Genomic DNA, 111,524 nt, shown 5'->3' with positions numbered 1-111,524 from the left:
ACCGCCTCCAGGCCGAGGAGGCGCCGGCCGCCCGCGAGATCGTCCGCTCCTGGACCTTCCTGCGGCGTGGCTCCTCCTAAGAAGGGAAACGCGAGATGTCCCCCAATCTCAGCCGCCGTGACCTGATCCGCCTCGCCGGGGCCGCCGCCGCGGCTCCGGTGCTGTCCGCCTGCGCGGGCGCGCCCCCTGCGCCGTCCGCCGCCGCGCCCGGCACGTTCACCGTCTACTGGAACGCCGGCCACGACTACGCGGCCTACCGCAAGGTCATCGCCGAGTTCGAGCAGGCCAACAAGGTCAAGGTCAACCTGCAGAAGTACCAGTGGCCCGACCTGCGCACCCGCCTGCTGGCCGACTTCGCCTCGGGGACCGTGCCCGACCTGGTGGAGGAGCCCGGCGGATGGGTGCAGGAGTTCGCGATCTCCGGCAACGCCCGCTCCCTGCAGGACTTCGTCGACCGCGACGGCGGGGCGATGGGCTTCCCCGCCGACTGGCAGCCGGTGACCGTCGAGCGCAACTCCTACCAGGGCAAGGTGTACGGCGTCCAGCTCCACCTCACCTGCAACACGCTCCTCTACAACAAGGCCATGCTGCGCGAGGCCGGGCTGGAGCCGCCGTCGACCTGGGAGGAGTTCCTGGCCGCCGCGCGCAAGCTCACCAAGGACGGCGTGTACGGCGTCGCGCTCAACCAGGACCACACCTACGTGTGGCCGTGGCTCATCCAGGCCGGCGTCACCCCGTACGACCCGGCGACCGGCGAGATCATGGGCCCGAGGGAGGCGGCCGTCGAGGCCCTGCAGTTCCAGGCCGACCTCGTCCACAAGCACAAGGTCGCGCCGGTGCCGGTGTCGAGCACCGACTACTCGGGCCCGCAGAAGCTGTTCTCCGCAGGGCGCGCCGCCATGATCCTCACCGGGCCCTGGGACCTCGACCCGATCAGGAAGACCAGCCCCGACCTGGAGCTGGGCGTCGCGCCGCCGCTGAAGCACCGGACGCGGGCCACGCAGGCGGCCGGGGTCAGCCTGTTCGTGCCCGCCAAGGCCGCCCGGCCCGAGCTGTCGTGGGACTTCGTCAAGCGCGTCACCGCGGCCGAGGTGGAGCGGGCCGCCACCGCGGAGACCGGCATGCTCATGCCGCGCAAGTCCTGGGCGGAGCTGTCCGAGGTGCGGTCGGACCCGGTCACCAAGGTCTTCGCCGACGCGCTCGCCATCGCCCAGGACCCCTCGCAGCAGGTGCGCCTGACCGGGCAGCTCGGCAAGTGGGACGAGCAGCTCAAGGTGATGTACCAGCAGGTGCTCATCCAGAACCAGCCGGCCGCCGAGGCCCTCGCGGCCTTCACCAGGACCGCCGAGGGCTTCCTCAAGTGAGCGTCAGGACCCCGCGCACCCTGGCGGGCCGCTACGCCCGTACCGCCTACCTCTTCCTGCTGCCGGCGATCCTGTTCTTCGCGGCCTTCTTCTACCTGCCGATCGGCAACGTGGTCGCGACCAGCCTCCGCACGGGACCGCAGGCCGACCAGTGGGCCGGGCTCGGCAACTACGCCGACGCGCTCGGCGATCCGGCGGTGCGGCACTCGTTCCTGGTCACGGTGGCGTTCGCGGTCATGGTGGTGATCGGCTCGATCGTGCTCGGGCTGGCTCTCGCGCTGGCGCTGGACCAGCCGCTCAGGGGGCGGGTGGTGTTCCGGGTGCTGCTGCTGGTGCCGTACCTGACGTCGGTGGCGATCGTCGGGCTGCTCTGGCGCAACATCCTCGACCCCGAGCTGGGCGTGCTCAACCGGGTGCTGGCCGGGCTCGGGCTGCCCGGCCAGCAGTGGCTCAACACCGCGCCGCTGCTCACCATCGCCTGCGTCACGCTGTGGCAGAGCGTCGGCTACACGATGGTGCTGTTCCTGGCCGGGCTCCAGGGCATCCCCGAGACCTACCACGAGGCCGCGCGGATCGACGGCGCGGACGCCTGGCGGCGGTTCTGGCGGATCACGCTGCCGCTGCTGGCGCCGACGACGCTGTTCGTCTCGGTGATGGCGGTGATCTCGGGGCTGCAGGCGTTCGGGCAGGCGTACATCATCACCAACGGCGGGCCGGGCGACGCCACCGACCTGTCGGTCTTCCACATCTTCAACGTCGCCTTCCGCACCCGCGACTTCGGCTACTCCTCGGCGCAGTCGGTGCTGCTGCTCGTCGTGATCGTCGCGTTCACGCTGGTGCAGCTCCGGGCCGGGCGGCGCGGGGAGGTCACGTACTGATGCGCAGGACCCTGCTCTACGCCCTGCTCGCGCTGGCCGGCCTGGTCACCGTGCTGCCGCTGCTCTACATGGTGTCGCTGTCGCTGCAGACCGAGGCCGAGACGCTGGCGGCCGACGCCGTGCTGGTGCCGGACTCGCCCCAGTGGGGCAACTACGCCGAGCTGTTCACGCGGGCGCCGTTCGGCGACTTCATCGTCAACAGCCTGGTCGTGGCGGGCGCGATCACGCTGGCGCACCTGCTGTTCGACCCGCTCGTCGGGTACGTCTTCGCCAAGTTCCGCTTCCCGCTGCGCAACACGCTGTTCGTGGCGCTGCTGGCCACGCTCATGGTGCCGTTCTTCGTGCGGATGATCCCGTTGTACGTGCTCATGGCCAACCTCGGCTGGCTGAACACCTACCAAGGGCTGATCACGCCGTTCCTGATGGACGCGTTCGGGATCTTCCTCATGCGGCAGTTCATCCAGCCCATCCCCGACGACCTCATCCACGCCGCCCGCATCGACGGCGCCTCGGAGCTGCGCGTCTACCGCAGCGTCATCCTGCCGCAGACCCGGCCGGCGCTCGCCGTGCTCGGGCTGTTCACCTTCGTCTTCCAGTGGAACGAGTTCCTGTGGCCGCTGGTCGCCACCACCACGCCCGAGATGCGGACCATCCCGGTCGGGCTGACCCTGTTCAACCAGGAGTACTTCACGCTGTGGCACCTGACGGCCGCGGGCTCGGTGATCCTCTTCGTGCCCACCGCCGTGCTGTTCGTCCTCACCCAGCGTCACTTCGTCAGGGGCATCGCCCTGACCGGTCTCAAATAGGGAGCTTCCGTCTTGCGTCCGAACGTGATCGTCGTCCTCACCGACCAGCAGCGGTGGGACACCGTTGGCCCGCTCACCCCCAACCTCGACCGGATGGCCAGGCACGGCACCCAGGCCACGGTCGCGATCACCCCGCAGCCGGTGTGCGCGCCCGCCCGCGCCGCGCTGCAGACGGGCCGCTACCCGACCACGACCGGCGTCCACCGCAACGGCCGCGTGCTGCCGCCGGAGGAGCGTACGCTCGCGCATCACTTCGGCGCGGCCGGCTACGCCACCGGTTACCTCGGCAAGTGGCACCTGGCGGGCGCGGAGCCGGTGCCGGAGGAGCAGCGCGGCGGCTACCGGTCCTGGCTCGGCGCGAACGCGCTCGAGCACACCTCCGACGCCTACCGCACGATCGTCTTCGACGAGGCGGGCGATCCCGTCCTGCTGCCCGGCTACCGCTCCGACGCGCTCGTGGACGCCGCGATCAGGTTCGTCGCCGACCACCACGACGAGCCGTTCTTCCTGTTCCTGTCGCTGCTGGAGCCGCACCACCAGAACGAGGTGGACAACTACCCGGCGCCCGACGGCTACGAGGAGCGCTACCAGGGCGCCTGGCTGCCGCCGGACCTCGCCGCGCTCGGCGGCACCGCCCACCGGCACCTCGGCGGCTACCTGGGCCAGGTCAAGCGCCTGGACGAGGGGCTGGGGCGGCTGCTGGACGCCCTGCGCAGCCTCGGCCTGCTGGAGGAGACGATCGTGGCCTACACCTCCGACCACGGCAACCACTTCAAGACCCGCAACGCCGAGTACAAACGCTCCTGCCACGACGCCTCGCTGCGGGTGCCGCTGGCGCTGCGCGGCCCCGGCTTCGACGGCGGCGGCGCGATCGCCCGCCCGGTCAGCACCCTCGACCTGCCGCCGACGCTGCTGGCGGCGGCCGGGCTGCCGGTGCCGGAGGAGATGCAGGGCCGCTCGTTCCTGCCGCTGCTCCGCGACGCCCGCGCCGACTGGCCGGAGGAGGTGTTCTTCCAGGTCAGCGAGTCTGAGGTGGGGCGCGGCATCCGTACGTCGCGGTGGAAGTACTACGCGGTCGCCGAGGACGCCGACCCCTGGGACGACCCGGCCGCCGGCCGCTACCGGGAGCAGGCGCTCTACGACCTGGAGAGCGATCCGTACGAGCTGGTGAACCTGGCGGGCCACCCCTCGCACGACGGGGTCGCGGCGGGGCTGCGGGAGCGGCTGGCGCGGCGGATCGCCGAGGCCGAGGGCGCCGCGCCCGAGATCGAGCCGGCCGCCGCCCGCCCGGCCCCGCACCAGGCGATGACCGACCCTGAGGTACGGCTGCGCGGCCCGAAGCCGGTCAGGATCGGCCACCAGCGGCCATGATCAAGGGATGGCGGGAACGGGTGTTCCCGCCATCCGCAGGGGTTAGCTCGCCGCGTCGGCGGGCTTGTGGGTGTGCGGGGCGGCGCTCCGCTTCGCCGTCGCGGCCTGGGCGGTCGCGGCGCCGATCGAGCCGGTGTCGAAGGCGTAGCGGGCGGTCAGCGTGGCGATGGCGTCGGAGTTGACGTCCAGGGCCTTGTCGTTGATGTTGGCGATGGTGTCGCAGACGCTGTGGTAGCACGGGTCGAGCGGGACGCCCGCCGTGCCGCCGAAGATCGCGGCTTCCTCGGCCGTCTTCAGCTGCTCCGCGCCGGTGAACAGGCCGCCGGAGGGGATCCCGGCCGCGATGAACGCGCCGTAGTCGGAGCGGCCGGTGAACGCGGTCGCGGTGTACGGCAGCCCGCGCCCGGCGAAGAACTTCTCGAAGTCCTCCTCGATCACGTCAGACCCGGCCGGCCCGGAGGTGCCGAACGCGTCGCCGTCGCCGTCGTAGATGCCGAACGTGTAGTTCGGCGAGGCGATCATGTCGAAGTTGAGGTAGAGCGCGATCTTGGCCCGCTCGGCCTCGGGCAGGGTGGCCACGTAGTGCTCCGAGCCGAGCAGGCCGAACTCCTCGGCGCCCCAGAAGGCGAAGCGCACCTGGTTCTTCGGCTTGGTCTTGGCGAACTGCAGCGCGACCTCCAGGATGCCGGCGCTGCCCGAGCCGTTGTCGTTGATGCCGGGGCCCTCCTGGACGCCGTCCAGGTGCGCGCCGAGCATGACGACGTTGTTCCTGTCGCCCTTCTTGGTCTGCGCGATCACGTTGTACGTGGTCCGCTGCTCCACCACCGGGTCCCAGTTGAGCTGGACCGCGGCGCCCGCGGTCGAGGCCAGCTCCTGGCCGACGGAGAAGCTGGTGAAGAACGACGGGATGGTGACGCCGGGCCCGCTGAGCACCGGGTTGAGGTCCACCTCGGTGCGCCCTTCCTGGCCCTCGTTGAACACGATGGCCGCGGACGCCCCGGCCGCCATGGCGTTGTCCACCTTGACGCGGAAGTTGCAGGTGCCGCGCTGCATGAGCGCCACGTTGCCCGGGACGAAGCCGGCGAAGTCGCTCGCCTCGCACCCGGACGACGAGGAGTTGGCCGGGCCGGGCGGCAGCACCAGGTCGACGGCCTGGACGGTGCCGCCGGCCGCGCCGGCCGGCGAGTCGCCCATCGCCACGTAGTCCTGGAAGAAGCCGTACGTGTACGTCTTCGCCGGCGCGGGGCTGGTGCGCTTGAGCACGGGCGGCGTGCGGTAGCCGTCGAAGGTGAACTCGAAGGGCTGGATCGTCACCTCGTAGCCGGCGGCGCGCAGCTTGCCCGCCACGTAGTCGCGGGAGGCGTCGAAGCCGGAGCTGCCGGAGACGCGGGTCCCGGAGTTGGCGTCGGCGATGGCCTGTAACGCCTTGAGATGCTTCTTGACGTTCTTGCCGGAGACGTCCTTGACGAGCTTGCGTACGGCGGCGTCGTCGCGGCCGTGGGCCTGGGCGGGGCCGGCCATGGCCATGGGGAGGAAGACGACCGCGGCCGCCGTGATGGCGCCGACTAGGGAACGCATGTTTCCGTTGCTCCTCGGTACGTAAGGGGAGACCCGGGTTGAAGATGCGCGCGTGCCCTGAAACTAGTAAGAATCACCGCAAATAAGAAGATTGGGGATGTCTCTGTTGCATCACGGAACGTTGACCATCGGTGGCCGGACCGTGCACCGCCTGGGATTCGGCGCGATGAGCCTCACCGGCCCCGGCGTCTGGGGGCCGCCCGAGGACCGCGAGGCGTGCCTGCGCGTGCTGCGCCGGGCCGTCGAGCTGGGTGCCGACTTCATCGACACCGCCGACTCCTACGGCCCCTACGTCAATGAGGAGATCATCCGCGAGGCGCTGCACCCGTACCCGGAGCACGTCACGATCGCCACCAAGGCCGGGTTCGTGCGCACCGGGCCGGGGGAGTGGCATCCCGTGGGACGGCCCGCTTACCTGCGGCAGGAGGTCGAGATGAGCCTGCGCCGGCTCGGCGTGGACCGGCTCGACCTGCTCCAGCTCCACCGCGTCGACCCCGAGGTGCCCCTGGAGGACCAGGTCGGCGAGCTCAAGGCGCTCCGCGACGAGGGCAAGATCGCCGCGATCGGGCTGTCGGAGGTCACCGTGGAGCAGCTGGAGCGGGCCCGGCGGGTCGTGGAGATCGCGAGCGTCCAGAACCGCTACAACCTCACCCTGCGGGCCTCCGAGGACGTGCTCGACCACTGCGAGGCGCAGGGCCTCGCCTTCATCGCCTACACCCCCATCGCCAAGGGCCGGCTGGCCGCGCCGGGCGGCCCCGTGGACCACGTGGCCCGCGACCTCGGGGCCACGCCCGCCCAGGTCAGCCTGGCCTGGCTGCTGGCCCGCTCGCCGGCCCTCGTGGCGATCCCCGGCACCTCGTCCCTCGCCCACCTGGAGGAGAACATGGGCGCCGCGACCGTGTCGCTCACCCCCGAGCAGGTGGCCGAGCTGTCTGCGGCCTGACGCGCGGAGACCGGCCCGCCGGGCGGCGGGCCGGTCCCTCTCGCTCGGCCGGGTCAGCCCAGGCCGTTCCTCATGGCCGTGAGGAGTTCGGCGTTGGTGGTGTCACCGCTGAGCTCCCAGAAGAACGCGCCGCCGAGGCCCTGGTTCTTCGAGTAGCTCATCTTGCCGCCGATCGTGGCCGGCGTGTCGTAGCTCCACCATTGGTTGCCGCAGTAGGCGTAGGCGGTGCCGGCGACCGTGCCGGTGGACGGGCAGCGGGTCTTGAGCACCTTGTAGTCCTCGATGCCCTGCTCGTACGTGCCCGGCGCCGGACCCGTGGCGGTGCCGCCCGGCGCGGCCTGCGTGACGCCGGCCCAGCCGCGGCCGTAGAAGCCGATGCCGAGCAGCAGCTTGCTCGCCGGCACGCCCTTGCCCTTGAGCTTCTGGATCGCGGCGTCGGAGTAGAAGCCGGCGGTCGGGATGCCGGAGTAGGACGTGAGCGGGGAGTGCGGGGCCGTCGGGCCCTGCGCGGCGAAGGCGCCGAAGTAGTCGTAGGTCATGACGTTGTACCAGTCGACGTACTGGGCGGCGCCGCCGTAGTCGGCCGCGTCGATCTTGCCGCCGTTCGTGCCGTCGGCGGTGATGGCCGCGGTGACCAGGTTGCCGGAGCCGAAGCGCGAGCGCAGCGCCGACATGAGGTTCCTGAACGCCGCCGGGCCGCTGCTGTCACAGGTCAGGCCGCAGGCGTTCGGGTACTCCCAGTCGATGTCGATGCCGTCGAAGACGTCCGCCCAGCGCGGGTCCTCGACCAGCCGGTAGCAGGACTCGGCGAACGCGGCCGGGTTCTGCGCGGCCTGGGCGAAGCCGCCGGACCAGGTCCAGCCGCCGAAGGAGAACAGCACCTTCAGGTTCGGGTACTTCTTCTTCAGCTTGCGGAGCTGGTTGAAGCTCCCGCGCAGCGCGCCGGCGTCCCAGGTGTCGGCGACGCCGTCCACGCTCTCGCCCGCCTGGTAGAAGCGGTCGTAGTCGGCGTAGCTGTCGCCGATCGCGCACTGGCCGTTCGTCACGTTGCCGAAGGCGTAGTTGATGTGCGTCAGCTTGGCCGCCGAGCCGCTGGTGTCGATGTTCTTGACGTGGTAGCCGCGCTGGTAGACGCCCCACTGGACGAAGTAGCCGAGCACCTTGTTCCCGCCGCCTCCGCCGCCGTTCGAGGTGGTGGCGGTGACGGCGGCGCTGGCGGCGCTGCGGTTGCCGGCGGCGTCGCGGGCGCGGACGGTGTAGGTGTAGGCCGTGTTGGCGGCGAGGCCGGTGTCGGTGTGGGTGGTGCCGGTCACGGTGGTGACGAGGGTGCTGCCCCGGTAGACCTCGTAGCCGGTGACGGCGACGTTGTCGGTGGAGGCGTTCCAGGCGAGCGAGACGCTGCTGGAGGTGACGCCGGTGGAGCGCAGGTTGCCGGGCACGGACGGCGGGGTGGTGTCGGTGCCGCCGCCGTTCGAGGTGGTGGCGGTGACGGCGGCGCTGGCGGCGCTGCGGTTGCCGGCGGCGTCACGGGCCCGGACGGTGTAGGTGTAGGCCGTGCTCGCGGTCAGGCCGGTGTCGGTGTAGGTGGTGCCGGTGACGGTGGTGACGAGGGTGCTGCCTCGGTAGACCTCGTAGCCGGTGACGGCGACGTTGTCGGTGGAGGCGTTCCAGGCGAGCGAGACGCTGTTGCTGGTGACGCCCGTGGATCGGAGGTTGCCGGGCACCGACGGCGCGGTGGTGTCGGTGCCGCCGCCGGAGGAGACCTTCCAGAGGGCGGGGACGTTCGGCGGCTCCCAGCCGGGCTGGGAGGTGTGGCCCTGGAGGCAGACGTAGTCGACGCCGTTGTAGGTGACGATCGCGCCGGTGGCGTAGGCGGTCCACGGGGCCCAGGCGGCGGCCATGACCATGCCGTAGGCGGCGGGCGGCGCCACGGCGACGGTGGTGAGGGGCAGCGCGAGCGCCGCCAGGCAGGCGAGGATCTTGTTTCTCATGTCGCTCCGACATCCGTTGGGGGCGTGTGGGGGGTGGGATGCCAGGAAACTATTAGGAAAGTTTCCTTTTAGTTGTGAGACGACCGTAACCTCAAGCTGCGGAGGCGTCAATAATTCGCGCGCGAAAATCCCGGCCGGGCCAGTAGGGTCTGACCCCATGACGCAAGGTGTCCGATTGATCCGAGATGTCGGTCTCGCTCCCACCGAGTACGCGTACGCGGCCGTCACCGACGTCCCGGTGCGCGCCGTCTGGGCGGCCGGGGCCTGCCCGCTCGACGCCGACGGCGTGACCGTCTGCCCAGGTGACGTCGCAGGGCAGACCCACCAGGTGATGCGCAACCTCGCCGACGCGCTCGCCGCCGCCGGCGCCGCACTCACCGACCTCACCAAGACCACCGTGTACGTCGCCTCGTCCGACCGCGCCGACCTGGCGACCGCCTGGAAGGTCTACCGCGAGCACATGGACGGGCACGACGTGCCCAGCACGCTGCTCGGCGTGACCGTGCTCGGCTACACCGGCCAGCTCGTCGAGGTCGAGGCCGTCGCCGTCCTCCCCCTCCCGTAGCGGCGCCCCTGACCCGCCCGGCAGGCGTCGGGCAGGTCAGGGGCGGGCGCTCAGGTGAGGAGAGCGGCCAGGGCCTGGGCCGGCTCCGGGTGAGCGGTCAGGAGGAGGGCCGCGGGGGACGCGGGCGAGGCATCCGCGACGTGCCAGGTGGGCTCGCAGCCGAGCAGCACGGCCACCGCGTCGCAGGTCGTGCGGTGGGCGGACAGCAGCTCGGCGGCCGGTCCCGCGGGCGCGACGGCCGGACGGGACGCGGCCACTGCGGCAGGGGCCGGACGCGGCGACCAGGGCGGGGTCCAGGAGTCCACCTCGGCCAGCGAGCCGGGGAACGTCCGGCCCGCCTCGCGCACCAGGGCGGGCATCAGCTCGGCGGCCTCGTTCCGCAGCGTCGTGATCAGCTTCGGCAGCCACGGCAGCAGCACCGAGTCGGGCAGCCGGCCGAACGCCTTCGAGATCACCTCCACCACGAACCCCGACAGCGCCGGCACCGGCTCCATGGCCTGCACGAACCCCATGATGTACTGCGGGAACGACGGCACCACCAGCGGATTGCCCAGCAGCTCCTCGCACCGCTCCCGCAGCTCGGCCACGCTCAGCAGCCCGAGCTGGGTGCGCGCCGCCCACAGCAGCGCCACCTTCGCCGGCGCCTCGGGATGCGACTGCCGCACCGCCAGTTCGAGCTGCGCCCGGTCGCAGCCCAGCGCCAGCGCCAGGCTCTCCATCGAGAACAGGAACCCGAGCATCGCCCCCACCTGCCGCACGCCGGTGTCGTCGTCGACGAACGCCGTCGGCAGCAGCGTGCAGTAGTGGGCGTAGCCGGCGGTGGCGAACTCCTCGCACCACGCGGGCAGCTCGGGCTCGTTCGCCCGGTAGTAGGCCAGCAGCCGCCGGATGCGGCGCAGCACCTCGGGCGCGTCGTCCGCGCTCCGCTCGGCGGACAGCAGCTCCACCGCCCGCGCCCCCAGCTCGTCGGCGAAGCGCCGGCTGCCGAGGTAGAGCACCGCGTCCTCGACCGCCGCGAGCGCGACCGCCGCCGTCGCCTCCGGAGCCCAGACCCGCCGCCGCAGCCGCTGCTCCAGCACCTGCTCGACGGTCACGCCGTCGTAGCCGAGCTCGATGAGCGAGCGCTGGTGCTTGCCGAGCGCGAGGTCCCAGCTCTCCTGGATCGAGCGCTCACCGAGCCGCCGCTCGCCCATGATGGGGCGTACGGCCTCGGGCGGCAGCAGGTAACGCAGCATCCACAGCAGGTCGGAGCAGGGCCTCAGCTCGGGGTCCGCGTGCAGGTCGAGCAGGGCCCGCTGGATCGTACGCTTCTCCAGGTCCAGCCCGAGCGGGGCGAGGCGGTCGAGGACGTTCCTGGCCAGCGGGGGCAGGGCGTCGTAGCCGACCACGCCGACCCGGTCGCTGCCGAGCAGGATCTCGCACAGCCGGGCGACGTCCCTGCGGCCCGGCACGACGTCCTTCTCGATGCAGGTGACGGCCGCGTCCTGGAAGTCGTACGGGGTGGGCCGGGCCCGGCCGCGCATCCCGGCCAGCAGGATCGAGGTCTCGAACACCGCGATCGCGTCCGCCGTGCTGGCGAGGTAGCCGTTGCGGCGGGCCAGCCGGACGATGTCCACGCACCAGCCGAGCAGCTCGGCCTCGTCCAGCGCGTCCAGCGTGGGCGGCCGGGACAGGAACCCGCTGAGCCGGTCGGCGGCGGGGGCCGGATCGCCGGTGGCAGGGGCCGGCGCGGGTTTGCGGGCCGCCGCCTTGCCGGTGCTCTTCTGCCCCGCGAGCCGATAGGGCGTCAGCCTGTCGCGCTTGACCGCCTTCGCCCACGTCGCCGCCGCGATCGACACCGACCCCGAGGCCAGCCCGAACTGCGCCTCGATGGCCGAGTGGCTGGAGGGGATGAGCCCGTACAGCCAGGTCGTGCCGGTGCGCGGGCTGATCGCGAAGGGGGCGGTGGAGCGCACGCCGAACTGCTCGACATCGCTGGCGGCGTGGAAGGCGCCGCACACGTACAGGCAGTCGGCGGGGTCGGCCCCGGTGGCGGCGAGGTGCTCGCGCATCCTCGTCCACATGTAGCGCTCGCGGTCCTCGTCGGCCGCCAGCCGGGCCGGGTCGCGGCTCAGCCGGCGGAACAGGCTGCCGATCAGCGTCATCACCTGGCGGTAGGTGTCGTGGTCCGCCCCGGACAGGGGCTGCTCGACGTACTGGTCCCACCACTCCGACCAGTGGCGCACCTTGCCGTGGTGCAGCAGGTGCTCCTCCAGCTCGGCGAAGCGGGGACGCAGGTCGCCGATCTCGACGCCGAGCGCGTCGCCGTGCAGCCCGGCCTCCTCGCCCTGGGGGCGGGCGTGCTCGCCCTCGGGCGTGTCCTCCTTCTCGGCCCACTGGAAGACGTGGTCGGTGGAGCGGTCGACCAGCACCAGCTCCACGCCGGGCGTCTCCAGCGCGTACGCGATCGCCTGGTATTCGGCCGACGCCTCGGTGATCGGCGCCACCACGCTGAGCGGCGCCCACTCCTTGGGGAACCCGTCGAGGTGCGTGGCGAACGCCTGCACCGCCACCGGCAGCCGGCAGTTGCGCAGCTCGGTGAGCAGCGGCTGGAGGTCCTCGCACAGCTCCAGGTAGATGACCTTCGGCTGCTTGTCGCGCAGCCTGCGCACCATCGCGAGGGCCGAGGCCGGCGAGTGGTGGCAGACCGGGAAGATCTCCAGCTCCTCGCGCAGCGCCCGGTCCACGTCGTCCACCATGCCGGTGAGGACCGCCGAGACGGCGTCGCCGCCGAACTCGCGCGCGGCCTGCGCGAGCTGCTCCCTGAGCGGGCCGAACGCGCCCACGGCCCCGTCGCCCGTCGCGGCCCCGTCGCCCGTCGCGGGCCCGCTCCTGTCGGGCCCGCTCACGACAGGCCCGCTCACGACAGGCCCGCTCAAGACAGGGTCGCGATGGCGTCGCGACCGCCCTCGAGGAACTCCTGCCACGGCCCGCCGTCCTTCTTGCCGCGGGGCTCCACCACGCCGTGCCAGTACTTGTTGAGTATCGCGAGGTCCTCGGGGCTGCGCCGGGCCAGCGAGCCGACCAGCGACCCGGCGAGCGTCTGGGCGCGCAGCACCCGGTCGCCGAAGAAGTGGCTGTGCAGGATGGCGTCCTCCAGCACGCCGATCTGCTCGGCCGTGGACAGCGCCGACTCCAGCCGCTCGTCGTCACTGGTGGCCGAGGCGGACGCCGAGCGCAGGTCGGCGAAGCTCTGCAGCAGGATGTCGAGCAGCGTCGGCGGCAGGTCGAGCTCGATCCGGTGCCGCCGCAGCAGCTCTTCGGTACGGAAGCGGACGATCTCCGCCTCGCTGTTCTTGTTGGTCACGACCGGGATGCGCACGAAGTTGAAGCGGCGCTTCAGCGCGGACGACAGGTCGTTGACGCCCCGGTCGCGGCTGTTGGCCGTGGCGATGATGGAGAAGCCCGGCTGGGCGAAGACGATGTTGTCGTCCTCCAGCTCGGGGATGGAGACGTACTTCTCCGACAGGATCGAGATCAGCGCGTCCTGGACGTCGCTGGTCGAACGGGTCAGCTCCTCGAAGCGGCCGATGACGCCGCGCTCCATCGCCGTCATGATCGGCGAGGGGATCATCGACTGGCGCGACTGGCCCTTGGCGATGACCATGGACACGTTCCACGAGTACTTGATGTGGTCCTCGGTCGTGCCGGCGGTGCCCTGGACCACGAGCGTGGAGTTACGGCAGATCGCCGCGGCCAGCAGCTCGGCCAGCCAGCTCTTGCCGGTGCCCGGGTCGCCGATCAGCAGCAGGCCCCGGTCGGAGGCGAGCGTCACGATGCTGCGCTCCACGAAGCTGCGGTCGCCGAACCACTTCTGCGGGATCTCGCGGTCGAGCCCGTCGGCGCGCTCGGAGCCGAGCACGAACAGCCGGATCATCTTCGGGCTGAGCCGCCACGAGAACGGCTTGGGGTTGTCGTCGACGGACTCCAGGTAGTCGAGCTCGTCGGCGTACTTGACCTCTGCGGGGGCGCGCAGCATGTCGTCACTCATCAGGGGGTCTCCTAGGTGAGGAAGTTCTTGAGCTCGAAGACGAGCTTGCGGATGTGGCCGGAGAGCACGGGGGTGCCCATGTCCTTGAGCTTCTGGCGGAACCACGGGTCGACGCTCTGGTGGCCGGAGCTGTTGACCGAGCCCACGGGGATGAACTTCACCCCGGAGCGGTGGATGGCCTCGAAGTCGGTGATCAGCGAGCGGTTGTCGTAGAAGTCGCTGATCCACACCATGACCGTGTTGCGCGGATCGGCGATCTTGGGGCGGGCCAGCGCCATCGCGACCGTGCCGTCGGTGCCGCCGCCGAGCGTCGTGCGCAGCAGCACCTCGAACGGGTCCGCCACCCACGGGGTCAGGTCGAGCGCCCGCGTGTCGTACGCGACGAGGTGCACGTCCACCTTGGGCAGCCCGGCGAAGATGGAGGCGAGGATCGTGCAGTTGACCATCGCGTCCACCATCGAGCCCGACTGGTCGACGACCACGATCAGCCGGGCCGGGGTGGTGCGGCGCGCGGTGTGCTTGTAGTAGAGCCGGTCGACGTAGAGCCGCTGGTCCTCGGGGCTCCAGTTGGTGAGGTTCTTCCAGATGGTCCGGTCGAGGTCGAGGTTGCGGAAGACCCGCTTCGGCGGCACCGACCGGTCGATGACGCCCACGCTGGTCTTCTCGACCTGGGTGCGCAGCACCTGGGCGACCTCGTCCACGAACCTGCGGATCAGCGCCTTGGCGTTGGCCAGCGCCACGCCCGACAGGTTGTGCTTGTCGCGCAGGAGCTGCTCGATGAGCGACATGCTCGGCGTGAGCTGCCGCGCCAGGTTGGGGTCGGCCAGCACCTCGCGCAGGCGCATGCGCTTGACCAGGTCGCCCTCGATCATGGCGAGCACGGCGGCCACCTCGTCGTCGCCTGGGCTGTGGCCCCGCCCGCCCGACTCGGTGCCCCGGCCCTTGCCGAGCCAGCCGGCGTCCCGCTTCCAGCGTTCGAGCTGCGCGGCCGTGACGTTGCCCGAGCCGGTGCAGAAGACGTTGAGCAGCAGCTTGGAGACCAGGGCGGCGCGGCGGACCTCGCCGCCCGCCTCGTGCTCCTTCTCGGCCAGCAGGTCGTCGAGCTCGTCGGCGAGCGCGGGATGGCGCTGGACGAGGGTGTCGACCGAGACGCCCGGGTCGAGCAGCGCGGGCGGCAGGCCGAGGTCCTCGACGACGGCCAGGCTGGACCTCTCCAGCGCGGGCTGCTCGTCGGCGCCGAACAGCCGCGACATGAGCCGCCAGTAGAGCACCTGGCGGCGGGTCTCGTCGGGACGGACCCCCGCGTCGCCGGTCGGGTCGCCGGCCGTGATGCCGACCTCGTCGCCGGTCTCGTTGCCGGTCGGGTCGCCGGTCTCGTTGTGCGTGGTCATTTCCGCAGCAACCGTCCCGCCCGCTCACGCAGCACCGCGACCGCGTCGCCGGCCTTGGCCTCGGCCTTGACCACCTTGGGATCGGTGGGGCCGAGCGCCCAGTCGCCGGTGTGCGCGGTGACCGGCTTCTTCTTCACCGTGGCCTGGACGGCGAGCGGCTGCAGCAGCCACCGCCCGTCCCAGCGCACCAGGCCGAGGCAGACGGAGGAGGCCGCCACCAGCTCGGGCGTCAGCGGAGTGCCGGTCGGCAGCCGGTCGAGGTCGAGCGCGATCCTGCTGCCGCCGAGCTCCAGCGTCCCGCCGTCGATCTTGTAGCCTTCGACCAGCACCGGCTCGGCGATGCGCACCGAGTGGCGGTCGAGCGGCGGGACCGGCGCCGCCTGCGCCGCGCCGAGCAGCACGCGGGCGGTGGTGAACGGGTCGGCCTCCTCGCCCGCGGCGGCGCGGTCCTCGTGCCACAGCAGGTCGCCGCCGGGCAGCAGCGGCATGTCCGTGAGGTCGAGCGCGCGATGCCCGGCGAGCGCGCCGAGCAGCACCGGATGGCCGGACACGAGCCGCCACACCGCCGGGCCGACGATCGTGTCGACCTTGGCGGCGGCGACGCCGGTGCGCACCAGCCGCGCCGGGCCGCCGCCGGCGGGCTCCAGGATGCCGTGCACCTGGACGCGCACCACGGTGGCGTGCTCGTGCACGTCGGCGCCGAGGATCAGCAGCCGGCCCGACACGGGCTCCGCGCCGCCGTGCCAGGGGCCGGACCGGGAGAGCAGCACGCCGCGCGTCCACAGGTCGCCCCAGCGGCGGGCGGGCAGGCGGTCCATGGTGCTCACCGGGCAGGAGGCACGCAGCTCCGCCGCCAGGCCGTCGAGCAGCACCGCGAGGCCGCGCAGCGCGGGCACGGCCAGCAGCGCCTCGATCGCCTGGTCGGACGGGGCGACCACGTCATGGTCGACGCCGCGCCAGCCGGCGATGGCCAGCTCGCGCAGCCACGCCCGGCACCCGGCCAGCAGATTGCCGGGCAGCTCCGCGCCGGTCGCCGGGGCGGAGCCGGAAGGCACTGCACCGGTCGCCGGGGCGGGCTCCCAAGGGGCGCGTTCGCGGTGGAGTGCGGTGTCGAGCCGGGTCAGCAGGGCGTCGTGCACCGCGCCGGTCAGTGCGGCGCGCGCGCCGGCCAGCACCGCCAGGTGCTCGTCGCCGATGGAGCCCGCGATCACCTTGTCCACGGCCTCGGCGGCCCGCTCGCCGAGCGGCCCGCCGGCCATCGCGCCCGCGAGCGCGGCCAGGGCCGCCGCCGGCTCCTCGCCGATCCGGGCGAAGCCGTGGGCGAGGGCGCCGTCGAACCCGTCAACCAGGCCGAGCGCGTCGTCCACGCCCTCGGGCCCGGCCGCGGTCAGCTCCCCGAGCTGCAGGTCGAGCATCAGTCGCTCACCTCGTTCTTCACCAGGTCGTTCATCAGCGGACCGCCCCCATCGCCGGGAACCAGTGCAGCTCGGCCAGCGGCTCCGTGCTGTCGGGGACCTCCAGGTAGGCCAGGTGGCGCAGGAACCGGCTGAACACGACGGCCGCCGGCGTGCGCTCGACCGGCCCGTTGAGGTTCAGCCCGGTGCCGGGGTCCGCCTCCACCCGCAGGTAGCGGGCCACGCGGTCGAGGCCGTACTGCAGGATCGCCTCGTCGGCGAGCAGGCGTACGTGCTTGCAGGCGTAGCCGTGCAGGGCCCCGCAGGGCCGGTTGTTGTTGGTGCTGCAGCTCATCGCCAGGCTGCCGGCGGTGATGGAGGAGACGTAGACCCGCTCGATGTCGGATCCGCTCGACACGACTCCCTGGAGCCGGCCGTCGGCCAGCTCGACGAAGGGCACCTTGGCCAGCTTGCGCGGCTCGACGGGCGCGATCACCCGCACCACGCTGCGCTGCTCCCACGCGGTTCTGTCCGCGTCCACGGCGTCGTAACCTCCTGCCTCGCCGGTCGCGGGGCAGGCGGGAGTGCCCGCTCCTGCGCGAACGGCTTGATCAACTGATCCGGGAACCTATCGGAGGCGACCGACAGTCCGGAGATGAAATGATCGAAAGCGACGACGCCTGCGGGCGGACGGATTGTCGATAATATTGTCTGTCTAGGTGCACGCAGACGGCGGGAGGATTTCCGTTGGGCGAGACGCTGACCGACCGCGTACGGGCGGTCATACTTGGCGGGGACTTCGTGCCCAACCAGCGCCTCATCGAGGCCGACGTGTGCGAGCAGTTCGGGGCGAGCCGGGCGGCCGTGCGGGAGACGTTCAAGGAGCTGGCGTCCGAGGGCCTGGTCGAGATCATGCGCAACAAGGGCGCCAGGGTCCGGGTGATCTCCAAGGCCGAGGCCGTCGAGATCACCGAGGTCCGCATGGTGCTGGAGGGGCTGGCCGCCTACAAGGCGGCCGAGCGGGTGACGCCGGAGCAGGCCGCCGAGCTGCGGGCGATCGTCACCGACATGCGGGCCGCGGTGGAGGTCAACGATCTCGACCGTTACTCCGAGCTCAACGTCGCCCTGCATGCCAAGATCCGCGAGATCGCCGGGCACCGCACGGCGGCGGCGATCATCGAACGGCTGGGGGCGCAGGTGGTGCGGCACAAGTTCCGCCTGGCCCGGCAGCCGGGGCGGGCGGCGGTGTCGCTGCCGCAGCACGAGCTGGTCGTGGCGGCCATCGTCGCCCGCGACCCCGAGGCCGCGCAGACGAGCATGCAGCAGCACCTGCGCAGCGTGGTCAAGGCCCTGGAATCGAGCGCGGACTGATCGTCCCCGGCTACCGGTCGCCGCCGGGGAAGGGCGGGAGGCCGGTCTCGGTGACCCGCCGCAGGGTGGCGGCCGTGGCGGCGGTCATCGTGGGCGGGACGTCCAGCTCCTCCAGCATGCGCGTGGCCGCGTCCATCTCGTGCACCCGCCGCACGCCGTGCTGCCCGGCGCCCTCCAGCAGACGCCGTACGAAGCGCTCGTCGGCGCCGGTCACCGTCTCCACCAGGTGCTCCCAGAACCACTCGGCCAGCCCGGCGGCCTCGGCGGCGCCCTGCGCCTCGATGGCGAGCGCGCTGAGGCCCTTCACCAGCACGCTCCGCAGCAGCTTGCGGGCCGCGGCGTCGCCGGCCTCGCCGCCGATCGGGGTCACGTCCATGCCGTGGGCGCCGGCGAAGGCGGCGAAGCGCTCCGCGCCCGCCCCGCTGGCCAGGATCGGCGTGGCCAGGCCGCGCAGCGGTACGGGCGCCATGATGGCCCCGTCCACGGCGACCGCTCCGGCGGCCTCCACCAGGGCGGCGATCTCGCGTTTGTCGCCCGGCGCGGCGGTCGACAGGTCGGCGTAGAGCGCGCCCGGCCTCAGGTGCGGGACGGACTCCGCGCAGGCGGCCAGGCTGTCGGCGCCGGTGGTCACCGCGATCACGACATCGGCGCCGCGCACGGCCTCCGCATTGCTGCCCACGAGCCCGTCGAGGAGTCCCGGGCCTTTCGCTGGGTCGCCCGGCGGGTAGGCCGGGTCGTACGCGCGCAGCCGTACCTTCGGGCCGAGGCCGTCGGCGAGTACGTGACCGGCCTCGCCGAGGCCGAGCAGCGCCACCTGAGGTCCCTCCATGGGCTCCCAATCTTTCATCGTTGACAATATTGTCGATTCTCTCCGCTTCCGAAGCCTATCGAACCGATTCTTCCGCGCAATTGGCGACGAAAGTGTTGACAATCCGCCGGACCCGCTCATAGCGTCATGGCGTGACCTCGGGAAAGACTCCTCACACCCTTCTGGTGATCAGCGCCCACGCGGGCGACTTCGTCTGGCGCGCCGGCGGCGCCATCGCGCTGGCCGCCCACCGCGGCGGCCGGGCCAAGGTGGTCTGCCTCAGCTACGGCGAACGCGGCGAGTCCGCCAAGGCGTGGCGCGCCGGCCACACCCTCGACGAGATCAAGGCCATCCGCAGGGAGGAGGCCGAGCACGCCGCCGCCGCGCTGGGCGCCGAGATCGAGTTCCTCGACGCGGGAGACTACCCACTGGTGGAGACGCCGGAACTGGTGGACCGGCTGGTGCGCGTCTACCGCGAGAGCGAGCCCGACGTGGTGCTCACCCACCCGCTCGCCGACCCGTACAACGGCGACCACCCGGCGGCGGCCCGCATGGCGCTCCAGGCCCGCGTGCTGGCCCAGGCGATCGGCTACGACGCCCCCGGCGAGCCCCTCGGCGCGCCCCCGGTGTTCTTCTTCGAGCCGCACCAGCCCGAGCAGTGCGACTTCAAGCCCGACGTGCTGCTCGACATCACCCCGGTGTTCGAGGCCAAGCGCAAGGCCATGGAGTGCCTGCCGGCCCAGCAGCACATGTGGGACTACTACACCGACCTCGCGGTGCGCCGCGGCGTGCAGCTCAAGCGCAACGCCGGGCCCAACCTGGGGCTGGCCCACGACACCAGGGCCGAGGCGTTCATGCGGCTGTACCCGCAGGTGACGGACACTCTTCGATGAGGAACGTCGTCGTCACCGACGTCCCGCGCGCCGACGTCGCCCGCGTCGACGTCCTCGCCGCGTACGGCGTCGCCACCGTCCACGAGGCGCTCGGCCGCACCGGCTACCTCGGCCCCCGCCTGCGCCCCGCCTGGCCCGGCGCCCGCGTCGGCGGCAACGCCGTCACCGCGATCTGCTGGCCCGGCGACAACCTGATGATCCACGTCGCCGTCGAGCAGTGCCGCGAGGGCGACCTGCTGGTGGTCGCCACGACCTCGCCGTGCACCGACGGGATGTTCGGCGAGCTGTTCGCCACGGCGCTGCGGCACCGCGGCGTGCGCGGCGTGGTGATCGACGCCGGCGTACGGGACGTCGCCGAGCTGCGGGCCATGGGCTTCCCCGCCTGGAGCGCGGCCGTCAGCGCGCAGGGCACCGTCAAGGCCACGCCCGGCGCCGTCAACGTGCCGGTCGCCATCGGCGGCCGGCTCGTCCGGCCCGGCGACGTGATCCTCGCCGACGACGACGGCGTGCTCGTCGTGCCGAGGGGCGACCTGGAGCACGGCATCGCCGCCGCCGAGGCGCGGGCCGCGAAGGAGGCCGCCACGCGGGAGGCGTTCCTCAAGGGCGAGCTGGGCCTCGACCGGTACGGGCTGCGCGAGCGGCTGCCGGACCTCGGCATCGTCTACCTGACCGCCGACGAGTACGCCAAGGACCAAGATGCCTGACCGCGACGACGACGACGCCGCCGCCGGCGTGCGCTGCATGCTGATGCGCGGCGGCACCTCCAAGGGCGCGTACTTTCTCGCCGAGGACTTGCCCGCCGACCCGGACGAGCGGGACGAGCTGCTGCTGCGCGTCCTCGGCAGCCCCGATGCGCGCCAGATCGACGGCGTCGGCGGCGCACACCCGCTGACCAGCAAGGTCGCCGTCGTGTCGCGCTCCGCCGACCCCGCCGCCGACCTCGACTACCTGTTCCTGCAGGTGGCCGTGGACGAGCCGGTCGTCACCAGGACGCAGAACTGCGGCAACCTGCTCGCCGGCGTCGGCCCGTTCGCCGTCGAGCGCGGCCTGGTACGGGCGGGCGGCGACCACACCGAGACGCGCATCCGGCTGGTCAACACCGGCGGCCTCGCCACTGCCCGCTTCCCGACGCCCGGCGGCCGGGTCGACTACCGAGGCGGCACCGCCATCTCCGGCGTGCCAGGCACGGCGGCGGCCGTCGTGCTCGGCTTCGCCGGCACCGCCGGCTCCAGCACCGGCAGCCTGCTGCCCACCGGCAACCAGGTGGACGTCATCGACGGCGTCGAGGTCACCTGCGTCGACAACGGCATGCCGGTCGTCGTGGCGGCGGCGGCCGATCTCGGCCTCACCGGCTACGAGCCGTACGAGGAGCTGGCCGCCGACGCCGCGCTCGCCGAGCGGGTGCAGGCGCTGCGCCTGCGCGCAGGGGAGCTGATGGGGCTCGGGGACGTCACCGGCGCGTCCGTGCCGAAGACCACGCTCGTCGCGCCGCCCCGCGACGGGGGCGCGCTGTGCACGCGCACGTTCATCCCCGTCCGCCCGCACACCTCGATCGGCGTGCTCGGCGCGGTCAGCGTCGTGACCGCCGCGCTGCTGCCGGACGGCGTGGCCCGCCGCTTCGCCCGGCTGCCCGGCGGCCCGCGCGTGGCCGTCGAGCACCCCACCGGACAGCTGGAGGTCGAGGTGGAGCTCGACCTCACCACCGACCCGCCGACCGCCGTGCGCGCCGCGAACGTGCGCACCGCCCGCAAGCTCTTCGACGGGACGGTCTTCCCCCGCCCGCGACCGGACGAAGGACCGACGACCCGATGAACGCCCTCCTGCACGACGTCGCCCACCTCGCCTACGCCGAGCTGCTCACGCCCGAGCCCGAGCGGAGCCTGTGGTTCTTCACCGAGATCCTCGGCATGACCCGCGCCGGCGAGGACGGCGACTCCGTCTACCTGCGCACCTACGACGACTACGAGCACCACAGCCTCAAGCTCACCGCCCACCGCACCTCCGGCCTGCGCGCCACGGGCCTGCGCGCGAGCAGCCCGGAGGCGCTGGAGCGCCGGATCGCCGCGATCAAGGACTCCGGGCTCGGCATCGGCTGGCGTGACGGCGACGCCGGGCGCGGCCCGACGTACGCCTTCCGCGACCCCGACGGGCACGAGCTGCACCTGTACTGGGAGTCGGAGTGGTACGAGGCCCCCGAGGAGCTGCGCCCGGCGCTGAAGAACCAGCCGCAGGCGTTCCCCGGCCACGGGGTGGGCGTGCGCCGCCTCGACCACGTCAACTTCCTGGCCGCCGAGGCCGCCGCGAACGGCGCTTTCGTCCGCGACGTGCTCGGCGCCCGGGTCACCGAGCAGATCATGCTGAACAGCGGCCGCATCGCGGCGCAGTGGCTGCACTTCGGGAACAAGTCGTACGACCTGGTCTTCACCGACGACTGGTCGGGCTCCTCGGGGCGGCTGCACCACATCGCGTTCGCCACCAACGGCCGCGAGGACATCCTGCGCGCCGCCGACATCTGCCTTGAGCGGGGCGTCCACATCGAGACCGGCCCGCACAAGCACGCCATCCAGCAGACGTTCTTCCTCTACGTCTACGAACCCGGCGGCAACCGCATCGAGCTGTGCAACCCGCTCACCCGGCTCATCCTGGCCCCCGACTGGCGCGTGGTGACCTGGACGGAGGCCGAGCGGGCCAAGGGCCAGGCATGGGGGCTGAAGACCATCGAGTCCTTCCACACGCACGGCACCCCGCCCGTCGAGCCGAGTGCTTGAGCTCAGCCCACGAACCTGGCCACGGCCGGGATGCGCCGCAGCACCAGCCAGTCGAGCAGCAGCACCGCCGCCATCGTGACCCCGGCCAGCGGGAACACCAGCCCGAGCACCGCCATGACGGCGATCACCCCGTACGCGCTGCGCCGGTCCGTCGGCCGGGCGGGCGCACCGGCGCGGCCCCGGGGGCGGCGCTTCCACCACATCATCGCGCCGGTCACCACGAGCGTGACCAGCGCCAGGCAGGCGGCCAGCATGACGGCCAGGTTGGCGGGGCCGTACCTGCGGCCCTCGTGCAGCGCGATGCCCTGCTCGACGAGCTTGGCGACGGTGCCGTACTCGGCCCAGCCGTACGACGTCAGCACCTTGCCCGTGTACTGGTCCACGTGGAGCGTACGGCCGTCCGACGGGTCGCGGCGCGGCTCGGCCACGACCGTGTAGACGCCGGTCGGGCCGTCCGGCAGCAGCACCTTGACGTCGCACTCGGCGCACGAGGCGACCGAGGGCCCGGCGGCGGCCAGCGCGGCCTCCACCGGCAGCGCGCCGGGCTGCAGCACCCCGCCGCCGCCCCCGTGCCCGGCGTGCTCGCCGCCGGAGCTCGGCACGGGCAGCCGCTCGGCCGCCCACGGCACCTTCGCGTCCGGGTTGCCGGACAGCTCACCGGACAGCGGCGGCGTCGAGGTGCTCGGGAAGTCCGCGGCGCTCGGCGCGGTCGAGCCGGTACGCTCCTGGACGCGCTGCAGCCCGTCGCCCCACACCCCCGACCACGGCAGCCCGGACATGACCAGGAACACCACCACCGCGCCCGCGCCGACGCCGACCAGCACGTGCAGGCGGCGCAGCCGGCCACGCGCCGACCGCGACGCCCTGCTCCGGGTCCGGCGGCCGGTCCACCACAGGTACGTGCCCGAGGCCACGAGGATCAGCGCCCAGCACGCGGCCACCTCAACCACCCGGTCGCCCACGGTGCCGGCCATCAGCTCGCCGTGGATCGTCCGTACCACCCGCATGAACGTGGCCGCGTCGTCGATCTGGCCGACGACCTCGCCCGTCCCCGGATGGACGTAGACCGAGACACCCTGCGCGAACGGACCGCTGTCCGCGCCCTGAAGGATGACTCGGGTGGTGCGGTCAGGGGACGCGGGCGGAATGACGGACATCACCGGCGCGCCGGGACGCGCCCGCTGGGCGGCGGCGATCTGCTCCGACAGCGGGCGCGGCGCGGCCACCGGCTGCGCGAGCTCCCGCACGTCCTGGTAGCGCCACGCCTCGAACGGCTCCTTGAACAGGTAGATCGAGCCCGTGACGGCGAGCACGAGCAGCACGGGGGCGACGAACAGGCCCGCGTAGAAGTGCCACCGCCAGACGGCGCGATAACGCTGGGAGGAGGCGGCGGTGGCGGGAGGGGCGGGGGTGCTGACGGGACGGGCCTCGACTGAGGTCATGGGGGGACTCCGTTCCTTACGGAGGGGTTCCTCGCCCGGAGGCTCCGCACGGGAGCCTCCTGACGCGAAGGGGCGGCGGCGCGCGGCCGGCCTGCGGGCACGGCGGGTCCCTGACCGGCGTGCGGGCAGGGCGGCGCTGCGGGTCCGTGCCCGGTCCTCCGGGCACGGCGGAGCGGCCGCGCGGCGTCATCGATCGGCCGCGCGAGCTGCGGAAACGGAAGAAGTCTGCGGAGCCGGGAACCGGCTTACGTCATCGTACGGGCGGTCCCCGCCGGCACATCGCCCCTGTCAGGACCTGCGGCTGCCGTACGGCGACCGCTGCGGGCACGACCGGGCGGGTCACGCCGGTCTCCGGGAGCGGGGCGCGGGCGGTCAGGCCGCGCCAGAAGCCGCGCACCGCGCGGGCCAGCAGCGTCAGGAACGTCCCCAGCGCCGTCTCGCCCCGGTGCAGCCACCAGGCGGACAGCGCCGCGACGACCACGTGCGCGACCAGCATGCCGAGCCCCGTGGAAAGCTCGCCACCGCCGTGCCCGTGCTCGTGGTGGGAGGAAGCGGGCGCGGTGCCGCCCATGCCGAAGAGGCGGTGCATGCCGTACTGGGCGGCGAAGGCGGCCACGACCAGCGTCCCGAGCGAGCGCCGGCGGCGGGCGAGGAGGAAGGCTCCCGCTCCGGTCGCGGCGGTGGCGGCGGCGAGCAGCCCCGGGCCGACGCCGGAGCCGCCGGCCAGCGTGTGCAGGCCGAGCGCGGCGTACACGCAGACGACGGCGAACACCATCGAGCGGGGGCCGCGCAGGCCGGCCCGGCCGGCCTGCGCGCCGTCCCTGCTGTCGGTGCCGCCGAAGCGTCCTTCCTGCTCGGGTTTCACACGCGACCACCGCTCACACCGTCAGATACGGGGGCGTGTCACGAAAAGTTCAGACACATCCCGGGTTCAACCCTGGTGCGGCGCGTCCCCCTCGTAGACCAGGCGCGGCGGCCGGCCGTCGAACAACTGGCTCACGGTGACGAACGTGTACCCCTTCCTGGACAACGCCTTCAGCACCCGGGGGATGGCCTTCACGGTCGTCGGGTGGATGTCGTGGAACAGGATGATGCCGCCCGGCCGGGCCGACCTGATCGCCACCCTGGCGACCCGGGCGCTGTCGCGGTGCAGCCAGTCGAGGGTGTCCACGCTCCACAGCACGAGCGGACGCTTGATCCTGACGCGCAGGGTGTTGTCGAAGGCCCCGTACGGGGGCCGGACGAGCGCCGGCACGAAGCCCACGGCGGCCCTGACGGCCTCGTCGGTGCGGGCCAGCTCGGTCCGTACGGCGGCGGCGGACAGCTTCGTCAGGTCCTGGTGCGACCAGGTGTGGTTGCCGATCTCGTGCCCGGCCGCGGCGGTGCGGCGCAGCACGGAGGGGTAGGCGGCGACGTTCTGGCCGACGACGAAGAACGTGGCGGGCGCCTGGTGGGCGGCGAGGTGGCGCAGCAGCGTGTCGGTGTACGGGCCGGGGCCGTCGTCGAAGGTCAGCGCCACGCACTTGACCCGCCGGCAGTCGACCGGCTGGCCGGCGGGCCTGTTCACCGGCTTCTCCCGCCCGGCCTCCACCCGCGCCACGACCGCCGCACCCGCCCCGGAACTGGGGGTGGGGCTGGGGGTGGCGCCCGCGCTGGAGCTGGGGGTGGCGCTTGGGGTGGCGCTGGGGACGGAGCTCGGGGTGGCGCTGGGAGTGGCGCTCGGAGTGGGGCGCGGGGCGGTGCTCCCGGCCAAGCCCGTGCCGGTGCTCCCGGTCGGTCCCGCGCCGGCGCCCCCGGCCAAGCGCGGGGCGGTGCTCCTGGTCGGGGTCGCGTCGGTGGGTTGGAGCGTTCCGGCGTCCAGTCGCTGGTGGACCGTCGCGCACATCGCCGCGGCCATGGTCACCACTGCGGCCACCCGCGCCGCCCCCCGCCTCGCAGCACCCGCGCTCATCCGATCCCCCACTCGCCGGTCCCGCCCGCCGGGACCATCCCCGAACGGTTGGACATCCGCCACTCGCACCTGGTTCGCGGTGAACCGTTCTCTCCGATGACACAGTTCCCTTCTCCGGCGGTCAGACCTACGACGGCGACCGGGACCGGCACGGCGCGGAAACTTGATCCGGCGATCCGGGGCCGAGGATCATGCGGGGAATGGACTACTACCTGATCTCCACCTCGGCACATGACCGGTCCCTGGCGGGAGTCCTCGTGGAGGAGTTCGTCCTCTGCGAGGACTTCACCGCGGCCGGCATCGACAGCGCCGAGTGGGGATCGGAGACCGGGGAGTGGCTGGCCGCGCCGGAGGTCAGCAGGCTCATCCGCTCCGACGGCGCCCTCCGCGCCCGGGTACGGCCGGCGGGCCGGCGCGTGGCGCGGGAGGCGTACGCGCGGCTCGGCGGGGGAGAGCTGCCCGAGGAGGAGGAGCTGCGCGAGCATTTCAGGCGCCGCCAGCCCCTGCCCACCACGGCCCCGCTCCGGCTGGGGTCGGGGCCGGACAAGGACCGCCGCTACCGCATCCTGTTCGCCGGCGAGCTGGGCGCGGACGGGCTGGCGGGCGCGCAGGCGGCGCTCCGGCTGAAGCCCACGGGCGATCCGCGGGTGGTCGGCACGGCGTCCGTGAGCGCGGGCGGGCACGGCTTCACGTGGGAGCTGCGCCGCATCGGGTCGGGGATCGCCTGGTGCGTGGACGTGACGGCCCGGCTCGGCGGCGGCTCGCTGGCCACGCTGGAGGCGCTGCTGACCTACCAACGGCAGGCCGTACGCCGGCAGGGCCTGATCCCGGTCACGGTCGAGCGTTTCGCCTGAGATGAACCGTGCCGTCCCGGCGTTCGTACTGTCGATCGTGAGCCCGTGATCCGCATGCCCGCCGTCATCGGGGGAAGGGGCGGTGGCTCACATGCGCGACTGTCCGCTCTCCTCAGGCGGGAGGCATCATGCGGAACGGCACGACGATCGCCGGCGCCCTCGCCGCGGCGCTGCTCCTGACCGCCGGCTGCACCTCAGCAACCGGCGGGATCGGTGACCCGCGACCGGGCGGCGCGGGCACGCCGGCGGAGCAGGGCCCGGCGGCCAGGCTGTCGATCACGCCCGCCGACGGGACCACGAAGGTCCCGCCGGACACGGGCGTCGGCGTCAAGGTGGCGCAGGGCAAGCTCACCGGCGTGAGCGTGACCGACGCCAAGGGCCGCGAGGTACGCGGCACGCTCGCCGCCGACGGCACCTGGCGCCCCCGGTGGCCGTTACGGCCCTCGGCCCGCTACACCGTCAGCGCCGAGGCCACGGGCACCGACGGCCGGCCGGTCACGGCGACGGCCAAGTTCGCCACGCTCAAGCCGGCCCGGGTGCTGGAGAGCGGCATGTCGCCGCTGGACGGCGAGCGGGTCGGCGTCGGCATGCCCGTGCAGCTCCTGCTGTCGCGGCCGGTGACCGCGAAGGCGGACCGGGCGCGGATCGAACGGTCGCTGGTGGTGCGCATGTCGAAGCCGGTCGAGGGAGCCTGGAGCTGGGTGAGCGAGCGCGAGGTGCAGTTCAGGCCGCGCGAGTACTGGCCGGTCGGGGAGAAGGTCACGGTCGTGGCGCACCTGGCGGGGCTGCGCGCCGGCGAGGGCGTGTGGGGCACGAAGGACCGCGAGCTGAGCTTCACCGTGGGCCCCTCGCACATCACGAAGGTCAGCGCGAGCACCCACCGCGCCGTGGTGCGGGACGGCGGCAAGGTCGTCAGGACGATCCCGGTCAGTCTCGGCAAGCCCGGCGACGACAGCTACTCCGGCGTCATGATCGCGCAGGAGAAGTCCGCCACGACCATCATGGACTCCGCGACCGTCGGCAAGCCGGGTGAATACCGCATCCGTACCAAGTGGAACGTCCGCATGACCTACAGCGGCACCTTCTTCCACGCCGCCCCGTGGTCCACGGGGGCGCAGGGCAGCCGCAACGTCAGCCACGGCTGCGTCAACGCCAGTCCGGAGGACGCCCGCTGGTTCTACGAGTTCACCCAGCGCGGCGACGTCATCGAGGTCACCGGGACCTCCAGGAAGCTGCGTTTCGGCAACGGCCCGACGCCGTGGGCCAAGTCGTGGGAGGACTGGCTGGCCGGCAGCGCGCTCGGCAAGCCGGTCAGCGGGTAGGACCACGATGAACGGAAGGGGAGCGAGGCGGTGCTGATGAGCGGGGACCGCGCGGTGGACGGCCGGCTCGGCGCCGTCCTGCTGTGGACGCTGATCTGGGTGCTGAACGCCTACGTCCTGCTGACGGGCTGAGCGCGCTAGGCGTGTCCGCCCGGCACGACCAGCCCTGACTCGTAGGCGAGGACGACGAGCTGCGCCCGGTCGCGTACGCCCAGCTTGGTCATCGACCGGCTCACGTGCGTCTTGGCGGTGGCCGCGCTGATCACCAGGTGGGCGGCGATCTCCTCGTTCGACATGCCGCGGCCGACGAGGGAGACGATCTCGCGCTCGCGCTCGGTCAGCCGCTCCAGCCCGGCGGGGCGGGCGGACGGGCGCGGCGGGGTGCTGACGTACTCCTCGATGAGGCGGCGGGTCACCGACGGCGACAGCAGCGCCTCGCCCTGGGCGGCCACCCGCACCGAGCGCAGCAGGTCGCCGGGCTCGATGTCCTTCAGCAGGAAGCCGGACGCCCCCGCCCGCAGCGCGGCGAAGACGTACTCGTCGAGCGCGTAGTTGGTGAGGATCACCACGCGGACGCCGTCGAGCTCCGGGTCGGCGCCGATCCTGCGGGTGGCCTGGATGCCGTCGAGCAGCGGCATCCGCACGTCGAGCAGCGCCACGTCGGGGCGCAGCCGGCGGGCCAGCTCGACCGCCCGCGCGCCGTCGCCCGCCTCGCCGACCACCCGGATGTCGTCGGTCAGCTCCAGCAGCGCCTTGAACCCGGCGCGGATGAGCGGCTGGTCGTCGGCCAGCAGGACCTCGATCACCGGCCCGCGCCCGCCCCCACGGGCACCGGCAGGTCGGCGCGCACGCTGAATCCTCCGGCCGGCCCCGGCCCGGCCGTCAGCGAACCGCCTGCCGCGACCGCGCGCTCGCGCATCCCGATCAGCCCCATCCCCGGCGTGACCGTCCCGGCCTCGCCGTCGTCGTCCACCCGCAGCGTGATCCCCGCCGGATCGTAGCCGACGGTCACCACGACCGACGCCGCGCCCGAGTGGCGCAGCACGTTGGTCAGCGCCTCCTGCACGATCCGGTACGCGGCCCGCCCCACCTCCGGCGGCACCGGGTAAGGCTCGCCCGTCACCGCGTACGACACCCGCGGCCCCGCCCGCCCGGCCCGGGACACCAGCCCCGGCAGCCCGTCGAGCCCGGCGTCCGCCTCGCGCTCCGGCCCCGCCCGCCGCAGCACGCCCAGCGTGGCCCGCAGCTCGCGCATCGCCTCGTGCCCGGAGTCCTTGACCGCCGCCAGCGCCTCCCTGGCCCGCGCCGGATCCCGGTCCATCAGCTCCATCGCCACCGCGGCCTGCACGTTGACCACGGAGATGGTGTGCGTGAGCGAGTCGTGCAGCTCCTGCGCGATCCACAGCCGCTCCTCACCGGCCCGGCGCAGCGCCGCCTCCTCGCGGGTGCGCTCGGCCTCCTCGGCGCGCTGCTCCACCGCCCGCAGGTACGCCCGCCCGCTCCGGGTCACCTCGCCGACCACGACCATCGCGACCAGCCAGCCGCTCAGCAACGTCATCCCGTCGCCCATCGACGGGTCCTGCTCGGCCAGCGCCATGAACCCGTACACCGGCAGGGCCAGCCCCGCCGCCAGCCAGATCGCCTGCGCCCGGCGGCCGAGGGAGGCGAGGGTGTAGATCGAGGCCAGCGCGGGCCCGGCGGTGAACATGCCCGGGTAGTGGACGGCGTAGTAGGCGGCGCCGGCCGCGACGGCGACGGTCCCGGCCGCCAGCGGGGCCGCGCGCCGCCAGGCCAGCGACAGCGCCGCGACGGCGATCAGGATCAGGCCCGCCGGGTCGAGCGGCCGTTCGCCCGGCCCCGTCCACGACAGGCCGGCGTAGGTGCCGCCCATGATCCCGGCGAGGGCGCCCGCGGCGATCAGGGCGTCGGTTCTCCGGCTGCTCATGCCCCACACGGTAGGGGGTCGCGCCGGGGGCGGGCGTCGTCCGGAGGGCGTACGCCGGGGGCCGGAACGGGGCGGCGTACCCCACGGGGAGTACGCCGCGGTGCCGCCCGCCGGGCGACGCCCGCGAGGAGCCCGGGAGCCCACGATGGCCTCCCATGACCACTCCTTCCCGTACCCCCTCGTGGATCCTGTGGCCGCTGCGGGGCCTCGCGACCGCGCACCTGGCCGGCGTGCTGGCCCAGGCGGCGCTGGCCGGGCTCTTCGTCACCGGCGACGTGGACCTGCTGGCCTGGCACCGCGACAACGCGGGGGTCACCCACAGCCTGCTGTACCTGCAACTCCTGGTGGCGGTCCTGCTGTGGCGGCCCGGCCGCGGCCCCCTCTGGCCGGCCCTCGCCAGTCTGGGGCTCGTGGCGGCCGAGACGGTCCAGGTGGCGCTCGGCCAGTGGCGGGTCATCGCGCTGCACTTCCCGCTCGGCATGGCCGTCTTCGGGCTGTCGGCCGTCTTCACCGCGTGGACGTGGCGCCTCGGCCGGGGGAGCGCGGCATGAGCGGGTCCCCGCTGTCGAGGAGGGCGTTCCTGGGGGTGCTCGGCGCGGCAGGGCTCGCCGCCGCCGGGTGCGGGCAGCACTCCGGCGAGCTGCTGCCCAGCCTGGCGCCGCTGCCCGAGCCGTTCACGGTGCCGCTCCCGGTGCCGGCGCCCGCCCGGCCGGTCGGCCCCGGCCGCTACGAGGTGACCCAGCGGGCGGCCGAAATAGAGATCCTGCCGGGCCTGCGCACCCCGATCTGGGGGTACGAGGGGACCTTCCCCGGCCCGCTGTTCGAGCTGCGGCGCGGCCGGCCGGTCACCGTCGCGGTACGCAACGAGCTGCCCGTCCCCACCTCCACCCACCTGCACGGCGGCGTGAACCCGCCGGACGCCGACGGCTACCCCACCGACCTCGTCGTCCCCGCCGGCTACCGCGCCCACCACGCCCACGGGCACCCCGAGACCCACCACCGGGGCGTGAAGGAGTACCGCTACCCGGTGGACCAGCCCGCCGCCACCCTCTGGTACCACGACCACCGCATGGACCACACGGCCCCGCAGGTGTGGCGCGGCCTGGCCGGCCTCGCCCTGGTACGCGACGACGAGGAGGACGCCCTGCCCCTCCCCAGGGGCGAGCGGGAGCTGCCGCTGCTCATCTGCGACCGCTCCTTCGCCGCGGACGGCTCCTTCCGCTACCCCGACCACGGGGCGGGCGGGCACTTCGGCGGCGACCACATGGAGGGCGTCGAGGGCGACGTCGTGCTCGTCAACGGGGCTCCCTGGCCGGTCGCCGAGGTCACCGCGACCCGGCACCGCCTGCGTCTGGTCAACGCCTCCAACGCCCGCCGCTACCTGCTGCGGCTCGCGCCGGGCGGCGCGCCGTTCGTCCAGATCGGCAGCGACGCCGGGCTGCTGGCCGCGCCGGTGGCCCACGAGGAGATCCCGCTCGCGCCCGGCGAGCGCCAGGACGTGCTGGTCGACTTCTCGGCCTACCCCGTCGGCGCCGCGGTCACCCTGGTCAACGCCCTAGGAGAGGGCTCGGCCAGGAACGTGATGCGCTTCGTCGTCGCCCGCAGGGCCGCCGACGACAGCGCGGTCCCGCGGGTCCTCTCCCGCGCCGCCGCGCGCCCGGCCGACGTGGGGCCGGCGGTCGCCACCCGCCGGTTCGACTTCCGGCGCGGCCAGACCGCCTGGACGATCAACGGCCGGCCCTACCAGCCCGGCGTGCCGCTGGCCCGGCCCCGGCTCGGCACCGCCGAGATCTGGCGATTCAGCAGCGACTTCCACCATCCCGTGCACCTGCACCTGGCCCACTTCCTGGTGCTGGCCCGCAACGGCCGGCCGCCGGCGGCGACCGACGGCGGCTGGAAGGACACCGTGGACGTGCGGCCGTACGAGGTCGTGGACGTGCTGGCCCGCTTCGCCGGCCACCGCGGCAGGTACATGCTGCACTGCCACAACCTGGAGCACGAGGACATGGCGATGATGGCCGACTTCGACGTGGTCTGACGCCCCGGCGCCAGGCCGGATAAGGGAGACTTGCTGTCGAACGGGACTTTTCGCGGTAGGAGCAGGCATGCACATCGTACGCTTCGTCAGCCCCCTGACCGGCGCCGGCGCGGTCGGCGTCGACGACGGCGAGCACGTGACCGAGCTGTCCGGCGTCACCACCGTCGGCGAGCTGCTGCGGCTGCCGGCCGCCGAGCTGCGCGAGCGCGTCACCGCCCCTTCCGGCGTTGAGCACGCCTCTGCGGCGGTGCGCAGGCTGGCCCCGGTGGACGGGCTCATGGAGGTGTGGGCGGCGGGCGTCACCTACCGGCGCTCGCGCGAGGCGCGGGTGCTGGAGAGCGAGCGGGCCGCCGACGTGTACGAGCTGGTCTACGACGCCGAGCGGCCCGAGCTGTTCTTCAAGTCCGTCGCCTGGAAGGTGACCGGCGACGGCGGCCGCATCGCGGTGCGCGCGGACTCGGAGATCGACGTGCCGGAGCCGGAGCTCGGCCTGGTGCTCAACGCGGCCGGCGAGATCGTCGGCTACACGGTCGTGGACGACGTCAGCTCCCGCACCATCGAGGGCGTCAACCCGCTCTACCTGCCGCAGGCCAAGATCTACCTGGGCGCGTGCGCGGTCGGCCCGGCCATCCGGCCCGCGTGGGAGGTCGCGGACCCGTACGCGCTGGACATCACGCTCACCATCGCCCGCGGCGGCGCGACCGTGTGGGACGGCAAGTCGTCCACCTCCGACCTGCACCGCCGCCTCGACGAGCTGGCCGGCTACCTGTTCCGCGCGGACGTCTTCCCGGACGGCGCGGTGCTGGCCACGGGCACGAGCCTGGTGCCCGACCTGCCGTTCACCCTCCAGGACGGCGACACGGTGACGATCGGCATCGGCGAGGTCGGCACCCTGACCACCACCGTGGTCAGGGGCCTGGAAGGCATGCGCGCGTAGCGGGCCGGGTCACCAGCGGGACGGCGGCGGGGGCGGCACCACCGGCGGACGGTCGTCGCAGGTGACGGTGTTCGGCAGCATCCACGGCGCGAGCCAGCCGCCGTCGTTGCCGCCGAGGTCGGTCAGCGTGAACTCCGAGCCGGTGGGCGGGAAGCCGAAGGCGCCGCAGTTGTTCACGCCGACCGCGCCGACGTTGCGCGCGTCCACGTTCTCGAACGTCGCCGACCCCTTGACGCGGGCGCTCACCACCGACGTCCCCGTGCCGTCCACGCGGGTGTCCTTGAAGTGCACGTTCGTGATGGCGTACAGGTCCTTCACCGACCACTCGCTGACCAGCATGATCGCGTTGTAGGTGTTGTCGAGGAAGTGGTTGCCGGTGGCCCGCACGTCGGCGGCGATGTCCCGCTCCAGCGCGTAGAGCCAGATGGCGCCGAGCCCGATGTTCCAGTTCAGCTCGTACGTCCCCGCCCGCACCGTGGTGTTGCCGGAGATCGTCAGCCGCCCCTCGAACGGCTCGGCCCCGAAGCGGGAGCCGACGTGGAGGGCGCTGCCCTCGCGGACCGGGTCGGCCACCAGGTTGCCGGAGACCGTGTTGTCCCGGCCGCCGTAGACGGCGATGCCGTTGGCCAGCACGGGCGACTGGACGGTGTTGCGTTCGACGCGGTTGCCCGCGTCGGCGCTTTTGTCCGACCACAGGGCGATGGCGTCGTCGCCGGTGTTCCGGATGACGTTGCCGGCGATGACCGAGTTCGTGACGCCGGTGTGGAAGTTGATCGCGTCGGCGATCTGGTCGACGATCGTGTTCCCGGTGATCCGCAGGTTCGTCATCGGCCCGTCGAACCACATGCCGACCTTGGTGTGGCGGATGTGCAGGCCCTCGATCGTGGAGTCGCTGAGTGCGCCGCCGACGCCGTTGACCTGGTCGGTGTCGACGCGTTCGCGCACGTCGCCCTCGATGGCGAAGCCGGACAGGTGCACGTTCCTGCTGCCGCCGTCGGCCGCGTCCCTGCCGTAGAAGCCGACGCCCGTGTGGACGGAGCCGTCGGGCGCGGGGGCGGGCAGCGCGACCTGGCGGCCCTTGATGACCGTGTGCCAGCTGCCGGCGCCGGCGATGGTGACGTCGTCCACGATGATGTGCCGGTTCACCTGGTACGTTCCCGGCGGCACGTACACCTTGAGCCGGGCCCGCTTGGCGAAGGCGATGGCCCGGTCGAACGCCTCCGCCGACTCGCGCCGGCCGGTGGGGTCGGCGCCGAAGGCCACCACGTTCGCCCCCGGCACCAGCCGAGGCGGTCCGACGAGCTGGGAGTCCATCAGGTCGATGACGGTCCAGGCCGCGCCGCCGCGCGCGGGCGCGGTCAGCCGAACCCGGTCGCCCGCGCGGTAGGCGCGGCCGAGCAGCAGCCGCTGCTCGTCGTAGAAGTGGTGGGGGCGGAACGGCTTGGCGACGACCGGCGGCGGCGTGGTGGCGTCCGGCACGCACGCGCACTCGGTGATCCACCAGTCGGGGTGCAGCAGGTCCGCGTCCGGGTCGTTCGAGAACGGGTACTGGTTGTACAGCCAGGAGTACTGCGAGGTCAGCGTCATGGTGCGGCGGTCGCCGCCGTTGACCGTGACCTCCAGCGGCGCGGTGAGCCCGCCGCCGCCGGGCGCGTCCGGGATGCTGTAGCGCACGGTGAGGGCGTCGGCCGCGGCCGGCAGCGTGAACTCGACGTGCTGGCCGGGCGCGAGCCGCACGGCCCGGCGGCCCGACGCCTCGGAAGGCAGCGTGTACGCGTTCCGGTCGGGGCCGATGACGGTGCCGTTCGTGGCGGCGTTCTCCGCCTCCTGCTCGGCGAAGTCCACCGCCGCGCCACGGCCGGCGACCAGGGCCGGATCCAGACCCGCGCGGGTCACGACGGGGGCCCGGCCGGTGGCCCGGCTGATGGCTTCGCCGGCGGCGGCCGCGGCCGTGGCCGGCGCGAGCCCGGCCACGGCGAGTAAGGCCGACACGGCCAGAAGGGGGATACGGCGCATCCGGTGCTCACTTCTCTCGGGCGTCCGAGGACGGGGGTGACGTGACAGTAGGTCCCCCGCACCCCGGCCCACAAGGAGTTGTGCGCAACTTACGTCTTTTCGCCAGCTTCTTGCGTAACAGCGCAAGACCTTGCGTGCTGTTACGTCATGTCCGTGTGCCTGTCGCCGGCCGCGGCGGCGTCCTCACGCAGCCGGCGGGCCCGGCGGCGCAGGCTCTCGGCGGTGGCCAGGCAGGAGTCCTCCAGCTCGGCCAGCTCACGGCGCAGCACCGCGGCCCGCTCGGCGAACCGTTCGGCGGCAGGGCCGGTCCAGAACGCCTCGCACTCCTGCGGGCGGGCCGGCACGCCGTCGAGCGCGCCGGTCAGGCGGCGGGCGTAGCGGGTGAAGGTGGAGGCCAGAGACTCCTTCTCGGCGGCCTGCCGGAGGAGCTGGTGCTTGCTGGTCATACGCGTTCTCCGGCGTCGAGAAAGGTCTCCAGGTCCTGCCACAGGCGGTGGCCGGCGTCCAGGGCGCCGGTCAGGGCGGACCAGGCCCGCTCGCGCAGGCCGTCCGCGCCCGCGCCCGGCTCCAGCGCGCGGCGCAGCGCCGCGGCGAGCGCCCGCTCGTAGGCGGGATGGGTGCCGAGGGCGTAGGCGTCCAGCAGGACGCCGGTCTCCTTCTGGTGCTCGGCCAGCAGCTCCTGCAGCGCCTCGGGAAAGGCGCGGTAGGCGTGCGCGAGGTGGTGCAGGTTCCAGTCGGGACCGGCGTCAGGGCGGCGGTTCAGCAGCTCGACCGCGACCACGTTGAGCAACGCGCCCGACGGGCGGGCCAGCGCGATCAGCGTGGTCAGCACGTCGGCCGGAGCGGTCGCCGGCAGCTCGCGCCACTCCTCGCCGAGCCTGCCGGTGCGCTCGGCGGCGGCGAAGGCCCGCGCCAGCAGGCCGGGGGAGGCGTCGGCCGCCCGGGCGAGCGCGGCGGGCGGCAGGCCGTCGCGTTCGCCGGGGGCCTCTGCCTCCGACCAGCCCCGCAGGACGAGCACCAGGCCGTCAGGCCCGAGCGCCCCCAGCAACCCCGCCGCATGGGCCGGATCCCCGGCCGCCTCGCCGGTTGGTCCGGCGGAGGCGGCGAACGCCCGCTCGACCTCGGCGGGCCGGCCCGTGGCGAGGGCCGCGAGGACGGCCGTGGCCGTCTCGGCGGCCGCCCACGTGGCCTCCGCCTCGCCGGCGAACGGGAACGCGACCGTGAGCAGGCCGCGCTCGCGCACCGGCACCAGCTGCTCGGCGGTGTCGATGCGCCACCTGAGCTCCCGCCGCGCGTCGTGCAGGAACTCCTGCGCCCGCCGCAGTGCGGTGGTGCCGTGGCGGCCGGCCCAGTCGTCGCCGGCCTCCGCCACGGCCGCGTCCACCAGCGGACGCACGCCGCTCAGCAGCAGGCTTCCGGCTTCGAGGCGGCGGATGAGGTCGTGTGCTCGGCTGGGGTCGATCCCCACGAACTCCCCCATGGTGAAACCCTCCCAGAGGGTGTGATTACCGCGTGAGTCAAACACACTCGGCGGTGGGTCGCAGGGCTTTCGCCGTCCCATGCGGAACGGGAATCACCCGGTGGCGTCCTCCTTCTCGAAGGCGCTGAGCGTGGGGTCGTAGTCGGAGGCGCCGATGTCGTACATCGGGGTCATCCAGTGGTAGAAGTTGTCGCCGCGGTCCCGCAGCAGGTCGTACAGCCTGCGCATGAGCCGGCGGCGGACCCCGGCCAGCTCGGGATGGGTGTAGCGGTTGCTCAGCTCGTGCGGGTCGGCGTGCAGGTCGTACAGCTCGTTGACGGACTCGGGGTTGACGACGAGCTTGTAGCGGTCGTCGCGGATCATCCGCTGCGGGTAGGGGAAGTGGTGGCCGTGGTACTCGGCCAGCAGCTCGCCCGGCCACTCCGGACGCTCGCCGCGCACCAGGGGCAGGAGGCTGCGGCTGTCCACGGCCGGCTCCGGGTCGCAGCCGGTCAGCTCCAGGATGGTCGCCGTGCAGTCGGTGAGGGTGACGAACTCGTTCCTGACCTGCGGCGGCGCGCCCGGCACGCGGACGATGCCGGGGATGCGGTAGATGTCCTCGTACATGGCCGGGCCCTTGTCGTGCAGCCGGTGGGCGCCGGTGAACTCGCCGTGGTCGGCGGTGAAGAAGACCGAGGTGTCGTCGCTCAGCCCCAGCTCGTCGAGGCGGTCGAGGATGCGGCCGAGCTGCTGGTCGATCAGCGTCACGTAGCCCCAGTAGACCGCGATCAGCTTGCGGGTGATCTCGATGGGCAGGGTGTCGAACGCCCAGTGGGCGCTGTAGTTGCGCTGCACCGGCGGCTTGCCCTCGAACGTCTCGGCGATCGACGGCGGCAGCTCCACCAGCTCCGGGTCGTACATGTCGAAGTACTCGTCCGGCAGCAGGTACGGCAGGTGCGGCCCGAAGAAGTGCGCGGCCAGGTAGAACGGGCGGCCGTCGGCGGCGTACCGGTCGAGGTGCTCGATCGTCCGCGTCGCCAGGTAGTGCTCGAAGGTGGCCTCGACCGGCTGGTGCAGCCGCCCGGCCAGCAGATTGCCCGGGTTGCCGTTCGGGGTCGTGCCCCGGATCAGGTCCGAGATCCGGTACGGCGGCAGCCCCCGCTCCTCCAGGTAGGCGAGGTAGTCGGGATGGTCCACCGGGTTGTGCCAGCCGGGCAGGTCGGGGCCGTCGAAGCCGTAGGAGGCGGCGTTGCGGTGGGTGCCGCCGTGCCACTTGCCGATCAGCCCGAGCTGGTAGCCGCGCTCCTTCAGCGCGGACGGGAAGGTGAACGCGTCCTCCCGCAGGTCCTCCAGGTAGCCGACGTTGCGCTCGTAGTTGGCCAGCAGCCGGTGCCGGAACGGCGCCTGCCCGGTGAGCAGGCTGGCCCGCGCCGGCGTGCAGATGGCCGTCGGCGTGTAGAACCGGTCGAAGCGGGTGCCGCTCGCGGCCAGCCGGTCGAGGTTGGGCGTGGCCACGTGCGGGTTGCCGTAGCAGCCGAGCGTGTCGACCCGGTGCTGGTCGGTCATCAGGAACAGCAGGTTCACTTGCCGTACGCCTTCTCGTAGAGGTCGCCGGTGTAGTACGACGACGGCTCGGGCAGCGACTTGAGCTGGCCGGTGCCGACGAAGAAGTCGCCGAGGCTGTTCAGCCACTTGGCGACCGTGCCGTCCTTGGTCTTGGCGACGAGGTCGGCCGTGGACATGACCTCGACGTTGGCCGCGTCCGCCTTGACCTTGGCCGGGTCGAGCTTGAGCAGGGCCGCCGTCTCGGTGACGGTCTCCTCGGGGTGCGCGGCCCGCCAGTCGTTGGCCTCCTGCAGCACCTTGATCACCTTGGTGGTCAGCTCCTGGTCGGTGTCGGTGCCGCTGACGAAGGCGTTCGGGAAGGAGTTGTCGGGGTACTCGCGGGTGCTGGCGATCTCCGTCATGTCCGGCACCTTCACCTTGATCGTGTCGATCAGCGGGTACCAGAGGCCGGCGCCGTCGATCTGCCCGGCCGAGAACGCCGACACCACGGTCGCCGCGTCCATCGGCACCTTCTCGATGTCGGCGGCCGTCATCCCGGCCTTCTGCAGGGCCAGGTTGAGCACCATGTCGCCGGAGGTGCCCTCGGGCACGCCGACCTTCTTGCCCTTGAGGTCCTGCATGGTCTTGACGCCCGGCCGGCCGATCACCCGGTCGGCGAAGCCGAGCGTGTTGATGGAGACGACCTTGGCCTTGCCGGAGGCGGGCAGCCACATGGCGCCGGGGCCGATGTAGCCGAAGTCCAGGTCGCCGGCGCCGAGCGCCTGGATCTGGAGCGGTCCATTCGTGAAGACCTTGATCTCGGGGGTGAGCCCCTGCTTCTCCCAGAGCCCCTGCTTCTGGGCGACGGCGAGCAGGCTGGCGCCGTTGTAGTCCCCGATGTAGCCGAAGCGGACGGTGGTGCCGTCGTCGGAGCAGGAGGTGACGGAGAGCGTGATGACGCTCACCGCGGCGGCGGCGGTGAGGGCGCGGCGAAGAGAACGCATGTCGTGTTAATCCTTTCCAGGGGGTTTTTAAGCTGCTTTGGGCTGGTGGTAGACGCCGTGCCAGACCTCGTTGCGGATGCGCGCGAACTCCGGCGACAGCCGCATCTCCTCGGTCCTCGGGTACGGCAGGTCCACGTCGACGATCTGCTGCACGCGGCCGGGCCGGGCGGCCATGACGATCACCCGCCGGGCCAGGTAGACGGCCTCGTCCACGTCGTGCGTGATGAACATGACCGTGCGCCGCTCCCTGCTCCAGGTGTCGAGGAGCTGGTCCTGGAGCTGGACGCGGGTGAGCGCGTCGAGGGCGCCGAACGGCTCGTCCATGAGCAGCACCTGCGGGTTCACCGCGTACGCGCGGGCGATGGCGCAGCGCTGCTTCATGCCGCCGGACAGGGTCTTCGGCAGCGCGTCGGCGAAGTCCGACAGCCCGACCAGCTCGATCGCGTGCTCGGCCCGCCTCCTGCGCTCGTCGGGAGGCAGGTTCATGAGCTTGAGCCCGAACTCGACGTTCTTGCGCACGCTCAGCCAGGGGAACAGCGCGTACTGCTGGAAGATCACCCCGCGGTCCGGTCCCGGACCGGGGACGGGCGCGCCGTCCACCAGCACCTCGCCGGAGGTGGGCTCGGTCAGCCCGGCGGCCATGCTCATGAGCGTGCTCTTGCCGCACCCCGACGGGCCGACGACCGTGACGAACTCCCGGTCGGCGATGTCCAGGGAGACGTGGTCGAGCGCGGTGAAGACGCCGTCCTTCATCGGATAGGTCTTGACGATGTCCCTGAAGGAGATCTTGGCGTTCATCGGCGCTCCTGCCAGTCGGTGAGGCGGCGCTCGGCGAGCAGCAGCAGGCGGTCCATCAGCAGGCCGAGCACGCCGATGGCGATGAGACCCACGAAGATCGTGGACAGGTCGTAGTAGAGCTGGGCCTGCTGCATCCGGTAGCCCAGCCCCTCCTGCGCGGCGATCAGCTCGGCGGCGACCAGCGTCCCCCAGGCCGAGCCGAGCCCGACCCGCATCCCGACCAGGATGAACGGCGTGGACGCCGGGACCACGACCTTCAGGAAGATCGTCCGGTCGGACGCGCCCAGCACGCGGGCGGCGTTGATGAGCGTCTTGTCCACGTCCACCACGCCCTGGAAGGTCGAGACGACGCTGGACAGGAACGCGGCCAGGAAGATCACGAAGACCTTCGGCACCTCGCCGATGCCGAGGAGCACGATGGCCAGCGGGATGATCGCCAGGGGCGGGATGGTGCGGAAGAACTGCACGTACGGCTCCAGCAGGCCGCGCGCGGTGGCGTACCAGCCCATGAGGAAGCCGACCGGGATCGCGAGCAGCGTGCCCATCAGGAAGCCGAGCAGCACCCTGCGCAGGCTGGCGAGCGCGTCCTGGAGCAGGGTGCCGTCCGCGACCAGCTCGCCGGCCTTGGCCGCCACCTCCATCGGGGTCGGCAGCCCCTGGACGCCGATCGTGGCCAGCAGCGTCCAGACGAGCAGGCCGAGGACGACCGCGACCAGGTTGAGCACGAGCGTGCGCCGGGGACGTCCGGCGGCGCGCCGCGCCGCCGGCGCCGCCGGCTTGCCCAGCGTGGTGAGCTGGGTCATGAACCCTCCTTCACGAGGTTGTGGTGCCGCGGGGACAGCGGGGGAACTCCGGCGGCGAGGTCAGGGCCGGCCGGGTAGCGGGAGAGCAGGGGCGACTCGTGCAGCACCAGCGCGATGCCGCCGAGCGCGCCCGCGGCCTCGCCGAGCGTGGCCCGGCGCAGGCTGACCCGGTGCCGGGAGATCGGCATGACCCGGGCGTCGAGCGTGCGCCCGATCGGCGCCAGCAGCGCGGCGCCGGTCTCGGCCAGCTCGCCGCCGATCACGATGACGCCGGGGCCGACGGCGTTGCAGAGGGCCGCGAGCACCGCGCCGATGTCCGCGCCGACCTCCGCCAGCAGGGCGAGGGCGCCCGGCTCCGCCCTCCCCGCGGCCTCGACCAGGTCACGTACGTCGTCGGCGTGGCCGCCGCGGTCGCGGTAGGCGTCCAGGACGGCCCTGACCGAGGCGACGGTCTCCAGGCAGCCGGTGCCGCCGCAGGAGCACGGCCGGCCGCCCGGATCGACCACGATGTGGCCGAACTCGCCGGACAGGCCGTACGCGCCGCGGTGCAGCGAGCCGTCGATCACCAGGCCGCCGCCGACGCCGTGGGACAGGCGCAGGTAGAGCACGTCCCGGCCGCCGGCGGCGGCGCCCCAGATGGCCTCGCCGAGCGCGGCCAGGCGGGTGTTGTTGTCGAGCAGCACGGGCACGCCGAACCGCTCCCGCAGCAGCACCTGGGCGCGGTGGGGGAGCGGCTCCCCGGCCTCGATGTCGTTCTCGAAGTCACTCTCGATGTCGCCGTCGGGACCGCCGTCGGGGTCGCTGATGGGGCCGACGACGCCCGCGCCGATCGCGCTCAGCGCGCCGAGCCGCAGGTCGCCGCCGCCGAGCCGGCCGATCAGCCGCTCGGCCAGGTCCACCCGCCGCTCCCAGGGCAGGTCGGCGTCGTGCGGCTCGCTGGCCGCGCCGACGATCTCGTGCGCCAGGTTGACCGCCGCGACGTGCAGCGCCCGCCGGGCGAAGTCGATGCCGATCGCCTGCCCGGCGCCGGGGTTGAGCGCCAGCGTCTCGGCCGGCCGGCCCCGGCCGCGCGGGCCGTCGTCCTGCTGCCCGGCGGGCACGACGGCGCCGGTGGCGACGAGCTCGGCGAGGATGTCGTACAGCGTGGTGCGCGACAGCCGGCACAGCTTGCCGAGCTCGCCCCGGCTCAGCGGGCCGTGCTTGCGCAGCAGGCCGAGCACGAGCTCTTCGTGCCCGCGCCGGAGCTGTGACAGGGGGCCACGGGGTGGTGACATGACGGAGAGTGTGCCGAGGTCACCTCTTTTTCGTCAATAACCCGGAAAAAAACTTGTCCTGACTTATACCTGGACGCTCCTGCCCCATCCGTTGACATTTGTTTGGATGGTCGCCAAATTAAAGGAGCGCGTGCCGTCCCCGAGCCGACCCCCGGAAGGCCCCATGAGGCGCTTGCTCACGGTGCTCCTGGCCCCGCTCCTCGCCCTGCTGCCGGCCCCGCTCGCCACGGACGCGGCGCAGGCCAGGCCCCAGCGCCAGGTCACCTACGACCACTGGTCCCTCATGCTCGACGGCCGCAGGGTCGTGCTCCAGGCGGCCGAGTTCCACTACTTCCGGCTGCCGAGCCCGCCGCTCTGGCGGGACGTGCTGGAGAAGTTCAAGGCGGCCGGGTTCAACGCCGTGTCGCTCTACTTCTCCTGGGCCTACCACTCGCCGCGCCAGGGCGTGTACGACTTCACCGGCGTCCGCGACCTGGACCTCCTGCTGCGCACCGCCGCCGAGACCGGCCTGCGGCGGCGGCCTGCCCGCCTGGGTCAAGACGGTGCCCGGCCGCGCCCGCAGCAGCGAGCCCGGCTTCCGTGAGGCGTACCGCGAGTGGCTGGACCGGGTCAATCCGATCATCGCCCGGCACCAGTACGGCAGGGGCGGCCCGGTGATCCTCTACAACGCCGAGAACGAGTACCAGGTCAACACCGACGCGGCGTACATGCAGGACATCCAGGACCGGGCCCGCGCGGCCGGCATCGACGTGCCGATCACCACCAACGACTGCTGCGACGCCGGGAGCTGGAGCTCGACGTGGGCCACCGGTCCCGGTGCGGTGCAGATCCCGGGCGTGGACGACTATCCGCAGTCGTTCGCCTGCGACACCCCCGGGGAGTGGGGCCCCTGAGGTGAGGGGCTGACCGAGCGGCTGCGCGAGGACATCCCCGTCTTCGCCGCGGAGTACCAGGCGGGGGCGATCGACCTCGGCGGCGCCGGCTACGACAAGTGCAGGGAGCTGACCGGCCCGGCGTACATGAAGTTCTTCTACAAGAACAACCTGATCCAGACCGGCGCGACCATGCTCTCGTACTACATGGGCTTCGGCGGCACCAACTGGGGCTGGCCGTGACCGCCGAACGGCCCCTGCCCGCCGGGCCGGGGCCGTTCGAGCTGTTCGCCTACGGCAACGTACGGAGGTAGGGCCGGGTCAGCCCTTCACGGCCATCTCGCCGAGCTCCGACCAGTCGTCCTGCGGGACGGTGGTGTTGACGATGCGCGGCGTCTCCACGAGGTACTGCGGCAGATCCCGCCGGGCCTGCTCGAAGTGCGCCGACTGCACGTGCGCCGCCCCGGCGGCGTCGTCGCGGAACGCCTCGACCAGGACGTACTCGGCGGGGTCGTCGACGCTGCGCGACCAGTCGAACCACAGGCAGCCGGGCTCGGCGCGGGTCGCCTCGGTGAACTCCCCGGTGATCTCCGGCCAGCGGTCGGCGTGCTCCGGCTTGACGCGGAACTTCGCGGTAATGAAGATCATCGAGCCTCCCTGATCGGATGTGTCGTACGAGATCGAGCCTAATTTCATGTATGTCCAGTAGGAAAAGTTGACTTTCGGTAAGGAGGGCCGTAGCTTCGTACGCATGAGCCAGGGCCTCTACCTGACCCGGCGCCCGCACGTGGACCACGGCCACGTAGCCAGCGCGCAGTGTCGCTGATCACGCACCCAGGACCCCTCTCCCTCCCCCTGACGAGGAACCCCATCGTGATCAAGACCAGACATGCCCTCATGGCCGCGTTGCTGACCGCCGTACTGGCGGGCTGCGGCGGCGCCGAGGCGACCACCGGAACGTCGGAGGTGAAGGTGCTGCGCTACCAGGGCAGCGCCGGCGCCGTCACCTACGCCGAGCTGGCCGAGGAGCTCGGCTACCTCGGCGACCTCAAGCTCAAGTGGGTGGGCAACACCACCTCCGGCCCCCAGGACATCCAGTCGGCCGCCACCGGCCAGACCGACTTCGGCGGCGCGTTCAACGGCGCGATCGTCAAGCTCAAGGCCGCCAGGGCCCCCATCAAGGCCGTGGTCGGCTACTACGGCTCCGACCGCGACACCTTCAACGGCTACTACGTCAAGGACGACAGCCCGATCAGGACCGCCCGCGACCTCATCGGCAGGAAGATCGGCGTCAACACGCTCGGCGCGCACCACGAGGCCGTCATCAAGGAATACCTCAAGCGCCAGGGCCTGACCCCCGACGAGATCAAGCAGGTCCAGCTCGTGGTGATCCCGCCGGTCAACACCGAGCAGGCCGTCCGGCAGGGACAGCTCGACGCGGGCACCCTCGGCGGCGTGCTCAGGGACAAGGCGCTCGAACGCGGCGGCCTGCGGCCGCTGTTCACCGACGTGGACCTGTTCGGCCCGTTCACCGCGGGATCGATCGTGCTGCGCGAGGACTTCATCGCCGACAACCCGACCACCACCAGGACGTTCGTGACCGGCTTCGCCAAGGCCGTCGCCTGGGCGCAGACGCACTCGCGGGCCGAGGTCGTCGCCACGTTCGAGCGGATCATCGCGGGGCGTGGCCGGAACGAGAGCGCCGAGACCGTGCGCTTCTGGAAGAGCACCGGCATCGCCGGCAAGGGCGGCCTCATCGCCCCGAAGGAGTTCGGCACCTGGATCGACTGGCTGACCCGCGAGGGCGAGCTGCGCCCCGGCCAGGTCGAGCCGGACGACCTCTACACCAACGCTTTCAACCCCTACGCCGCCGGGAGCACCTCATGACCGAGATCGGCATCCGCAACGTCACCAAGACCTTCCACGTCAGAGACGCCGCCGAGCCGTTCACCGCGCTGTCCGGGGTGGACCTCGACGTGCGCGCGGGCGAGTTCCTCGCCCTCGTCGGGCCGAGCGGCTGCGGCAAGTCCACCCTGCTCGACCTGGTCGCGGGGCTCACCCCGCCCACGTCCGGGCAGATCCTGACCGACGGCGACCCCGTGACAGGACCCGGCCTCGACCGGGGCGTGGTGTTCCAGCAGTACGCGCTCTTCCCGTGGCGCACCGCGCAGGCGAACGTCGAGTTCGGCCTGGAGGCCAAGGCCGTGCCGAGACGGGAGCGGGCGGCGCGGGCGCGCGAGCACCTGGCGCTGGTGGGCCTCAACGGGTTCGAGGACCGCTACCCGCACGAGCTGTCCGGCGGCATGCGTCAGCGCGTCGCCATCGCCCGCAGCCTCGCCTTCGACCCCGACGTGCTGCTCATGGACGAGCCGTTCGCCGCTCTGGACGCGCAGACCCGCGAGTCGCTGCAGGAGGAGCTGGTCCGCGTCTGGCAGCACACCGGCAAGACCGTCATCTTCATCACCCACGGCATCGACGAGGCCGTCTACCTGGGGCAGCGGGTCGCCGTCATGACGTCGAGGCCCGGCCGGATCAAGGAGGTCGTGGAGGTGGCGTTCGACTCGCGCGAGGGCGACCTGCGCGCCGATCCGGCCTTCGGCGAGTACCGTCACCACATCTGGACGCTGCTGCGCGACGAGGTCGCCGCCGCCCAGGTGCAGGAGCGAGAGGTGGCGATCTCCCATGGCTGACACCCGCGCCGCACTGCCCGGCGACCTTCATTGGTACGACCTCCCCGACGACGAGGCCGACGACAGCGCCGACGAGGGTGCCCAGGACGACGCCCGGCCGCCCGCAGCGCGACGCCGGTGGCTGCCCGCCTGGCTGCGCAGGGCCGGGGTCAACACGGTCGCCGTGCTGCTCCTCCTCGCCGCCTGGGAGATCCTGCCGAGGACCGGCGTCGTGGACCCGGTGTTCGTCCCCCCGCTCTCGGACGACCTCGCCGCCTGGTGGGACCTCCTCGTCACCGGCAGCCTCCCCGAGCACCTGGGGGCGTCACTGGGCCGCTCCCTGGCCGGCTTCGGCCTGGCCGTCGTGCTCGCCATCCCGCTCGGGCTGCTCATCGGCTGGTACCGCCCGGTCGCCGACCTGCTCACGCCGCTGCTGGAGCTGTTCCGCAACACCTCGGCGGTGGCGCTGCTGCCGGTGTTCACGCTGATCCTCGGCATCGGCGAGCCCGCCAAGGTCTCCTTCGTGCTGTACGCCTGCTCGTGGCCCATCCTGCTCAACACCATCAGCGGCGTGAAGACCGTCGAGCCCCTGCTCGTCAAGTCCGCCCGGTCCATGGGCCTCGGCCCGTTCCGGCTGTTCCAGAAGGTCATCCTGCCCGCCGCCGTGCCCGCGATCTTCACCGGCGTGCGGCTGGCCGGCGCGACCTCCATCCTCGTGCTGCTGTTCGCCGAGATGGTCGGCGCGAAGGCCGGCCTCGGCTACCTCATCCTCGACACCCAGTCCAGCTTCCGCATCCCCGACATGTACGCCGGCATCATCACCATCTCCGTCCTCGGCCTGCTGCTGAACCTGCTCCTGGTCGCCGCCGAGCGCCGCTTCTCCACCTGGAGGACCACGTGACGAGAAAGCTCCACCTCAACGCCTTCCTCATGGGCGTCGGCCACCACGAGGCCGCCTGGCGGCACCCGAGCACCGAGCCGGCCCGCCTCACCGACGTCCGGCACTACCAGGAGCTGGCCAGGATCGCCGAGCGCGGCACGCTCGACTCGGTGTTCCTCGCCGACGGGCTCGCCCTGCAGGGGCACGTCGCGCACAACGCGCTCGGCGGCCTCGAACCCCTCACCCTGCTGTCCGCCCTCGCCGCCGTCACCGACCACGTCGGGCTCATCGCGACCGTGTCCACGACGTACAACGAGCCCTTCCACGTGGCGCGCAAGTTCGCCTCGCTCGACCACATCAGCGGGGGCCGGGCCGGCTGGAACATCGTCACCTCCGCCGGCGAGGCCGAGGCGAGCAACTTCGGCATCGAGCGCCCCGCGCACGCCGCCCGTTACGCCCGCGCGGAGGAGTTCCTGGACGTCGTGCTCAAGCTCTGGGACAGCTGGGAGGACGACGCCGTCGTACGTGACCGCGTCGCCGGCCGCTACGCCGATACCGGCAAGATCCACGCGATCGAGCACCAGGGCGAGCACTTCGCCGTCCGCGGCCCGCTCAACGCCTCCCGCCCGCCCCAGGGCCATCCGCTGCTGGTGCAGGCCGGCTCGTCGGAGGACGGCAAGGACTTCGCGGCCCGTTACGCCGAGGCCGTCTTCACCGCCCAGCAGACCCTTGAAGAGGGGCGGGAGTTCTACGCCGACCTGAAGCGCCGGGTCGCCGCCCGCGGCCGGCGGCCTGAGGAGGTGCTGGTGCTGCCCGGCATCTCGCCGATCATCGGCTCGACCGAGCGGGAGGCGCTGCTGCTGGAGAAGGAGCTGGAGGAGCTGATCGTCCCCGCGTACGGGCTGGCGCAGCTCGGCCAGCTGACCGGCATCGAGCTCACCGAGGACGACCTGGACCGGGAGCTGCCCGACGTGCCGGTCGAGACGGAGGGCGCGCAGAGCCGGCGCAAGCTCGTCGTCGATCTGGCCAGGCGCGAGCGCCTCACGGTCCGGCGGCTCCTCGCCCGCCTGGCCGGGGGCCGCGGCCATCGGGTCGTCGCCGGGACGCCCGAGCAGATCGCCGACCAGATCCAGGAGTGGTTCGAGGGCGGTGCGGCCGACGGCTTCAACGTGATGCCGCCGATCCTGCCGCGCGGCCTGTCCGACTTCGTGGACTACGTGGTGCCCGAGCTGCGGGCGCGGGGGCTGTTCCGGCACGCGTACGAGGGCCGCACCCTGCGCGAGAACTACGGCCTGCCCCGCCCCGGCTCCCGCTACGCCCACGACCTGGTGGCCGCCGGATGAGCGTCCTCACCGTCGTCGGCAACCCGAGGGCCGGCTCACGCACCCAGACCGTGGCCGTCGCGGCGGCCGAGGCGGTCGCCGCCCGGCTCGGCGCGTCCCTGCCGCACGAGCTGGCCGACCTGTCGGCGCTCGGGCCCCACCTGCTGGCCCCCGCCGCCTCCCCGGGGGTGGAGGCGGCGCTGGGGCTGGTGGCGGAGGCGGACGTGCTCGTCGTCGCCAGCCCCACGTACAAGGGCACCTACACGGGGCTGCTGAAGGCGTTCCTCGACCGGCTGCCCCCGGCCGCGCTGGCCGGGAAGACCGCCCTGCCGCTGCTGGTCATGGGCGATCCCAAGCACGCGCTGGCGGTCGAGGTGCACCTGCGCCCGCTGCTGGTCGAGCTGGGCGCCACCGTGCCGACGCCCGGCCTGGCCTTCCTGGAGTCACAGCTCCCCGACCTGGAGGCCGTGGTGTCCGCCTGGGCCGACCGCGTCGCGCCGCAGGTCCGCCTGCCCGCGGCGACGTAGGGCCGCGCCGGTCCCTCCCGACCGGGATCTTGTCAGGCAGTCAACACGGTGTTACCTCTTGCGGAGGGCGCGCGTGATCCGCGCGCCCTTCCGGCAGCCAGAGAGGACCACCGTGTCGTCGAAGTCCTGGTTACGCAGCAGCACCCTCCTCGCCGCCGCGCTCGTCGCGGCGGCACTGTCTCCCGTGGGACCGGCCCGGGGCGAACCCGGCGGGCAGGCCCCCGTCCACGACTTCCAGGCCGAGCAGCACGCCAAGCCCGACGTGGACAACCGTCAGGGCAGGGTCGAGCCGCCGCCCGGCGCGACCGCCCGCAGGGCCGGCCCCGCCGCCCAGATCCGCTGGAACAACCTCGGCACCCCGGCGGCCGTCGTCAGCGCCGAACCGTTGGCCGAGGGCCTCGGCGCCGATCCCGAGCAGGCCGCGCGTGCCTACCTGAAGGCGAACGAGAGCGCCTTCGGCCTGTCCGCCGCCGCCGTGGACGCGCTGGAGAAGGTCGCGGTCAACCCCATCGGCGACGGCGCCGCCGTCCTGCTGCGGCAGCGCTTCGGCGGCCTGCCCGCGGGGGTGGACGGCCTGGTCGCCGTCGGCGTGGTGAACGGCGCCGTCCGGTCCGTCACCTCCTCGCTGTCGCGCGCCACGCAGGAGCCCCCGGCCGCCGCGATCGGCGAGCGGCAGGCGCTGGAGATCGCGGCCAGGGACGGCGGCATCGACCTCGCCACGGCCGCCACCCAGAAGGTCATGGAGGTGGCGGTGCCCGCGCCGGACGGCGTGCACCGGGCCTACCAGGTCGTGCTGATCGGCGGCGCGGACGGCGAGCCGGCGGCGTACACGACGCACGTGGACGCGGTCAGCGGCGCGATTCTCACCCGCGAGAACCTGGTCGACCACTTCGACCCCGAGAACCCGAAGTGGGCGGTGTTCCCGGCCACCCCGCGCGGCGACTACTCCTCCGCCGACACCCGCCAGACCTGGTGCCACACCGCCGGCCCCGGCTGCGACCTCGCCACCGGCGGCGACCCGGCGACCGGCAAGGCGTGGGACGTGGACCACGCCACCGGCGAGCCGACGAACACCAGCCTCGGCAACGCCGCCCGCACCTACGAGAACCGCGCCAGCGGCGACCCGTTCACCGTCGGCACCCGCTCCAACGTGCTCACCCCGAGCCGGAACTACGTCTACCCGTGGCGCAACGCCTGGTACACCGCCAAGTGCGACCCGGCCGCGCTCGACCAGCCCGGCGAGGCCGACCTCGAGGCCGCCGTCGCCAACCTCAACATGGCGCACAACCGCATGCACGACTGGTCCTACCGGCTCGGCTTCACCGAGTCGGCCTGGAACATGCAGGCCGACAACGGCGGGCGCGGCGGTCTCGGCGGCGACCCCGAGCAGGGCAACGCCCAGGCGGGGGCGCGGGTGGCGTCCGTACGCGACAACGCCAACCAGATCACCGGGCCGGACGGCACCGCGCCGATCACGAACATGTACCTGTGGCAGCCGATCGCCGGCTCCTTCTACTCGCCCTGCGTCGACGGCGACTACGACATGTCGGTCATCGCCCACGAGTACTCGCACGCCATCTCCGGCCGCGTGATCGGCGGCCCGAACGCCGGCTGGAGCGGGGCCCAGGCGGGCGCCATGAACGAGAGCACCTCCGACCTGTTCGCCATGGAGTACCTCTACGAGTACGGCTTCCGCCCGGCGGGCGCGACCGCGTACGTGATCGGCGGCTACGTCACCGGCGACAAGCAGCGCGGCATCCGCAACTACGACATGTCGAAGTCGCCGCTCAACTACAGCGACCTCAACTACGACCTGGTGGGCCAGCAGGTCCACGCCGACGGCGAGATCTGGACGGCCACCCAGTTCGACGTGCGCGCGGCCTTCGTCAAGCGCTACGGCTCCGGCACGGACAAGCTGCAGCGCTCTTGCGCCGACGGCCGCACGCCGGTCGAGCGCTGCCCCGGCAACCGCCGCTGGGCGCAGCTCTCCTTCGACGCGCTGCTGCTGATGGCCTCGGGCGCGGTCACGTACGTCGATCACCGCGACGCCCTGCTCGCCGCCGACGCGATCCGCTTCGGCGGCGCGAACCAGGACATCATGTGGCGCGCGTTCGCCGAGCACGGACTGGGCCGCGACGCCGCCAGCACCGGCCCGAACGACGGCGAGGCGACGCCGAGCTTCGTCAACCCGGCGGGCAAGAACGGCGCGCTGCGGCTGAAGCCGCTCGGCGAGGCGAAGGACGCGGCGCTGCGCCTCTACGTCGGCGACTACGAGGCCCGCGCGGTCCCGGTCGCCGACACCGACCCGGCCACCCCGCTCGGCGACACCGTGGAGATGACGCCGGGCGTCTACGACTTCGTGGTGGCCGGCAGCGGGTTCGGGCACCGGCGGCTGACGTTCGCGGTGCTGCCGGGCGTGACGCTGCCGCTGGCCCTGCCGCTGACCCGCAACCTCGCGGCGGCGGCGAGCGGCGCGACGGCGAGCGGCGACGGCGTCAACCAGGCCAAGCTCATCGACGAGACCGAGGCCACGAACTGGGCCTCGCTCTCCGGCGCGCCGGCCGGCAAGTCGGTGGTCGTGGACCTCGCGGGCGACGCGCCCGTCACGGTCCGCCGGGTCCAGGTGAGCGCCATGCTCAGGCCCGCGGTGACCGACCCGGCCGACCCAGGCGGGCAGAACCGCTTCTCGGCCCTGCGCGCCTTCGAGGTGCTGGCCTGCAGCGCGAACTGCGCCGACCCGGCGAGCTTCACCAGGATCCACACCAGCCAGAAGGACGCGTTCGCCACCGCGCTGCCGCGCCCGCGCGGCTCGGACCTGCTGATCAGGTCGTTCGACGTGCGGCCGGCCAAGGCCACGCACCTGATGCTGCGCGTGGTCAGCACCCAGTGCACCGGCAACCCGCTGTACGCGGGGGAGCAGGACGCCGACCCGACCTCCGCGACGGACTGCGCCACGGCCAGCCCGCAGCGGGAGCAGGTGCGGGCGGCCGAGTTCCAGGCGTTCACGCACTGACGAACGGACAGAGGCCCGGCGTTCGCCGGGCCTCTGGTCGGTTCATCAGTAGATGCGGTACTTCTTGCCGCAGTTGTCGAACTTGCCGGCCCAGCAGGTGAAGGTGAAGACCTTCGTGATCCCGCGGCCGTTCCAGGCGCCGACCACCTTGCCGTCGAAGGAGTGGTTGAAGCGGTGCCAGGAGCCGTTCTTGTAGTACTCGAACCAGACCCAGCCCTTCTTGCCGCCGCGCTTGTCCACCCCGTACCACTTCGTGTAGACCTTGCCGTGCTGCTTCCAGGTCCTGCCGAAGGTGTACGCCTTGCGGTCGCTGGAGAAGAACTTGCCCCAGGTGGTGACGTGGGCGCTCGCGGTGGTCGCGGTGGTGGTCGTCGCGGTCGCCGCCTGGGCGGCGGGGGCGGCGGCGAGGCCGGTCAGGGCCATCGAGCCGGCGACGGTCGCGATGGCGAGGGTCTTGCGCATGGTGGGTTTCCTCCCCGTGTCGGTGCTGCCGGGTGCTGTCCGGCAGCACGGACATTACGGAGATAGCGGGAGATCTTCTGTGCAGGAATCCACACGACGACAGTGACCCACGACACACTCCCGGCCCTGCGTCACGGCCGGGCCGGCACCCCCCGATCGGCCGGGAACGGCAGGAACGGCGCCCCGGAGGCCGTCCTCGCGGTGGGGGCGTCCGCGGCGCCGTCCGTGCCGCAGAGCGCCACCAGCAGGTGCCTGGCCTGGGCGATGTCGATCTCGTGCAGCACGATGCCGCCTTCGTCGATCTGCTGGTACTTCGTACGGTTGACGCCGAACGAGATCTGCAGCTCGCCGTCCTCGCTGACCAGCGACTGCGTGGCCATGCCGAACACGCCGCCGTCGTGCCCCCAGAACCGGCCGCAGGGCAGGTCGGCCGCGTAGATGCCGAGGCCGTAGTCCATGACGTAGCCGCCCGCCAGCACCGGCACCGTCCTGCGCATCTCGGCGAGCTGCGCGGGAGCGAGCAACTCGCCGCGCAGCAGCGCCCGGTAGAAGCGGTTGAGGTCGTCCATGGTGGAGGTGATCGCCCCGGCCGTGCTCGCCCACGACATGTCGTAGACGCCGAAGTCGCGCGGCGGGTCGAAGAAGCCGTACCACGACTCGTACGCGCCGGAGTGCGGCCCCGGGATGTGCGGCGTGCGCGGGAACGACGTGTGCCGCAGGCCCGCCTTCCTGATGACGTTCCTGGTGATGTGGTCGGCCGCGTCGGCGCCGGTCACCTTCTCCAGCAGCAGGCCGGCGAGCACGTAGTTGGTGTTCGAGTACGACCCGGGAGTCGCCCCCGGCTCCCCGGTCGGCGTGCCGGCCAGGCCCATCCGCACCAGCTCCTCGGGGGCGACGCGGCGGTAGCGGTTGTCGTCCAGGCTCTTGACGGAGCCCTCGGCCAGCGAGGGGAACGCCGGGACGATGTAGTCGGCGATGTGGCTGGTGTGGTTGAGCAGCATCCGCACCGTGATCCGGCGGCCCCGCTCGCCGGGGACGAGGTCGGGCAGGTATCGGCCCACCGGCGCGTCCAGCTCGATCGTGCCCCGCGCGACCTGCTGCAGGATCGCCACCGACACGAACGTCTTGGTGATGCTGCCGATCCGGTGCACCATGTCGGGCCGCACCGGGCGGCCGGTGCGTACGTCGGCCACGCCGGACGCGCCCTGCCATGTCCGGCCGCCGTCGCGGACCTCGGAGTAGATGCCGTACATGCCGGCGTCGCGGACCGCGTCCAGCGTCCGCTTGAGCGCCTGCCGGTCCGGCCCGCCGGCCGCGTGCGCCGGTCCGGCCAGGGTGCCTGCCGCGAGCAGCGCGCCCATCGCGGCGGCAAGGGCCGCGCGCGGGACGCTCGTGGGGAGTCGGCGAGAAGTCATGGACTCAGCATGCGTGGGAGAGGAGTGCGCGGATAAGTCGGCGATGTCACCGGTTCGGCATGACAGGGATCATGCCCCGGCGATGACATCGGCCGTCACCGCGCACGTTTTCTTGCTCCGGAGACGAAGACAACGAACTCCGAGTGGTGAATTTGTCACCCTGAGTGCGCGAGGAGCCGGTGGCCGAGTCCTGGACGGGGATGGGACGCTGCTGCCACCGCCCCGGCCGGCCTGCGAACGGGTGGCCGGGGCGGATCCCTCCGCAGTGCTCACGAAGGAAGGAATGCGGCATGACTCAGGACGCCGGCCGCGTCGCGGCCAAGCGGATCAACGACCACGTGGAGCTGGTCCACGCCGACCACCCCGAGCTGGTGTTCGAGGTGCCCAGGCGGGACTGGGAGGCGTTCACCACGGCGGTCAAGTCGGGCGCGTTCGATCTCGGGACGCTGGAGCGGGCAGCCGAGGAGCACGTGGCCTGACGGCCGCTCTCCCCGGCCGTACGACGGCGCCCGCACACCGCGTGGTGCGGGCGCCGTCCATGTGACGGGCGCGGCGGGTCAGCCGACCCCCGTCCAGCGGCAGGTCAGCCGACCCCCGTCCAGCGGCGGGTCAGCCGACTCCCGTCCAGTAGGCGGCGGCGCGCTTCCACGCCGCGTCGCCGACCGCGCGGCCGAGCGCCCGGCCCTCCTGGTCGCCCGCCCTGAAGTGGATGCCGCCGTAGCGGCGCGAGAGCCCCGCCTGCTCGGCGGCCTCACTGTAGGTGCGCCACCGCAGCGTCACGTCCCGCGCCGGCGTCACCCCGGGCTCCACCTTCGACGACCCGGCCGCGACGACGGCCTGCCCGCCGAAGACGTCGCTGCCGGTGAAGCGCCGCAGCACCTCGGCCGCCGCCGCGCTGAACGTGCTGTGGCCCGAGACGTACTCGGCGAACGGCGGCGTCGGGAACGTCGCCGGCTGGTAGGGCACCCACAGCTCCCCGTCCACGGTCCGCCCGCCCCACGTCGGGATCCGCTGCCCGCGGTACTGGTCGCGGATCGCGGTGATCGGCCGCCCGCTGTCGTGGTCGCGCTTGACCTCCCACGCGGCGATCCCGGCGTCCATGCCGGCGTTGGCCAGCGCGAAGAACAGCTTCACGTCCTGGTCGAGCCTGTGCCGGTCACGCGCGGAGACCTGCTGCGCGAACAGGCACCAGTGGCCGGGCGGCGTCTCGCTGGCCGGCCCGTCGGACCAGTAGTCGGCGATCGACTTGCTCCGGTCGTCGAGGGCGGCCGTCGTCGCCACGATCTCGGCGGCCTGCGCCCGCCAGCCGGCCGACCCGTACGGCGCCGGCGCCGGGACGGCGTCGGCCAGCGCCCGCGCCGACCCGCTGAAGGAGGCCACCCGCCCCCAGTGCGGGACCAGGAACGGCGGCGTGACCAGCGCGCCCGCCGCGTTGCGGTAGGTGAGCGGCGCCCATCGGCCCGGCTGCGCGAGCGTGGCCAGCGGGTCGGCGACGACCACGGGGGCGTTGACCGGCGCGTAGCCGGTGGTGTCGGCGTACCCGCCGAGCTGGTTGGAGCCGTCGGCGTGGCGGTGGTCCAGCACGGCCTGGCAGGCGGCGAGGCCCGTCCTGGCCGCCTGGCTGTCCGGGGCGGCCGGGTCGTGGCCGAGCTCGGCCATCAGGGCGTCGAACGTCGCGCGCTGACCCGGATAGAGGTCGGTGGCCGCCAGGTGGACGGCGTAGCTGATGGCCTCGGCCTTGTTGGCCTCGGTGCGCTCGGCGGCCGGCCGGCGCAGCGTGCCGCCGAGCCGGGTGCCGACGGCCACCGGGTCGTAGGCCGCCCACGCGTCGTAGGCGCAGGTGTGGGCGATGGCGAGGGCCCTCGCCACCATGGGCGGCCCGAGCGTGCCGCCGCGCACGGCCGACAGCAGCGCCTGGTTCCACCGCACCACCAGGGTCGGCCCGCCCGCCCGCGCCGGGACGGCGGTGAGGGCGAGCGTGAGCAGCGCGACCAGCAGCGTGGCGGCCGGGCGGATGGTTCGTAAGTGCATGGGTGTGTCCCCTCGGTCGGTTGAGCCCCCGAGGGACGATGTCAGACTCGAACGTACTTTCGAACTAGCCGGAAGGTGACATCACGGCAGCCGGAGCTCGGCGAGCACGCCGCGGTGGTCGGTGCCGGGCACGTCCACGACCTCGACCCGGCGCACCGCCATCCGCTCGTCGGCGAGCACGTGGTCGATGGCGATGATCGGCGGCACCGGCCGGTAGTTCGGCCAGGTCGCGGTCAGGCCCTTGCCCACCTGCGCGGCGGCGTCGACGTAGCCGCGCTCCAGCAGCTCGCGGAAGGCCCGGTGGTCGATGCTCGCGTTGAAGTCGCCCGCCAGCACCCGCATCGCGCCCGTCGTGCCGGCCGGCGGCAGGGCGCTCAGCGCGGTGTTCCACCCCGCCTCCTTGCGCCCGAGCGGCGGGTCGGGATGCACGGCGACGATCTCGACCGCGGCCCCGCCCGGCAGGGTCAGCGCGGCGGCGGGCATGTTGTGGCCGATCGGCGTGAACAGGTCCGGCAGCTCGGTCAGCGGACGCCGGGCGTAGATGCCGCTGCCGATCGCGCCCGGCGCCTCCTGCAGCACCCGGTAGGGCAGCAGCTCCGCCAGCCCGGCCGCGTCCAGCCGCTCGGCCTCCTCCGGGCTCAGCTCCAGCGCCGTGAAGACGTCCACGGCCTCGCGGCGCACCAGATCGACCACGGTCGCGGCGTCGGCCCGGCTGAACAGGTTGACCGTCAGCACCCGCAGCAGCGCGCCGGACGCGGCCGGCTGCTCCTCGGCGGTCAGCCGCGGCGCGACGCAGGCGGCCAGCACCACGCAGGCGGTGGCCGCGACCAGCGCCGCCGGGCGGTTGCGGCGGGCCAGCAGCAGCGCGGTCAGCGCCGCGAGCACCGCGCCGTGCGGTGTCACGGTCATCAACTGGGTCAGGAACGACCCCGTCTCCAGCCCGCCGGCCCTGATCAGGGCCCAGAAGGCGAGCAGCGTGACGACCGTCCAGGACAGCCATCGCCTGCGCCGCCGTCGTTTCGGCCGCTCCGCCCGCTCCGTCCGCGTCTTCCGCCCGGCTCCGACCGTCGCGCTCACTCCGCCGTCCCGTCCCCGCATGCGATCACAGCTTGAACCTTAGACGGATCACCGGGCGGACGGGCTCCCGTGTCTCCCGGTCCGCCAGGCGAGTGCGGGGCGGACGTCCACGACCCCGCCGAGCCCCTTCGCGAGGTGCACGGCGGCCGTCGCCTCGGTGCGGGTCGCGGTGCGGCCGGACAGCGTCACGATGCCGTCGCGCACCTCGACCATGATGCCGCGCCGGTCGGTCCACCGCTCGGGGATGGCGTCCTCGACCCAGCGCTTGAGCTCGGCGTCGTCCCGCGTGTACGCCTTCAGCAGGTCCCGCCGGCTCACCATGCCCAGCAGCCGCCCCTCCTCGTCCACCACCACCAGCCGCCTGACCCCGCGCGCGTCCATGAGCTGCGCGGCCGTCACCGTGGACGTCTCCGGGGCGACCGTGACCGGCGGCGACGACATCAGCTCGGCCGCCGTCGCCCCCGCCGCCTTGCGCCGCCCGTCCTCGCCGCGCCCGGCCAGCAGCCGGCGCAGCCGGGCCCGCAGCCGCGGCCGGTAGCCCTCGCCCCGGTACAGCTCACGGAACTCCTCCTTGCGCAGCAGGTCCGCCTCGGAGACGACGCCGATCACCCGCCGCTCCCCGTCCAGCACCGGTACGGCGCTGACCCCGCGGCTCACCAGCAGCGCGGCGAGGTCCTTGAACGGCGTCCCCGCCTCGGCCGCCGCCACCCGGGCGGTCATGACGTCCCGCACGCTGATCCGCATCATGATCTGTCTCCTTCCTCCCCCGCCATGGGACCGCGCCAGGCCCTCCCGTCCCCAGGGCCGGAAGTCCTCCGGCGCGGAGCTTTGGTCCAGGGCGTTCGCCCTGCTGAGCGGACTTGTGGCCGGTCGGACTTAGGACGGACGGCCTTGGGCAGGGGACCTTCGGCCCTGCCCGGCCGGCCGCCGGTCCGGCAGGCTCGAAGCACGGAGAGGTGACGTCGTCGTCGCAGGAAGGACAGGACATGTGCAACTACTGCGGCTGCCGGGAGTTCCCGCTCATCGGCCGTCTGTCCCAGGAGCACTGGGACATCCAGGAATGCGCCGGCGAGCTGCGGAGGGCCGTCCGGGCCGAACGGCAGGCCGAGGCCGTCGCCTTCCTGGACGAGCTGCTCGCCCGGCTGCTCCCGCACACCGCCGTCGAGGAGGACGGCCTGTTCGCCGAGCTGCGCGCCGAGGGCACGCTGGCCGCCGAGGTGGAGCGCCTGTGCGCCGAGCACGGGGCCATCCACGGCGTGCTCGCCGCCGTGGACCGGGCCGCGCCCGACTGGGCCGCCGTGCTGGCCGCGCTGGACCTGCTGGTCCAGCACATCGACCATGAGGAGCACGGGCTGTTCCCCGCCTCGGTGATCACGCTGCCGCTGCCCGCGTGGGACCGCATCACGCCGGTCGCCACGGAGCAGGCGGCGGGCTCCGGCACGTGAGCGGCCCGCGTACGCGCCGCTACACGTGGGCCTGGAGCAGGATGTGGGCCACCACGTCGGCGGCCGAGTGCTCCTCGGGCAGGCCGTCGAGGAACCCCGCGTCCTGGCCGAGGGTGAGCAGCGCCGGCTCGGCGTAGCCGTCCGCGCGGTGCTGGCCGAGCCCGATGGCGGCCAGCAGCCCGTTGCACAGGCAGCGCCGCCCCTCCGCCTCCTCCGCGGGCCGGCCCTTGCGGACGTAGACGTCCACCGGCTCGGCGGGGCAGCGGTAGCCGAGCGAGCCGTCCGCCCGCTCGTACGGCGTGCGCAGGTAGCCGAGGTCGCACAGCCGGGGGCGGGAGTCGTACACGTCGGGGTCCGACAGCGTGCCCGGCACCTCGGCCACCTTGAACGGGAACCCGGTCGGCGAGGCCAGCGGGTCGTTGCGCACCTGGAGCGTGCCGGCCGCGGCCCGCTCGCGCAGCCTGTGCCGCAGCCGCGGATCGAGCCCCGACTCCCGGCACAGCGCGAACGCTGAGCCCACCTGGACGCCGGCCGCGCCCGCCGCCCAGGCCCGTTCCAGGCCGCCGGGCGTGCCGTAGCCGCCGGCCAGCCAGAACGGCAGCCCCAGCGCGGCCACCTTGGCCAGGTCGGGCGCGTCGCGCGGGCCGTACACGGGCTCGCCGGCCGCGTCGAGCGTCATCCGGCCGCGCGGCGGCGCGCTGTGGCCGCCGGCCACCGGCGTCTCGATCACGAAACCGTCCGGCCGGGTCGCGGGGGAGCGGGCCAGGTAAGCGGCCAGCACGTGCGACGACACGATCGCCAGCAGCCGGGGCCGGACGAGCGGCGTCAGGCGGCGGCCCAGCAGCGCGACCGGGTCGAGCCCGACGGTGTGCCCGCCGCCCTCGCCGGCCACGGCGACGGAGATCCGCGCCGGGCGGTGCTCGGCCAGGTCGTCGAGCAGGCGCGGGATCTCGGCCGGGATGCCGGCGCCCACCAGCACGTAGTCCACCCCGGCCAGCAGCGCGCCGTAGACGGCGGCGGGGGTGGCGAGCTGGATCTTCTCCAGGTAGTTCACGCCCACGGGCCCGTCGTGGCCCTCCTTGGCCAGGAACACCTCGGCGAAGTTGGCCACCACGGCGAGCTCGTCGCGCGCCCGGTTGCCGCGCAGGCCGAGCCGCGGCACGGGCCGGTACGGCACCCCGTCGCCCGTGCCGCCCGGCACGAAGTAGCGGGAGAGCACCCGCTCGGCGACCTCGGGCACAGGGAAGCAGGCGAGGGCGCGGCGCAGATGGCCGCCGGGGTCGCCGCGCTGCAGCCGGCGGGCGAGGGTGACGTCCAGAGCGGTGCCGGAAACCACGCCGAGCTGCCCGGTCGCGGCCACGGCGCGGGCCAGCCGCCATCCGGACACGCCGACCCCCATGCCGCCCTGGATCAGCGCCGGCAGCCCGGGGAAGAGCCGCGGGTCAGGCACCGCGTGCCTCCCGGCCGTCCAGGACCTCCGCCACGGGACGCCGGGGCACGCGCGGCACCGGCGGGCCGTAGCCCAGCCTGATGAGCATCTGCACGTGCCCGAACGGGCCGCCCGTCCGGTCGCCGCGGTGCTGCGGCGGGCGCAGGTCGAGCGGCTGGCTGAACAGCGACACGGCCACCCCGCGCGCGGTCGCCGTGAGCAGCACCCGCTGGAGCGCCTGCCCGGCGCGCAGCCAGTCGCGCGGCCCGTCGCCGCGGGTGAACAGGGCCGCGAGCTGCGGCTCCGGCTCGAACTCCGCGGTGCCGACGCGCTGGCCGAAGTCGCGCATCGGCAGCCGGCCGTCGCGCGGCCGGGGACCGGCGGCGTGCTCGGGCACCCCGTCGGCCCGCGCGTCGGGACCGGTCCAGCGGGCCAGCTCGTCCCGGTACGCCGGATCGTCCGCCAGCGTGTCGTCCGCCATGGCGATCAGCTCCAGGACCCGCCGCGCGGTGCGCCCCGTGACCGGCACCAGCGTCGCGGACTCGGCGTGCGCGGCGTGCACGAGGCCGACGACGATCTCACGCGGCACCGGCCGGTCGTCGAAGGGGAAGCGGTTGGTGCGCCGGTGCGGGATCATGCCGTGCAGCAGCAGCTCGTCCGCCGTGGGCGGGTCTCCGGGCACGGCGTGCACGGTGGCCAGCAGGTCGGGGCGGGCGGCCGGATCGGGCAGGATCCGGACATGGGCGTCGTGCCCGGTCACCCGCACCGCGAGCCGCAGGTTGTAGAGCGCGGCCCCGCAGCTCAGGCCGAGCCCGCGCCCCATCGGGTCGGTGACGGTCAGCAGCCGGTCGAGGTCGGCGTACAGCTCCATGGTGGCGTCGTCGGCGCGGTGGAAGCGCCACGGCTGGGTGTTGTGCACGGACGGCGCGGCGGCGGCGGCGCCCACGACCGCGCACACGTCGGCGGCGGACGCGAACGGCGGCTCCAGGGTGGCGGCCCGCGCGCGGCGGCCGCCCGTGCCGGGATCGGTCACCGGGGCACCCCCGGCACAGAGGTAACAGCGGACATGGGATCAACATCCCGCGCCTGGCCGGGGTGGCGGCAGGGACCAAAGTCCCTCTTATCGGGTCCGATGGACCAATCGGCGGCGGATCAGCGCTTACGGCCGACGCCGCCGTACATCCAGGCGGGCTCGTCGGGGAAGAGCGGGGTGTCGTGCCAGTGGGAGACCGCGACGAGGCCCGGCTCCACCAGGTCGAACCCGTCGAAGTAGCGGGCGATCTGCTCGCCGGTGCGCGGGGTGCGGTGCATGGCCTGGTGCGAGGTGGCGGCCAGGTAGTCCTCGGCCATCCGCGGCGGCACGAGGTCGAGCGTGAGGTGGCTGAGCACGAGGTAGCCGCCTGTGGGGAGGGCGTCGGCGTACGCCTTGACCAGCCCGGCCGGGTCGTCGGCGTCGGAGATGTGCATGAGGATGGCGACCATCATGAGCGCGACCGGCTGCGAGAAGTCGATGATCTCGCGCACCTCGGGGTGCTCCAGTACGGCGGCGGGATCGCGCACGTCCGCCTCCAGGTAGGCGGTCCGCCCCTCCTCGGTGCTGGTCAGCAGCGCCCTGGCGTGGGTCATCACGATCGGGTCGTTGTCGACGTAGACCACCCGCGACTCCGGCGCCTCCGCCTGGGCGACCTCGTGGGTGTTGCCCTGGCTCGGGATGCCCGTCCCCAGGTCGAGGAACTGCCGCACGCCCAGCCGCGTCAGGTGGCGCACCGCGCGGCCGAGGAAGGCCCGGTTGTTCCTGGCGCTCTCGCGGATGCCCGGCACCGCCGCCATCGTGGCCTCCGCGACCCGGCGGTCGGCCTCGAAGTTGTCCTTGCCGCCCAGCCAGTAGTCGTACACGCGGGCCGAGTGCGGGATGTTGGGGTTGATGCCCGGTGGTGCGCTCATGCCGGAAAATCCTAGATCATGAGGCCTGCTCGGCGTGGCTACTCCCGGCGGATGCCCTCATACCGTCACGAAGTCGGCGATGACCACCGTCGCGTCCTCCTTCGGCTCGACCGCGGCGAGCTCGTCGTAGAGCCGGTCCAGGCAGGCGACCGGCGAGGCGGTGCCGGTCAGCAGCTCCGTGACGCGCTTGACGCCGAGCGCCTGCACGACGCCGTCCGTCATCATCACCACCCGGTCGCCCGGCCGTACCGCGACGGAGCCGACCTCGGCGTTGAGCGCCGAGGGCCGGCCGAGCGCGCGCAGCGGCGGCCCGTCGTCGAAGGAGTGCGACGTGGTGAGCGGCGCGGGCGTCCCGCCGCGCGGGCAGTGCCAGATCGAGCCGTTGCCGACGTGGGCGAAGCGCAGGCGCGGGCTCTCCCCGCCGTCCAGCACGATCAGGTCCAGGGTGCTGGCCAGACCGGGTACGGCCGGGTTGCGTAACGCGGCGTTGCGCACCGCGCGATGCGCGGCCTGGACGTAGTCGTCCAGGTCCTGCTCGCGCGTGCCCCCGTGCTGCGGACGCCCCGCGATCACGGCGGCCAGCGCCAGGGCGGCGGCCACGTGGGCGGCCTCCGCCCCGGTCCCGCCGTCGGCCGTCGCGACCAGCCGCTCCTGGATGACGTACGCGTCCGACGGCCGCCCGCGCGAACCCTCGAACGTGCCCCCCACCGCCATCAGCCGCGGCCTGGTCACCGGCATGCCCTGCGGCCACTTCCCGCGCCTGCCCTGCACGTTCATCACCGACAGGCACCCGATCAGTATCGAGATCACGAACAAGGTCATGAGGTCCCCTCCCGCCGCGCCCTTGGCGGCACCCGCAAGTAGACGCGCCTGCCACACGGGACGACTGACGGCCGATCAGCCGTCGTAGCGCTATGACGGCCTATAACGGCACATGTCGGCATGACGGCTATTCGACCGTCATGCCGGGAAAACCGCCCAGGAGCAGGGTGTGGAGGGGCGGTGCACACCGCATCGAGCCGGCCCTAGGAAAAGCAGCCATGCGACCCATGACCCCGAACACCGCGACGGCCGGGGATGTGCCTTACCGGTTATCCGGAAGAACACGATACGTATCCTTTTTGCCCACCTTGAACTGCGTTATCGTGAGACCCGTCTTGTGCTCCCATCGTGTGCGGACGGCCCATGTCTCACCCCCGCTCCACGAGGTACGACTCCGCGACCCGGCAGTTGGAGAAGGCCACCGCCAGAACGGCCGCGGGCGCGCGCGGCGCGGTGGGCACGGTGGCGGTGGTCGCGGCCTCCTTCGGCGCCGTCCCGCCCGTATCGCTCTCCTGGCTGGTGCCGCTGCTGGCGATCCACCTCGCCCTGACGGCGGGCTACGCGCGGGTGTGGTGGCGTACGGAGCTGGTGCCGCGCCGGCTGGTGGCCGCTGATGTGGCCGTCACGCTCGCGCTCTGCCTCGCCCAGCGTTTCGTGGTCGCCGAGGAGGCCCTGGACAGCGGGGCGAGCTGGGTGTCGGGGCTGGTCACGATGACGATCATCCTCGCCGCCATCTCCTGGCGGCCCGCACTGGCCGTGACGGTCGGCCTCGCCGTCGCCGGGGCGTTCGCGGCCGGCGTGCGCCTCGCCTCCGCCACCCAGGACGTCGTCGCGCCCACCGGCGTCCACCTCGTCCAACTGCTCGCCATCGTGATGCTGATGACGCTGCTGCGCCGCTCGTTCACCCACATCGACGCCTTCCTGGAGCGCAGCGTACGTGCCGAGATCGCGCTCATGGTCGAACGGCTGCGCCGCGAGGACCAGCTCAAGCAGGTCGGCAGCATCCACGAGACCGCGCTGCACACGCTGGGCATGGTCGGCCTCGGCACCTACGACCGGCCCACGCCCACGCTGGCCGCGCAGGTCCGTACCGACCTCACGGCGCTGGAGAAACTGCGCGACACCCCACGCGGCGGCACCCCCGGCGGCGACTCCGCCCCGATCGCCCTCGACGCCCTCCTGGACGAGGTCGCCGGGCGCGTCAGCGGGCTGGACGTGCGGACCAGCCTCGTCGCCGAGACCGTGCCCGGCGACGTCGCCGAACGTTTCGCCCGCGCCGTCACCGAGGCCCTGGCCAACGTCGCCCTGCACGCCGGCGTACGCGAGGCCGAGGTCGTCTCCACCCGGCGCGGCGGAGAGATCGTCGTGGAGGTCGCCGACAGCGGGCGCGGCTTCGACCAGGACCGGCTGCCGCCCGACCGGTTCGGCGTGCGCGGCTCCATCCTCGGCATGATGCGCTCGCTGCCCAACGGCGGCGCCCGCATCTCCTCCAGCGCCCAGGGCACCCGCGTCAGCCTGTGGTGGCGGCCATGACCGAGGAGATCGAGCAGGTCGCCCAGCGCTACGCCCGCTACACCGCGCTCGGCGCGGCCGTCATCACGGCCGTCTGGCACCTCGGCTACAACCTGACCGTCACGCTCACCGGCTGGCAGTCCTTCCGCCTGCCCTGGCTGAACCTCGCCGCCTGGCTCGCCTACGCCGTCGTCTTCGCCGTCGCCCTGCGCCCGCTGGCCCGCGACTCGCGCGGCCCGTCCAGGATCCGCGAGCTGGCCGTCGCCGCCCTCGCCCTGGACGTCGCGGTGATCGCCGCGTTGCCACCCCACGAGCTGCTCGGCATCAACGACTGGGCGTGGGGCGCGGTCGGCTGGCTCGGCGTCATGCTGGTGTGGGGCCGGCCGGGCTGGCGCGGCGAGCTGATCGCCTTCCTCGCCGGCAACGCCGCCATCATGCTGGCCGCCATGGCCGCCACCGGCATCCTCGACCGTGTCGCCGTCTCCAAGTACCTGGTCGTCATCGTCGGCGGCATCACCATGCAGTTCGGCTACACGTGGGGCTGCCACCTGCTGCGCGCCCGCGCGGAGGACGCGGTCGTGCTGGCCCGCCGGCTCGCCGCCGACGACGCCCTGCGCGAGTCGGCCCAGCGCATCCACACCGACCGGCTGCGCAGGTACGCCGCCATCCGCGACGTCGCCGAGGAGCTGCTGCAGCAGCTCGCCGACGGCGCCGACCCCGGCGACCCCCGGGTGCGCGACGACTGCACGGCCGGCGCGATGCGGCTGCGCCGGCTCATCACCGAGCGCGAGGACGTGCCGGACGAGTTGGTCTCGGCGCTGCGCGAGCGCATCGAGGCGGCCGAGCGGCGCAAGGTGATGGTGACGGTGCCGCCGTTCGGCGAATTCCTGCCCAGCCTGCCGGACGGTGTCCGCGAGGACCTGCTGCGGGCCCCGGTCCGGGCGCTCGACGGCGCCCGGACGCGGGCGCGCGTAACGGTGTCGGCCATGTCCACGATGGTGAGCGTGGCGGTGGTGGCCGACAACGACGACCTGCCCATCAGCCACACCCCGGTACGCGAGCCGAGCGGCGTGGTCGTCACCTATCAGCGGCAGGGAGGGGAGGTATGGGTCAACAGCATCTGGCAACGGAGCCCGGTGGCGAGCCGGTGACGGTGGCCCTGGTGGAGGACCACCAGGTCGTGGTGGACGGGGTGCGCTCCTGGTTCGGGCCGACGCCCGGCCCGGTGGCGCTGGTCGCCCAGGGCCCCACCATCGAGGCCGTCCAGGGAGTGACGGCCGACGTGCTGCTGCTCGACCTCAACCTCAACGGCACGATGGTCATCGACCGGGTCTCCGAGCTGTGCCAGGGCGGGCAGCGGGTCATCGTCTTCTCCGAGCACGAGGAGCCCGAGACGGTCCGCGCCGTGCTCGACGCGGGAGCCTCGGCCTTCATCGGCAAGGGCCGCGCCACCCGCGAGTCGTGCCTGGAGACCATCATGGAGGTCGCCGCCGACCGGCCCACCGTCACACCCCCGATGGCCCAGGCCATCGCCACCGACGAGCGCCCCCACCGGCCGCAGCTCTCCGACAAGGAGCGGGAGGCGCTGCTGTTCTGGTTCCAGTCGATGTCGAAGGCGTCGGTGGCGGCCCGGATGGGCATCAAGGAACGCACCGTGCGGCAGTACATCGACCGGGCCCGCGTGAAGTACGCCGCCGCCGGCCGGCCCGCCCCCACCAAGGAGAAACTGCTCGTCTGCGCCATCCAGGACGGCCTCATCCAGCCCGACGAGGTGACCATCTACACGTCGCTGGCCGCCCGTACGCCTCAGGAACCCCGCTGAGACACCTGGCCTCGGTCCTTCCGGCAGGAGGGGGCCGGCAGGGCCGAGGTCCAGGTCACGCGGCGAACGCGGCGGGGTCGAAAGCCAAGGGGAAGGGCCGGCTCAGCTCGGCGACGGACCCCGCCTTGTGCACGGCGGGCGGACCGTAGGCATCGCCGTCGAGCTCGTACACGTATAGCGCGGGTCCTTCGTCCGGCTCGACCCGCCAGTAGATCGGGACCCGCGCCTGTGCGTAGGCGAGGGTCTTGAGCCCTTCGTCGCGCATCCTCGTGCTCGGGCTGCCCACTTCGACGGCGAGCAGGACGTCGCTCGGGCCGAACATGAGGCCGACCTTGTCCGTCACTTCGAGCGGCACGACGACGATGTCGGGGATGTAGTAGTCCTTGTCGGTGATGCGCACATTGACCGTCGTCAACGTCTCCAGGTGCGGCGGCTCCGCCTGCATCAAGGAAAGCATGATCCTGCTGATGATGCGCTGGTGCAAGGGGGTGGGGGCTGGACTCACCAGAAGGCTCCCATTGAAGAGCTCGTAGCGATTGCCGTCGTCGGGGAACTTCAGGAGGTCGTCGACCGTGTACGGGGGCACCCCAGGAAGGATTGTGCGCTCCGTGCTCGGCTCGATCGTCGCCATCGCCGTCACCCACCCAGTATCGGGAATCTCGCCTCTCCCACATGCTACTTCCCCGAAATTTCTCACTCTCAGTCGTTGATTCGTCACGCTGAAAGTTTCACCTTGTTGGAAAGCCCTTTCCGCTGCTCATCCCCAGTAGTCCCGCCCTTGACGGCAGTGCTCACTTGGTGGCGGGCAACCCAGTCAGATAACGTCCGGCCGGGAGCGCTCCTCGCCACCGGAACCCCCCCGACCGGAACACGGAGACCGCACTATGCCCCGAGTCGCACCGAACCGCTGGGCGCTGCGCGCCCTGGCCCTGCTGATGTCCCTGGCGATGATCGTCGTCGTCCCCATGGCCGAGACCGCCTCCGCGCACGGCTCGGTCGTGGACCCGGCCTCGCGCAACTACGGCTGCTGGCTGCGCTGGGGCAGCGACTTCCAGAACCCGGCCATGGCCCAGCTCGACCCGATGTGCTGGCAGGCGTGGCAGGACAACACCAACGCCATGTGGAACTGGAACGGCCTCTACCGCGACAACGTCGCCGGCAACCACCAGGCCGCCATCCCCAACGGGCAGCTCTGCAGCGCCGGCCGGACCCAGGACGGCCGCTACCGCTCCATGGACACCCCCGGCGCCTGGACGGCGGCGAGCATGAGCAGCACGTTCAACATCCGGCTCACCGACCAGGCCAGGCACGGCGCGGACTACATCCGGGTCTACATCACCCGCCAGGGCTACAACGCCCTGAACACGCCGCTCGGCTGGAACCACCTGGAGCTGATCAAGGAGACCGGCAAGTACGCCCCCAGCGACACATACATGATCAACGGGATCAGCAAGGGCTCGCGCACCGGCCGCCACGTCGTCTACACGATCTGGAAGGCCTCGCACATGGACCAGACGTACTACTTCTGCAGCGACGTCACGTTCAGCTGAGCCTCCCCGGTCCAGGCACGGCCCCCGCCGGGCGCGGTCCGCCGCGTCCGGCGTCCGGGCGGTTCACTCTCCGGCGCACCCGCACGGCGCCGTGACCAGCGTCCCCGACTCTTCGTCCACGTGCGCCACCGTCCGCGCGCCCAGGCAGGCGCGACAGCCCAGCGCAGCCGAGATGTACGGGTCCGTCCACACCTTGTGCTTCCAGGCCGGCGGCGGCGCCGGGGGCGGTGCGGTGCCGCGTTCGGCCGGCTCATTCGATCCGCCCACCTGGCCGCGGCCACCGCAGAACCGGCACGCGAGGAACAGCGGGCCGAGCAGCTGGCCGCGCTGGCCGCCGCACTCGGGGCAGACGATGGGGTCCGTCAATTACGGCCGGTCCCGCTGCACGTCATGCACTGTACCCATCTGCGTTCCTGGTCCTTCTTGCCGTTGAGCTCCATCCACTCGCCGCCCGCGCCGAGGCAGGTGCCGCAGATCGGAGGCTCGTCATCCTCGCTCTTGCCCATACCCGGACGGTAGCCGAGCCAACGCGCCCCGTCTGTCACTCGAGTGGGAGGGAACCTGTATCGAGCCGGGTTCGGCGGCGGGCGAGCCGGGCGGGGCCGCGAGAGGTTGCCGGGCCGCCGCACGGGGTACTGGCTTTGGCGTTCACCGCTGATCGCCCCCCCGGCTCGCCCGACCTGATGGACCGTTCATGACCTTTCCCACGTTCGTCTCCACCGAGCTCGACCCCCGCGCCCGCGGCAAGGAGCTCGGCGCGGCCCGGCGCGCGGCCGTCGCCGCCAACTTCGCCGGCTACGCCGACCTGTTCGCCGCCGCCGGGGCGCGGGCGTCGCGGGTCCGCGCGTGGGGCGAGCGGGCGCTGGACAGCAGCGCGGCCTGGGCGCCGCGGCTGGCCGAGGAGATCGCCGGGATCGCGTCCGGCGCCGGGCTGGAGCCGTGGCAGGTGGCCGTGGTCAACGCGCGTACGGAGATCCTGGCGGCCGTGGACGCGACCGGCGAGGGGGAGTGCTCGACCTCCGTCGTGTTGCCCGAAGATGGCGAGGCGCCGCGGACCGTCCAGACCTGGGACTGGCACGACCACCTGCGCGACGCGCCCATGCTGTGGGAGCTGGAGCCGTTCCCCGGGCACGTGGTGCGTACGTTCACCGAGACCGGGGCGCTGGCCAAGATCGGGGTGAACACGGCCGGGCTCGGCATCCACTTCAACCTCCTGCGTCACCGCTCCGACCATGACGCGATCGGCGTGCCGGTGCACCTGATCGCCCGCCGCATCCTGGACGAGGCCGCCACCGTCGAGGAGGCCGCCGCGCTCGCCCGTTCGGCCACGGTCTCGGCCTCGACCGTCATCACCGTCGTCACCGCGCGGGCCGCGGCCTCGATCGAGATCTCCCCGGCCGGGGTCGCCGTGGTGCCGAGCGGCCCGGACGGCGTCCTGCAGCACTGCAACCACTTCCTCGACCCGGCACTCGCGGAGGAGGAGCGGCACTCCAGCGACCGGCCCACCACGTACGAGCGGCTGCGGCACCTCAACGCCCACGTCACGGAGCTGAGCGCGGCGGACCCGACCACCCGCGCCCGCGCCATGCTCAGCCACGCGCCCGGCAGCGCCCCCGTCTGCGCCCACCCCGACCTGACCCAGCCGATCCACCAGCGGTGGGAGACGCTCGCCACGATCGCGCTCGACCTCCCCGCCGCGCGACTGCGGGTGCACCGGGGCGGCCCCTGCCGGGTGGCGGAGGAGACCTGGCAGGTCTTCCAGTAGTTCGCGAGGTTGAGCGATCTGCGGCGCGGCCGAAGTGGCCGGGGACGCAGCGCCGGATCGCATGCCGGGCCTGCTCCACAGCGCGGCACACTGGTGTGATGAAGCAACTCGAGCAGACGGTCGGACTCGTTCGTGACGTCACAGGGGCAGAGCTTCTCGGGACGTATCTCCACGGCTCCGCCGTGTTCGGGAGGCTCGCCCCGGCCAGCGACCTGGACGTCCTGGCCGTCACTCGGCGCAGTCTTGACCACCGCCGGCGGTCGGCGCTCGTCGAGGGCCTGCTGGAAATCTCCGGTTGCACGCCCACTGTCCGGCCGATTGAACTCACCGTCGTCGTTCAGTCCGAGGTCCGCCCCTGGCGGTTCCCGCCGACGGGAGACTTCCTCTTCGGCGAGTGGCTACGCGACGAACTACAGTCGGGCGGGCCTCCGAAGCCCGGCCCGATGCCGGACCTGGCGCTGCTTCTCACGGTCGCGCTGGCGGGCGCCCGGCCCTTGACCGGGCCGCCTCTCGCCGGACTCCTGGACCCGGTACCGCGCGCCGACCTCACCCGGGCGAGCGTCGCGGCCATCCCCGAGCTCCTGGCCGAACTGAACGACGACACCCGCAACGTCCTGCTGACCTTTGCCCGCATCTGGGTCACCCTCGCCACAGGTGAGATCACATCCAAGGACGCCGCCGCCGACTGGGCTCTCGCCCGACTGCCCCCGCAACACCGCCCCGTCCTGGAACACGCCAGAAACCTGTACCTCACCTGCCACTACCAGGACGAGGTCTGGGACGACGGGTTGAAGACCCAGGTACGCCCGCACGTGGACGAGGTGCTCAGCCGTATCGACCACCTGCGCCACCCATCGTGAGACGGATGCCCCGGTATGCACCGGGCGGCGCGGTCCGGGTTAGGGTGCGTTGACCATGAACGTTCCGGAGGGCGCCCTCGACGGGCTGCTGGTGGCCGACTTCAGCCGGGTGCTGGCCGGCCCGTACGCCACGATGCTGCTGGCCGACCTCGGGGCCGAGGTCGTCAAGGTGGAGCGGCCGGGCGCCGGGGACGACACCCGCGAGTGGGGGCCGCCCTACGGGCCGGACGGCGAGGCCACGTACTTCCTGGGGGTCAACCGCAACAAGCGCTCCATCGCGCTCGACCTGCGGGCGGACGCCGAGGTGGCGCGGGCGCTCGCGGCCCGCGCGGACGTCCTGGTGGAGAACTTCCGTCCCGGCACGATGGACCGGCTCGGCCTCGGCTACGACGCGCTGCGCGAGCTCAACCCCGGGCTCGTCTACTGCTCGATCACCGGCTTCGGCTCGGGCGCCGGAGCGGGGCTGCCCGGGTACGACCTCATCGCGCAGGCCGTCGGCGGCCTGATGAGCGTCACCGGCGACCCGGACGGCCCCGGCACGAAGGCGGGCGTGGCGCTGGTGGACGTGATCACCGGCCTGCACGCCGCGCTCGGCGTCATGGCCGCCCTGCGGCACCGCGAGCGTACGGGGGAGGGGCAGCGGGTCGAGGTGTCGCTCCTGTCGTCGCTGCTGTCGGCGCTCACCAACCACGCCTCCGCGTACGCCGCCGCCGGCGTGGTGCCGCGCGCGATGGGTAACCGGCATCCGAGCGTGGTCCCGTACGAGGTGTTCGAGACCGCCGACCGGCCGCTCGTGATCGCCGCGGGGAACGACCGGCAGTTCCAGGCCCTCTGCCGCGTGCTCGACCGCCCCGACCTGGCCGCCGACCCCCGCTACGCCACCAACGCGGGCCGCGTCGCCGCCCACGCCGGCCTGGTGGACGAGCTCAACGCCGCGCTGCGCGGCCGTACGGCGGACGCCTGGTTCGAGCTGCTCACGGCCGCCGGGGTGCCGTGCGGGCCGATCAACGACCTGTCCGCCGCGTTCGCGCTCGCCGCCGACCTCGGCCTGGAGCCCGCCGTGGACCTCGACGGCGTCGGCCAGGTCGCGAACCCCATCCGCCTCGCCGCCACCCCGCCCACCTACCGACGCCGCCCGCCCGCCCTCGGCGCGGACGAGGCGTGGGTCCGCGCGCTCCTGGAGGGCGATCCGCGAGACGAGTAACGCCGGGCGCGTGCCGGCGGATGTTCTCCATAATCGGTGCGGTCTCCGGGACGGACGGTTTGGAACGTGACAGTGCCCCCATCGCCCCCGGCGCCCAAGAAGAAGGATCACCGCGTCCAGATCGTCGTCGCGGTCATCGGCGCCTGCGCGGCGATCCTCGCGGCCCTCATCCCGGTGGTGGTCAGCCGGTTCGACGATCCCGAGCCGCCGACGCCGTCGCCCACGGCTGTCGCGGCGGTGAGCACCGCGACGCCGTCCGGGGAGGACCCGCCGCCCAGCGAGGATCCGCCGCCCGTGGACGAAACGCCGTCCGGGGACGACACGCCTTCAGGAGACAACACGCCGCCCGGCCCCGACCCTGCGCTCGCCGTGCCGCAGGACTACCGGGGCTCCTGGAGCGGCCAGGTCGACTGGCGTCCGCCGCTCCAGGGCTCCTACAGCACGACCCTCACCATCAGCGCCGGCTCCGTGGGCGCGATGGTCGGCCAGTTCAGCGTCGAGGGCGACACCTGCCGCGGCGCGCTCTGGCTGGAGTCCGGCGGCGGGCCGATCGTGCTGCGGCTGAAGACGACGTACGACGGGGGCGGCTGCTCCAGCCTCGCGGACGTGAAGCTGACCCTCGACGACGACGGCGACCTGCGCTATGAGCTGATCGCCGCCCAGTTCCCGCAGGGGTTCGTCAACCAGCCCGCGCCGCCCGCCGTGGGCACCCTCACCCAGGACTAGCGGGCCAGGTCCAGCACCGCGCGCACGACCTCGTCACCGTCCAGTAGCACCGGGTCGTTGTGGCCCGCCCCCGGCAGCTCGACCGTCGCCACCGGGCCGCCGGCCGCCGCGGCGACCTGCCTGCTCAGGTGGGCGGGCACGATCGTGTCGGCGGTGCCGTACACGACCACCGTGGGGACGCGGACGGAGGCGATCGGCCCGGCCACCGGGAAGCGGTCGCGCAGCAGCAGCCGCACCGGCAGGAACGGGTAGTTGGCCTGGCCGGCCGCCGCCAGGTCGGTGAACGGCGAGCGCAGCACCAGCCCCTCGGGCGGGTGCTCGGTCGCCAGCCGGGTGGCCACCGCCGCGCCCAGGCTCTCGCCGAAGTAGATCACCCTGGTGTCGCCGAGGAACGCGCGGGCGGCCAGGGCGTCCAGATGCAGGCCATCCTCCGAGGGGCTGCCGGGGTTGCCGCCGTAGCCGCGGTAGTCCACGAGCAGCACCGGCAGGCCGTGCGCGGCCAGGGCGCGGGCCAGCGGGGCGCGGTCCAGCCGGTTGCCCGCGTTGCCGCTCGTGACCAGCACGGCGGGCGTGCCCTCGCGGGAGCCCGGCACGTACCAGGCGGACAGCCGCAGGCCGTCGCGCGTGGTGAAGGAGACGTCGCGGGCGCCGGGGAGCACCGTGGCCGCCGGCGGCACCGGCCCGGGGTCGGGCAGGTAGATCAGCCGCCGCTGGGCCAGCCACAGCAGGCCCAGCAGCAGGAGCACGACCGCGAGGACGACGAGCGCGGCGCGCGTCAGCGACGTCATCCTCACACCGTACGCGCCGCCGTACGGTCCGCCGGCTACGCGACCACGCCGCCCGCCTGGACCACGTGGCGCAGGTGGCGGGCGGGCTCGGCCAGCACGCCGACGTCCTCCAGCGGGTCGGCGTCGAGCACCAGCAGGTCGGCGTGCGCGCCCACGGCCAGGGTGCCGATCTCGCCCGCCATCCCCACCAGTTCGGCCGCGCCCGTGGTCGCCGCCCGCAGCACGTCGAGCGGGCTCTGCACCTCCCGCCGCAGCCGGAACTCGTGGTTCTGGTGCCGCTGCATGCCGCCGAGCAGGTCCGTGCCGTAGGCCAGCTTGACGCCGGCGCGCGCGGCCCGCTCCAGCGCGGTCAGCCCGGCCTCCAGCACCGCGTCCACCTTGTGCCAGCTCGCCGCCGACAGCCCGAACGCGCGGCCCTCCTCCTTCAACGCCCAGTACGTCACCAGCGTCGGCACCAGGAACGCCTCCCGTTCCAGGAACAGCTCCACGCTGCGGTCGTCGATGAGGTTGCCGTGCTCGATCGAGCGCACCCCCGCCTCCAGTGCCCGGTTCACGGCGCGGGCGGTGTAGGCGTGGGCGGCCACGTACCGGTTGGCGGCCTCGGCCTCCTCGACGATCGCGCGCAGCTCCTCCATCGAGTACTGCGTCGAGTCGATGCGGTCGGTCGGCGAGGCCACGCCGCCGGAGGCCATGACCTTGACGTGGCAGGCGCCCTTGCGCAGCTCGTCGCGGGCGGCGGCGCGGACCGCGGACACGCCGTCGGCGATCCGGCCGACGCCCGCGCAGCACGGGTGGTCGTCCGTCAGGCGCTCGCCCCGGCCGCGGAAGTCGGCGTGGCCGCCGGTCTGGCTCAGCGCCTTGCCGCAGAACAGCAGCCGCGGGCCCCGGATGAGCCCTTCCGCCCGCGCGTCGGCCAGCCCGAAGTCGGCGCCGGAGTTGTCGCGTACGGTGGTGAAGCCCCGGGCCAGCGTCTCGCCCATGATGCGGACGGCGTGCGCGGTGACGTACGACGGGGACATCGCGGGCATCGCGCCGAGGTCCGCGGTCAGCGCCGTGACGTGCACGTGGGCGTCGATGAGGCCCGGCACCACGTACGCGCCCGCGCCGTCGATCACCCGCGTCCCGTCCGGGGCGCGCAGGCCGGTGCCCGTCTCGGCGACGCGGCCGTCGGCGCAGCGCAGGTCGCCCTCGGCGTACTCGCCGGTCTCGACGTCGAGGACGCGTACGTTCCTCAGCAGCAGGCTCAACGGACGGCGTCCAGCAGGGCGGGGACGGCCAGCGGGGCCAGCTTCTCGGCCGCGGCGACGGACTCGTCGTCGTAGGCGCCCTCGGCGTCGAGCAGGTTGAGCACGCCGACGACCTCGCCGTCCTCCACCACCGGCACGTTGATGACCGCGCCGCAGCCCAGGCTCTCGATGAGCGCGTGGTCGGCGAAGATCCCGCGCACCGCGGCCCGGTCCGGCCCGAGGTACGGCCTGCGCCCCTCGATGCACGTGGCCAGCCAGCCCTGCGCGATCTCCACGCTCTTCTCCCCGCCCACCGGGTACTGCTCGGGGTGGCTGGTGTGCACCCGGCGCAGCGCCTGCCGCTCGGGTATCCAGGCCAGCACCGTGAACAGCCGCACGCCGACCTCGTCGCGTACGCGCTCCTGCAGCTCCTCGAACGTCATCCTGTCGCCTCCTCGTCGATCGCGCAGCAATTTATAGTGCAGAACAGTGCAATTGCAATGGTCTTTGCAGATTGCTCGCCTGCGGAGGGCGTAGCATGATCGGCGGATTCGGAGCCGGGGAGAGGGAACTCGTGAGCGAGCGCGCCACCGACGATCTCGAAGGCTGGCTGCGGAGCCGTACACCGGAGCGCGGGCTGCGCGGCAAGTCGGCCGCGGTGCTGGAGCTGCTGCTGTCGCAGCCGCGGCGGGCCTCGTACGGGTCGGCGGGGGAGCTCGCCCAGCTCGCCGGCGTCAACGTCGCCACCGTGACCCGCACCGCCCAGGCGCTCGGCTTCGCCGGCTGGCCCGCCCTGCAGCAGGAGCTGCGCGCCCGCTACCTGTCCTCACTCAGCGCCGGCCAGGTCGCCGCCGAACACGATGCCGAGCATCGGAGCACCGGAGCGCCCGGCTCACCCGGCTCGCCTGGCGCTCGCTCGCTCCGCCGCGACCTCGACGGCCTCGCCCTGCTCAACCGGCGGCTGGACGAGCGCGTGCTGTCGACGATCGCCGAGGCCGTCGCCGCCGCCCGGCGCACCACGATCGTGGCCGACGGCAGCTATGCCGCCGTCGGCCTGGCGCTCGCCCACAACGCCCGGCTCGCCGGCTACCCCGTGCACGCCGTCACCGCCGGCTCCGAGCTGGTCAACGCCATGGCCAGCGTCGGCGAGGGCGACGTGCTCATCGCCGTCAGCTTCTGGCGGCTGTACGAGAACACGGTGCTGGCCGCCAACGAGGCGCGGGCACGCGGGGCGCGCGTCTTCGCCGTGACGGACGCCGCCAGCCCGGCACTGGCGGCCGCGGCCGAGGAGGTGGTGCTGGTGCCGGCCGAGGGTGAGGCGTTCTTCCCGTCGCTGACCGCCGGCATCGCTGTGGCGCAGGCGCTGGTCACCCAGCTCGCGGCGGTGGACCCGGCGCGTACGGGAGCGGCGATCGAGGCCGCGGAGTCCATGTGGACCCGCTTCGGCCTCCTCCACCGCCATCCGGCCCCACCCCGCTGACCCAGGACGTGGCGCCGGGGTCAGAGCCAGCTGGCGCGGAGGCTGGTGGAGGTGGTGGCTTCGTCGGGGGTGGCGGTGGCGCGGACACGGTCGAGGAGCCGTCCGACGATCTCGACGATCTCCGGGGCGCGTTCGCGCAGGCCGGTGACGTCGGCCGGGGTCGCCTCGCCCGGGTCGGCGCCGACCTCCTTCAGCACGCCCTCCAGGTCGGACAGCCGCTCGGCGAGCCACTTCAGCGGCTCGCCCGACAGCGCGTGGTCGAACACGCGCCGGCCCGGCTCCCAGCCGTTCATGCCCGGGTGGTGGTGGGTGCGGTCGAAGCTGCCGGGCGTGCCGGACACCGACTCCAGCAGGTCCACGCGCCACAGCGGGCGCTCGACGGTGATGGGCCGTGCCGAGTAGATGGAGCCCTTGAGTTCGCTCTGTTCGAGGCGGCGCAGCTCCAGCCGTACGCCGCGCTCGGCGCCCTCCTGGCCCCGCTCCGGGTTGGGATCGACGAAGTAGATGTCACTCACGGCCACGCCGATCTGCTCGAAGCCGAACAGGTAGAGCATGGGGACCACTTCCTTCGCAGGTAGCAGGTAGGACGCCTCCCGCCCAACGTAACCCGGCACGGTCGGCCCGGCCAGCCGCCCGTGGCCGGCTGCGGACGGCTGAGCGACCCCTCGGTGCGATCTTCGGCGGCCGGATGTGATGATGACGAAGAGCGTCGGACCGGGGAGGAAACGATCGTGGCGTCTTTCGCGGGCGGCGCGCTGCCCCCGGACCACGTCATCGTCTCAGCCCTGCGGGCGGGGGACGAGGCGATGTTCGCCGCGTTGCTCGACACCTGGTCGCGGGGCATGCTGCGGGTCGCCAGATCGTACGTCTCCACCGACGACTCGGCCGAGGAGGTCGTGCAGGACACCTGGCTGGCGGTGATCGGCGCGATCGACGACTTCGAGGGCCGCTCGTCGGTGCGTACGTGGGTCTACCGGATCCTGGTCAACGCCGCGAAGAAACGCGGTCTGCGGGAGAGCCGTACGCTGCCGTGGAGCGCGCTCGAGTTCGACGGCGGCCCGGGCGTGGACCCGTCGCGTTTCCACGGCGTGGACGCCGGCCTGCCGGGGAGCTGGAAGGTGGCGCCCGCGGCCTGGCCGACGCCGGAGAACCAGGCGCTCGCCGCCGAGGTGCGCGGCCTCATCGCCGAGGCGCTGGCCGAGCTGCCGCCCCGGCAGCGCATCGTGATCACTCTCCGCGACGTGGAGGGGTGCACGTCCGAGGAGGTTTGCGACATCCTGGACATCTCACCGGCCAATCAGCGGGTGCTGCTGCATCGCGCCCGGACAGTGGTCCGGGACCGGCTGGAGGGCTACTTCCGGTCGGTGATGGCGGCAGAATAGGTGAAACGGTTCATGGGCACAGAGGGTAAGGCGGGCAGCGTCGTGAAGCGGTTCACGTGCGGCGAACTGGTGGAAGTCGTCACCGCCTACCTCGACGACGCGCTCGACGAGCCGGACCGCGCCGCCGTCGAGAGCCATCTCGCCCGGTGCGCCGACTGCGGTCTCTACCTCGACCAGTTCCGCGCCACCGTGCGCGCCGTCGCCGACCAGCCGGGGGAGCAGCTCTCTCAGCCCGTCCGCGACCGGTTAATGGCGGCGTTCAAGGCCCGGCACCCGTCGTCCTGAGTCCCGGATCCGAGGGGCCGTCTGACAACTCCCCGGAAGGTCGTCTGTAACGTTCGCGCGGTTCGCGGATCTGTAGCTCCATGCGCCATGCGAGGGGAGCCCGATGACCGCCAGGCCCGCCGCACGCTCACGCCTGCCCGCGATCCCGCCCCTGCCCGAGGATCCGCCGGATCCGCCCCCCGGAGTCGCCCATGCCGACCGCCGGCCGGTGGGCGGCATCACCGGTGTGGCGGAGTTCGCTCGCGACTGTTTCCGTGAGCTCCCTCGGGACGGCGAGGGCGGGCGGGTGGGGGTCGAGCTGGAGTTCCTCGTCCACGACCGGGCCGCGCCGGAACGGCACGTCCCCATCGACGAGATCGCGCGGGCCCTGCCCCCACTGCCCGGCGGGAGCCGGGTGACGTTCGAGCCCGGCGGCCAGCTCGAACTCTCCGGGCCCGCGGCCCCGCTGGCGGAGGCCGTCACCGCGATGGCCGGCGACCTCGGCCTGGCCGGGCGGGCACTCGCCGGGGCCGGGCTCGCCCCGGCCGGAGTGGGCCTCGACCCGGTGCGCCCGCCTCGCCGCCAGCTCCGCCTGCCGCGCTACGACGCGATGGCGGAGTTCCTCGGCGGCCCGTACGGCCCGCTGATGATGTGCTCGACCGCCTCCGTCCAGGTCAACCTGGACCTGGGGGAGCGGCCGGGCGCCCGGTGGGAGCGGGCGCACCTGCTCGGCCCCGTGCTCGTCGCCGCCTTCGCCAACTCCCCGCTCGCCGGAGGCCGCCCCTGCGGCTGGATGTCCGGCCGCCAGGCCGTCTGGGAACGCCTCGACCCCACCCGTACGGCCCCCGTCCCCGCCACCGCCGACCCCGCCGAGGACTGGGCGGGCTACCTGCTCGACGCCCGCCTCATGCTCGTACGGGACGGCGCGGACCGCTGCCGCCCGGCCCGCGGCGGCGTCACCTTCCGCGACTGGCTCGCCGGCCGGCCCGGCGCGCCCGGCCGGCCGCCCACCCTCGGCGACCTGGCCTACCACGCCACCACCGTGTTCCCGCCGGTCCGGCCGCGCGGCTGGCTGGAACTGCGCTACCTCGACGCCCAGCGGCCGGACGCCTGGCCGGTCTGCGTGGCGGTCACGTACGCGCTGATCATGGACGACCGCGCCGCCGACGCCGCGCTCCAGGCCGCCGAGCCGTGCCGCGACCTCTGGAGCGAGGCCGCCCGCCGCGGCCTCGCCGCGCCCCGGCTGGCCCGCGCGGCGGAGGCGTGTTTCCGTGCCGCGCTGGAGGCACTGCCCCGTCTCGGCGCGAGCCCCGTACTGACCGGCGAGGTGGCGGCGTTCGCCGACCGGCACGTGAGCCGGGGCCGTTCGCCGGCCGCCGACCTGGTCGAGGCGGTGACAAGAGGACCTGGCAGCGGCCCGCCGACCTGGCTGACCTGAGAAAACGACGCATGCCCGGAGGGAACGACGCATGACCGAAAGGAAGGACGCATGACCGACCTCAAGGAACGCATCGCCGCCCAGCTCACCGCGGTGCGCGACCGGTCGCTCGGCTACACCGCCGCCGAGGACGACCTGCTCGTCCGCCAGCACTCGCCCCTCATGTCCCCGCTGGTGTGGGACCTCGCGCACGTCGGCAACTACGAGGAGCTGTGGGTGCTGCGGGCCGCCGCCGGGATCACCCCGTTGCGTCCCGAGATCGACGACATCTACGACGCGTTCAAGACCCCGCGCAGGGACCGGCCGGCCCTGCCGTTCCTGCGTCCGACGGAGGCCCGGGACTACATCGGCGGCGTACGCGGCCGGGTGCTCGACGTCCTCGACGCGGTGGACCTCGCCGACCCGGACCCGCTGCGCCGCGACGGGTTCGTGTTCGGGCTGGTCATCCAGCACGAGCACCAGCACGACGAGACCATGCTGGCCACGCTCCAGCTCGCCGGCCGGCCCGGCGTGGTCCGCGACGGCGACCTGCCGCCCGGCCTTTCAGCGGGGCCCGAGGAGGTGTACGTGCCGGAGGGGGAGTTCCTCATGGGCACCGACAGCCTGCCCTGGGCCTACGACAACGAGCGGCCCGCCCACCGGGTGGACCTGCCCGCGTACTGGATCGACCGGCTGCCCGTCGGCAACGCCGCCTACGCCGCGTTCATCGAGGACGGCGGCTACCACGACGCCCGCTGGTGGACGCCCGAGGGCTGGCGCTGGCGGCAGGAGAACGGCGTGTTCGCGCCGCTGTTCTGGACCAGGGACGGCGGCGCCTGGTGGCGTACCCGCTTCGGCCGGCCCGAGCCGGTGCCGATGGACGAGCCCGTGCAGCACGTCTGCTGGTACGAGGCCGACGCCTACGCCCGCTGGGCCGGTAAACGCCTGCCCACCGAGGCCGAATGGGAGAAGGCCTGCGGATGGGACGCCGCCGCCGGGCGGGCCCGCCCGTACCCGTGGGGCGAGCAGGACCCGACGCCCGAGCTGGCCAACCTCGGCCACCGGGCGGCGCGGCCCGCCCCGCTCGGCGCCTACCCGGGCGGCGCGAGCCCGTACGGGGCCGAGCAGATGGTCGGCGACGTGTGGGAGTGGACCGCCACCTGGTTCGACGGCTATCCCGGCTTCCGCGCCTTCCCCTACCGGGAGTACAGCGAGGTGTTCTTCGGCAAGGAGTACCGGGTGCTGCGCGGCGGGTCGTGGGCGGCCGACCCGGCCGCCGTCCGCACCACGTTCCGGAACTGGGACTACCCGATCCGGCGGCAGATCTTCACCGGCTTCCGCTGCGCGCGCACCGCCTCGCCGGAGGAGCGCTGATGTGCCGGCACGCCGCCTGGCTCGGCGCTCCGCGCCCGCTCGCCGAGCTGATCCACGAACCCGAGCACGGGCTGCTCAGGCAGTCGTACGCGCCGCGGCGGCAACGCCACGGCACGGTCAACGCCGACGGCTTCGGCATGGGCTGGTACGACCCCGGCCTCGCCACGCCCGAGCCGATCCGCTACCGCCGCTCGATCCCCATGTGGGCCGACGCCAACCTGCCTGGCCTCGCCCGGGTCGCCAGGTCCGGGTGCCTGCTGGCGGCCGTACGGTGTGCCACGGTCGGCATGCCGGTCGAGGAGAGCGCCACCGCGCCGTTCACGGAGGGGCGCTGGCTGCTCAGCCACAACGGGCGGGTCGACCGGGACGCGCTCCGCGACCTCGCCGAGGGCGCGGAGAGCGCCTGCGACAGCGCCTGGCTGGCGGCGGCCGTGTTCCGCCGCCTGCGCGCCGGCTGCGGCCCCACACCCGCGACCGCCACCGTGAACGCCCTGGGGGAGGCGCTGGCCGAGGTCGTGACCGGCGCCGCCACCAAGGACCCCGACGCCCGGCTCAACCTGCTCGCCTGCGACGGCGTCACCCTCGCCGCGACCGCCTGGGGCGACACCCTCTTCCACCGGCCGCACCCGGACGGCGTCCTGGTGGCCAGCGAGCCGCTCTGCGACGGCCCCGGCTGGCAGGCCGTGCCCGACCGGAGCCTGCTGCTCGCCACCGCCGACGGCCTCCGCGTCCAGCCGCTCTGACGTCCGCTCACGCCCTTGGGAGACCTCGTGCCCGTCAGCCAGTCCAACGTCCAGCTCGTCAACCACCTCGACCGCGACTACCTGCGCCTGGCGCTCGAACATGACGTACGCACCGGTTTGGCCGCCACCCCCAAGTGGCTGCCGCCGAAGTGGTTCTACGACGAGGCCGGCAGCGAGCTGTTCACCCGGATCACCCGGCTGCCCGAGTACTACCCGACCCGCCGCGAGCTGGCCATACTCCGCGCCGAGGCGGCCGGGCTGGCGGCGGCGAGCGGCGCGGACACGCTGGTCGAGCTCGGCTCGGGGACCAGCGAGAAGACCGTGCTGCTCCTCGACGCGCTCCGCGAGGCGGGCACGCTGCGCACGTACACGCCGGTGGACGTGGACGCCGTCACCCTCATGGCCGCGGCCCGCAGGCTCGCCGCCCGCTATCCCGGGCTCGCCGTACGGGCGGTGTGCGCCGACTTCGAACGCCACCTCGCCCTGCTGCCGCGTACCGGCCGCCGGATGGTCGCCTTCCTCGGCGGCACCATCGGCAACCTCGGCCCGGACGCCCGCCGCGCCTTCCTCAAGGAGCTGCGCGGCAACCTGCGGCCGGGCGACACGTTCCTGCTGGGCGCGGACCTGGTGAAGGACAGGGACCGGCTGGTCGCGGCCTACGACGACGCGGCCGGGGTGACCGCCGCCTTCAACCGCAACGTCCTGCGGGTGCTCAACCGCGAGCTGGACGCCGCCTTCGACCCCGACGCCTTCGCCCACGTCGCCCTGTACGACGAGCGCCACCAGTGGATCGAGATGCGCCTGCGCGCCACCCGCGCGATGCGCGTCCCCATCGCCGCGCTCGACCTGACCGTGGACTTCGCCGAGGGCGAGGACCTGCGTACCGAGATCAGCGCCAAGTTCCGGCCGGCCGGGCTGCGGGCCGAGCTGGCCGCCGCCGGTTTCACGGTGAGCCGCTACCACACCGACCCGGCCGGCGACTTCGCCCTGCTGCTCGCCCAGGCATGACCTCGCCGCCCACGACCGACACCGCCTGCGCGGGCGCGGCGTGGCGGGCGGCCCGCGCCGTCCTGCCGTCCGGGCACCTCGACGCGGCCGGCTGCAACGTACCCGCCGACCGTACGCTCGACGCCGTCATCAACCACCTCCACCTGGAACGGGAACGCGGCGGCTACCCGGCGGAACCGGACCTCACCGGCGCCCGCGCTACCCTGGCCGCCCTGACCGGCGCGGCGCCCGGGGACGTCGCCTTCGCCGAGAGCGGGACCGCCGCCATGGCCGCCCTGCTCGGCGGCTGGCGGCTGCCGCCGGGCAGCCGCGTCGGCCACCTCCGCGCCGAGTACGGCAGCACGCTCATGCTCCTGCGCCGCCTCGCCGCCGACCGCTCCTGGACCCTCGTCGAGCTGCCCGCCGACGCCGACGGCCGCGCGGACCTGGACGGCCTGCGCGAACGCCTGTCGGCGGGCCTGAGCCTGGTCACCGTCCCCCACATCGCCTCCCACCACGGCGTCGTCCAGCCCGCCGCCGCGATCGGCGCGCTGTGCCGGGCCGCCGGGGTTCCGCTGGTGCTGGACGCCTGCCAGTCGTTCGGCCACGTGGACGTCACCGGCGCCGGCGCCACCGCGTACGTCGGGACGTCCCGCAAGTGGCTCGCGGGCCCGCGCGGCGTCGGCTTCCTGATCGTCCCCGGCCTCACGCCCGCCATGGACGCCCCTTTCCCCGCGCTCCACGGCCATGCCGACGGCGTCCCGCTGCCGGGGGCCGTCCGCTACGAGGGCGCGGAGGCCGCGATGGCGGCCCGCCTCGGGCTCGGGGAAGCCGTACGGGAGCACCTGGCGCTCGGCCCCGCCGCCGTCCACGCTCACCTGGCCGACCTGGGCCGGACCACCCGCCGGACGCTCGACGGGGCGGGCGGCTGGCGCGTACGCGAACCGCTCGACGAGCCCTCCGCCCTCGTAACCCTCCGCCCGCCGCCCGGGGACTCGGCGGCGGACGCGAGGGCCCGCGCCGCCCGCGCTGGCCTCCTCGTCTCCGTGGCCCCGGCCGCGAGGGCCCCACTCGCCCTCACCGAACCCGTCCTCCGCGTCTCCCCACCCCCAGGCACACCCCCGGAGACCCTGGCCGCCCTGGCCCGCGTCCTGTCCGAACGCTGACCGTTCCCTCGCGCATCCGCCGCGAGTATTCCCGCCGCCCGCGCCGCGGATCGGCGCCCGCCCCTTTCGCGGTGATTTCCGATGTCACTCGATGAGGTCGCAGAGGGCCGGGCCCATCTGGTCGCCCACCATGTGCAGGGCGGTCTCGGCTCGTGAGGCGAGGACCAGCGGTGGGACCCCCGCCACGAGGTCGGCGTGCGCCAGCCGGTCGAGCGCGGCTCCCACGAGTGGCGCGGTGACACGGAGGGCCGCCTGCAGCGCCACCCCGCCCGTCGAACCGCCGTGCAGGACGATGTTGCGGCTGCGGTAGAGGCGGCGCAGCGAGACCTCGACGTAGCGGCGTACCCGGCCGAGCACCAGCGCGGGGTCGGCGAGGAGCGCGTGCATCCGGGTGACCGCCGCGATGTCGCTCCGCCGGCGCCAGGAACGTTCCAAAGGCAGGGAACGGCCCTGGACCAGCTCGGCGGCGATCAGGGTGGCGCGTTCGCGGTTGGAGCCGCAGAGGTCCAGGCGTTCGGCCAGGTCGCCGTCGCTGACGTGCCGGATGCGGTGGGAGAGCGCGGTCAGCTCGGCCCGCGGCCAGGAGCAGGCGACCAGCGCGGCGGCGCGGCCGGCGGCGACGACCCGTTCGCGCTCGTCAGGATCCCGGGCCTCGGTCAGCAACGACTCAAGAGCGCTCCACCCGCCGGCGACGGCCGGAGCGAGCGGGCCGTGGTTGAGTGCCGAGGCGATCTCCAACGCGTCGTCCACCGCGCTTCGCCGCCGGTCGTCGAGGCGCTGCGGCTCCGCGCCGACCACGTAGAGCTGGCGTTCGGCAGCCAGGGACAGGACCCGCGCGCCGCGAGCGGGCATCCGCAGCGGCATCGCCCGGCGCTGGTTGAGCACGACGGCGGTGTCGAAGGGGGACACCGAACCGGTGGAGGCGAAGCGGGCGCGGGCCTGGAGCCGTTCGACGACGTCGGAGACGATCTCCAGGGCGCGTTCGGCGTCGCGCGCCTCGACCTCGTAGGAGAGGGCGCCGGTGATCGGAGCGGTGGTCTTCGTTCCCGTCTCGGCCAGGAGGTCGGCCGCCTCACGCCTGCCGATCCAGTGCGGGAGGCCGGCCGTGAGCTCCCGGCCGTGCAGGTCGGCGAAGGGCACGACGACCTTCCAGGACGTCGGTGGACGGGTCAGCAGGGCCGCGGCCTCGGCGATCAGGTCCACGGCCGACAGTCCCAGCCTGCCGTCGCGCAGCCAGCGGCTGAGGCCGTCCATGCTGTGGCCGCTGTCGAGCAGGTGGGAGGCGACCGCGCGGGCGACCTTCTCCGGCGGAGGCGGGTCCGTCCCGGCGACGCACGCCGCCCAGCGGTCAAGATAGCCGGGGCGGCCGACGTCGATCAGGTGGCGCAGCTTCCTGCGGCCGTCGCTCGCCACCGTCAACGTCGTGCGGAGGCATTCCTGGAGTCGACGGCGGAAGACCTTCGTGCCCAGCGCCGGGTCGTCGCCGAGCAGCCGCTCCAGCTCGTGCCGCTGCCAGTCGAGCGCCGACTGCGACAGCACCCGCCGCTCCACCCAGCCGCCTGCCTCGTGCAACTCCTCCAGGGAGAGGAACGCACTGACGTCCCACAGGCGGCGGAACCAGGGAGTCGCCGCCGCGCAGAAGTTGAGCATGCGGGCGGAGACATGCTGGGAATAGGAGGAGGAGGCATCGCGCCCGGGGGACGTGTTGAGCATGCGGCGACCTTGGAGTGGGGGGCAACTCTGACTACGCAGAGTTTAGGGTAGTCATACCCTCCGTGTTTGTTGTAGCATCGAAGTGCCGGTCGAACGGCGAGAGACTTTTCCGGGGCTTCGGCCCCCCAGAGGGCGTGATCATATTGATCACGCCCTCTGTTTTTCTCGGCCCAAGAGGCTGGACATGGGATGTATGCCGGTGCGGAAGGCTGCGGCTCCCGAAAGTTTTGTCCGCAGTGGCCCAGACATGGGATGTCTGTTACGTTGCCGCTCATGGACCGCATCGACGCGCATCACCACGTCTGGGACCTCTCCGCCCGTCCGCACGACTGGCTCGACCCGGAGCCCATGGCGCCCGTGCGGCGGACGTTCACGCTCGACGACCTCGCCGGGCCGGCCGCCGCGGCCGGGGTGACCCGTACGGTGCTCGTGCAGGTGCTGGCCGACCTGGACGAGACGCGTGAGTTCCTGGGTCTGGCCGCAGCGTCGGAGTTGGTGGCGGGCGTGGTCGGGTGGGTGGATCTGACCGCGCCCGACGTCGCGGGCACGCTCGCGGCGCTGCCGCCGGGGCTGGTGGGCGTGCGGCACGGCGTGCAGTCGGAGCCGGACCCCGCCTGGCTCAACCGGCCGGACGTGCGGCGCGGCCTCGCCGCCGTCGAGGCCGCCGGGCTCGCCTACGACCTGCTCACGCTGCCGCACCAGCTTCCGGCCGCCATCGACACCGTACGGGCGCTGCCGGGCCTGACGTTCGTCCTGGACCACCTGTCGAAGCCGCCGATCGCCTCGGGTGAGCTGGAGCCGTGGCGGAGCCGGGTCAGGGAGCTGGCCGCGCTGCCCAACGTCTTCTGCAAGCTGTCCGGCATGGTGACCGAGGCCGACTGGGCGGCTTGGCGGGTCGGCGATCTGCGGCCGTACGCGGAGGTCGTGCTGGAGGCGTTCAGGCCGGAGCGGGTGATGTTCGGCTCCGACTGGCCGGTGTGCCTGCTGGCCGCCGAGTACGCGCAGGTGGCCGACGCGGCCGGCGAGCTGTGCGCGGGGCTGACGGAGGGCGAGCGGGCCGAGGTGTTCGCCGGCACGGCCCGCCGGGCGTACAAGCTGTCCTAGCCGCCGGGCGTGCAAGCTGTCCTGGCCGGCGGGCGTTCAAGCTGCCCTGGTCGGCGGGCGTGCAAGTTGCCCCGCCGGCGCGGCCGGCCCGCGCTGAGCCGTCCTCGGCCCGCGCTGAGCCTTCCCCGGTACGACCGCGGGAGTAGCCCGCCCGTCTCCCCACGTCCGATGACCGCTGCCCGCTTCCGGAGGCACGGTGGAGTCCTCGTCATCGGGAGGGGAGACATGGTGATTTATCCGGACCTGAGGGGCAAGGTGGCTCTGGTCACCGGCGGTTCCGGCGGCATCGGCGGAGGCACCGCCAGGCTCCTGGCCGAGCAGGGCATGCGCGTCGCCGTCAACGGCCGCGACCCCGCCGCCATCGCCGCCGTGGTCGAGGACCTCGGGGACGCCGCCATCGGGGTGCCCGCCGACGGCACCGACTTCGCCGCCGTCGAGGCCATGCGCGCCGAGGTCGAGCGGCGGCTCGGGCCGGTGGACGTGCTGGCGGCCTTCGCCGGGGGCGGCACCGGCCGGCCCGTGCCGCTCGACCGGATGAGCGAGGACGACTGGCACGCCACCCTGGACGCCAACCTGACCTCGACGTTCCTCGTGCTCAAGAGCGTCCTGCCAGGCATGCGCGAGCGCCGGGCCGGCTCGATCGTCACCATGGCGTCGCTGGCCGCCCGCCTGCCGACGGGGGCCTCGGCCGCGTACACGGCGGCGAAGGCCGGTGTGATCGCGCTGACCCGGCAGCTCGCCCACGAGCTCGGCCCGGCCGGCGTACGGGTCAACTGCGTGTCGCCGTCCACGATCATGACCGAGCGGCTGGCCGGGCGCCTGCCGGAGGAGCACGTACGGCGGCTGACGGCCGAGCACCCGCTCGGGCGGCTCGGCACGCCGCTCGACGTGGCTCACGTGACGGCCTTCCTGGCCTCCGACGCCTCGTCCTGGCTGACCGGGCTCACCATCGACGTCGCGGGCGGCAACTGGATGCCCTGACGGCATGACCAAGGTCCCTGCCCAAGGTCCCGCGATCTTCGGGCCCTAGTGCTCTGCGATCACGGCGGCGGAGACGGTGTCATAGAGATGTCAGAGAGACACCGGAACGAAAAGCCGGATCCCCAGAGGAGCCCACGATGGCGACCATCTTCCACCCCCGCACCGTCAACCCCGAAATCGTCGCCACCACCGACACCCCCGCCAAGAACCCCGTCCAGTACGTCTGGGCCGCCGCCCGCATCGCCCTCGGCTGGGTCTTCCTCTGGGCCTTCCTGGACAAGACCTTCGGCTGGGGCTTCGCCACCCCGGCGGCCAAGGCCTGGATCAACGGCGGCAGCCCCACCACCGGCTTCCTCAAGGGCACCGGCGAGAACGCGCTCGGCGGCTTCTTCAGCGCCCTGGCCGGACAGGTCTGGGTGGACTGGCTGTTCATGCTCGGCCTGCTCGGCGTCGGCGCCGCCCTTATCCTCGGGGTCGGCACCCGGATCGCCGCCGTCGCCGGCGCCCTGATGATGGCCCTCATGTGGGCCGCCGAGCTGCCCCTCACCACCAACCCGTTCATGGACGAGCACATCATCTACGCGATCGTCCTGGCCGGCCTGGCCCTCGCCAACGCGGGCGCCACCCTCGGCCTCGGCAACCTGCGGATCGTCCGTGAGCACGAATGGCTCAAGTGACTCCCCGCCGCACCGGTGCCCGGCCCCTCGAAGGGGCCGGGCATCACTGCTTTCCGGGGTCAGTGCGGGGTGGTGACCAGGCCGTACGCGCCGTCCGCCCGGCGGTGGACGACCCGGCCGGCGCCGGTGGCCGCGTCGGCGAAGAACACGAACGGGAACCCGCCCAGCTCCAGCCGCTCGACGGCGGCCGCGACGCTCAGGCGGGGCGCGGCCTCCGTGGCGACCGAGATCGCCGCGCAGGTCGGCGGCGGCAGCTCGGGCCGCGGATCGAGGCGCACCAGCCGGTAGCCGTCGGCGGTCCGGTGGACGAGGCAGTCTCCGCCGGTCACCGGGTCGACGAAGAGCAGGAAGTCGTGGTCGAGCTGGTCCATCTCCACGACCGCCTCGTCCGGGACGGCGCGCACCGCCGACAGGCCCCGGACGATCCGCGGCTCCCCGGCGTCCCGGCCGGCCTGGAGCCTCTGGTGGTGGTGGCGTCCCCGGCGGTTCTCCCAGTCGCGGGCGCTCTCCAGCAGCCGCGTACGGAGCCGGTCGCCGAGCAGGTGGATGGCGGCGCGCGTGGAGGCCGCGCCGGCCCTGGCCCTGACGAGCCGTCCCTGGACGTCCACGACGGCCTCCGCCGTGCGGCGCTCCTCGGGGCCGGGCGCGGTGGCGAGCGTGACCTTCGCGCCGAGCACCGGCTCGTGCGCGAGCCGGGACAACTCGGCGACGGTCTGCCTCGCGCGCCTGACGTCACCGGGCCGGACCCCGCCGCGGATCTTGATCTGCACGTCGGCGGGGTCGAGGGCGATGAGCCTGTGCCTCATGGGCGAGCACCTTCTTCGCGTTGATCGCGTTCGGTTGGTGCTACCACCCTCTGACCGGGGATGATCACGCGGCCAGGGACTTTCGTCCCGCCCGTGGCGGGACCTTGGCCCCGCCGGGACGGCGGGGCACGCGCCTTTCAGGAGGCGTCGTCGAGCGGGACCAGCTCGAAGCCGTTGACGATCTCCGGCTGGATGCTGATCACCTGGTCCATGCCGCCCTGCACCCACGGCTGGAGCAGCTTCTTGAACCGCTCCGCCTCCTCCTGGTCGGTCACCGGCCGGGCGATGCCGGTGACGATCACGCTCCAGCCCAACCGCTCGTACGGGTCCAGGTCGTCGGCCTCGAACGCGACCACGGCGGCGGCCGGCGCCACCTCCTTGCTCAGCACCGTGCCTGGGTTGGTGCGGATGACCACCCGGCCGTCGGCCACGACGTGGTTCACCGGGCGTACCGCGGGGAGCGCGTGCAGGGTGAAGACGACCCGTCCGAACGGTACGGACGCCAGCCGTCGCAGGGCCTCGGCCTCGGACAGTTCCTTGAGATCGCGTGCCGCCGTCATCCGGAACCGCCCATCGAGTTACACATCACCCTTCCATCGTGCCGCCCTGCCCGGGACGCCAGGTAGGGACCAAAGACCCTATCTGGACGGCCCGTCGTCCACGGAGGAGGCGGTCCCCTCGGAGCGCCCCCGTGAAGGGCGGTGCGGGCGGGGTCACAATCGCCGGCCGCGGGCCATGGCGTGGATCACTTAGGCGGCCCGGCAATTCATGTCCGGATTCTGTGACACAACTCATGCCGTAGGCCCTTTGGCGCGCCTAAAAAATCGGTGTTTCCGCAGGTCAACATGGGTGCGGAGTGAGTGTCCAAGGTCTGTCACGATCTATTGTTGGTGATCTGACCGTTATGTGACCTAGTTTCTGACTGTTATATTTTTGGCCATATTCTGCGCCTTGATCGCCGTCCGCACGGTCAGTGTCATTTCCCGATGGCGGACGGCTTTACGTTGCGGAGGCGCCTCTCCACCCCGAGGTGCGCCCCCCGTCAGCGCGAACGGAGAGTAATGGGCAAGTACCTGCTACGCAGGTTGGCGATAAACGTGATCCTGGTCGCCGTGGCGGCCAGCCTCGCGTACATGCTCGCCGCCAGCACGATGAGCCCTCGGGCCGCGTACCAGGGCCGCCAGCCTCCGATCCCCGAAGCGACGATCGACGCCACGCTCGACATGTACAACCTCAACGACAAGGTTCCCGTGCTCCAGCGCTACGCGACCTGGGCCACGGGCGTCCTGCAGGGGGACTTCGGCAAGACCTGGAACGGCGGTTCGGTCAACGACGAGATGGGCCGGCGGATCTTCGTCAGCCTCCGGCTGCTGCTGATCGGCACGTTGCTCGGCTTCGCCGTCGGCGTCGGGCTGGGAGCCATCTCGGCGGTCAAGCAGTACAAGGCCACCGACCGGTTAATAGGCGTCTCCTCCTTCGTGGTGCTGGCGATCCCCGTCTTCGTACTGGCCACCCTGCTCGCGATCGCGACGTACAACCTGAACCGCGGGCTCGGGTTCACGCTCATCGAGTACACCGGTGAGTACAACCCGCAGCTGTCCGGCTGGGACCAGTTCCTCAACCGGCTGAACCACCTGATCCTGCCGACGATCTCGCTGAGCCTCGGCTCGATCGCCTTCTACAGCCGCATCCAGCGCAACATGATGCTCGACGTGCTCGGCCAGGACTTCGTCCGCACCGCGCGGGCCAAGGGCCTGCGCCGCAGGACGGCGCTCACCAAGCACGCGCTGCGGACCGCGCTGATCCCGTCCGCGACGTACTTCGCCTTCGCGTTCGGGACGATGTTCACGGGAGCGACCTTCACCGAGAAGATCTTCGCCTGGCACGGGATGGGCGCCTGGCTGGTCGACGCGATCAACGCCCAGGACGTCAACTCCGTCGCCGCGGTGACCTTCTTCACCGCGATCTGTGTCCTGTTCGCCGCCTTCCTGTCGGACCTGCTGGTGGCGGCGCTCGACCCGAGGGTGCGGGTGAACTGAGATGCGTTCCAAGGTCGTCCTGCGGCGCCTGATCGCCAACCGGCAGGCCCGCTACGGCTCCATAGCCCTGCTGCTGCTGGTGCTCGTGGCCTACATCGGCCCGTACTTCGGCGCGTACGCCTGGACGGAGAAGGACTTCCTGGCCTTCCTGTCGCCGCCCGACGCCGACCACTGGTGGGGGACCACCTCGATCGGCCAGGACATGTACGCGATCACGCTGCGCGGCATGCAGAAGTCGATCGTGATCGGCCTCCTGGTGGCGTTGATCTCGACGGGGCTGGCCGCGATCGTCGGCGCGTTCGCCGGATATTTCGGTGGATGGGCGGACCGTGTCCTCATGTGGGGCGTGGACCTGCTCCTCGTCCTGCCCAGCTTCCTGATCATCGCCATCATCTCGCCGCGGCTCAAGGCGGGCTCCTCGTGGCTCTGGTTCGTCGTGCTGCTCGCGGCGTTCTCCTGGATGATCACCTCCCGGGTGGTGCGGAGCATGACGATCTCGCTGCGCGAGCGCGAGTACGTCCTGGCCGCCGTCTACATGGGCATCCCGCGCTGGAAGATCATCTTTCGGCACATCGTGCCCAACCTGTCCTCGCTGCTGATCATCGACGCGACGCTCAACGTCTCCGCGGCGATCATCGGTGAGGCGGCGCTGTCCTTCTTCGGCTTCGGCATCCAGCCACCGGACGTCTCGCTCGGCACGCTGATCGCCGCCGGCTCCGGCAACGCCACCGGCTACCCCTGGCTGTTCGCCTTCCCCGCGGGCGCGCTGGTGCTCCTCGTGCTCAGCGTGAACCTCATCGGCGACGGCCTGCGCGACGCCCTCGACCCCGGGAGCAACTCGTGAGCATCTTGGAGGTCAAGGACCTCACCGTCACCTTCCCCGGCGGCGTCCAGGCCGTGCGCGGGGTGTCGTACGAGGTCGAGCGCGGCGAGGTGCTCGGCATCGTCGGCGAGTCCGGCTCCGGCAAGTCCGTGACCTCGCTCGCGGTCATGGGCCTGCTCCCGCCGAACGCCGTGGTCAGCGGCTCGGCCAAGCTGCACGGCCGCGAGCTGCTCGGCATGGACGACGACGAGCTGGTCAAGATCCGCGGCAAGGCCATCAGCATGATCTTCCAGGATCCGCTGTCGGCGTTCACGCCCGTCTACACGATCGGCGACCAGATCGCCGAGGCCGTGCGCATCCACCAGCGGATGGCGAAGGACAAGGCCGCCAAGCGGGCCGTCGAGCTGCTCGACCTGGTCGGCATCCCGCACCCGGACGTGCGCGCCAAGGCGTTCCCGCACGAGTTCTCCGGCGGCATGCGGCAGCGCGCGATGATCGCCATGGCCATCGCCAACGACCCCGACCTGCTCATCTGCGACGAGCCGACCACCGCGCTCGACGTCACCATCCAGGCCCAGGTGCTGGAGGTGCTGAAGACCGCGCAGCAGGAGACCGGCGCCGGCATCGTGATGATCACCCACGACCTCGGCGTCATCGCCGGCATGGCCGACCGGGTGCTCGTCATGTACGCGGGCCGGCCGGTCGAGCAGGGCCCGGTGGACGACCTCTACTACCGGCCGCGCATGCCGTACACGATGGGCCTGCTCGCCTCGATCCCGCGCGTGGACGGCGAGGAGGGGCCGCTGGTGCCGATCGAGGGCAACCCGCCCTCGCCGTCGTCGCTGCCGCCCGGCTGCCCGTTCGCGCCGCGCTGCCCCATGCGGGTGGACATGTGCGACGACGAGGAGCCGCCGCTCATCCCGTTCGGCCCCGGCGGCGGGCGCAGCGTGGCCTGCATCCGCTCGCACGAGATCGAGCACAAGGGCCTGACCGGCGCCGACGTGTTCCCCGTGCCGGTGATCCCGCCGAGCGAGGTGGTCCGGGTGCCACGCGCCGAGCGCGCGACGGTCCTGGAGCTGGACGACATGATCCGGCACTACCCGCTCATGAAGGGCGCGGTGATGAAGCGCCGGGTCGGAACGGTCTACGCCGTGGACGGCATCACCTTCGACATCGCCGAGGGCGAGACGCTGGCCCTGGTCGGCGAGTCGGGCTGCGGCAAGACCACCACGCTGCAGCAGATCATGCAGCTCGCGCCGCCGGAGGGCGGCCGGGTGGTGGTGCTCGGCAAGGACAGCGCCAAGATCGACAAGGCCATGCGCCGGGCGCTCCGCCGGGACGTGCAGATCGTCTTCCAGGACCCGATGGCCGCGCTCGACCCGCGCATGCCGGTCCAGGACATCATCGCCGAGCCGCTGCGCGCCCACGGCCGCAAGGACGTGCGCGCCCGGGTCGCGGAGCTGCTGGAGCTGGTCGGGCTGTCGCCGGAGCACGCCGAGCGTTACCCGAGCCAGTTCTCCGGAGGCCAGCGCCAGCGCATCGGCATCGCCCGCGCGCTCGCGCTGGAGCCGAAGCTGCTCGTCCTGGACGAGCCGGTCTCGGCGCTCGACGTCTCCATCCAGGCCGGTGTGATCAACCTGCTGGAGGAGCTGAAGAACACCCTGGGGTTGTCGTACCTCTTCGTCGCCCACGACCTGGCCGTGGTCAGGCACCTGGCCGACCGGGTGGCCGTGATGTACCTCGGCAAGATCGCCGAGATCGGCACGGTCGAGGAGGTCTACGACCACCCCGCGCATCCCTACACGCAGGCGCTGCTGTCGGCGATCCCGCTTCCGGACCCCGAGATGGAACGCACCCGGAAGCGGATCCTGCTCGAAGGCGACCTGCCCAGCCCGGCGAACCCGCCCACGGGTTGCCGGTTCCGCACCCGCTGTCCCAAGTTCGCCACGCAGCTCGACGAGGCGCAGCGGCAGCGGTGTGTGGATGAAGAGCCCTCGGTTGCTCGGCTGGCGGGCGCCGTGGACCACGGCGCCGCCTGCCACTACGCGGAGGAGATCGAGGTCATCACGGCCTCGGACGATCAGGAGGAAAAGTGAAGGTTCGTTACCAGGCGACCGCGGGGCTCGCGGTTCTGGCCCTGGCCGTCGCGGCTTGCGGCGGGGGTGGCGGCGAAGCCAAGAAGCCGAGCGCCGAGCAGACGCAGCAGGCTCAGGAGCAGATGTCGCAGACTCCGGCCATCAGCATCAACCCGGTGCCGTACGAGCAGGTCAAGGACGGCGGCACGCTGACCCTGGCGGTCGGCCAGTGGCCGCAGCAGTGGAACGGCAACCACGTGGACGGCAACCAGGCCGACACGGCGGACATGCTCGACGTGGTGATGCCGCAGCCGATCGTGTTCGACGAGCAGGCCCAGTGGTCGGCCAACCCGGACTACCTCTCCGACGTCAAGAACGACCTGACCGCGGACAAGCACGTCGTCACGTACACGATCAACGACAAGGCGAAGTGGTCGGACGGCACGCCGATCACCTGGGAGGACTTCGAGGCCGCCTGGAAGGTCAACAGCGGCAAGGACAAGAAGTACAAGCCGGCCTCCACCGACGGCTGGGACCGGATCGAGTCGGTCACCAAGGGCGACACGGACAAGGTCGCCGTCGTGACCTTCTCCAAGCCCTACCCCGAGTGGATGGGCCTGTTCTCCCGCTCGCCGCACCTGTACCCGGCCAAGCACATCCTGGACGCGGACAAGTACGAGAACGACTACAAGGGCAAGATCCCCGTCACCGCCGGCCCGTTCAAGGTCGAGAAGATCGACGAGGGCACCAAGTCCCTCACGCTGGTGCGTGACGACAACTGGTGGGGCAAGAAGGCCAAGCTCGACAAGATCATCTTCCGTGGCATCGAGTCGACGGAGGCGCAGGTCAACGCCTTCGCGAACGGCGAGATCGACGGCGTCGAGATCCCGTCCGGCTCCCCGGCCGAGCTGAAGCGCGCCAAGGAGGTCCCGAACGTGGACATCCGCAAGGCGCTCAGCCCGAACTGGCGGCACATCACGGTCAACAACGTCAGCGAGAACCTGAAGGACAAGACCGTCCGCCAGGCCATCGCGTACGGCATCAACCGTGACGTGATCACGCAGTCCGACCTCAAGGACATGGACTGGCCGCTGCAGACGCTCGGCAACCACGTCTTCATGAACAACCACAAGGGCTACGTCGACAACTCCGGCGACCTCGGCAAGTACAACCTGGAGAAGGCCAAGCAGCTCCTCGACCAGGCCGGCTGGAAGCAGGAGGGTGAGTACCGCAAGAAGGACGGCAAGGACCTCGAGCTGACCTTCGTCATCCCGACGGGCACCGCGGTCGCGCAGACCGAGGGTGAGCTGACCCAGGCCATGCTGAAGGAGGCCGGGGTCAAGGTCAACATCCGCCCGGTCCCGGTCGACAAGTTCTTCGTGGACTACGTCATCAAGGGCGACTTCGACCTGGTGCCGTTCTCCTGGATCGGCACGCCGCTGCCCATCGGCGGCCTGTCCCAGATCTACAAGACCGGCTCCGAGAGCAACTTCCCCAAGGGCAGCGACCCGGCCCTGGACGAGGCCATCGAGGCGGCCGTGAGCGAGCTCGACCCGGAGCAGGCCATCGCCAAGGCCAACGCCGCGGACAAGCTCATCTGGGACATGGTGCACACGATTCCGCTGTACCAGCGTCCCGACATCCAGGCGGCGAAGAAGACCCTCGCCAACTGGGGCGCGAAGGGCTACAAGTCCTACGACTACTCGATGATCGGCTTCACCGGCTGATCTCGGTCAACCCTGGAAACCCCCGTCCGGCCTCCCGCCGGGGCGGGGGTTTCCCCTTTGCGCCGATCACTTGGTTCGTCATTCAGAATTCGTCGTACCCGGAGACCTGGCCGATGGAGAAGATGTGCCGGTTCGCGGCGCAGATCGTCTCAAGAACGTGGATGGGAGTGTCCTCGGTGGAGTAGCTCGCGCGGAGCACCTGGACGATCCACTCACCGGGTTCGAGTTCCAGCGTCTCACGCTCGAAGGTGGTCGGCGGCCGAGCGGTCAGGCTCTCCTCCGCGTGACCGAACGAGTAACCGAGCGCGGTCAGCGCGGACTGAAGCGACGGCTTCACGAACTCGGGCTCGGCGATTCTCGTGTCGCCGAAAAGGTCCGCACGGAAGTAGCTGGTCGCGATGCGTACGGGTACGTCGTTCGCGGTCATCATCTTGCGCCGGGCCACGATGTCCGTACCGGGCTCGACGCGCAGACAGGTCGCGACATGATCGCTGGCGGGTTCGAGCCCGACATAGAGCATCCGGCGATCAGCTTTGAGCCCTTGCCGTTCCGCTTCCGCCAGGAACAGGGACTTGGACCCCCTGACCGCGGGTTCGGTCGGCAACGCCCGCTGCACCAGCACCCGAGGGGCCGGCGAGGCAGGGCCCTCAGGTGCGCGTGCCGTCGGGCCCTTTCTCATCTGCGAGATGCGTCCAGGCGAGACCCCCAGCCGCCCGGCGATCTCCTCCAGGCTCATCCCTGACTCCCGCGCCTCTGCGATGGCCTGTCGGCGCATCTTGGCAGCCTCGGCGACCAATCCCTGCTCCTCGGTCATGAGTCGGCTGAGCGCACGGGCTCGTTCCACGGGATCGTTGACCTGCGCGACTTCTCTCAGCGTCTTCAAGTCCATCCGGGTGTTGCCTCCTCAGTGACCGACAATCAGCGCATTTTAGCCCCCCTATTGCGAGGGTTAAGCCACGGCTCCACTCTCAGCTTTAGCCCCCCTAAAGCAGGGGCCTTCAGTAGACCCCCACCTACGGGATCAACGGTGCTGCAACACCACCCGCAGATGGGGGTCCGAAGCATCGAGAGCTTGGGGCGTCAACGATGCAGGACCAGATTATCGCCGGGCCCAGGAACGGCAAGGAAACGCAAGCAGCGCTGTCCGCGGATCTCCTACGCCGAACCAGACCGAGTACGGCATACAAGCAGACATGCACGCGGGATACGACCTCGCCCTCGTGTCGGTCTGGGTAGGGCTGGCGGTCTGGTGCGACGGCGACCGGTTCTGGTGGCGTACCGGCTGGGACCCCGAACGCAAGCACGCCCTCTACGCCTGGCGCCCGGCCACCGAACCCGAACGAGCCGCCCGCCGCATCGCCTTCCGGTACGCCGACCTACGCGCCGACCACCCGCCAGAGGGCAGGCCATGACGACGGCGGGGAGCGCCATCGGCCGCCGAGCCAAGATCGTGGACATGCTCCGTAGCCCAGCCAGGACGCGAGTGTACGCATCGTGGCTTCTTGGGCAACGTGGCACGGTGGTGGGCATCCTGCTCAACGGCACGCTGGCACTCGTGGAACTCGACGGCGAGCCCAGCGAACCGCTCGGCTGTGCACGGCGCTGGCCCATCCACTGGGATGACCTGCTGGTGTATTCGGTGGACGCCGGGCCGGTGAACGTCGAAGGCGGCTACCGGCTGGGGCTGTCCAGCCTGGAACGAGACGCCGTCCAGCATGCCGTACATGCTGCCAGCGGAACGAGTCTCTGCGGCGAGCCGGCACATCCGCTGCCGATCTGCGGATGGTCGTTGCCATTCTCGCCGGGGACGGCTCGGGCTTGTCCCGCCTGTGTCCGCTTGGCAGCGGAGGCGCCATAGGACCGTCGACCACGTGCCCCCGGAGAAGGGGAAAGTTTCACCTTCTCCGGGATGTTGGCGCTGGTGCAGGGGATGGGCGGGCGGCGGTGACGCTGCTTTATCGCGAAGTCAAGGGTCTTGTCCGGCGCTGGTGATCGTTCTTCAATGGGTGAGCCTCGGCACCCCCAGGAGGACAGATGCGCCGCTTACAAGCGTCCGCCGCCGTTCTGACGCTGACCCTCGCGACCCTGACCGTCGCCCAACCCCCCACCCCGGCCGCCGTCGCCGGGCCCGCCGACCCCGAGCCCGCCTCGCTGGTCACGCTCTCCGTCCCCGACCGCGCCGCGATGGAGCGCCTGGTCGCCTCCGGCGCCGACCTCACCCACCGGGTACGCTCCCAGCCCGACGGCAGCGTCCAGGTGGACGCCGTGGTGACGCCGGGCGAACTGGACGGCCTGCGCGCCCTCGGCGCCACCCTCGCCGCCGAGGGACCCTCCGCGAGGCGGGGCAGGCCGACGCCCGTGCCCACGGCCGGGCGGGACCAGGTCGTGATCGAGCGGGCCGTGTGGTTCAGGTCCCGCGACGGCTACTTCCTGTCCGTCGAGGCGTCCAGCAGCCTCGCCCAGGCCGCCACGCTCACCGTGAGCTGGCGCGGCAAGCAGGGCTCGGCCGGGCAGGCGGAGCTGGTGCCGTACGTGGACGCCGGCGCCTACCTCGGCCATCAGCTCAGCACCCCCGTCCCGGCGGCGGCCCGCCCCGAGTGGATCACGGTGACCTCGGCGGCCGGCGGCAAGGCCGACGCGCGGGTCGGCGAATGGCCCGGCGGGGAGGCGCCCGACCGGCGGGCGAAGGGCTACCGGACCGACTTCGTCACCCAGTACATGCCGCCCGACCAGCTCAACGAGCGCATCAAGGCCCTCCACAAGGAGTTCCCCCGGCTCACCGAGCTCGTCACGCTGCCGTACCCGACCAACGGCTACCGCCGCAAGGCCCAGGCCCTGCTCGGGACCCCGCCCGGCGCGGCCGTCGTGGTCACCTCGGCCGCGTACGGCTCCGAGGGCGGCAACGACCTGGCCGTCGAGCTGACCGACCCCGGCGCGCCCGGCCGCGCCCTTGAGGTCACCGTGGACGGCAAGATCATCAGGGTCGCCCTCGCCACCGACGGCTCCGGCGCGCTCACCAGCACCGCCGCCCAGGTCGTGGCCGCGATCAACGCCACCCCCGGCGTCCCCGTGCGGGCCTCGCTCTACCGGACCGACCCCGGCGCGGGCGTGTTGGCCCCGGCGCCGCTCACCCAGCTCAGCGACTTCCTGCGCGCCCCGGCGGGCGTGTCCAGGGCCCCGGCCAGGGTGCTGGCGCTGCGCATCGGCGCCCACCGCGACGGCTCGCGCACCGGCGTGCTCGCCTACGCCCAGGAGCATGCCCGCGAGTGGGTGGCGCCGCTGGTCGCGATCGAGGCGGCCGAGCGCCTGCTGCGCAACCACGACCGGGACCCGGCCACCCGCCGCCTGCTGGAGCGCACCGACGTCTTCATCGTGCCGACGGTCAACCCCGACGGCGCGAACTACAGCTTCTACGACTTCAACGGCCAGCGGAAGAACCTGACGAACCACTGCCCGGACAGCCAGTCCGACCCGGCGCTGCGCAACAACTGGGGCGTGGACGTCAACCGCAACTACGCGGTCGGCTCGCTGTCCGACGGCTACTTCGGGGCCTCGGCCGGCTGTACGAGCGGCACCTACGCCGGCCCCGCCGAGCACTCCGAGCCGGAGAGCCGCAACGTCATGTGGCTGGCCGAGCGCTACTCCAACATCCGCTTCGCGATGAACATCCACAGCTACGGCGGGTACTTCATGTGGCCTCCGGGGGCTTACAAGCTGGACGGGCGGGTCACCCTGCCCCGGCCGTCGCCGCGTGAGGAGGCGTACTTCCTGGAGTCGGCCCGCACGATCGAGCGGGCCATCGCCGCCGAGCGCGGCACGGTCGTCTGGCCGCAGCAGACCGGGCCGGTGACGGACGTGCTCTACTCGGCGGCCGGCAACTCGGCCGACGAGCTCTGGTACGAGCACGGGATCTACGGCTGGGACTTCGAGGTCGGCGCGGACCTGTGGAACGCCTCGACGGGCGCATGGGAGGGCGTCGGCTTCCAGCCGCCGTTCGCCGAGGGGCACCAGGAGGCGCTGGAGTTCGCGGCCGGGCTGATCGCGCTGATCGGCGTCGCGGCCGACCACCGCGACAGGCGCTGACCCACGCGCGCCCCGGAGAAGGTGAAAGTTTCACCTTCTCCGGGGCGTTCGCGCTGGTGCCGGGGGAGGGGCGGGCGGCGTGGATGGGCGCGGCCGTGCAGGTGACCTACAGTGCGCCTGGGAGCGCTCCCAAATGCCGGCAGCCGAGGGTGGAGGGCCATGAGAAGCACGAGCGGGAAGTGGGCGGCACGCGTGGCGGTGACGGTGCTCGCCCTCGCGGCGCTGAGCGTGCCGGGTGTGCCGGGGGTGCCTGACGTGCCCGGCGCGCCGGCCGGCGGGCCGCGGGCGTACGCGGCGGCGGCGCTGCCGTACCAGGACCCCACGCTGCCGGTGCCCACCCGGGTCAGTGACCTGATGTCGCGGATGTCGCTGGACGACAAGATCGGCCAGATGACGCAGGCCGAGCGCGGCTCGGTGAGCGCCGCCGACGTCACCACCTACCGGCTCGGCTCGGTGCTGTCCGGCGGCGGGTCCGCGCCCTCACCGAACACGGCCACGTCCTGGGCCGACATGTACGACAGATACCAGAACGCCGCCCTCGCCACCCCGCTCGGCGTCCCCATCCTGTACGGCGTGGACGCCGTGCACGGCCACAACAACGTCGTGGGCGCCACGATCTTCCCGCACAACATCGGCCTCGGCGCCGCCCGCGACCCCGCCCTGGTGCAGCGCATCGGCCGGGCGGTCGCCGAGGAGGTCTCCGGCACCGGCGTGGACTGGAACTTCGCGCCCTGTGTCTGCGTGGCCCGCAACGACCGGTGGGGCCGCACGTACGAGTCGTTCGGCGAGACCCCCGCCCTGCCGTCCGAGATGACGACGTTCATCACCGGCCTCCAGGGCACCGCGCTGAACGGCCCCGCCTCCGTCCTCGCCACCGCCAAGCACTACGTCGGCGACGGCGGCACCACCGGCGGCGTCGACCAGGGCGACACCCAGCTCTCCGAGGCCGAGCTGCGGGCCATCCACCTGCCGCCGTTCCGCGCCGCCGTCGAGAAGGGCGTCGGCTCGGTGATGATCTCCTTCAGCAGCTGGAACGGCGCCAAACTGCACGGCCACCAGTATCTCGTCACGACCGTGCTCAAGAGCGAGCTGGGCTTCACCGGCTTCGTCGTCTCCGACTGGAACGGCATCGACCAGATCGACGGCGCGGCCGGAACCTCCGCCTCCGACGTGCGCAGCGCCGTCAACGCCGGCATCGACATGGTCATGGCGCCGACCTCGTGGCGGCAGTTCATCGACCTGCTGCGGGCCGAGGTCCAGGCCGGCCGGGTGAGCACCGCGCGGATCGACGACGCGGTCCGCCGCATCCTCACCAAGAAGTTCGAGCTCGGCCTGTTCGAGAAGCCGCTCACCGACCGCTCCTACACCGCGACCGTCGGCTCCTCCGCGCACCGCGCCATCGCCCGCGAGGCGGTCGCGAAGTCGCAGGTCGTGCTGAAGAACAGCGGGAACGTGCTGCCGCTCGCGCCCGGCGGCAAGATCTTCGTGGCCGGCAGGAGCGCCGACGACATCGGCCTGCAGAGCGGTGGCTGGACGATCTCCTGGCAGGGCTCGGCCGGCGCGATCACCCCCGGCACCACCATCCTCCAGGGCATCAGGAACGCCGCCGGCTCCGGCACGACCGTCACCTACAGCCGCGACGGCGGCGGCATCGACGGCTCCTACCGGGTGGCCGTCGCGGTGGTGGGCGAGACGCCGTACGCGGAGGGCGAGGGCGACCGGCCCGGCTCCATGGGCCTGGACAGCACCGACCTCGCCACGCTCGCCACCCTGCGCGCCTCCGGCGTCCCCGTCGTGGTGGTGCTGGTCAGCGGCCGGCCGCTGGACGTCGCCGCCCAGCTCCCCGGCTGGAACGCGCTGGTCGCCGCCTGGCTGCCGGGCACCGAGGGGCAAGGGGTGGCCGACGTGCTGTTCGGCGCCGTCAAGCCCACCGGCAAGCTGCCCGTGACCTGGATGAGCAGCGCCTCGCAGCAGCCGATCAACGACGGCGACGGCAAGACGCCGCTGTTCCCGTACGGGTTCGGCCTGACCTATGGCGGGACGCCGGGCGACACCACGCCGCCCACCGCCCCCGGCGCGCCGTCGGCCGGCGACGTCACCTCGTCGTCGGTCCGGCTGACCTGGGCCGCCGCCACCGACGACGTGGGCGTCACCGGCTACGACGTGGTCCGGGTGACGGGCACCGGCGAGACGGTCGTGGCCTCCTCCGCCACGCCCGCCGCGACGGTGAGCGGCCTCGCCGCCGGCACCTCGTACACGTTCGCCGTGTACGCGAAGGACGCGGCGGGCAACCGCTCGCCCCGCTCGGCCACGGTCGCGGTGACCACCCGCCCCGAGGGAGGGACGGGCGGCTGCTCGGTCACGGCGAGCGTGCAGAGCCAGTGGGGCAACGGGTACGTCGTCCAGCTCACCGTCACCAACACCGGCACGACCGCGCTCACCGGCTGGGCCGTGACCTTCACGCTGCCCTCCGGCCACCAGGTGACCGGCTCGTGGAACGCCACCCTGACGACGAGCGGCCAGAACGTCACCGCCAGGAACGCCGCGCACAACGGCTCGCTGGGGCCGGGCGCGAGCACGTCCTTCGGCTTCCAGGGCAGCCGCCCGGCCGGCGACACGCGCCTGCCGGACGGCTACCGCTGCGGGTGAGGCGTCAGCGGTCCACGTGCAGCCGGTCGAACTCGACGAGCGGAGCGGCGGTGCCCGCGAAGGCGCGGTCCACCGACGCCCGCTCGGCGGCGCTCGGGTACGCGTTCGTGCAGCTCGTGGGCGCGCTGGAGCCCGACATCAGATCGGTGCACAGGCCGGTGCGCCGGTCGGGCAGGCCGAGGATGTGGCCGATCTCGTGGGCGGCGATGCGGACCGGGTTGTAGCCCTGGGAGGTGGCCTCGCGGCCCATCCAGACCGTGCCGCGGCCGAGGCTGGCCGGCAGGGCGCGGGGCCAGCCGTTGTCGGCGATCACGGTGAAGTGCGCGGGCGTGCCCTTGACCAGGCGTACGTTCGACACGCTGGAGTTCCAGATCGCGGCGGCCTGGTCCACGGCCGAGACGAACTCGGCCGCCCGGCTGGAGTCGTACCTGAGCACCGTGACCAGGGCGGTCGCGCGGGCCGGGGTGGCGACCGCGAGCAGGACGAAGCCGAGGACGAGGGAGAGCACGAGACGTAGGCGTCGGGGCATGGGGGTCCTCCGAGGGGTGGGGGTGGCTGTCACGGTATGCGTGCTCCCGCGCCTCGGCACCTGTCAGCTTGCCCCTATCACGGTGTTATGACCTTCGCCGAAGGCGGATCCGCCGGTCCGGACGGGCACACTCACCTCATGCCCGGAGATCCCCCCGAACCCAGCCCCCGGCCGGCGCCCGAGCCGGATCTCGAACTCGGCGAGATCGCTCCCTCCACCTTCCAGGTCCACAACGACACCATGGCCGCGGTCGGTTTCCTGACCATCGCCAGGCGGCTGCCCTCGCTCATCGCCGAGGCGCTGCGCCTGGCCTGGTCCGCCAGTCCACGCGACACCGTCACCACCGTCACGCTCAGCCTGCTCGGCGGGCTCGTCACCGCGTTCGGGCTGCTGGCCACCACGGGCGCGCTCACCGCGCTGCTCAGCGAGGGCCCGACCCCCGGCCGGGTGCTGGCCGCCCTGCCCAGCCTGGCCCTGGTCGGCGCGGCCGCGGTGGCCCGCGCGCTGCTCCAGGCGGGCGCCGGGTGGGCCGAGGCGCGGCTAGGGCCGCAGCTCGAACGGGCCGCCGAGGAGCGGCTGTACGGGCTGACCAGCAAGGTCGAGCTGATCGCCTACGACGATCCCGAGTTCCACGACGCGCTCGAACGCGCCGAGGGGCACGGCGTCGGCATCGTCGGCGTCGTCGTCTCCGCCGCCGTCGACGTCGTCACCTCGCTCGTCGGCATCGCGGCGGCGGCCGGCGTGCTCGGCGTGCTGCACCCGGTGCTGCTGCCGCTGCTCCCGCTCGCCGTGCTGCCCGACGCCTGGGCCGCGATCCGCGCCGCCCGCCAGCGCTACACCACGGTCCACGGGCTCGTCCCCGCCCGCAGGCGCAAGTACATCATCAGCCGCCTGCTGGCCGACCGCGACTGCGCGGCCGAGGTGCGCGCCTTCACCATGCGCGCGTTCCTGCTGCGCGTCTACGACAAGGTAGCGAGGGCAGAGCAGGAGGAGATGCTCAAGCTGGTCAAGCGGCAGACCCTCACCCGGCTGATCGGCCAGGCGCTCGGCGGCCTCGGCAGCGCGCTGGTCTACGTCACGCTCGGCGTGCTGCTCGCGGTCGGAGCGATCCCGCTGGCCGTGGCCGGCACCGCGGTCCTCGCCATCCGGTCGGCCCAGGGCTCGCTGTCCAGCCTGCTGTTCACCACCAACACGCTGTACGAGCAGGGCCTCTACTTCACCGACTTCCTGCGCTTCTGCGCCGACGCCGAACGCCGCCTGGTCCCGCCCCGCCCGCGGCCGGCCCCCGAGGGCTTCGACCGCATCGCCGCCGACGGCCTGACCTTCACCTACCCGGGCACGGAGGAGCCCGCGCTGCGCGGGGTGTCCGTCGAGATCAAGCGGGGCGAGATCGTCGCGTTCGTCGGCGAGAACGGCTCGGGCAAGACCACCCTGTCCAAGATCCTCGCCGGCCTGTACGAGCCCGACACGGGGACCGTCCACTGGGACGACACCGACCTGCGCGAGGTGGACCCCGACGAGCTGCGCCGGCGCACCGCCGTGATCGCCCAGGACCACACCCGCTGGCCGCTCGCCGCCCGCTACAACATCACGATGGGCACCGACAAGGGCGAGCCTGCCCTGCACTCCGCGGCGGCGGTGGCCGGGGCCGACGAGGTGATCGCCGCCCTGCCGCACGGCTACCGCACCCTGCTCGACCGCCGGTTCAAGGACGGCCACGAGCTGTCCGGCGGTCAGTGGCAGCGCATCGCCGTGGCCCGCGGCTTCCACCGCGACGCCGACCTGCTCATCTGCGACGAGCCCACCGCCGCGCTCGACGCCCGCGCCGAGCACGCGCTGTTCGAGCGCATCCGCAGCCATGCCGACGGCCGCACGGTGCTGCTCATCACCCACCGCCTGGCCAGCGTCCGCCTCGCCGACCGCATCTACGTGCTGGAGCACGGCAAGGTCGTCGAGCAGGGCGACCACGACGCGCTCATGGCCAGGGGCGGGCTCTACGCCGACCTCTACACCCTCCAGGCCACCGCCTACCGGTGAGTTACGGCAGCGGGGTGGAGGCGGTGACGGTGTGGACGAAGGCCAGGCCGTCGAACTCCTCGCCCGGCACCACGGGTTTGAACGCCAGCGAGGCGGTGAGCCGGCCGGCGACCGCGCCGAACGACCGGAAGCGCGCGGTCCCCGCCAGCCATTCCGCCACGGCCGCCGGCCGCTCCCCGCCGCGCAGGTCCACGACGTGGTCGGCGGCGCAGGCGGCGGCCAGCCGCGTCTCCACCGCGAGCGGCGTCCCCGCGGACGGCACCCGGAACGTCCGCGTCGTCAACCGGTCCTCCTGCGCGCCGAACCGCAGGAACCCGGGCCGGCGGCGCAGCCGGGACCTGGGGACGGCGCGGAACCCGCCGGAGCCGAAGAGGGCGCCCAGGGCGTAGTAGGCCGCGCCGTGCTCGTCGGCCAGAGTGGCGTCCCATGGTGGCGGCCCCGCCGATGGCGCCCTTGCCGATGTGGCCGTTGTGCGCCCACAGGACGACCTTCGCGCCGGGCTCGGCGAGCAGCAGGCTCGTGTTCTCGGCCATGTGGCGGTCGCGGGCCGCGCCCAGGGTCAGCTCCGGGTCGGCGTGGGTGAAGGGACGGCACGACAGGTCGGCGGCCTGGCCGACGACACGGGCGGCCTCGCGGGCCTCTTCAGGGCCGTGCCCGTCCACGTGCTCCGCCAGCCGCCGCGCGGCGGCCTCGACCTCGGGCCCCAGCGGCTCGTCCCGCCCCCACCGCGACCGGGCCAGCACGTCCAAGGGGTCGAGCAGCTCGTCCGCCGCCCCTCCCAGGTGCTCGCGCAGGCTCCGCAGCGCCGCGCCCGGGTGCTGCGGATCGACGCCGGCGAACCGTACGGGCCGCTCGGCGGTGCGGTTGTGCTCGCGCAGCCACTCGACCACGGCCAGCATCTCGGCCGTGTCCAGCGTCCAGAAGCCCAGCCCGGCGACCACCTGCCTGGCGTCACCGCGGCCGGTGCGCACGTGGTCGTCCACGGCCCGGGCCGCCGCCGCGCTGGCCTCGATCGCGAGGGTGGTGAAGCCCAGCTCCCGCACCAGGAGCTCGGTCAGCCGCCGGCGCAGGGAGAAGAACTCGGCGCTGCCGTGCGTGGCCTCGCCCAGCCCGGCCAGCCGCACCCCGTCCAGCGCGGCGCGGAACGGGGCAGGCTCGTCGAGCGGGACCGCCCGCCCGGCGAGCCATCGGGTGATCTCGTCGTCGGTCACGCGCCCAAGTTACTTGCTGAACCCCGCGGTCAGGCCGGCGAGGAGCTGGCGGCGGCCCAGCACGTACAGGACGAGGATGGGCAGCGTGGTCAGCACGACCGCGGCGAGCACCGCCGGCACGTTGATGCTGTACTGGCCCTGGAAGCTCGCCAAGGCCAGCGGCAGCGTGCGCTGCTCCGGGCTCTGCGTCAGGATCAGCGGCAGCAGGAAGCCGTTCCAGATGGCGAGCGCGTTGTAGATGGTCACCGTCACCACGGCAGGGCGGGTCAGCGGGAGCGCCAGGTGCCACAGCGTGCCCCACTCGCTGGCGCCGTCCAGCCGCATCGACTCGAACAGCTCCTTGGGCACGTCCCTGATGAAGTTCGACAGGACCAGCACCGACAGCGGGATCGCGAACGCGATCGACGGCAGGATCAGCGCCAGCAGCGTGTCGTACAGGTGCAGCCTGATGATGATCAGGTAGATCGGGATGACCGTGGCCTGGAGCGGGATGGCCAGCCCCATGAGGAACAGCGAGTTCGTGGAGCGTAGGAAACGGCTGCCGCCGCCGCGCACGATCGCGTACGCCGCCATGAACGACACCGCGACCGCCGGCGCCACCGCCCCGATCGCCACCACCAGGCTGTTGACGAAGTAGCGGATGAAGCCCGACTCGATGACCATCTGGTAGTTGGTGAGGGTGGGCTCGGACGGCGGCGCGAACGGGTTCTCGGCGTAGTAGTTGCTCTGCGACTTGAAGCTCGTGATGACGATCCAGTAGATCGGCACGATCACGACGAGCAGCCAGATCCAGCTGATCGTGCCGCCCAGCCAGTTGGGCCGCTCCCCGAGGCGGCGCCGGGGCGGGCGGGCGTGCTGGGCCGCGGCCCGCGACGGCTCCTTGGTCAGCGTCGTCGCCATGTCAGGCCCCTTCCAGCTGGCTGGCGCTCGCGTCCCGGCCGCCGAGCCGGCGCAGCAGGAGCGCCAGGACCAGACCCACCAGAACCAGGATGCAGGCGATCGCGCTGGCCGGGCCCATGAGGTTGGCCTGGAAACCGCGCTTGTACATGTCGATGGCGAGGACCCGGGTGGCGTCGCCGGGACCGCCCGCGGTCAGCACGTAGATCAGGTCGAAGAACGTCAGCGAGCCGACGACCATGAGCGTCGAGGACGTGATGATCGTGTACTTGAGCTGCGGCAGCGTGATGCTGAAGAACTTGCGCACCCGGCCGGCGCCGTCCAGTTCGGCCGCCTCGAACATCGACCGGGGGATCTGGCGCACGCCGCCCTGGTAGAGCAGCGAGTGGAACGGGATGAACTGCCACGACACCACGAAGATGACCACGCCTATCGCCAGGGCGGGCTCGCCGAGCCAGTCCTGCACCAGCAGGTCGATCTCCAGCCCGGCGCCGAGCCCGAAGTTGGGGTCCAGCAGCGCCTTGTAGGTGATCGCGATGGCCGCCGAGCTGAGCAGCAGCGGGATGAAGTACAGCACCGCGAGCACCGCGCGGTAGCGCTGCTGCCCGGCGAGGAACACGCCGATGAGGATGCTCGCCGGCGTCTGCACCAGCCACGACAGGGCCATCACCAGGAACGTCACCCAGAGCGCGTGCGGCAGCCCGGGGTCGGCGAGCACCGCTCGCCAGCTGTCGAAGCCCGTGACGCTGATGTCGCCGAGCCCGTCCCACGAGGTGAAGCTGAGCAGGAGCACCCCGATGAGCGGGATCACGCCGAAGCCGACGAAGAACGCCAGGGCCGGCACCGCGAGCCAGGGGAGCGCCGAGGCCCCCCGGCCGCCGGACGAGGCGGCCGGGGGAACGTTCCGCCCGGACGGGAGGGGGATGACGCTCACTTGCCGATGACCGCGTTCATGTTCGAGGTGAACTGCTGCGGCGAGATCGACAGCTGGAACAGCTTGGAGATGTTGTCCAGCAGCACCTCGGCCGCCGTCGGGCTGAGCGCCTGGTCCCAGGACTGCGCGAAGGACTTGGCGTTGACCGCGATGCCGTAGACGAAGTTGAGGAACTCAGCGTCGGGGGAGGAGGCGAACGCCGAGTCGGCGCCCTTGACGATCGGCACCGCGCCGGTGCCCACCCAGTCCTTGACCGACTCGTCGCTCACCAGCTCGGTGGCGAAGAACTTCTTGGCGATCTCCTTCTGCTCCGGCGTGGCCTTGGAGGAGATCGACATGTACTGGCCGGGGTTGCCGACGGTGTTGCCGGGGTCGCCCTTGCCGCCGTCGATCGGCGGGAAGTTCATGTAGCCGAGGTTGCCGCCGGGGACGAAGTCGCCACCGTCGGTCTTCATGCTGCCGTACGTCCAGCCGCCGTGCAGCATCATCGCGGCCTTGCCGGTGTAGAGGAGGGCCTGGTCGGCGTTGGAGTCGGCGGTGATCGAGGAGAAGCCCTTGATGAAGCCGTTGGCCTTGATCAGCTCCTGCATCTTGGTCAGGGCGTCGAGGGCGGCGGGGTGCGACCAGGCGTCCTTCTCGCCGTCGAAGACGGCCTGGAAGACCTCGGGGCCGGCGATGCGGTCGAAGAGGAACTCCAGCCACATCATGTTCGTCCAGCGCGACTGGCCGCCCAGCGAGAACGGCGCGATGCCCTTGGCGTTGAACTTCGGCACCAGGTCCATGATGTCGCCCCAGGTCTGGGGCGGCTGCGCGCCGATCTTCTCGAAGGCCCGCTTGTCGTAGTAGAGGACGATCGGCTGCATGGTCTCGCACGGCATCGCGTAGATCTTGCCGTCGATCGTGGCCGCGCCGAACGAGGAGGGGAAGAGCCGGTCCTTGAGCTGCTGGTTCTGCTCGAAGAACGGCGTGAGATCGTCGACCTGGCCGGCCTGCACGTAGCTGCGCAGCGTGCCGCCGCCCCAGCCCCAGATCAGCGTGGGGGCCTGGCCGGCGCCGATGGCGGTCTTGATCTTCGTCTTGAAAGCGTCGTTCTGGAAGGTCGTGCCCTCGATGGTGCCGTTGGGGTTGGCCTTGTTGAAGCGCTCCATGGTCCTGGTGCGCACGCCCTCCTGCGGCTGCGTGGACAGGTACCAGTAGGTAGCGCTGCTGCCGCCGCCTCCACCGCCCGTGCTGGCGGCGGTGCCGGGCTTGGTCGGTCCCGAACTGCCGCAGGCGGCCAGGGCGGCTCCCAGGGGAACGCCCATGGAGAGGCTGAGGAACGTGCGGCGGGAAGTTGCTCTGGTCTCCACGCTGATCTCCGTACTCGAACGCCGGGGGGTTGGGCGCGCGTCCCCTTGAACCAGGGATGCGAGGTGAGCCTGTCGAAACATTTGCGACATGCCGCGTGGCACGCCAATCTAGATTTCGGGAATGTGCCTGTCAAGACGCCGCCGTGCGATCTCTCCCTATTCCAACAGGCGTCGAGTAAAGTACGCTGGCGCGGCGCTTAGCTGCTCATCTGGTGACGAGGAGGTCTCGCTCAGAGGTCGCTGACGGCGTCGAAACATTTCGAAAAACTAACGCTGATGTTCGGTTTTAAGGAGCCCAGATGACGGCCGTTGAGCGGACTTCCGAGGTGGGCGCGCGCCGCCCGTGGCAGGACCCGGACCTCCCCGTGGCGGACCGGGTGGAGGCGCTCCTGGCGGAGCTGACCCTTGAGGAGAAAATCGGCCAGCTCGGCAGCCGTTGGGTCGGCAACGACATGGAGGCCGAACCGCCGGCCGTCGACGGGGCTGACGGCGTTGACAGGGCTGACGGCGTTGACGGCGTTGACGGCGATGACGCCGCCATCAACGTGGCTCCCATGCAGGACGTGTTCGCCTCCTCAGGCACCGTCCCCTTCGCGGAGGCGATCAGGCACGGACTCGGCCACCTGACCCGGGTGCACGGCAGCGCCCCCCTCACGCCCCAGGAGGGCGCCGCCGAGGTGGTCAGGTTGCAGCGCCAGGTGATGGCGGCCTCACGGCTCGGCATCCCGGCCATCGTGCACGAGGAATGCCTGACCGGGTTCACCGCGTACGGCGCGACCGTCTACCCGGCCGCCATCGCGTGGGGCGCGACGTTCGACCCGGAGCTCATCGAGCGGATGGCGGCGGCGATCGGCCGCGACATGGCCGCGGTCGGCGTACACCAGGGCCTGTCGCCGGTCATCGACGTGGTGCGCGACTACCGGTGGGGGCGGGTCGAGGAGACGATGGGCGAGGACCCCTACCTCGTCTCCATGCTCGGCGCCGCCTACGTGCGCGGCCTGGAGAGCACCGGCGTCATCGCCACGCTCAAGCACTTCGCCGGCTACTCCGCCTCCCGCGCGGCCCGCAACCACGGCCCGGTGTCCATGGGGCGGCGTGAGCTGATGGACATGATCCTGCCCGCGTTCGAGACCGCGATCGTGCTCGGCGGGGCCCGCTCGGTCATGAACTCCTACTCCGACGTGGACGGCCTGCCCGCGGGGGCCGACCCCTGGCTGCTCACCGAGGTGCTGCGTGACGAATGGGGCTTCACCGGCACCGTCGTCTCCGACTACTGGGCGGTCCCGTTCCTCGCCACCATGCACCGGGTGGCCGCGGACACCGAGGAGGCCGGCGCGCTCGCCCTGGCCGCCGGCATCGACGTCGAGCTGCCCGACACCCTCGGCTTCGGGGAGCGGCTGGCCGACCGGGTACGCCGCGGCGAGCTGCCCGAGGAGCTGATCGACCGCGCCGCGCGCCGGCTGCTCACCCAGAAGGCGCAGCTCGGGCTGCTCGACGCCGGCTGGACGCCGGAGCTGTCCGTGGCCGGGGCCGACACCGTGGACCTGGACGGGCCGGCCAACCGGGCGCTGGCCCGCGAGCTGGCCGAACGCTCGATCGTGCTGCTCGACGCCGGCACCGCGCTGCCGCTGCGGGCCGAGGGCCGGGCCGCGCCGCGCCGGGTGGCCGTCGTCGGGCCCTGCGCCGACGAGCCCCGCACGTTCATGGGCTGCTACGCCTTCCCCAACCACGTGCTGCCCCGCCACCCCGGCCTCGGGCTCGGCGTCGAGGCCCCGAGCCTGCTCGACGCGCTGCGCGCCGAGCTGCCCGGCACCGAGATCGTCCACGAGCGCGGCTGCGACGTGCAGGGCGGCGACCGCTCCGGCTTCGCCGCCGCGACCGCCGCCGCCCGCGAGGCCGACCTGTGCGTGGTGGCCGTCGGCGACCTCGCCGGGCTGTTCGGGCACGGCACGTCGGGGGAGGGCTGCGACGCCGACGACCTGCGGCTGCCCGGCCTGCAGGAGGACCTGGTCACCGAGCTGGCCGCCACCGGGACGCCGGTCGTCGTGGTGGTCGTGTCCGGGAGGCCGTACGCGCTGGGCGAGGTGCACGCCGCCGCCGCCGGGCTCGTGCAGGCGTTCATGCCCGGCGAGGAGGGCGGCGCGGCCATCGCCGGCGTGCTGTCCGGCCGGGTCCAGCCGTCGGGCCGGCTGCCGGTGCAGATCCCGCGCGGGCACGGCGGCCAGCCGGGCACCTACCTGCAGCCGCCGCTCGGCGCCGACAGCGACGGCATCAGCAACCTCGACCCGACCCCGCTGTTCCCCTTCGGCCACGGCGCCTCCTACACCGCCTTCGCCCTCGACGACCTGCGGATCAGCGACACCGAGGTGCCGACGGACGGCGAGTTCACGGTGGGCGTGCGGGTGCGCAACACCGGCGTGCGGGCCGGCGACGAGGTCGTCCAGCTCTACCTGAACGACGTCCTCGCCCAGGTCACCCGTCCGGTACGCCAGCTCACCGGGTTCGCCAGGGTCCGGCTGGAGCCGGGGGCGGCGGCCCGCGTCACCTTCCGCGTGCACGCCGACCGCACCGCCTTCACCGGACGCGATCTGCGGCGCATCGTGGAGCCAGGGGACGTCGAGGTGCTCGTCGGCACGTCCGCTGCCGACCTGCCGTGCCGCGGCGTGGTCCGGCTGACCGGCCCCGTACGGGCCGTCGGCCACGACCGCCGCCTCGACACGCCCTTCTCCGTGGACGTTCAGGAGGGAAGCGATGCCGGCGACTCCTAGGCGCGCCACTCTCGCCACGGTCGCGGCCTCGGCCGGGGTGTCGGTGGCGACCGTGTCCAAGGTGCTCAACGGGCGCAGCGACGTCGCCCCGGCGACCCGCTCGCTGGTCGAGTCGCTGCTGCGCCAGCACGACTACGTGTCGCCGTCGCCGCGCCGGGGTGAGAGCGCCGGGACGGACACGGTCGAGGTGCAGTTCGACGCCGACATCAACGCGTACTCGACCGAGCTCATCCAGGGCCTGGTCAACGCCGGGGCGGAGCTGGGCGTCGGGATCGTGGTCAGCGTCAAGCGGGACGCGGCCCGCCCCGGCTCCTGGGCGCGCGAGCTGGCCGCCGCCGGGCGGCGGGCGCTCATCGCGGTCACCAGCGAGCTGACCAGCGGGCAGCTCACCGCGCTGGCGCGGGCGCGGGTGCCGCTGGTCGTCATCGACCCGCTCAACCTGCCGCGCACCAGGGTGACCAGCGTCGGCTCGACCAACTTCGCCGGCGGGCTGGCCGCCACCCAGCACCTGCTCGGGCTCGGGCACCGGCGCATCGCCTACATCGGAGGCCCGGCCACCGCGGCCTGCAACCAGGCGCGGCTGCACGGCTACCGGGCGGCGCTGGAGGCCGAGGGCGTCTCCGTGCCGCCCTGCTACGCGCACTTCGGCCACTTCCGCTACCAGGACGGGCTGGAGTACGGCGCCGCCGTGCTCGACCTGCCCGAGCCCCCCACGGCGATCTTCGTCGGCTGCGACGAGACCGCGCTCGGCGTCATGGAGGCGGCCCGCGGACGGGGCCTGCGCATCCCCGAGGACCTCAGCATCGTGGGCTTCGACGACACCCAGATCGCGCGGATGGTCTCGCCGCCGCTGACCACGGTCCGCCAGCCGCTGCGCGAGATGGGCAGCGTCGCGCTGCGCACCGCGCTGCGCCTGGCGGCGGGCGAGCCCATCGACTCCCATCACGTCGAGCTCGCCACCGAGCTGATCGTGCGCGGCTCGACGGCGGAGGTGACCTGCGCGCGTCAGGGCTGAGTGACGCCCCGCCCGGGTAGGACCCGGTGATCGGGGGGTGGGGCGTCATGCGGGGCGACGGGGACCCGGGCGTCGAGGACGGCGACGGGACCAGCGACGGGATCGGCGGCGGGACCGGCGACGGCGAGGTCTGTGAGGGGATGCTCGGCGCGCTGCTGCGCGCCGGCCCACCGGCCTCGCTGGAGGACCTGCCGGCGCTCGTCACCGAGCACGCCGGCCGCGCCGGGCTCGCCCACCCCATGCTGTACGTCGCCGACCTCCAGCAGCAGTTCCTGCTCCCGCTGCCGGGCCAGCGCGACGAGACCGGTGCCCCGCTCGACCGCGTCCCGATCGACACGACGGTCCCCGGCCTGGCCTTCCGCACGATGGAGCCGGTGCAGGCCCGCACCGCCAC

The 111,524-nt window shown here is 72.7% G+C and carries 104 protein-coding genes and 2 pseudogenes (2 of these 106 only partly in view); 58 read left to right on the top strand and 48 right to left on the bottom strand.

Annotation, left to right across the window (positions count from 1 at the left end; all coding sequences use genetic code 11):
- The 5 genes in view from BMW85_RS20130 to BMW85_RS20110 are tightly spaced (at most 15 nt apart) and all read left to right on the top strand, a layout consistent with a single transcriptional unit that may run on beyond the window.
- A protein-coding gene (locus BMW85_RS20130; protein ID WP_091083423.1) for a LacI family DNA-binding transcriptional regulator crosses the window boundary here: on the top strand, positions 1–80 show its final stretch. The gene continues 922 nt to the left of window position 1, outside the view; 80 of the gene's 1,002 nt are visible here — the last part of the coding sequence; its start codon lies beyond the left edge, outside the window; it ends in the stop codon at positions 78–80.
- Positions 81–95: 15 nt separating this feature from the next.
- Complete coding sequence (locus BMW85_RS20125) at positions 96–1,364, top strand: ABC transporter substrate-binding protein (RefSeq protein ID WP_091083420.1); 1,269 nt, start codon at positions 96–98, stop codon at positions 1,362–1,364.
- Positions 1,361–2,242: a carbohydrate ABC transporter permease gene (locus BMW85_RS20120; protein ID WP_091083418.1), complete on the top strand. Its 882-nt coding sequence runs from the start codon at positions 1,361–1,363 to the stop codon at positions 2,240–2,242. Before BMW85_RS20125 ends, BMW85_RS20120 begins: the two co-directional genes overlap by 4 nt.
- Entirely contained in the window at positions 2,242–3,048 is an 807-nt protein-coding gene (locus BMW85_RS20115) for a carbohydrate ABC transporter permease (protein WP_091083415.1), read from the top strand. Before BMW85_RS20120 ends, BMW85_RS20115 begins: the two co-directional genes overlap by 1 nt.
- A gap of 12 nt (positions 3,049–3,060) precedes the next feature.
- On the top strand, positions 3,061–4,419 hold the full coding sequence (locus BMW85_RS20110) for a sulfatase family protein (protein ID WP_091083413.1): 1,359 nt from the start codon (positions 3,061–3,063) through the stop codon (positions 4,417–4,419).
- A gap of 42 nt (positions 4,420–4,461) precedes the next feature.
- On the opposite strand, the gene BMW85_RS20105 is transcribed toward BMW85_RS20110, so the two are convergent.
- Positions 4,462–5,997, bottom strand: coding sequence for a M28 family metallopeptidase (locus tag BMW85_RS20105; RefSeq protein ID WP_091083411.1), 1,536 nt, complete (start codon positions 5,995–5,997; stop codon positions 4,462–4,464).
- Between the two features lie 97 nt (positions 5,998–6,094).
- Here BMW85_RS20105 and BMW85_RS20100 point away from each other — a divergent pair, with 97 nt between their 5' ends.
- A complete protein-coding gene (locus BMW85_RS20100) occupies positions 6,095–6,940 on the top strand; it encodes an aldo/keto reductase (protein ID WP_177240774.1) in 846 nt (281 codons plus the stop codon).
- A gap of 53 nt (positions 6,941–6,993) precedes the next feature.
- Here BMW85_RS20100 and BMW85_RS51970 read toward each other — a convergent pair whose 3' ends face one another.
- Positions 6,994–8,931 (bottom strand): glycosyl hydrolase family 18 protein, encoded by a 1,938-nt coding sequence (locus BMW85_RS51970; RefSeq protein WP_177240773.1) that lies wholly within the window; start codon positions 8,929–8,931, stop codon positions 6,994–6,996.
- A 157-nt stretch (positions 8,932–9,088) separates the two neighbouring features.
- Between BMW85_RS51970 and BMW85_RS20090 the strand changes: the two genes are divergently transcribed.
- Entirely contained in the window at positions 9,089–9,496 is a 408-nt protein-coding gene (locus BMW85_RS20090; protein WP_091083403.1) for a RidA family protein, read from the top strand.
- A gap of 50 nt (positions 9,497–9,546) precedes the next feature.
- Here BMW85_RS20090 and BMW85_RS20085 read toward each other — a convergent pair whose 3' ends face one another.
- From BMW85_RS20085 to BMW85_RS20065, 5 genes are all read right to left on the bottom strand, one after another.
- A complete protein-coding gene (locus tag BMW85_RS20085) occupies positions 9,547–12,399 on the bottom strand; it encodes a DUF5682 family protein (protein ID WP_425434346.1) in 2,853 nt (950 codons plus the stop codon).
- A gap of 11 nt (positions 12,400–12,410) precedes the next feature.
- Positions 12,411–13,526, bottom strand: a complete 1,116-nt coding sequence (locus BMW85_RS20080; RefSeq protein WP_091083399.1) for an ATP-binding protein — start codon at positions 13,524–13,526, stop codon at positions 12,411–12,413.
- 11 nt (positions 13,527–13,537) lie between these two features.
- Positions 13,538–14,779, bottom strand: coding sequence for a VWA domain-containing protein (locus BMW85_RS20075; RefSeq protein ID WP_393181616.1), 1,242 nt, complete (start codon positions 14,777–14,779; stop codon positions 13,538–13,540).
- A gap of 134 nt (positions 14,780–14,913) precedes the next feature.
- On the bottom strand, positions 14,914–16,332 hold the full coding sequence (locus BMW85_RS20070; RefSeq protein WP_091083396.1) for a hypothetical protein: 1,419 nt from the start codon (positions 16,330–16,332) through the stop codon (positions 14,914–14,916).
- Positions 16,333–16,366: 34 nt separating this feature from the next.
- Positions 16,367–16,852: a hypothetical protein gene (locus tag BMW85_RS20065; RefSeq protein WP_091083393.1), complete on the bottom strand. Its 486-nt coding sequence runs from the start codon at positions 16,850–16,852 to the stop codon at positions 16,367–16,369.
- Between the two features lie 206 nt (positions 16,853–17,058).
- Here BMW85_RS20065 and BMW85_RS20060 point away from each other — a divergent pair, with 206 nt between their 5' ends.
- Positions 17,059–17,682: a GntR family transcriptional regulator gene (locus tag BMW85_RS20060; protein ID WP_091083390.1), complete on the top strand. Its 624-nt coding sequence runs from the start codon at positions 17,059–17,061 to the stop codon at positions 17,680–17,682.
- A gap of 10 nt (positions 17,683–17,692) precedes the next feature.
- On the opposite strand, the gene BMW85_RS20055 is transcribed toward BMW85_RS20060, so the two are convergent.
- Complete coding sequence (locus tag BMW85_RS20055) at positions 17,693–18,511, bottom strand: NAD(P)-dependent oxidoreductase (RefSeq protein WP_177240772.1); 819 nt, start codon at positions 18,509–18,511, stop codon at positions 17,693–17,695.
- Positions 18,512–18,642: 131 nt separating this feature from the next.
- Here BMW85_RS20055 and BMW85_RS20050 point away from each other — a divergent pair, with 131 nt between their 5' ends.
- Genes BMW85_RS20050 through BMW85_RS20035 form a run of 4 tightly spaced genes read left to right on the top strand, consistent with a single transcriptional unit; the run spans position 18,643 to position 22,151 of the window.
- Positions 18,643–19,383 carry a PIG-L deacetylase family protein gene (locus BMW85_RS20050; RefSeq protein WP_091083386.1) on the top strand — a complete coding sequence of 247 codons (741 nt, stop codon included), beginning with the start codon at positions 18,643–18,645 and terminating at the stop codon, positions 19,381–19,383.
- Positions 19,380–20,087, top strand: a complete 708-nt coding sequence (locus tag BMW85_RS20045; RefSeq protein WP_091083383.1) for a 4-carboxy-4-hydroxy-2-oxoadipate aldolase/oxaloacetate decarboxylase — start codon at positions 19,380–19,382, stop codon at positions 20,085–20,087. Before BMW85_RS20050 ends, BMW85_RS20045 begins: the two co-directional genes overlap by 4 nt.
- Positions 20,080–21,195 carry a 4-oxalomesaconate tautomerase gene (locus tag BMW85_RS20040; protein ID WP_091083382.1) on the top strand — a complete coding sequence of 372 codons (1,116 nt, stop codon included), beginning with the start codon at positions 20,080–20,082 and terminating at the stop codon, positions 21,193–21,195. The genes BMW85_RS20045 and BMW85_RS20040 overlap by 8 nt, the downstream gene beginning before the upstream one ends.
- Positions 21,192–22,151 (top strand): catechol 2,3-dioxygenase, encoded by a 960-nt coding sequence (locus tag BMW85_RS20035; RefSeq protein ID WP_091083379.1) that lies wholly within the window; start codon positions 21,192–21,194, stop codon positions 22,149–22,151. Before BMW85_RS20040 ends, BMW85_RS20035 begins: the two co-directional genes overlap by 4 nt.
- Before the next feature lie 2 nt (positions 22,152–22,153).
- On the opposite strand, the gene BMW85_RS20030 is transcribed toward BMW85_RS20035, so the two are convergent.
- The 3 genes from BMW85_RS20030 to BMW85_RS51200 form a co-directional block, all read right to left on the bottom strand.
- Positions 22,154–23,593, bottom strand: coding sequence for a PepSY-associated TM helix domain-containing protein (locus BMW85_RS20030; protein WP_091083378.1), 1,440 nt, complete (start codon positions 23,591–23,593; stop codon positions 22,154–22,156).
- Between the two features lie 250 nt (positions 23,594–23,843).
- The gene (locus tag BMW85_RS20025; protein ID WP_091083377.1) at positions 23,844–24,458 is read right to left on the bottom strand and encodes a hypothetical protein; all 615 of its coding nucleotides are present in this window, start codon (positions 24,456–24,458) and stop codon (positions 23,844–23,846) included.
- A gap of 66 nt (positions 24,459–24,524) precedes the next feature.
- The gene (locus BMW85_RS51200; protein ID WP_245774945.1) at positions 24,525–25,544 is read right to left on the bottom strand and encodes a polysaccharide deacetylase family protein; all 1,020 of its coding nucleotides are present in this window, start codon (positions 25,542–25,544) and stop codon (positions 24,525–24,527) included.
- Positions 25,545–25,744: 200 nt separating this feature from the next.
- Here BMW85_RS51200 and BMW85_RS20010 point away from each other — a divergent pair, with 200 nt between their 5' ends.
- Together BMW85_RS20010 and BMW85_RS20005 are read left to right on the top strand one after the other, a co-directional pair.
- Positions 25,745–26,398: a hypothetical protein gene (locus BMW85_RS20010; protein WP_091083370.1), complete on the top strand. Its 654-nt coding sequence runs from the start codon at positions 25,745–25,747 to the stop codon at positions 26,396–26,398.
- 128 nt (positions 26,399–26,526) lie between these two features.
- On the top strand, positions 26,527–27,720 hold the full coding sequence (locus tag BMW85_RS20005; protein ID WP_091083368.1) for a L,D-transpeptidase: 1,194 nt from the start codon (positions 26,527–26,529) through the stop codon (positions 27,718–27,720).
- A 137-nt stretch (positions 27,721–27,857) separates the two neighbouring features.
- On the opposite strand, the gene BMW85_RS20000 is transcribed toward BMW85_RS20005, so the two are convergent.
- On the bottom strand, positions 27,858–28,526 hold the full coding sequence (locus BMW85_RS20000) for a response regulator (RefSeq protein WP_091083366.1): 669 nt from the start codon (positions 28,524–28,526) through the stop codon (positions 27,858–27,860).
- Positions 28,523–29,665 (bottom strand): sensor histidine kinase, encoded by a 1,143-nt coding sequence (locus BMW85_RS19995; RefSeq protein ID WP_091083363.1) that lies wholly within the window; start codon positions 29,663–29,665, stop codon positions 28,523–28,525. Before BMW85_RS19995 ends, BMW85_RS20000 begins: the two co-directional genes overlap by 4 nt.
- Before the next feature lie 155 nt (positions 29,666–29,820).
- Between BMW85_RS19995 and BMW85_RS19990 the strand changes: the two genes are divergently transcribed.
- The 3 genes from BMW85_RS19990 to BMW85_RS19980 all read left to right on the top strand — a co-directional run bounded on the left by BMW85_RS19990 (position 29,821) and on the right by BMW85_RS19980 (position 32,640).
- The gene (locus BMW85_RS19990) at positions 29,821–30,216 is read left to right on the top strand and encodes a hypothetical protein (protein ID WP_091083362.1); all 396 of its coding nucleotides are present in this window, start codon (positions 29,821–29,823) and stop codon (positions 30,214–30,216) included.
- Entirely contained in the window at positions 30,213–31,703 is a 1,491-nt protein-coding gene (locus BMW85_RS19985) for a multicopper oxidase family protein (protein ID WP_091083359.1), read from the top strand. The genes BMW85_RS19990 and BMW85_RS19985 overlap by 4 nt, the downstream gene beginning before the upstream one ends.
- A 67-nt stretch (positions 31,704–31,770) precedes the next feature.
- Complete coding sequence (locus BMW85_RS19980) at positions 31,771–32,640, top strand: fumarylacetoacetate hydrolase family protein (protein ID WP_091083356.1); 870 nt, start codon at positions 31,771–31,773, stop codon at positions 32,638–32,640.
- 9 nt (positions 32,641–32,649) lie between these two features.
- On the opposite strand, the gene BMW85_RS19975 is transcribed toward BMW85_RS19980, so the two are convergent.
- From BMW85_RS19975 to BMW85_RS19940, 8 genes are all read right to left on the bottom strand, one after another.
- The gene (locus BMW85_RS19975) at positions 32,650–34,656 is read right to left on the bottom strand and encodes a glycosyl hydrolase family 28-related protein (protein WP_091083354.1); all 2,007 of its coding nucleotides are present in this window, start codon (positions 34,654–34,656) and stop codon (positions 32,650–32,652) included.
- Positions 34,657–34,796: 140 nt separating this feature from the next.
- Entirely contained in the window at positions 34,797–35,102 is a 306-nt protein-coding gene (locus BMW85_RS19970) for a hypothetical protein (RefSeq protein ID WP_091083351.1), read from the bottom strand.
- Positions 35,099–36,136, bottom strand: coding sequence for a hypothetical protein (locus tag BMW85_RS19965; RefSeq protein ID WP_091083349.1), 1,038 nt, complete (start codon positions 36,134–36,136; stop codon positions 35,099–35,101). The genes BMW85_RS19970 and BMW85_RS19965 overlap by 4 nt, the downstream gene beginning before the upstream one ends.
- A 93-nt stretch (positions 36,137–36,229) precedes the next feature.
- Positions 36,230–37,699 carry a sulfatase family protein gene (locus tag BMW85_RS19960; RefSeq protein WP_091083347.1) on the bottom strand — a complete coding sequence of 490 codons (1,470 nt, stop codon included), beginning with the start codon at positions 37,697–37,699 and terminating at the stop codon, positions 36,230–36,232.
- The gene (locus BMW85_RS19955) at positions 37,696–38,664 is read right to left on the bottom strand and encodes an aliphatic sulfonate ABC transporter substrate-binding protein (RefSeq protein WP_091083345.1); all 969 of its coding nucleotides are present in this window, start codon (positions 38,662–38,664) and stop codon (positions 37,696–37,698) included. Before BMW85_RS19955 ends, BMW85_RS19960 begins: the two co-directional genes overlap by 4 nt.
- A gap of 27 nt (positions 38,665–38,691) precedes the next feature.
- Positions 38,692–39,462, bottom strand: coding sequence for an ABC transporter ATP-binding protein (locus tag BMW85_RS19950; protein ID WP_091083343.1), 771 nt, complete (start codon positions 39,460–39,462; stop codon positions 38,692–38,694).
- Positions 39,459–40,265 carry an ABC transporter permease gene (locus tag BMW85_RS19945; RefSeq protein ID WP_091083341.1) on the bottom strand — a complete coding sequence of 269 codons (807 nt, stop codon included), beginning with the start codon at positions 40,263–40,265 and terminating at the stop codon, positions 39,459–39,461. Before BMW85_RS19945 ends, BMW85_RS19950 begins: the two co-directional genes overlap by 4 nt.
- Complete coding sequence (locus tag BMW85_RS19940) at positions 40,262–41,539, bottom strand: ROK family protein (protein ID WP_091083339.1); 1,278 nt, start codon at positions 41,537–41,539, stop codon at positions 40,262–40,264. Before BMW85_RS19940 ends, BMW85_RS19945 begins: the two co-directional genes overlap by 4 nt.
- A 163-nt stretch (positions 41,540–41,702) precedes the next feature.
- On the opposite strand from BMW85_RS19940, the gene BMW85_RS51965 reads away from it, so the two are divergent.
- Together BMW85_RS51965 and BMW85_RS51195 are read left to right on the top strand one after the other, a co-directional pair.
- Positions 41,703–42,122: a beta-galactosidase gene (locus BMW85_RS51965; RefSeq protein ID WP_218155862.1), complete on the top strand. Its 420-nt coding sequence runs from the start codon at positions 41,703–41,705 to the stop codon at positions 42,120–42,122.
- A pseudogene (locus BMW85_RS51195) lies at positions 42,082–42,654 on the top strand (beta-galactosidase). Before BMW85_RS51965 ends, BMW85_RS51195 begins: the two are co-directional and overlap by 41 nt.
- Positions 42,655–42,732: 78 nt before the next feature.
- On the opposite strand, the gene BMW85_RS19930 reads toward BMW85_RS51195, so the two are convergent.
- Positions 42,733–43,059, bottom strand: coding sequence for a putative quinol monooxygenase (locus tag BMW85_RS19930; protein ID WP_091083336.1), 327 nt, complete (start codon positions 43,057–43,059; stop codon positions 42,733–42,735).
- 225 nt (positions 43,060–43,284) lie between these two features.
- Here BMW85_RS19930 and BMW85_RS19925 point away from each other — a divergent pair, with 225 nt between their 5' ends.
- The 6 genes from BMW85_RS19925 to BMW85_RS19900 all read left to right on the top strand — a co-directional run bounded on the left by BMW85_RS19925 (position 43,285) and on the right by BMW85_RS19900 (position 50,822).
- Positions 43,285–44,298: an ABC transporter substrate-binding protein gene (locus BMW85_RS19925; RefSeq protein ID WP_245774944.1), complete on the top strand. Its 1,014-nt coding sequence runs from the start codon at positions 43,285–43,287 to the stop codon at positions 44,296–44,298.
- Positions 44,295–45,101 (top strand): ABC transporter ATP-binding protein, encoded by an 807-nt coding sequence (locus BMW85_RS19920; protein ID WP_091083331.1) that lies wholly within the window; start codon positions 44,295–44,297, stop codon positions 45,099–45,101. Before BMW85_RS19925 ends, BMW85_RS19920 begins: the two co-directional genes overlap by 4 nt.
- Entirely contained in the window at positions 45,094–45,981 is an 888-nt protein-coding gene (locus BMW85_RS19915) for an ABC transporter permease (RefSeq protein ID WP_091083329.1), read from the top strand. Before BMW85_RS19920 ends, BMW85_RS19915 begins: the two co-directional genes overlap by 8 nt.
- Positions 45,978–47,303 (top strand): LLM class flavin-dependent oxidoreductase, encoded by a 1,326-nt coding sequence (locus BMW85_RS19910; protein ID WP_218155860.1) that lies wholly within the window; start codon positions 45,978–45,980, stop codon positions 47,301–47,303. Before BMW85_RS19915 ends, BMW85_RS19910 begins: the two co-directional genes overlap by 4 nt.
- Entirely contained in the window at positions 47,300–47,809 is a 510-nt protein-coding gene (locus BMW85_RS19905) for an NADPH-dependent FMN reductase (RefSeq protein ID WP_091083327.1), read from the top strand. The genes BMW85_RS19910 and BMW85_RS19905 overlap by 4 nt, the downstream gene beginning before the upstream one ends.
- 112 nt (positions 47,810–47,921) lie before the next feature.
- Positions 47,922–50,822, top strand: coding sequence for a M36 family metallopeptidase (locus tag BMW85_RS19900; protein WP_245774943.1), 2,901 nt, complete (start codon positions 47,922–47,924; stop codon positions 50,820–50,822).
- 45 nt (positions 50,823–50,867) lie between these two features.
- Here the strand turns inward: BMW85_RS19900 and BMW85_RS19895 are convergent, their stop codons facing one another.
- Complete coding sequence (locus BMW85_RS19895; RefSeq protein ID WP_091083325.1) at positions 50,868–51,284, bottom strand: hypothetical protein; 417 nt, start codon at positions 51,282–51,284, stop codon at positions 50,868–50,870.
- A gap of 131 nt (positions 51,285–51,415) precedes the next feature.
- Complete coding sequence (locus BMW85_RS19890; RefSeq protein ID WP_245774942.1) at positions 51,416–52,699, bottom strand: serine hydrolase domain-containing protein; 1,284 nt, start codon at positions 52,697–52,699, stop codon at positions 51,416–51,418.
- Positions 52,700–52,989: 290 nt separating this feature from the next.
- Here BMW85_RS19890 and BMW85_RS19885 point away from each other — a divergent pair, with 290 nt between their 5' ends.
- On the top strand, positions 52,990–53,178 hold the full coding sequence (locus BMW85_RS19885) for a hypothetical protein (RefSeq protein WP_091083319.1): 189 nt from the start codon (positions 52,990–52,992) through the stop codon (positions 53,176–53,178).
- 130 nt (positions 53,179–53,308) lie between these two features.
- Here the strand turns inward: BMW85_RS19885 and BMW85_RS49635 are convergent, their stop codons facing one another.
- The 3 genes from BMW85_RS49635 to BMW85_RS19870 all read right to left on the bottom strand — a co-directional run bounded on the left by BMW85_RS49635 (position 53,309) and on the right by BMW85_RS19870 (position 56,554).
- Entirely contained in the window at positions 53,309–54,730 is a 1,422-nt protein-coding gene (locus BMW85_RS49635; RefSeq protein WP_091083317.1) for a vanadium-dependent haloperoxidase, read from the bottom strand.
- An 81-nt stretch (positions 54,731–54,811) separates the two neighbouring features.
- Complete coding sequence (locus tag BMW85_RS19875) at positions 54,812–55,828, bottom strand: endonuclease/exonuclease/phosphatase family protein (protein ID WP_091083315.1); 1,017 nt, start codon at positions 55,826–55,828, stop codon at positions 54,812–54,814.
- Positions 55,829–55,855: 27 nt separating this feature from the next.
- Positions 55,856–56,554 carry a CBS domain-containing protein gene (locus BMW85_RS19870; RefSeq protein ID WP_091083312.1) on the bottom strand — a complete coding sequence of 233 codons (699 nt, stop codon included), beginning with the start codon at positions 56,552–56,554 and terminating at the stop codon, positions 55,856–55,858.
- 239 nt (positions 56,555–56,793) lie between these two features.
- On the opposite strand from BMW85_RS19870, the gene BMW85_RS19865 reads away from it, so the two are divergent.
- Positions 56,794–57,252: a hemerythrin domain-containing protein gene (locus tag BMW85_RS19865; RefSeq protein ID WP_091083309.1), complete on the top strand. Its 459-nt coding sequence runs from the start codon at positions 56,794–56,796 to the stop codon at positions 57,250–57,252.
- A 19-nt stretch (positions 57,253–57,271) separates the two neighbouring features.
- On the opposite strand, the gene BMW85_RS19860 is transcribed toward BMW85_RS19865, so the two are convergent.
- The 4 genes from BMW85_RS19860 to BMW85_RS19845 all read right to left on the bottom strand — a co-directional run bounded on the left by BMW85_RS19860 (position 57,272) and on the right by BMW85_RS19845 (position 61,447).
- On the bottom strand, positions 57,272–58,702 hold the full coding sequence (locus tag BMW85_RS19860) for a nitronate monooxygenase (protein WP_218155859.1): 1,431 nt from the start codon (positions 58,700–58,702) through the stop codon (positions 57,272–57,274).
- Complete coding sequence (locus BMW85_RS19855) at positions 58,695–59,714, bottom strand: Acg family FMN-binding oxidoreductase (RefSeq protein ID WP_245774941.1); 1,020 nt, start codon at positions 59,712–59,714, stop codon at positions 58,695–58,697. The genes BMW85_RS19860 and BMW85_RS19855 overlap by 8 nt, the downstream gene beginning before the upstream one ends.
- A gap of 119 nt (positions 59,715–59,833) precedes the next feature.
- Positions 59,834–60,625 (bottom strand): SAM-dependent methyltransferase, encoded by a 792-nt coding sequence (locus BMW85_RS19850; RefSeq protein ID WP_091083306.1) that lies wholly within the window; start codon positions 60,623–60,625, stop codon positions 59,834–59,836.
- 57 nt (positions 60,626–60,682) lie between these two features.
- Complete coding sequence (locus BMW85_RS19845) at positions 60,683–61,447, bottom strand: PP2C family protein-serine/threonine phosphatase (protein WP_091083303.1); 765 nt, start codon at positions 61,445–61,447, stop codon at positions 60,683–60,685.
- Between the two features lie 363 nt (positions 61,448–61,810).
- On the opposite strand from BMW85_RS19845, the gene BMW85_RS19840 reads away from it, so the two are divergent.
- From BMW85_RS19840 to BMW85_RS19830, 3 genes are read left to right on the top strand one after another with little or no spacing between them, the layout of a single operon-like run.
- Positions 61,811–62,980, top strand: coding sequence for a sensor histidine kinase (locus BMW85_RS19840; protein ID WP_143082338.1), 1,170 nt, complete (start codon positions 61,811–61,813; stop codon positions 62,978–62,980).
- Positions 62,977–64,110: a hypothetical protein gene (locus tag BMW85_RS19835; RefSeq protein ID WP_091083298.1), complete on the top strand. Its 1,134-nt coding sequence runs from the start codon at positions 62,977–62,979 to the stop codon at positions 64,108–64,110. The genes BMW85_RS19840 and BMW85_RS19835 overlap by 4 nt, the downstream gene beginning before the upstream one ends.
- The gene (locus tag BMW85_RS19830; protein WP_091083295.1) at positions 64,065–64,781 is read left to right on the top strand and encodes a response regulator; all 717 of its coding nucleotides are present in this window, start codon (positions 64,065–64,067) and stop codon (positions 64,779–64,781) included. Before BMW85_RS19835 ends, BMW85_RS19830 begins: the two co-directional genes overlap by 46 nt.
- Before the next feature lie 55 nt (positions 64,782–64,836).
- Here the strand turns inward: BMW85_RS19830 and BMW85_RS19825 are convergent, their stop codons facing one another.
- Positions 64,837–65,412 (bottom strand): Uma2 family endonuclease, encoded by a 576-nt coding sequence (locus BMW85_RS19825; protein ID WP_091083292.1) that lies wholly within the window; start codon positions 65,410–65,412, stop codon positions 64,837–64,839.
- A 253-nt stretch (positions 65,413–65,665) separates the two neighbouring features.
- On the opposite strand from BMW85_RS19825, the gene BMW85_RS19820 reads away from it, so the two are divergent.
- Positions 65,666–66,331, top strand: coding sequence for a lytic polysaccharide monooxygenase auxiliary activity family 9 protein (locus tag BMW85_RS19820; RefSeq protein WP_091083290.1), 666 nt, complete (start codon positions 65,666–65,668; stop codon positions 66,329–66,331).
- Between the two features lie 63 nt (positions 66,332–66,394).
- Here the strand turns inward: BMW85_RS19820 and BMW85_RS19815 are convergent, their stop codons facing one another.
- Positions 66,395–66,697, bottom strand: a complete 303-nt coding sequence (locus BMW85_RS19815) for a hypothetical protein (RefSeq protein ID WP_091083287.1) — start codon at positions 66,695–66,697, stop codon at positions 66,395–66,397.
- Positions 66,694–66,837, bottom strand: a complete 144-nt coding sequence (locus BMW85_RS49630) for a hypothetical protein (RefSeq protein WP_177240771.1) — start codon at positions 66,835–66,837, stop codon at positions 66,694–66,696. Before BMW85_RS49630 ends, BMW85_RS19815 begins: the two co-directional genes overlap by 4 nt.
- A gap of 188 nt (positions 66,838–67,025) precedes the next feature.
- Between BMW85_RS49630 and BMW85_RS19810 the strand changes: the two genes are divergently transcribed.
- From BMW85_RS19810 to BMW85_RS19795, 4 genes are all read left to right on the top strand, one after another.
- Positions 67,026–68,096, top strand: coding sequence for a C45 family autoproteolytic acyltransferase/hydrolase (locus BMW85_RS19810; protein ID WP_091083285.1), 1,071 nt, complete (start codon positions 67,026–67,028; stop codon positions 68,094–68,096).
- On the top strand, positions 67,988–68,956 hold the full coding sequence (locus tag BMW85_RS19805) for an aminoglycoside adenylyltransferase family protein (RefSeq protein ID WP_342743425.1): 969 nt from the start codon (positions 67,988–67,990) through the stop codon (positions 68,954–68,956). Before BMW85_RS19810 ends, BMW85_RS19805 begins: the two co-directional genes overlap by 109 nt.
- Before the next feature lie 55 nt (positions 68,957–69,011).
- Positions 69,012–70,160 carry a CaiB/BaiF CoA transferase family protein gene (locus BMW85_RS19800; protein WP_091083280.1) on the top strand — a complete coding sequence of 383 codons (1,149 nt, stop codon included), beginning with the start codon at positions 69,012–69,014 and terminating at the stop codon, positions 70,158–70,160.
- A gap of 66 nt (positions 70,161–70,226) precedes the next feature.
- Positions 70,227–70,886 (top strand): hypothetical protein, encoded by a 660-nt coding sequence (locus BMW85_RS19795; protein ID WP_143082337.1) that lies wholly within the window; start codon positions 70,227–70,229, stop codon positions 70,884–70,886.
- Here the strand turns inward: BMW85_RS19795 and BMW85_RS19790 are convergent.
- Genes BMW85_RS19790 through BMW85_RS19780 form a run of 3 tightly spaced genes read right to left on the bottom strand, consistent with a single transcriptional unit; the run spans position 70,883 to position 73,343 of the window.
- Complete coding sequence (locus BMW85_RS19790) at positions 70,883–71,674, bottom strand: alpha/beta hydrolase (protein ID WP_177240770.1); 792 nt, start codon at positions 71,672–71,674, stop codon at positions 70,883–70,885. The two genes, BMW85_RS19795 and BMW85_RS19790, sit on opposite strands and share 4 nt — an antisense overlap.
- Before the next feature lie 35 nt (positions 71,675–71,709).
- Positions 71,710–72,921: a metal-dependent hydrolase family protein gene (locus tag BMW85_RS19785; protein ID WP_091083275.1), complete on the bottom strand. Its 1,212-nt coding sequence runs from the start codon at positions 72,919–72,921 to the stop codon at positions 71,710–71,712.
- Entirely contained in the window at positions 72,918–73,343 is a 426-nt protein-coding gene (locus tag BMW85_RS19780; RefSeq protein WP_091083273.1) for a GAF domain-containing protein, read from the bottom strand. The genes BMW85_RS19785 and BMW85_RS19780 overlap by 4 nt, the downstream gene beginning before the upstream one ends.
- Positions 73,344–73,474: 131 nt before the next feature.
- On the opposite strand from BMW85_RS19780, the gene BMW85_RS19775 reads away from it, so the two are divergent.
- Entirely contained in the window at positions 73,475–74,380 is a 906-nt protein-coding gene (locus BMW85_RS19775; RefSeq protein WP_091084061.1) for a MurR/RpiR family transcriptional regulator, read from the top strand.
- Positions 74,381–74,400: 20 nt separating this feature from the next.
- Here the strand turns inward: BMW85_RS19775 and BMW85_RS19770 are convergent, their stop codons facing one another.
- Positions 74,401–74,934 (bottom strand): hypothetical protein, encoded by a 534-nt coding sequence (locus tag BMW85_RS19770; RefSeq protein WP_091083271.1) that lies wholly within the window; start codon positions 74,932–74,934, stop codon positions 74,401–74,403.
- A gap of 177 nt (positions 74,935–75,111) precedes the next feature.
- Between BMW85_RS19770 and BMW85_RS19765 the strand changes: the two genes are divergently transcribed.
- The 7 genes from BMW85_RS19765 (at position 75,112) to BMW85_RS19735 (ending at position 81,713) form a co-directional block, all read left to right on the top strand.
- The gene (locus BMW85_RS19765) at positions 75,112–75,762 is read left to right on the top strand and encodes an RNA polymerase sigma factor (RefSeq protein ID WP_091083268.1); all 651 of its coding nucleotides are present in this window, start codon (positions 75,112–75,114) and stop codon (positions 75,760–75,762) included.
- Positions 75,763–75,774: 12 nt separating this feature from the next.
- On the top strand, positions 75,775–76,047 hold the full coding sequence (locus BMW85_RS19760; RefSeq protein WP_091084058.1) for an anti-sigma factor family protein: 273 nt from the start codon (positions 75,775–75,777) through the stop codon (positions 76,045–76,047).
- 103 nt (positions 76,048–76,150) lie between these two features.
- Positions 76,151–77,464, top strand: a complete 1,314-nt coding sequence (egtA, locus tag BMW85_RS19755) for an ergothioneine biosynthesis glutamate--cysteine ligase EgtA (RefSeq protein ID WP_245774940.1) — start codon at positions 76,151–76,153, stop codon at positions 77,462–77,464.
- Positions 77,465–77,515: 51 nt separating this feature from the next.
- Entirely contained in the window at positions 77,516–78,817 is a 1,302-nt protein-coding gene (gene egtB / locus BMW85_RS19750) for an ergothioneine biosynthesis protein EgtB (protein ID WP_091083265.1), read from the top strand.
- The gene (egtC, locus tag BMW85_RS19745; protein WP_091083262.1) at positions 78,817–79,560 is read left to right on the top strand and encodes an ergothioneine biosynthesis protein EgtC; all 744 of its coding nucleotides are present in this window, start codon (positions 78,817–78,819) and stop codon (positions 79,558–79,560) included. The genes egtB and egtC overlap by 1 nt, the downstream gene beginning before the upstream one ends.
- Before the next feature lie 27 nt (positions 79,561–79,587).
- Entirely contained in the window at positions 79,588–80,568 is a 981-nt protein-coding gene (gene egtD / locus BMW85_RS19740; protein ID WP_393180787.1) for an L-histidine N(alpha)-methyltransferase, read from the top strand.
- A complete protein-coding gene (locus BMW85_RS19735) occupies positions 80,565–81,713 on the top strand; it encodes an aminotransferase class V-fold PLP-dependent enzyme (RefSeq protein ID WP_091083260.1) in 1,149 nt (382 codons plus the stop codon). The genes egtD and BMW85_RS19735 overlap by 4 nt, the downstream gene beginning before the upstream one ends.
- An 84-nt stretch (positions 81,714–81,797) precedes the next feature.
- On the opposite strand, the gene BMW85_RS19730 is transcribed toward BMW85_RS19735, so the two are convergent.
- Complete coding sequence (locus BMW85_RS19730) at positions 81,798–83,426, bottom strand: integrase (protein ID WP_143082336.1); 1,629 nt, start codon at positions 83,424–83,426, stop codon at positions 81,798–81,800.
- Between the two features lie 273 nt (positions 83,427–83,699).
- On the opposite strand from BMW85_RS19730, the gene BMW85_RS19725 reads away from it, so the two are divergent.
- The 3 genes from BMW85_RS19725 (at position 83,700) to BMW85_RS19715 (ending at position 86,188) form a co-directional block, all read left to right on the top strand.
- Complete coding sequence (locus BMW85_RS19725) at positions 83,700–84,530, top strand: amidohydrolase family protein (RefSeq protein ID WP_091083255.1); 831 nt, start codon at positions 83,700–83,702, stop codon at positions 84,528–84,530.
- Positions 84,531–84,755: 225 nt separating this feature from the next.
- On the top strand, positions 84,756–85,511 hold the full coding sequence (locus BMW85_RS19720; protein ID WP_091083252.1) for an SDR family NAD(P)-dependent oxidoreductase: 756 nt from the start codon (positions 84,756–84,758) through the stop codon (positions 85,509–85,511).
- 137 nt (positions 85,512–85,648) lie between these two features.
- On the top strand, positions 85,649–86,188 hold the full coding sequence (locus BMW85_RS19715; RefSeq protein WP_091083250.1) for a DoxX family membrane protein: 540 nt from the start codon (positions 85,649–85,651) through the stop codon (positions 86,186–86,188).
- A gap of 59 nt (positions 86,189–86,247) precedes the next feature.
- On the opposite strand, the gene BMW85_RS19710 is transcribed toward BMW85_RS19715, so the two are convergent.
- Both BMW85_RS19710 and BMW85_RS19705 read right to left on the bottom strand, forming a co-directional pair.
- Entirely contained in the window at positions 86,248–86,994 is a 747-nt protein-coding gene (locus tag BMW85_RS19710) for a sigma 54 modulation/S30EA ribosomal C-terminal domain-containing protein (protein WP_091083248.1), read from the bottom strand.
- A 137-nt stretch (positions 86,995–87,131) separates the two neighbouring features.
- Positions 87,132–87,554, bottom strand: a complete 423-nt coding sequence (locus BMW85_RS19705; protein ID WP_091083245.1) for a pyridoxamine 5'-phosphate oxidase family protein — start codon at positions 87,552–87,554, stop codon at positions 87,132–87,134.
- Between the two features lie 501 nt (positions 87,555–88,055).
- On the opposite strand from BMW85_RS19705, the gene BMW85_RS19700 reads away from it, so the two are divergent.
- From BMW85_RS19700 to BMW85_RS19685, 4 genes are read left to right on the top strand one after another with little or no spacing between them, the layout of a single operon-like run.
- Positions 88,056–89,033 carry an ABC transporter permease gene (locus BMW85_RS19700; RefSeq protein ID WP_091083242.1) on the top strand — a complete coding sequence of 326 codons (978 nt, stop codon included), beginning with the start codon at positions 88,056–88,058 and terminating at the stop codon, positions 89,031–89,033.
- 1 nt (position 89,034) lies between these two features.
- Positions 89,035–89,877 carry an ABC transporter permease gene (locus BMW85_RS19695; protein WP_091083239.1) on the top strand — a complete coding sequence of 281 codons (843 nt, stop codon included), beginning with the start codon at positions 89,035–89,037 and terminating at the stop codon, positions 89,875–89,877.
- Positions 89,874–91,952: a dipeptide ABC transporter ATP-binding protein gene (locus BMW85_RS19690; protein ID WP_091083236.1), complete on the top strand. Its 2,079-nt coding sequence runs from the start codon at positions 89,874–89,876 to the stop codon at positions 91,950–91,952. Before BMW85_RS19695 ends, BMW85_RS19690 begins: the two co-directional genes overlap by 4 nt.
- Complete coding sequence (locus tag BMW85_RS19685; protein ID WP_091083234.1) at positions 91,949–93,658, top strand: ABC transporter family substrate-binding protein; 1,710 nt, start codon at positions 91,949–91,951, stop codon at positions 93,656–93,658. The genes BMW85_RS19690 and BMW85_RS19685 overlap by 4 nt, the downstream gene beginning before the upstream one ends.
- Positions 93,659–93,740: 82 nt before the next feature.
- Here the strand turns inward: BMW85_RS19685 and BMW85_RS19680 are convergent, their stop codons facing one another.
- Positions 93,741–94,547 (bottom strand): UTRA domain-containing protein, encoded by an 807-nt coding sequence (locus BMW85_RS19680; RefSeq protein ID WP_091083231.1) that lies wholly within the window; start codon positions 94,545–94,547, stop codon positions 93,741–93,743.
- A 304-nt stretch (positions 94,548–94,851) separates the two neighbouring features.
- Here BMW85_RS19680 and BMW85_RS19675 point away from each other — a divergent pair, with 304 nt between their 5' ends.
- The 4 genes from BMW85_RS19675 to BMW85_RS19665 all read left to right on the top strand — a co-directional run bounded on the left by BMW85_RS19675 (position 94,852) and on the right by BMW85_RS19665 (position 100,390).
- The gene (locus BMW85_RS19675) at positions 94,852–95,070 is read left to right on the top strand and encodes a hypothetical protein (protein ID WP_091083229.1); all 219 of its coding nucleotides are present in this window, start codon (positions 94,852–94,854) and stop codon (positions 95,068–95,070) included.
- Between the two features lie 107 nt (positions 95,071–95,177).
- Positions 95,178–95,516, top strand: coding sequence for a hypothetical protein (locus BMW85_RS48520; RefSeq protein ID WP_143082335.1), 339 nt, complete (start codon positions 95,178–95,180; stop codon positions 95,514–95,516).
- A gap of 176 nt (positions 95,517–95,692) precedes the next feature.
- Positions 95,693–97,741, top strand: a complete 2,049-nt coding sequence (locus BMW85_RS19670; protein WP_091083227.1) for a M14 family zinc carboxypeptidase — start codon at positions 95,693–95,695, stop codon at positions 97,739–97,741.
- Between the two features lie 159 nt (positions 97,742–97,900).
- Complete coding sequence (locus BMW85_RS19665; protein WP_245774939.1) at positions 97,901–100,390, top strand: glycoside hydrolase family 3 N-terminal domain-containing protein; 2,490 nt, start codon at positions 97,901–97,903, stop codon at positions 100,388–100,390.
- 4 nt (positions 100,391–100,394) lie between these two features.
- On the opposite strand, the gene BMW85_RS19660 is transcribed toward BMW85_RS19665, so the two are convergent.
- A complete protein-coding gene (locus BMW85_RS19660; RefSeq protein ID WP_091083223.1) occupies positions 100,395–100,919 on the bottom strand; it encodes a snapalysin family zinc-dependent metalloprotease in 525 nt (174 codons plus the stop codon).
- A gap of 138 nt (positions 100,920–101,057) precedes the next feature.
- On the opposite strand from BMW85_RS19660, the gene BMW85_RS19655 reads away from it, so the two are divergent.
- Complete coding sequence (locus BMW85_RS19655) at positions 101,058–102,956, top strand: ABC transporter ATP-binding protein (RefSeq protein WP_091084051.1); 1,899 nt, start codon at positions 101,058–101,060, stop codon at positions 102,954–102,956.
- 1 nt (position 102,957) lies between these two features.
- Here BMW85_RS19655 and BMW85_RS52570 read toward each other — a convergent pair whose 3' ends face one another.
- The 5 genes and pseudogenes from BMW85_RS52570 to BMW85_RS19635 form a co-directional block, all read right to left on the bottom strand.
- Positions 102,958–103,338 carry a hypothetical protein gene (locus tag BMW85_RS52570; protein ID WP_425434350.1) on the bottom strand — a complete coding sequence of 127 codons (381 nt, stop codon included), beginning with the start codon at positions 103,336–103,338 and terminating at the stop codon, positions 102,958–102,960.
- Positions 103,339–103,387: 49 nt separating this feature from the next.
- Positions 103,388–103,999: pseudogene (locus BMW85_RS52565) on the bottom strand (erythromycin esterase family protein); the annotation flags it as partial.
- A gap of 177 nt (positions 104,000–104,176) precedes the next feature.
- Positions 104,177–105,067, bottom strand: coding sequence for a carbohydrate ABC transporter permease (locus tag BMW85_RS19645; RefSeq protein WP_091083218.1), 891 nt, complete (start codon positions 105,065–105,067; stop codon positions 104,177–104,179).
- A 1-nt stretch (position 105,068) separates the two neighbouring features.
- Positions 105,069–105,998 carry a carbohydrate ABC transporter permease gene (locus tag BMW85_RS19640; RefSeq protein WP_218155858.1) on the bottom strand — a complete coding sequence of 310 codons (930 nt, stop codon included), beginning with the start codon at positions 105,996–105,998 and terminating at the stop codon, positions 105,069–105,071.
- Positions 105,995–107,347 (bottom strand): extracellular solute-binding protein, encoded by a 1,353-nt coding sequence (locus BMW85_RS19635; protein ID WP_245774938.1) that lies wholly within the window; start codon positions 107,345–107,347, stop codon positions 105,995–105,997. Before BMW85_RS19635 ends, BMW85_RS19640 begins: the two co-directional genes overlap by 4 nt.
- Positions 107,348–107,646: 299 nt before the next feature.
- Here BMW85_RS19635 and BMW85_RS19630 point away from each other — a divergent pair, with 299 nt between their 5' ends.
- The 3 genes in view from BMW85_RS19630 to BMW85_RS19620 are tightly spaced (at most 47 nt apart) and all read left to right on the top strand, a layout consistent with a single transcriptional unit that may run on beyond the window.
- Complete coding sequence (locus BMW85_RS19630) at positions 107,647–110,115, top strand: glycoside hydrolase family 3 N-terminal domain-containing protein (protein WP_091083214.1); 2,469 nt, start codon at positions 107,647–107,649, stop codon at positions 110,113–110,115.
- Positions 110,099–111,130, top strand: a complete 1,032-nt coding sequence (locus tag BMW85_RS19625; RefSeq protein WP_091083211.1) for a LacI family DNA-binding transcriptional regulator — start codon at positions 110,099–110,101, stop codon at positions 111,128–111,130. The genes BMW85_RS19630 and BMW85_RS19625 overlap by 17 nt, the downstream gene beginning before the upstream one ends.
- Before the next feature lie 47 nt (positions 111,131–111,177).
- A protein-coding gene (locus BMW85_RS19620; RefSeq protein ID WP_245774937.1) for a PP2C family protein-serine/threonine phosphatase crosses the window boundary here: on the top strand, positions 111,178–111,524 show its start. Its footprint extends 955 nt past the window's final position; only the first 347 of its 1,302 coding nucleotides appear in the window; the start codon lies at positions 111,178–111,180; its stop codon lies beyond the right edge, outside the window.

The sequence above is a fragment of the Nonomuraea wenchangensis genome (assembly GCF_900111685.1).
In the GTDB taxonomy this organism is placed as follows: domain Bacteria; phylum Actinomycetota; class Actinomycetes; order Streptosporangiales; family Streptosporangiaceae; genus Nonomuraea; species Nonomuraea wenchangensis.
This window is presented reverse-complemented; position numbering and strand designations above follow the sequence as displayed.

Excerpts from the sequence above, each read along its gene's own strand:
- BMW85_RS19985 (WP_091083359.1), top strand. The coding sequence starts at position 30,213 with ATGAGCGGGTCCCCGCTGTCGAGGAGGGCGTTCCTGGGGGTGCTCGGC.
- BMW85_RS19975 (WP_091083354.1), bottom strand. The coding sequence starts at position 34,656 with ATGCGCCGTATCCCCCTTCTGGCCGTGTCGGCCTTACTCGCCGTGGCC.
- BMW85_RS19810 (WP_091083285.1), top strand. The coding sequence starts at position 67,026 with ATGACCTTTCCCACGTTCGTCTCCACCGAGCTCGACCCCCGCGCCCGC.
- BMW85_RS19905 (WP_091083327.1), top strand. The coding sequence starts at position 47,300 with ATGAGCGTCCTCACCGTCGTCGGCAACCCGAGGGCCGGCTCACGCACC.
- BMW85_RS19890 (WP_245774942.1), bottom strand. The coding sequence starts at position 52,699 with ATGACTTCTCGCCGACTCCCCACGAGCGTCCCGCGCGCGGCCCTTGCC.
- BMW85_RS19730 (WP_143082336.1), bottom strand. The coding sequence starts at position 83,426 with ATGCTCAACACGTCCCCCGGGCGCGATGCCTCCTCCTCCTATTCCCAG.
- BMW85_RS20100 (WP_177240774.1), top strand. The coding sequence starts at position 6,095 with ATGTCTCTGTTGCATCACGGAACGTTGACCATCGGTGGCCGGACCGTG.
- BMW85_RS19630 (WP_091083214.1), top strand. The coding sequence starts at position 107,647 with ATGACGGCCGTTGAGCGGACTTCCGAGGTGGGCGCGCGCCGCCCGTGG.
- BMW85_RS19865 (WP_091083309.1), top strand. The coding sequence starts at position 56,794 with ATGTGCAACTACTGCGGCTGCCGGGAGTTCCCGCTCATCGGCCGTCTG.
- BMW85_RS19840 (WP_143082338.1), top strand. The coding sequence starts at position 61,811 with ATGTCTCACCCCCGCTCCACGAGGTACGACTCCGCGACCCGGCAGTTG.
- BMW85_RS19945 (WP_091083341.1), bottom strand. The coding sequence starts at position 40,265 with ATGACCCAGCTCACCACGCTGGGCAAGCCGGCGGCGCCGGCGGCGCGG.
- BMW85_RS19665 (WP_245774939.1), top strand. The coding sequence starts at position 97,901 with ATGAGAAGCACGAGCGGGAAGTGGGCGGCACGCGTGGCGGTGACGGTG.
- BMW85_RS19770 (WP_091083271.1), bottom strand. The coding sequence starts at position 74,934 with ATGCTCTACCTGTTCGGCTTCGAGCAGATCGGCGTGGCCGTGAGTGAC.
- BMW85_RS19920 (WP_091083331.1), top strand. The coding sequence starts at position 44,295 with ATGACCGAGATCGGCATCCGCAACGTCACCAAGACCTTCCACGTCAGA.
- BMW85_RS49630 (WP_177240771.1), bottom strand. The coding sequence starts at position 66,837 with ATGGGCAAGAGCGAGGATGACGAGCCTCCGATCTGCGGCACCTGCCTC.
- BMW85_RS19835 (WP_091083298.1), top strand. The coding sequence starts at position 62,977 with ATGACCGAGGAGATCGAGCAGGTCGCCCAGCGCTACGCCCGCTACACC.
- BMW85_RS19885 (WP_091083319.1), top strand. The coding sequence starts at position 52,990 with ATGACTCAGGACGCCGGCCGCGTCGCGGCCAAGCGGATCAACGACCAC.
- BMW85_RS20045 (WP_091083383.1), top strand. The coding sequence starts at position 19,380 with ATGAGGAACGTCGTCGTCACCGACGTCCCGCGCGCCGACGTCGCCCGC.
- BMW85_RS19675 (WP_091083229.1), top strand. The coding sequence starts at position 94,852 with ATGCACGCGGGATACGACCTCGCCCTCGTGTCGGTCTGGGTAGGGCTG.
- egtB (WP_091083265.1), top strand. The coding sequence starts at position 77,516 with ATGACCGACCTCAAGGAACGCATCGCCGCCCAGCTCACCGCGGTGCGC.
- BMW85_RS20115 (WP_091083415.1), top strand. The coding sequence starts at position 2,242 with ATGCGCAGGACCCTGCTCTACGCCCTGCTCGCGCTGGCCGGCCTGGTC.
- BMW85_RS19995 (WP_091083363.1), bottom strand. The coding sequence starts at position 29,665 with ATGAGCAGCCGGAGAACCGACGCCCTGATCGCCGCGGGCGCCCTCGCC.
- BMW85_RS19870 (WP_091083312.1), bottom strand. The coding sequence starts at position 56,554 with ATGATGCGGATCAGCGTGCGGGACGTCATGACCGCCCGGGTGGCGGCG.
- BMW85_RS19660 (WP_091083223.1), bottom strand. The coding sequence starts at position 100,919 with ATGCCCCGACGCCTACGTCTCGTGCTCTCCCTCGTCCTCGGCTTCGTC.
- BMW85_RS19930 (WP_091083336.1), bottom strand. The coding sequence starts at position 43,059 with ATGATCTTCATTACCGCGAAGTTCCGCGTCAAGCCGGAGCACGCCGAC.
- BMW85_RS19940 (WP_091083339.1), bottom strand. The coding sequence starts at position 41,539 with ATGTCACCACCCCGTGGCCCCCTGTCACAGCTCCGGCGCGGGCACGAA.
- BMW85_RS20035 (WP_091083379.1), top strand. The coding sequence starts at position 21,192 with ATGAACGCCCTCCTGCACGACGTCGCCCACCTCGCCTACGCCGAGCTG.
- BMW85_RS19850 (WP_091083306.1), bottom strand. The coding sequence starts at position 60,625 with ATGAGCGCACCACCGGGCATCAACCCCAACATCCCGCACTCGGCCCGC.
- BMW85_RS19825 (WP_091083292.1), bottom strand. The coding sequence starts at position 65,412 with ATGGCGACGATCGAGCCGAGCACGGAGCGCACAATCCTTCCTGGGGTG.
- BMW85_RS20070 (WP_091083396.1), bottom strand. The coding sequence starts at position 16,332 with ATGCTCGACCTGCAGCTCGGGGAGCTGACCGCGGCCGGGCCCGAGGGC.
- BMW85_RS19695 (WP_091083239.1), top strand. The coding sequence starts at position 89,035 with ATGCGTTCCAAGGTCGTCCTGCGGCGCCTGATCGCCAACCGGCAGGCC.
- BMW85_RS20075 (WP_393181616.1), bottom strand. The coding sequence starts at position 14,779 with ATGTCGCGGCTGTTCGGCGCCGACGAGCAGCCCGCGCTGGAGAGGTCC.
- BMW85_RS19820 (WP_091083290.1), top strand. The coding sequence starts at position 65,666 with ATGCCCCGAGTCGCACCGAACCGCTGGGCGCTGCGCGCCCTGGCCCTG.
- BMW85_RS20055 (WP_177240772.1), bottom strand. The coding sequence starts at position 18,511 with ATGGAGGGACCTCAGGTGGCGCTGCTCGGCCTCGGCGAGGCCGGTCAC.
- BMW85_RS19725 (WP_091083255.1), top strand. The coding sequence starts at position 83,700 with ATGGACCGCATCGACGCGCATCACCACGTCTGGGACCTCTCCGCCCGT.
- BMW85_RS19680 (WP_091083231.1), bottom strand. The coding sequence starts at position 94,547 with ATGGACTTGAAGACGCTGAGAGAAGTCGCGCAGGTCAACGATCCCGTG.
- egtC (WP_091083262.1), top strand. The coding sequence starts at position 78,817 with ATGTGCCGGCACGCCGCCTGGCTCGGCGCTCCGCGCCCGCTCGCCGAG.
- BMW85_RS19950 (WP_091083343.1), bottom strand. The coding sequence starts at position 39,462 with ATGAACGCCAAGATCTCCTTCAGGGACATCGTCAAGACCTATCCGATG.
- BMW85_RS20030 (WP_091083378.1), bottom strand. The coding sequence starts at position 23,593 with ATGACCTCAGTCGAGGCCCGTCCCGTCAGCACCCCCGCCCCTCCCGCC.
- BMW85_RS19655 (WP_091084051.1), top strand. The coding sequence starts at position 101,058 with ATGCCCGGAGATCCCCCCGAACCCAGCCCCCGGCCGGCGCCCGAGCCG.
- BMW85_RS20010 (WP_091083370.1), top strand. The coding sequence starts at position 25,745 with ATGGACTACTACCTGATCTCCACCTCGGCACATGACCGGTCCCTGGCG.
- BMW85_RS49635 (WP_091083317.1), bottom strand. The coding sequence starts at position 54,730 with ATGCACTTACGAACCATCCGCCCGGCCGCCACGCTGCTGGTCGCGCTG.
- BMW85_RS20080 (WP_091083399.1), bottom strand. The coding sequence starts at position 13,526 with ATGAGTGACGACATGCTGCGCGCCCCCGCAGAGGTCAAGTACGCCGAC.
- BMW85_RS19705 (WP_091083245.1), bottom strand. The coding sequence starts at position 87,554 with ATGACGGCGGCACGCGATCTCAAGGAACTGTCCGAGGCCGAGGCCCTG.
- BMW85_RS19715 (WP_091083250.1), top strand. The coding sequence starts at position 85,649 with ATGGCGACCATCTTCCACCCCCGCACCGTCAACCCCGAAATCGTCGCC.
- BMW85_RS20125 (WP_091083420.1), top strand. The coding sequence starts at position 96 with ATGTCCCCCAATCTCAGCCGCCGTGACCTGATCCGCCTCGCCGGGGCC.
- BMW85_RS19990 (WP_091083362.1), top strand. The coding sequence starts at position 29,821 with ATGACCACTCCTTCCCGTACCCCCTCGTGGATCCTGTGGCCGCTGCGG.
- BMW85_RS19800 (WP_091083280.1), top strand. The coding sequence starts at position 69,012 with ATGAACGTTCCGGAGGGCGCCCTCGACGGGCTGCTGGTGGCCGACTTC.
- BMW85_RS20105 (WP_091083411.1), bottom strand. The coding sequence starts at position 5,997 with ATGCGTTCCCTAGTCGGCGCCATCACGGCGGCCGCGGTCGTCTTCCTC.
- BMW85_RS20040 (WP_091083382.1), top strand. The coding sequence starts at position 20,080 with ATGCCTGACCGCGACGACGACGACGCCGCCGCCGGCGTGCGCTGCATG.
- BMW85_RS19830 (WP_091083295.1), top strand. The coding sequence starts at position 64,065 with ATGGGTCAACAGCATCTGGCAACGGAGCCCGGTGGCGAGCCGGTGACG.
- BMW85_RS19790 (WP_177240770.1), bottom strand. The coding sequence starts at position 71,674 with ATGACGTCGCTGACGCGCGCCGCGCTCGTCGTCCTCGCGGTCGTGCTC.
- BMW85_RS19760 (WP_091084058.1), top strand. The coding sequence starts at position 75,775 with ATGGGCACAGAGGGTAAGGCGGGCAGCGTCGTGAAGCGGTTCACGTGC.
- BMW85_RS19780 (WP_091083273.1), bottom strand. The coding sequence starts at position 73,343 with ATGACGTTCGAGGAGCTGCAGGAGCGCGTACGCGACGAGGTCGGCGTG.
- BMW85_RS19670 (WP_091083227.1), top strand. The coding sequence starts at position 95,693 with ATGCGCCGCTTACAAGCGTCCGCCGCCGTTCTGACGCTGACCCTCGCG.
- BMW85_RS19845 (WP_091083303.1), bottom strand. The coding sequence starts at position 61,447 with ATGACCTTGTTCGTGATCTCGATACTGATCGGGTGCCTGTCGGTGATG.
- BMW85_RS19965 (WP_091083349.1), bottom strand. The coding sequence starts at position 36,136 with ATGGGGGAGTTCGTGGGGATCGACCCCAGCCGAGCACACGACCTCATC.
- BMW85_RS19735 (WP_091083260.1), top strand. The coding sequence starts at position 80,565 with ATGACCTCGCCGCCCACGACCGACACCGCCTGCGCGGGCGCGGCGTGG.
- BMW85_RS51965 (WP_218155862.1), top strand. The coding sequence starts at position 41,703 with ATGAGGCGCTTGCTCACGGTGCTCCTGGCCCCGCTCCTCGCCCTGCTG.
- egtA (WP_245774940.1), top strand. The coding sequence starts at position 76,151 with ATGACCGCCAGGCCCGCCGCACGCTCACGCCTGCCCGCGATCCCGCCC.
- BMW85_RS51970 (WP_177240773.1), bottom strand. The coding sequence starts at position 8,931 with ATGAGAAACAAGATCCTCGCCTGCCTGGCGGCGCTCGCGCTGCCCCTC.
- BMW85_RS19720 (WP_091083252.1), top strand. The coding sequence starts at position 84,756 with ATGGTGATTTATCCGGACCTGAGGGGCAAGGTGGCTCTGGTCACCGGC.
- BMW85_RS20090 (WP_091083403.1), top strand. The coding sequence starts at position 9,089 with ATGACGCAAGGTGTCCGATTGATCCGAGATGTCGGTCTCGCTCCCACC.
- BMW85_RS19645 (WP_091083218.1), bottom strand. The coding sequence starts at position 105,067 with ATGGCGACGACGCTGACCAAGGAGCCGTCGCGGGCCGCGGCCCAGCAC.
- BMW85_RS19980 (WP_091083356.1), top strand. The coding sequence starts at position 31,771 with ATGCACATCGTACGCTTCGTCAGCCCCCTGACCGGCGCCGGCGCGGTC.
- BMW85_RS19955 (WP_091083345.1), bottom strand. The coding sequence starts at position 38,664 with ATGCGTTCTCTTCGCCGCGCCCTCACCGCCGCCGCCGCGGTGAGCGTC.
- BMW85_RS51200 (WP_245774945.1), bottom strand. The coding sequence starts at position 25,544 with ATGAGCGCGGGTGCTGCGAGGCGGGGGGCGGCGCGGGTGGCCGCAGTG.
- BMW85_RS19895 (WP_091083325.1), bottom strand. The coding sequence starts at position 51,284 with ATGCGCAAGACCCTCGCCATCGCGACCGTCGCCGGCTCGATGGCCCTG.
- BMW85_RS19915 (WP_091083329.1), top strand. The coding sequence starts at position 45,094 with ATGGCTGACACCCGCGCCGCACTGCCCGGCGACCTTCATTGGTACGAC.
- BMW85_RS19875 (WP_091083315.1), bottom strand. The coding sequence starts at position 55,828 with ATGCGGGGACGGGACGGCGGAGTGAGCGCGACGGTCGGAGCCGGGCGG.
- BMW85_RS19700 (WP_091083242.1), top strand. The coding sequence starts at position 88,056 with ATGGGCAAGTACCTGCTACGCAGGTTGGCGATAAACGTGATCCTGGTC.
- BMW85_RS19625 (WP_091083211.1), top strand. The coding sequence starts at position 110,099 with ATGCCGGCGACTCCTAGGCGCGCCACTCTCGCCACGGTCGCGGCCTCG.
- BMW85_RS19710 (WP_091083248.1), bottom strand. The coding sequence starts at position 86,994 with ATGAGGCACAGGCTCATCGCCCTCGACCCCGCCGACGTGCAGATCAAG.
- BMW85_RS19970 (WP_091083351.1), bottom strand. The coding sequence starts at position 35,102 with ATGACCAGCAAGCACCAGCTCCTCCGGCAGGCCGCCGAGAAGGAGTCT.
- BMW85_RS20005 (WP_091083368.1), top strand. The coding sequence starts at position 26,527 with ATGCGGAACGGCACGACGATCGCCGGCGCCCTCGCCGCGGCGCTGCTC.